Below are 115,343 nucleotides of genomic sequence, written 5' to 3' on the forward strand. Positions count from 1 at the left end.
GTAAAGGTTGTGAGATCAAAGTCGAGTAATACTAATCATCCGAAGCTTTCAAGAGCAATAAACTGTTGTTTGTTCTTCATAATAACTTCTTTCAATAATATGTCATTTGTTTAGTAACAAATCGAGCAAGGCGCAAGCTGAGCAACAAAAGCGAAACGATATATACTAGATATTTAAAAATATTTAGGTGCCTATATCGGTGGTGTCCACCTCTTCCCATTCCGAACAGAGAAGTTAAGCCCACCAGAGCCGATGGTACTGCGGTAACACGTGGGAGAGTAGGTCGGTGCCAAATCTTATAGAAAGCCGGTAGTCCAAAAGACTATCGGCTTTTCTTGTTTATAACATTTCTATTTTCCTTTAGGGGCTTAAGGGCATTTGGACTATAGGCTCTTATCTTCCGCCTATTTCTGTTTACAGCGCCTATGGATTCAATAGGATTCTGCTGGCTGAATACACCCTGCCATTTGCTGGTATTGGTGATCTACTTTCTTTAAAAGGCGTTGGTCATTAAAGAAAATTTAATCATTTGAGTGTTTGGTTATTATAAGTGTTTACGTTTATTTTTGTGGTGTTTTAATGCGTTTTTCTAAATTCATTATTCGAACTTTTCGGAAGTCAACGGGTTGCCCTTCACTTTGTAGGGCAATAAAGCCTTCTTTCAAAAGTTTGCCATCCAGTTTAATGGCAGGATCGAAATTGTTGACAACCCCGCCACCAATTTGTGGTTTTGAATATTGTAGCACGGTATCGCCATTAATAAGGTGAGTGATCAGCGAGTCGCCCAATACAATTAACTCGGCTTGTACCCACTCTTCTTTTTTATAAGTCTTAGATTTAGAGTCAATGCAATGCCTACTGTCTATTTTTCCTTCGTAGATGACATCTGTGCCAGGTGAGCACATATTACCTGTAGGTCGGGGTTTTCCATCATCTAGACCAGCTAACAGTTGAAATTCAATGGATATAGGCCAATCTTGATCTTTAAGCATTGTTTTGGGATCTTGCGAATGGAACATGATACCACTATTACTAATGGTATACGACGGGGCATCGGTTTTCCATTCGCCTGTGATTCTATATTCTACCAACAGACGGTAATGGGAAAAAGGTTGTTTATAGTACAAATGGCCATACTGATTGTTGTAAGCGCCATATTGGTCATATCTAACTTTGATCATACCATCCTCAACTCTGAATGTATTGCCATAATTATCGCCAATTTCGTGATGATTGATCTTTACATTCCAATCTTTAATGTCTTTTCCATTAAAGAGGTCCTTCCATTCAGGATTGTTTTGGGATTTAAGAGTAGAACAGCCGGAAATGATAGCCATGGCTAGTAATAAAACACTTTGAAAAATTAGTTTAAAAGGCGTGGTTGGAAGCATGGTAGGTTTATATTGGTTTCTCGTATTGGTAATTAAGAAACAAGATATTAATATGTTCTTAATTCTGTTTAGATAAAAATTCCTATTTGTTTTTTTTAGGGAATTGTGAACAGTGTTTTGTGTTAAAAAATGCTAAATCTCAGCCCTAAATATTATAAAACCGTATTATTGTATTTTACGTTACTTTATAAATATTCAGAAATGAAACTTAAGCATATATTATATTTTACAATTTTATTTTTTGCCAGTTCAACTGCTTTTTCACAGAGTAAAGATGTTAAGCTACCTCCGAATTGGTATAATTTAGATTTAGTGAAGGATGGATATTTTGGTATTAGTACTGAAAAGGCTTATGATGAATTGTTAAAGGATAAAAAGCCTAAAGAAAGTATTATTGTTGCTGTAATAGATGGCGGTGTCGAAACTAAGCATGAAGATTTGAAGAATGTTTTGTGGACCAATAAGAAGGAGATTCCTGGAAACGGGATCGATGATGATGGGAACGGATACGTAGACGATATACATGGTTGGAATTTTATAGGGTCGAAAAAGGGCGATCTGGCTTATGACAATTTAGAGTTGATTCGAATTTATAGGGAATTGCAGCCTAAGTATAGATCGACCATTAAATCTACTGTATTGGATAGTACAGAAAAGGAAGAGTTTGCACTTTATACAAAGGTTACTGCAGAATTTGGAAAGAAATATGATGATGCTGATCAGACTTTTGCTGTGATTTCTATTATAAACAAGATGCTTGATTCTGTTGGACAGATTAATCATAAGGCTATTCCTTCCTTAGAGGATATGGAACGTTATAAAGCGGATAGTGAAGAGGAGGAGCAGTGTAAAAAGATCATTAGAAGAGGAGCAAAGGATAGTGGATCCATGGAAAAGTTTCATAAGGAAATGAAGGATGCCTATAAGCAATATGATGTGATGTTGCGTTATAATCTGAATCCTAAGTATGATCAGCGTGCTGAATTGGTTGAAGATGATTATTCAAATGCAAGGGAGCGTTACTATGGTAATAATGATGTGATGGGACCAAATGCAGATCATGGTTCACACGTGTCGGGAATAATTGCTGGAGAGCGAAATAATGGAATAGGTATAAATGGGATCGCTAACCATGTTCGTATCATGGGTATAAGGGTGGTGCCTGAGGGGGATGAGCGTGATAAGGATGTGGCAAATGGCATTAGGTATGCAGTAGATAATGGTGCACGGGTGATTAATATGAGTTTTGGAAAGGGCTTTAAGTGGGCTAAAGATGTTGTAGACGAGGCAGTAAAGTATGCCGAAGAAAAGGGAGTTTTGTTGGTGCATGCTGCAGGTAATGACAATAATAATAATGATGTGGAAGAGAATTATCCAACTAAGTATTATGATAGTCCAGAGGCTGTTGCTTATAAAAAAGCACATAAGAAGGCAGAGGTTAATCCTATGACATTTAGACCTGGTCAAAACCAAATGCAAGGGAATGGTATGGGGAGGAATTATCCAGCTCCTGCTGTAAAAGTTGTTTTGGATACCACTAAGTTTAATTTACCACATGCTACCAACTGGATTGAAGTTGGTGCTAGCGCATATAAAAATGATGCAAGTTTAAAGGCTTCTTTTTCTAATTATGGTAAGCATACTGTAGATGTGTTTGCTCCTGGATTTATGATAAAGTCAACTGTTCCTGAGTCAAAATATGAAGAGTTTGATGGAACAAGTATGGCGGCACCTGTAGTTTCGGGCTTAGCAGCTTTAATTTTAAGTTATTATCCCGAGCTGAAGGCTCAAGATGTAAGAACTATTATTCTGCAATCTGTGGTTAAGCCTGAGCAAAAAGTGAGACGGGAGAATGAGAAGGGGGAGACGGAGCGTGTTACTTTTAAGGAATTATGCGTAAGTGGTGGTATTGTTAATGCTTATCAGGCATTGAAATTGGCCGAAACCTATAAGACTAAGTAGTTTACATATTCAGATTTTTATGAAAAGAATTTCCTGTATTCTTTTAATGTTGACTGGCTTGTTGTCATTAAAGCTTTCAGCGCAAACTAGTAGCCTTCAAGAAAAATTAGCGCAAATCATTAAGGGTAAAAAAGCAGATGTGGGTGTATCTGTATTCTTCTTAGGTGACCGTAGATCTATCTCTGTTAACGGAGATCAGCACTACCCAATGCAAAGTGTATATAAGTTTCATCTTGCTCTTGCTGTGCTGGATCAGGTTGATAAAGGCAAAATGGCGCTCCATCAAAAGATTTTTGTAAAAAAGAGTGACTTATTGCCCAATACCTGGAGCCCATTAAGAGAGAAGTATCCTAATGGGAATGTAGCTTTGCCATTGTCTGAAATTATTAGAATTACGATATCAGAAAGCGATAACAATGGTTGTGACATCTTATTTCGACTTGTTGGAGGTCCTAATAAAGTACACAAGTATATTGTTAAACTAGGTATTAAAGACTGTGCAATTGCGGCAACTGAAGAGGAGATGCACAAGGATGATAAAGTTCAGTTCACGAACTGGACAACGCCAAAGGCAGCGAACTTGTTGTTAGAGAAGTTTTGGAATGGGCAGGTACTTAAAAAGAATACCAGTGCTTTTTTAATGAAGGCGATGGAAGAAACAGTGTCGGGTCCTAATAAAATCAAAGGATTGTTGCCTTCTGGGACTATTGTTGCACATAAAACCGGATATTCGGGTGTAAATAGGGATGGGCTTACTGCAGCTACTAATGACATTGGGATTGTAAGGCTCCCGAATGGAAAAAGAATCCTTATTTCGGTTTTTGTATCCATGTCTAAAGAGACTGAGAAAGTAAATGATCTGATTATTGCTGAACTCGCTCGCGCGGCTTGGGATGAAGCGATTAAGTAGAAATTAAAGTATTGGACCATTGTTTAATACCTTCTTTATAACTACTCGGTTTAAAATTAAACGCTTTTTCAAATTTTGAGGAGTCTAAATGATAATCGTGGTCATATTGATAATACATTTCCACCGTTCCTGCAACGACTTTTTTAAATAGGCCAACCATTTGCAGCATCAATTTATTCACCGTAGTAAAGTTGGGCCTTGCAGCAAAAATATCCGCTGCCAATGCAATCATCTCCTGACCTGTTATTGGTGCAGCAGTTGGCAGGTGCCAGATCTGATTTCCTGAGGCTTCATCCTGACCCAACAAATACATTGCTTTTCCGGTGTCGGGGATATAAGTGAAATTGTGGAGTTTCTTAGGGTCGCCAATCCATTGTGCAGTTTGATGTTTAGCAAATTTATCTAGCACCATGCTGTCCAGGAAGCTATTCATAGAATCCGTACCATAAAAATCAGCAGCTCTGGCAATTGTAGCCTGGATATTGCCTGCCTTCACTTCTTCCATCAGCTGAGTGGCAATTTTCGCCCTGACTTCACCCTTTACGCTCACAGGATGATAAGGGGTACTCTCCAACATTGGGCCGTTGACCAAACCATACATATATACGTTATCAAAAAATAGCAGTCTGGCTTGTGTTTCTTTTGCCACATTGATTAAGTTCTGCATAATGACCGGCCATTGTTGCTTCCAGATCTCCTTATCATAAACCAGTCCAGCACACATATAGATGACCGTTGATCCTTTCACAGCGTCCAATACTTCTGAATAATTCAACAAATCTGCCTTTTTCCAGGTCATCTGGGTACCGGTAGTCTTTACCGGCCTCCTGCTAACCAGTCGTATTTCTTCATTATGTTTTAACAATTCACGTGTCAGCGCATTTGCTGATGGCCCGCCGGCTCCTAATATGGTGTGCATAGTTTTTGGTTTTGATCTATATCAAAGGTATGTGCCAATAGTTGTTCAAAACGTTAACAAAAGATAAGCATTTTAGGTATTTACAACTCCTCTTAAAGTTCTTTTACGAATTCTTGAAAGAGAAACCGGGGTAATGCCAAGGAAATTGGCTACATAATGTTGAGGAATACGCAATAGTATGCCGGCCTGATTTTCAATCATGCTTAAGTAACGCTCTTCGGGGCTTTGCACAATGAAAGCCGCCATACGATCTTCATAACAACAGATATAATATTCGGCTATTAACCGGCCAAACTGTTCCATTTTAAAGGCGAGCTTAGGGTGAGCCAATAGTTGCTGCATATCTTCGTAAGCAATCAAAATCAATTCCGTATCCTCCATGGCTTGGATACCGGTGAGGCTTAGCTCTTGTTTGAGGTAACTTTTATAAGAACTTACAAATTCATTCTCAAAACAAAAATATCCTGTGATCTCGGTTCCATCCTTTACGTGGTAAAATCTTAAAGAGCCCTTAATCACAAAACCTATATGCTTGCAAACTTTACCATGAACTACAAAGTGATCTTTCTTTTTAATGCTTGAAGCCCTTAAATAAGGGGTAAGTTCGACCCATTCCGCATCGGAAAAAGTAACGAATTTTGTGAGTCCTTCTCTAAATACCTGCAATGTTGTTTTAGAAATCATTTGATTTTTCATGATTAAGTCGAATTCTAGGTTTATAAAAGTAGAGAAAAATAAACATTGGTATATATTCTTATAACCGCTTCATTTAACATTTTGTTAATATGTCCGTCATTTGGCAGGTCTAATTTTGCTTCATATTTTATGGGCGAAAATAACACTGCCGGCTTTAACGAAGATGATGTACGTACACTCGATGACAAAGCATTCGAGGATCTTTACCGTCGCATGTATCCTACGCTTAAAAAGTACGCGATATACCTGGTGAAGGATATAGAAGACGCACAGCTGATTTTAAACGATGTGTTTATCGCTATATGGAAAAATAAGATCCTGCTCATCAATGAAAAAGCTTATCTGTTTCGCGCTGTAAAAAATGGAGCCAACAACTACTTTAAAACTTCCAGATTAAATTTTCAGCATCTGGAGGAAGAGGAAGTTCAGGAAATCATAGATGTCAGGGCAGATCCTTTTCAAACCTATATGTATAAGGACAGAACACGTATGCTTTATGATTTGATAGATCAAATGCCAGAACGAAGGCGTCTGATTTTCTATATGTATAGAATTGAAGGTTTCAGTTATAAAGAAATTGCTGCCTTATTGGATATTTCTGTTCGCACAGTAGAAGATCACTTGGTAAAAGGATTTCAGTTTTTGCAGGAAAAGGTCTTGAAAAATGAAACCGAGTTCAGATAAATTACACTTAACGATTTCTTAATAGAACCTTAACGTTTTTGGACCCGTAATCGCAGCCTGAATCTTGTCTTGTAGTTATAAAAGCATAACGATGGACAAAGAAACCTGGAAACTAGTACTCGATTATTTATCTGCAAAAGAGCAGGGCAAGATGCAGGAGCTGGCAGATTTGGAGGAGCGTTTGCAGAACTGGCTTCGCAAAGACCCTCAGCACCAACAGGAGTTGGATCAGGCGATATGGCTTTGGGAAAGTACAGCTATGGCGCCGAAAAATGAATCCTGGAAGGTAAGTTTTGCTGACATCCAGACTTCAGTGCAATCAGAAAGACCTACAAAAAATAAAACATTTATAATTTGGTCGGCAGCGGCGGCCGTTGTGGCTGCAATGGCCATGTTTATCTTATTTAATAAAAGCGAGCAAAGGCTTTTACCAAATCATCAAGCCGCTTGGATCACGAAAGTGTCAGCCCCTGGAAAGATTACCAATATCATGCTTCCAGATAGTACTGAGATTTGGCTAAATGCCGGAAGTAGCATCAGCTTCCCTGATAACATCAAACAGGCTTCTTTTAGAACGGTTAAACTAAACGGAGAGGCTTTCTTTAAGGTGAAGCGTGATCCAAAACATCCTTTTATTGTACACAGCTTAAACATCCAGACTCGGGTATTGGGGACAAGCTTTAATATCCGTGCATGGGAAAAATCCAGTCCTGAAGTAACAGTGCTTACTGGTAAGGTTGCTGTATCTCGGGATTCCGCAGGAGTACAGTCGAAAGCCATTCATCTTATACCCAATCAAAAAGGTGTTTGTGATTTAAAATCAGGATCGCTACATCTTGAAAATATAGAAGATGCTCATTTTGCCGTTGGTTGGACTGAAGGGAAGATGGTATTTGATCAAACTCCGATGGAAGAGGTCTTTGAAGTAATAGAACGCAGATATGCAGCTCAGATTAAGACAGACCGCTCTTTCAAGGCTTGTAAACTCACCGCAAAATTTGATAACGTCAGCATAAATGAAGTATTAAAAACCATTCAAATGACTTTAGATATCCAGTACACGATTAACAAACAGACAATTTATATAAAAGGAGGTAAATGTAATTAGACACCTATACAAAAAAAGCCGAAGCATGTTGGCGCACGCTTACGGCTAAAAAATTCAATTTTATTTTAACCCATCAATGATTAAAACATTCAAAGTTATGAAAAAGTCCGCAGTGACTAATCAATTAATTTTTAAAGTAATGCGTTTTTTTACCCTGATCTATTTTTTTCTTTCTGTAATGCTCTTTGCTGGGCAGGCTTCGCCTGTAAAAGCGCAGGATCTAAACAGTAGGATCAGTTTCAGCTTTAAACACGGTACCTTAACCGAATTACTTAAAAACATCGAAAAGAAAACCAGTCTTTCTTTTGTTTACACAAATAATGACGCCGTATTAAGTAGGCGCGTTGAAACCATTAACGCTGATAACGAATTGGTCAGCAGTTTGCTAAACCGCATATTAACGCCCATGCAACTCACTTACCAGGTTCAGAATAACCAGGTTATTATTAAAAAAGCCATTCGTGTTAAAGGAAAGGTAACTGATGAGAAGGGGCTGCCTATACCAGGGGTTAGCATCATCGAAAAAAGTGGGGGCAATACAGCCGTTACGAGCTTAAATGGAGAGTATAGCCTAAATGTAAAGGACGGATCCGCTGTGCTTCTTTTTAGAATGATGGGATATCAAACCCAGGAACTTGTAGTAGGAGGTCGGGCGGTAATTAACGTGAGTCTTGTACCCGATCAAACTGCACTTTCGGAGGTGGTAGTTACCGCATTGGGTATTAAACGTTCTGAAAAGGCCTTGGGGTATTCCATTGCAACGGTTAAAGGAAGTGATGTAAACACGGTTAAAGAAGTCAATGTTATCAATTCCTTGGCTGGAAAAGTAGCCGGTGTGAATGTCGTTAGTGCTGGTTCTGATCCGGGCTCTTCGGCCTTCATCACAATTCGTGGACAATCTTCTATTGCGACAGACAATCAGCCACTATTTGTAGTAGATGGTGTTCCAGTAGCGCATTCCTTACGTGCAACATCAGAGGTAGGACGTTCTTCAGTAGATTATGGTAGTCCGATTGCTGACATTAGTCCGGATGATATTGAGAGTATTACCATATTGAAAGGCGCCAGTGCTGCAGCTTTATACGGTAGTAGGGCAGGAAGCGGTGTTGTGCTGATCACCACAAAAAGTGGCGCGGCAAGTAAAAAAGGTTTAGGGGTGAGTTTCAGCTCCAATGCCATGTATGATAAGGCCTGGATGTTTCCTCATTTCCAGAATCAGTTCGGTGCGGGAGAATATACCGACGATCCGGCAGTTTCTACAACCGCAGCCTGGGGGCCGCGCTTGGATATAGGTACCAAACACCTACAATGGAATAGCCCACTTGATGCCAATGGGAAACCAGTACCTACGGATTGGGTATCACATCCCAACAATGCCAAAGATTTTTATGAGACTGGTTCAACTTACACCAATAACATTGCCATTACAGGTAAAAATGCAGATGGCAATTACAGACTTTCTTATACCAATCTGGCGAATAAGGGGATTGTGCCCAATACTGATTTGAGTAGAAATACTTTAAACCTGGCAGCCACTTATGTATTGCATCCTAAAGTTAAAATCAGCACTAACCTGGGGTATGTAAACAATAAGAGCGATAACCGCCCATCGGCTTATCGGGAAAGCGTAACGCAAATGCTTTATTCGATGCCTTCTAATATGAGCATTAAAGATTTGATGAATTATTGGAAACCAGGCCGGGAAAATATAGAACAATTCTCTCCGGATGATTCGGATAACCCATATTTTGTGGCCTACGAGCATACCAATGGTTACGATAGAAACCGCATAACCGGGAATATACAGGCCGTAATTGACTTGACCAATGACCTGAGTTTCATGGCGCGTACAGGCCTTGATATGTACAACGAACAACATGAAACCAAACGTCCTTTTAGCTCTAAACGTTTTAAATTTGGTGGCTATGGCGTAGATAATAGTTTCTTTAAGGAGCAGAATACGGATTTTCTGTTGAGTTACAAGAAAACCTTAAATGAAGACTGGTCATTTAGCTTATCGGTTGGCGGTAACCAGATGAATCAAACTGCCAGAAGTACTGCTCAACGTACCGAAAGTTTGAGTATTCCAGGTATTTATAACATTAACAATGCACAGGCGGGAACCATTATCAATTCTCAATACAACTCGCGCAAACGGATCAATAGTTTGTATGGAATGGGACATGCTTCCTTTAAAGATATGGTATTCCTGGATGTGACTGGTCGAAATGATTGGTCTAGCACACTTCCTGCGGCAAATAATTCTTATTTCTATCCTTCAGTTTCCCTAAGTACGGTATTAACCGATGTGTTTAAAGTTAAGTCCGATATCTTGTCTTTTGCTAAAATCAGGGCCAATTGGGCACAAGTTGGTAGTGATACCGATCCTTACCAATTGTACAATACCATTCCATTTAACCAGGATTGGGGTGATGTGAAAAGGGCAACTATTGAGTTTAACCTTAAAAATAATTTCTTAAAACCAGAGATTGCTACCTCGTATGAGTTTGGTGGAGATCTGCGCTTTCTTGACAGTCGTTTAGGGTTGGATGTAACCTGGTATAAAACAAACAAAAGGAATCAGATCATCAATATTCCAACAACCATTGCTTCGGGTGCTTCAAACCGCTTGATCAATGCTGGTAACATTCAGAATAGTGGATGGGAAATCGGATTCTTTGCTGTTCCTGTAAAAGCAGCCTTGAAATGGGAAATGAATGTGAACTTCACAAAGAATGAAAATAAAGTAATTTCTTTGATGGAAGGTTTGCCTGAGTATTCTATGGGGAGTGCCGATGGAGATAACATTCGTTACCTCATTAAGGAGGGAACCAAAATTGGAGATTTTTATACACCAAGTTATACGAAGGTGCCAACTGGGCCAAATGCAGGTGCTGCTTTATTGGATAAAACGGGGCATTACATTCGTAACAATACCGAATACATCAAAGTAGGTAACTACAATCCTGATTTTACGGTGGGTTTTAACAATACCTTCAGCTATAAAAGCTTTACCCTTAATTTTCTCTTAGACTGGCGTAAGGGGGGTAATTTTTACTCTTATGTAGTTAAAAGTTTGATCAATGCTGGTTTAACCGACAATACTATTGCGGGTAGAGATGCAGCGACTGGCGGTTTACCATGGGTGGATTCGCAAGGTAGAAGTCGGAATGACGGGATGATTATTCCGGGTTACATTGCCAATGGTGATGGTTCTTTCAGCGAAAATAAAGTCATCATTGCTGCTTCAGATTTTTACAACAATACATATAACAAGTATTATGAGCGCCTAACCTATTCCGCATCTTTCCTGAAGTTGAGAGAAGCCTCTTTAACTTATGTGTTTGATAAACAACTATTGCGCAAGCTTCCAATTAGTAACCTTTCTCTTTCACTGATCGGTAGAAACCTGTATACCTGGACGTCCAATGGATTGGGTTATGATCCAGAAACTACGATGAGTGTTACTGAAGGCTTTAAAATGGGAGTTGGACACTGGACGCTACCAGGAACACGCTCTTTTGGCTTTAAATTAAGTTGCAATTTTTAATCAATAGCAGAAATGAAATTCGAATATAAAACCATTCTGGTGCTGTTCATGACCCTATTGGGCGCCTGCACTAAAGATTTTGAAAAAATCAATACCAATCCAAATGCTCCGGAAACGACAAATACGGAGTTTTTAATGTCTGAAGTGGTGCTTTCTACTGCTTATGCCTACCAGGAAAATGCTGTGGGCAGAAGACCTGCATCTGCAGCGCGTTACCTGACTTTGGTTCGTAATACCGGTTACGATCTTTTTGATTGGGGCCCTGTGGATTGGGATGATATCTATGGACGCTTGTCGGTAAACAAGACTTTCATGGAAACTGCACAGAAACGTTCCGAGAATCAGTATGTTGCGATCAGTAAAATTATAAAGGCTTTTAATTTTAGTTATTTAACTGATTTGTATGGAGATGTTCCATATTCTCAGGCACTAAAATCTAAAGAGAGCAATGTGATTTATCCGGAGTACGATCAGCAACAGGTGATCTATCCAGATTTGTTAAGAGAACTTCGCGAAGCTAATGACCTTTTGAAAGGGTCATCCGCGGAAATCAATCCCAAAGCTGATGTGATGTTCAAGGGTAAAGCCTTACAATGGCGTAAGTTTGCCAATACTTTGCGTTTAAGGATGTTGTTGCGTATTTCTAAAAATTACGCCCCTGCATTTACCGAAATGCAGGAAATTATCAGTGATAAAACGGCTTTTCCAATTTTTGAAAGCAGCGCTGATAATGCTGAGATCCCTTATCTTGGGAACATCGCTGCATATAGCTGGCCTGGAGGCCCTTTGGCTATGATCGACTTTGATTACCAGAAAACAAAAGTAAGTAAAGAGTTGGTTGACAGACTTGTGCAAAGAAATGACCCGAGATTAGGTGTTTGGGTAGAGCCGGTTAAAAGTACTACAGGCTCAACGGTTGATCCTAACAGATATGTTGGTGTGCCTAATGCTATTGATGCACCTGCCGCATACAATGGAGGTGAGGATCATGTATCTGTTTTTTCTTCTACTTTTTTCAGAAAGAATGGTGCTACTTCAAACCCATTGTTGAAAGCCAGTTTGGTTACGTATACTGAGCAATGTTTTATTTTGGCCGAAGCGATGCAGAAAGGCAAGCTGAATGTCTCTGGGGAAACTGCAGAGTCGATGTACTACAAAGCGATCAAAGAGTCGATGAGCAGTTATGCTGTGACAGCGCCCACAACTTACTACGATCAGTCGATTGTGAAGTATGATGGTACACTTGAACAACTGATTACCCAAAAATGGATGGCTATGTTGTTCAAAGGTGCCGAAGGTTGGTTTGATCAGCGTCGTACGGGTTATCCTGCTTTCGTAACCGGGCCGCTTGCTGCTGGTCGTGGAATCCCGAAACGTTATGTTTTTCCAGATTCTGAAAGCGCCAAAAACAAACTCAACTACCAAAAAGCAGTGTCTGCTTTCGGAGCGGACAAGGAGACTACATTAATGTGGTCGCTGAAATAAACTAAACACACATGAAATTTAATATGAATAGCTTAAAAAGATCGATAGCGCTGATGGCCTTGCTTGTTGTGGCTGGCCTCAGCAAAATAAATGCGCAGGATTTTAATCCGAAACCTTTCCCAGATCGTGTGATCTTAACCTGGACTGGGAATCCTGAAGTGAGCCAGACCGTTACCTGGCGTACAGATACAACAATTGTCGCTTCTAAGGCACAAATCAAAGCTGAGGATTCTAGTCCAGCTCTGGAAGAATCCATCACTACCTATGATGCCGGGTCTCGTGTTTTGTCTGGCGGAAATAATTACGCTATTGCAAAATATCACCAGGTTACTTTTGCTAACCTGAAGCCAGGAACTGTATATGCTTACCGCGTAGGAGCGGGAAACTATTGGAGCGAATGGTTTCAATTTACAACGGCATCCGTTACCAATAAACCTTTTTCTTTTATTTATCTGGGCGACGCTCAGAATGATATCCGTTCAAAATGGTCTCGCGTAATCCGTAAAGCATTTGCACATCAGCCTGATGCCCGATTTATCATTCATACCGGTGATTTGATTAACCGTTCAAACAATGATCAGGAATGGGGAGAGTGGCATTATGGAGGTGGTTTTATTAATGGCATGATCCCTAGCCTACCTTCGCCGGGTAACCATGAATATGTAAGGGATGATAACAGAAAGCTGATTCTGGATCCACACTGGGGGGTACAATACACCTTGCCTGGTAACGGTCCGAAAGGCTTAGAAGAGTCGGTTTACTACATCGATTATCAGAATATGAAGGTAATTTCCCTGGATTCTCAAATGATTATCCTGGATGAGGCTTCTGCAAAGATTCAATATGAATGGTTGGAAAAGGTTTTAAAGGAAAACAAGAAATTATGGACAGTCATCACTTTTCACCATCCTATCTTTTCTACAGCCAAGAGTAGGGACAATAAAGAATTCAGAGAGCGGTTTAAACCGCTATTTGATAAGTATCACATAGACCTTGTTTTGCAGGGACATGATCATACTTATAGTCGCGGACAAAACCTGCCGCGCGGGTTGTCGGGCAGAGAAGCTAGCGGACCAGTTTATTTGGTTTCTGTTGCCGGCCCTAAAATGTATAAAGTGGACGGTGCCAAATGGATGAATGTTTCCCTTGAAAATACACAACTGTTCCAGGTTATTCATGTTGAGGGCGGAAAGCTAAAGTTTGAAGCTTACAAAACCTCAGGAGAACTATTTGATGCATTCTCTCTAAAAAAATCAAGCAAAGACAAAGCTGCAGAATTTACCGATATGAACCCAGCTTCAAAGTAATAATGATTTAAATGATGAATTGTAAAACAAGCTTACTTACATTTTTATTTAGCTGTTTTGTTTTTATCACATTTGGGCAGCGGACAATTGTGCCGCTGCCCAAATGTAAAAATGGCTTTATAGTGATTGCCCATCGTGGAAGCCATCTGATAAAACCTGAAAATAGCATAGCCGCAATTGAAGAAGCCATTAACCTTGGTGCTGATTATGTGGAGATAGACCTTCGTACAACTCGTGATGGCCATTTGGTTTTAATTCACAATGAAACTGTAGATCATACGACCAATGGCAAGGGCAGAATAGGGGATTTGAACCTGGATCAAGTTGAGAAACTTGTTTTAAATGCTAAGGATGGGCAGCTATATAGGTTGCCAAGTTTTAAAGAAGCTTTAAAAGCCTGTAAGAACCGGATTAATATTTATCTGGATTTTAAGGACGCTGATGTAGCTCAGGCATACAAAGAGATTAAGTCTGCAGGCATGGAAAAGCAAGTGCTTGTTTATATTAATAAAGCTGAGCAGTATAAGTCATGGAGAACCTTGGCCCCAAACATGCCGTTAATGTCTGGTTTGCCAAAAAGCATAAAGACGAAAGAAGAATTGACTTTCTTTCTCTATAAAATGCCTTTGGAGGCGACTGACAATATTCCCAATGAAGCGCTTTTTGACGCTATGAGGGAAAATGGATTGTCCGTCTTTTTAGATGTGCAAATGCCGGATGAAGATGCTGTGAAATGGAAAGCTGCTATGGATAAAGGAGTTCAGGGTGTTCAAACCGATCATCCAGAAGCACTAATCAAATACTTACAAACAAATAATCTACGTAATGGAACAAAGGTTTGTTTTTGATAATACTAAGTAAACCTTAATTTAATTTTACTAGATTAGTTTTGCCAAATAAACCATGTCCAGCAAAATTAACTGTGTTGTAGAAGACGAGCGTCTCTTTCATTTACTATGCGAAGGAGATAGGGCAGCTTTTGATCAGATTTACAATCTCTATTGGAATCAATTATTTCTTTATGTTGTAAAAGCCATTCGAGATAAAGATGCTGCACAGGATATTGTACAAGAAATATTTGTGTCGCTTTGGTTACGTAGAAAAGAAATAAATACTAAAGGCACACTTTCTGGTTATTTGTTTACAGCGGCACGCTTTAAAGGAATTAACTTTATACAAGATCACCTAAATAAAAGTAAACATGCCGAGAACTTGGCCAGTTACCTGGTAGAAAGGCAAGATGTAGTTAACGAAGAATTTGCTGCAAGAGAACTAAATGCCATTATTGATGTAGAAATTGAAAAGCTGCCTGCAAAAATGAAAGAGGTTTTTGTATTGAGTAGGAAGGAAAATCTTAGCTATAAAGAGATCTCCGAAAAGTTGAATATTTCTGATAAAACGGTTAAAAAGCAAATCAGTAATGCATTGAAGCACTTTAAGCTGGTGTTATATAATGATTCTACTTTCCAAATCACTTTCTTTATTCTTTTTCATCTATTAAATTCATAGTTGTCATTTTTATATGGTAAGTGAGCTGGTGGATTTATTTTATTGTTTTGATTTATAGGTAGTTGTAAAAATATTTTGAAATATCTACTACCAAAGCCTATTTTTCTAGATATTATCATGCCATGGAGATAAAAGGTGTCAACGAACTTTTAGAACGTTATCGTAATAACAAGTGTACCGCTGAAGAAAGAAAAATTCTTGAGCAGTGGTTTGATGCCCAATCTGAAGCTGGAAACTGGGAATGGACAAAAGATGAAGAGCAGGCCAGTGGAATGATAATGAAACAGCGAATTGACCGACAACTAGCGGTTAAACAAAAAAGCTGGAGCATTATTTTAAAAGTAGCGGCTATGCTTGCGGTTTTACTTTTCTCTTTTTTTTATTACAGAACAGAAATTTACAATATCGTTGATCCTGTAGTATATTTAGAAAAGCAAGTGCCAGATGGGCAACAACTAAAATTAACCTTGGCCGATGGTTCTAAAGTATGGTTAAACGCTAACAGCAGATTTAAATATCCTAAGGAATTTAATAGAAGCCAGCGTGAGGTGTTCTTAATAGAAGGAGAGGCTTATTTCGATGTAAGCCATGACGAAAAAAAGCCCTTTATTGTGACTTCTAAAAAGCTAAGCACCCAAGTCTTGGGTACAGCCTTTAATGTGAGAGCCTATAGTTACTTAAGTAATATCCAGGTTGCAGTAACTAGAGGTAAGGTAAGCGTAAGTGATAACGATCCTCAAAATAATGGTAAAACAAACAGTGTTATACTTTTACCCAATGAACAAGTAAGTGTACAGGCTAGCACTGGCGTTATGCAAAAGCAAGCTATTGATGCCGATAATGTAATTGCCTGGCAAAAAGGTAACCTAAGTTTCAATAACGATCTTTTTTTAGATGTGTGTACTGTATTGGCACGTAAATTTAAAGTGAAGATACATTTTGAACAAGATAGCCTAAAAGAATACCGCCTTACTGCTAGCTTTGCCCGTACGGATCGATTAGAAGATATATTATTAGTGCTAAGCAGTGCTAATCATCTGACTTATCAATTTAAAGGAAACGCCATCCTTTTCAATCAAAAATAAAGAAATTTCATTTTCTGATACAGAATATTTGACTGATAATTAGGTGGTTATGTTTTGTTTGTTTTTTTGTCTACTACCATTCAACTTATTGTAGGATATACTTCTAATTAAACAAATGTATATATCAATACAATTTGATAAGTACTTAACGAACCAAACCCAATATGAAACATTTATTATTGCTATTGATGGCATGTAGTTCCTTTCTACTGGTAGGACATGTAAAGGCTCAAACACCATCAGATGTAAAAATTACACTTAATCTGCAGAACCAAAATTTAAGAACAGCATTGTCAGCTATTCAAAAAAAATCGGGTATACCAGTCGTTTTTAATGAAAAGCTGGTAGAGGGGTATGACAAGTTAAATATTAACGTAACCACAACCTCAGTAGCAGAAGTCTTGGATCAGCTATTGAAAAAAACTTCGCTTAGATATATTTTCCAGGCAAAGAAAATTGTCATTGTAACTAAAGAAGAAAGTAATGTCAATCAAAAAGGAGCTCAATTTATTATTGGAAAAATAATAGATGAGCAGGGAAAACCACTTCCTGGTGCAAATGTTACTGTGGTAGAGTTAAAAAGGAGTGTGGTAACCAATTCGCAAGGTGTTTTTAAAGTACCGGTTTTAGCAGATAGTTATACCCTGGAAGTAAGCTTTATCTCTTATCAAACTAAAAGAATACAAAATGTAAAAGCGGGGAGTTCGTCAATTTCAATTGTATTAGAACAGGAAACAACGGAGCTGAACAATGTCGTAATTACCGCCTTAGGTATTAAACGGGAAGAGAAAAGCTTAGGCTATGCTGTTACTAAAGTGGATGGTGAAGAGATTTCTAAAACTGCACCAAACAATTGGGTAAATGCTTTGTCTGGAAAAGTTCCAGGATTAAATATTTCGAAAGCAGGTGCCGGTCCAGGTGGAACGGTAAGGATAACTTTACGCGGGCAGAACTCTTTAGACTTAGATAAAGGGGAACCTCTTGTGGTGATTGATGGTGTCCCTGTTATTAGTGGCATGGTAGGTAACAACGGACTAAGTTATGGCGCTACGGGAAATACCGAAACACCAGTTGATTATGGTAATGCCTTAAGTGAGATTAATCCAGAAGATATCAAAGACGTGACGATATTAAGAGGGCCATCTGCAGCCGCTTTATACGGTTCCAGAGCAGCTTCGGGTGCAATCTTGATTACTACTAAAAGCAACACCGACCAAAAGGAAAAACTTTCCGTCGCCTTTAACAGTGGCGTAACCCTCGACGATGTGCTACATTATCCCGATTTTCAATATGAATACGGAGCTGGTAATGCCATTAATACTTATTTTTCTTATGGAGCAAGTCCTGATGGACCCAGCACCAACTCTACACGTTCCTTCGGTCCAGCTTTTGCAGGTCAATCTTACTATCAATACGATCCGGTAACCAAAACCACAGGTACCACAAGAACACCCTGGGTTGCTGATAAAAACTATGTAAAGGATGCATTTGTTAGAGGCGTAACCTATAATAACAACCTTTCATTAAGTGGGGGAGATAGCAAAAATTCTATTCGACTTTCATATAATGATACGCGCAATAAATATATTTTGCCAAACACAGGATATTCATTCAATAGGCTTTCTTTTTCGAGTAATAGTAAACTGAACAATCTTCAATTAACAACAAGGGTAAATTATTACCATAAAGAAAGTGACAACCTACCCTTATCTGGTTATAATACCAACTCGTTTATGTACGGATTGATGTATGGTTCGGCCAATATTCCTTTTAGTTGGCATAAGGACTATTGGGATGTCAAAGACATAGATCAAAACAACAAGTTAAACTCAGTAGTCGATAACCCTTATTTCATTTTATATGAAAATCTGAACACTTTAGACCAGGATCGTATTTTTGGTAACCTTACCGCCACCTATACTTTTAGCAAAAAAATGAGTTTAATGTTAAGAGGTGGAATAGATCAAGGTACATCACTTAGAACTAACCGCAGACCGTATAGTAGTATCCGTTATGCTACAGGACGTTACCAGGAACAAGACGTAAATACGCAGGAGCAGAATTATGATTTGTTATATAAGTACGATGAAAAATTGTCTAAAAATATTGGACTTGCTTTCGCTGCAGGTGCAAGTATCACCAAAAATAAATTAAAGAACAATACCGTAACTGCCGAACGTTTGAGTGCTCCGGGAATTTATAGTTTAGGAAATGCCCAAGATAGAACATTACTAGTGCCGAGACCGCTTAATAAGGAGGTGCAAAGTATTTATGGCTTGACACAGTTTAATTATAAGACGTATTTGTTCCTTGATTTAACAGGAAGAAATGACTGGTCAAGTACTTTACCTGCGGGTAATAACTCTTACTTCTATTATTCGGCTTCTGGAAGTACAATATTAACAGAGATGCTTAACCTTTCGGCAGTTAAACCTTTATCCTATTTCAAGATTAGGGGTTCGATTGCACAAGTAGGAAATGATACAGATCCTTATCGAACGGGTTATTATTTAAATCCTTCGGAATTTGGCGGAAGTTATACTAACCCAGCTACTTTGCCTGGTGGTGATAATCTGAAGCCGGAAATTATTACCAATAGAGAAATAGGAGCAGATATCAGATTTTTTGGCAGCAGACTTGGTTTTGACTTAACCTATTACAATTCGAATAGTTCAAAACAGATTTTAATTGTTCCCAATGATCCAGCTACAGGATTTACAGGTAGAACCTTTAATGCGGGTTTAATCAACAATAGCGGTTATGAACTTGCAGTTACCGGAAACCTGCTAGGTAAAAAAAGTAAGTTGCAATGGAAAACAACTTTAACCTATTCTAGTAATAGAAGTCTGGTAAAAGAATTGGCGCCTAATGTTGAAGAAATCATTATGGCTACTGGTCCAAGGGGGTATATCAAAGCAATTGTTGGGGGATCAATAGGGGATATTTACGGTTCTGGATATGTGCGTTCTCCGGATGGTCAGATTGTTCACGATGACAATGGACTTCCGCTTATTGATACTGAAAATTTCAAGATTTTAGGCTCTGCAGTACCAGATTACAAGGCCGGAATTCAAAATCAGTTTACTTATAATAGATTTAGCTTCTCGTTCTTGTTTGATGGCCAGAAAGGTGGGGATATCTATTCGTTTTCAAACTCTGTTTTGGCAGGTGCAGGAAAGTTAAGATCTACACTCGAAGGCAGATATGCTGGGATAGTAGGTGAAGGCGTAGTGCAGAATACAGATGGTACTTATCGTAAAAACGATATTGTAGCCACTGCTGCTGATTACTATAACCAGAAATATTTAAGAGACAATGCGGAAGCGAACATTTTTGATGCTTCATATATTAAACTGCGTGAGGTGTCCTTAGAATATAGATTTACCGCTAAACTGCTAAAAAATATCGGGGCACAATCAGCGTCATTAAGTGTGTACGGGCGTGATCTGTTGCTATTTACCAGCTTCCCCTTGTACGACCCAGAGATTGCAACCTTAAATAGAAATCGTATAGAACCAGGTTTTGAAACCGGACAATTTCCATCGACCAGAAGTTTTGGAGCCACTATTAAAGCATCATTTTAAAAATATTTGATATGAAAAGTTTATTACAACACTTTCAATTGTTCTCTTTTTTCATTGTTATTGGGCTTGTCACTTCCTGCACCAAAGATTTTGAAAAACTCAATACAGATCCGGTTAAAGTAACTTCTGTTGCACCTGGTAGCTTATTGGCTCCAGCTCAATTTGATGGCATGTGGCTCATCACGAAACGTGCGCATCGCTTAAGCAATGAGTTAATGCAATATACTGTAGAAACTGGCGCTTTGAATGATTTTGCCCGTTACGAATTCAAGGAAAATGAGTTCGATGCGATTTGGTCTACGCTTTATGTTAAAGCAAATGACATGAATGAAATGTACAAAATTGCCGAGAAACTGAATGATGTAAACAACATGGGCGCTGCCTTGGTGATGAAAGCTTGGTTTGTATCAAATCTTACCGATATGTTTGGTGATATTCCATATACTGATGCCTTTAAAGGTCGGGAGGAGGTGTATTATCCTAAGTATGATACTCAACAATCCATCTATACCAGTTTATTGGCCGACTTGAAAAGAGCAAATACTTTATTTACAGAAAATAAACCCTTTGATAGTTCAGATCTAATCTATGGGAGTGACCCTGTGAAATGGAAAAAATTTGCCAATTCTATGCGTCTCCGTTTATTGATGCGTGTGTCTAAAAGAACCGAGATGAATGTACCAACAGAAATAGCCGAGATGGTCGCCGATCCTGTAAAGTTCCCATTATTTACCAGTAACGCAGACGAGGCAATGATGAGATACGATGGCATAAAGCCATTTATCAACCTATTTTTTGAAATGTCTGCTTCAGAATTTAGCGGAAGCAGAAGGATGGGTAAGTCGTTGATGGATTTAATGAATACCACTGTTGATGGCAGAAGATTTAGGTATGCAACTAAAAATACTCCAGGAGCATACGTTGGTATTCCAAGCGGTTATACCGAGCAAGAAACGCAGGCTTTTGCCGATAATACAGGACTCAAAACTTCTACTTTAGCAACCACGCTTAAGGCAGATGATTATCCATTTCCAATTTTGACATGGGCTGAAGTTAACTTTTTGTTGGCCGAGGCTGCATTAAATGGATGGATTTCGGCTAATGCTCAAACGTATTTTAATAAAGGTGTTGAGGCTTCCTGGAGACAATGGAACTGTACCTGGGATCCTAGTGGATCTACTACTCCAGGGGCTACATATTTGGCTAGACCAACTGTTAGATTTACTGGAACTACCGCAACCTTAGAACGCATCATGAGCCAAAAATATATTGCTATGTTCTTTTGTGGTTTCGAATCGTGGTACGATTACAGAAGAACCGGATATCCGGTATTACCTGTCGGACCAGCGGCAAAAAACAATGGTATTTTACCAACCCGGTTCGAATACCCATTAATTACTAAAGCTACCAATAAAGCAAACTATGAAGCTGCCGCTGCTCGCATTGGTGGAGATAATTTAAGAACAAAAGTATGGTGGCAACAATAAGGCTTAAATTTATTGGTTTTGCCTTGCTTTTATGTTGTACTTTGGTTGCCTGTAAAAAGAAAAATCGGGAAACTGCAATTGAACAGGGAACATTTAAAGTGCTATCGTATAATGTATACGAGGGATTTAGTGGCGATGCGGTAAAGAAACAAGGTTTCAAGAAATGGATTGACACCATGAAACCGGATGTAATTGCTTTGCAAGAAATGAAGGGATTTACCAAAGCAGGATTACAAAATTTTGCCGTAGAAATGGGCTATAATTATACCCTAATGTGGCATGAAGCTGGGCTTCCTGTTGCCTTGGTTTCTAAATATCCAATTACGGAAATCAAAACTGTGCCTTCTAATCTTCATTTGATCCAGGCAAAGGTGCTGGATTATAATTTCTTTGTGATCCATTTAAGCCCCTTAACCTACGATATTAGGAAGGCAGAAATGGAAATCATCTTAGCTCGCACTCAGGTAATCCCAAAAACGGAAAAGATCTTAATGATGGGTGATTTTAATAACATGTCGCCACAAGATGCTTCCTTTTACAATACTACTGCTAAAATGGATTTGATAAGGGCTTCTGAATTGAGTAATCCGGGGACTAAAATCTTAAATAACGGACAGATCGATTATACCACCATCCAAAATATCATGGATGAGGGGTTTTATGACACCTGGAAAATATTTCGTTCAAATTATGAGAAAAGTGCGCCTACAAAGTTGAGAACGCACAATAACTTCACCCGGATAGATTACATTTTTATGAATAAGGCCATATTAAATCATTATAAAGATTCTTATCTCGTAAAGGACGTGTATACCGATTACATGTCTGATCATTATCCGATGGTACTCATCTTAAAAAAATAAAACATGAATTTAAAGATTAAATGTATTTTCCATTTTGGGTTCTTGCTTATTCCTTTTGCTGTTTTAGCACAAAAAAGCGCCACAAATTTAGATAGCTACAAGAAAACAAAATTGCTTTTTTCCGCTCAAAAAGACGCTAATCTTTTTAAAGTACTTTCTTATAATGTATACGAAGGGTTTAGAAAAGACAGCATCTACATTAAAGCATTCCAGAAATGGGTAGCCGAGAAAAGTCCAGATGTAGTGGCTTTTCAAGAACTGAATAGCATGTCGAAAGAGAAATTAGTTGATTTGGCAAAAGGAGCGGGATATAAATACACCGTTTTACAAAAAAGAGCTGGTTTTCCTATTGCATTGATGTCAAAATATCCCATCACTAATGTAGTTAAAGTAACAGAAGGCATGCAGCATGGCTTTTTGTATGGTAAAATAGCGGGTTATCATTTTTTTGTAACTCACCTTCATCCTAAAGATTATCAAAAAAGAATTGTTGAAGTTGATACGTTGTTAAAATATATCAACCGCATTCCAAAAAGCGAAAAAATTCTTTTAATGGGCGATTTTAACAATATGTCTCCATTGGATAAAAGCGATTATGATAATGTAGACAAAATGAACCTCGTGCTAAATTCCGAAAGAAATCATCCTGATATTAAAACAACTAATAACGGTGCGATAGATTATACTGCAATTCAAAAATTATTAGATGCTGGCTTAGTTGACTCATGGCGGTTATTTAATACCGTATACGACAAAAGTGCGCCAACCCAATTGAGGCAGCATAAGAACTACACGCGTATCGATTATATTTATCTTAATGAGGCTTTAAAGGCTGATGCTGTTGATGCTACGATAGTGAAAGACGATTTAACGGATACATTATCTGATCATTATCCAATGCTCCTTATTCTAAAAAAAGCGAAATAAAATGAAGCGAATTGTTAAAAGCATATTATTGATTGCGTTTTTAAGTGCGACTACATTGATCGTCCGGGCGCAAAAAACTGATCAATTGAATTTTACGAGTGCCAAAATGCTTACGTTGATCGGTAAAAGTGAAGAAACACCCACTATTTACGATCGTATAGATAGTAACAAATACAAAGGTTTACCACCACGAGTAGCGCAATTGTTAACCAACTCGGCAGGGTTAGCTATTTCATTTAAAACTAATAGCACAGTTATAGGGGCCAAATGGTGTGTTTCAAAGAGCAGAGCCTTGGCAAATATGTCGCCAACAGCACATAAAGGAGTTGACCTTTACATAAAAAAAGACGGAAAATGGCAGTTTGCAGGTATAGGTAGAGTAAGTGGTGTTTGTAATGACGAAATTGTTATCAGTAGGATGGATAACTCAGAAAAAGAGTGTCTATTGTATTTGCCATTATATGACAAGGTAGAAGATGTACAGATTGGTATAGAGAAAAAGGCAAAGATTACCGCTGCTGCGGATCCATTTGCCAAAAGGATATTGATTTATGGGTCTAGTATTGTACAGGGTACTGGAGCGAGTAGGCCAGGTATGGCTTATCCGGCCAGGTTATCTAGATTAACGGGGCTTAACTTTATTAATTTGGGCTTAAGTGGTAGCGCCAAGATGGAGCCAGAGGTGGCAGACATGGTAGCTGCTATCGATGCCGATGCTTATATCTTAGATTGTGTACCCAACACCAATCCCACGCTGATTAAAGAGCGTACCGCTTATTTAGTAAATACCATTAGACGCAAACATCCAAAGGCACCAATTATTGTAATGCAAAGTATAGTTAGAGAATCTGGTTATTGGGATAAAGTAGTGGGCGAGACCGTGAAGAACCAAAATATCAATATCCAGCAAGAAGTACTGGCGCTACTAGACAAGGGGCTAAAGGACTTGTATTTTATTACTTCCGAAAAAATGATGGGGAATGATCATGAGGGTACGGTAGATGGCGTACACCCAAACGATTTAGGCTATGAAAGGATGATTACGCATATTCAACCCTTAATTATGGATATTCTTAGTAAGTACGATATAAAAGATACAAGGTAATAATTGTGTCCATTTTTGATAAATTTTAAATTATACTTAGTAGTCTGCCTGACCTATTTCGAGTTGGTAGATCTTGCCAGCTTGATTAAGATGAAACTTGAAAAAGGTTTTAAAGTCGCCCCAGGTATCACTATGGAATTTTCCATAAATTGATAGTCCATTGTCTTCCACTTTATCAATACTGGTAAACCGTTCCGTACCGATAGCTTCGGTCGAGAATTTTTTAAAGTTGCGAGGACTTCCGTCATCAAGTAATTGGGCATCGTTGGTAAAAAAAGAAAGCCATTTTTCTGAATTTCCTTCCTGCCAGGCAAGGAAGGCCTGTTTTACCAAAAGGTTACTGATCTTATTTTTATCCATTTCCGTTAATGTTTTATGTTCGTGGCGCTTGTTGATCTGCCCACATGCAGACAAGCCGCAAACCGATAGGAGGATATATATTATCCGTATTTTTAGCATATGTGTTTTATTGTGTAGCTCCGCCGTTTACCAATAAGTGTTGTCCATTCACGAAAGAAGACATATCGCTTGCAAAAAACTCTGCAACATTCGCTACATCTTCTACCTCTGCCAATCTTCCCATCGGGCAGCTATCCAGCAATGATTTTCTCAACTCCGGATAACTTCCTTCTTCGGCAAAAATGCCCGAATGGTCTACTGCGAAAGGAATGATCGTATTAACAGTTACCCCGCGATGGCCGATCTCTTTGGAAAGTACATCGACCAGGTAGCGTGGTGTGGTTTTACTACCGCCATAAACTGCCATCCCCGCAACGGGAAAAGCTGTAGTACTAGAAGCAATGTAGATGATGCGTCCGTTATCTTCCACATTTTTGGCTGCCTGTTGCATTGTAAAATAGGCTCCTTTGGTATTGATGGAAAACAAACGGTCGAATTGTTCTTCTGTAAATTCACTAACCGGTGTTTCCACCATTTCGATACCTGCATTGGCAACTACAATATCTATTTTTCCAAATGCTTTTTTGGTTTCATCAAACAATCGCTCTATCTCCGAAACCTTGCTTACATCTGCTTGTACGGCAATAACCTTTACGCCCATTGCCATAATATTAGATACTACCTCATCAGCAGAAGCTTTATCTTTTGAATAGTTGATCACTATATTGGCTCCCAGAGCAGCGTATCTTTCTGCGATGGCTTTTCCTAAGCCCCTTGCTGAGCCTGTAATTAAGGCTGTTTTATTTTGTAATGTGTTCATTTTAAATATTGTTTTTTACTGTTTTAAATTTGTGGATACTTCTGATGCCATTTGATTAGAGGTTAGGCCATTCCGCCGTTAACGCCAATGTTCTGTGCATTAATCCATTTTGCCGCATCACTGGCAAGGAATACAATCACCTCCGCAATATCATTAGGTTCACCAATTCTTCCGAACGGATTCATCGACGCTAGTCTGTCTATTATTTCTTGTGGTTTGCCTTTAACGAATAGCTCCGTGTTGGTTGGACCAGGAGATACAGAGTTTACATTAATACCTCTACCGATTTCTTTGGAAAAGACACGGGTCAATTGCTCAACGGCTGCTTTGGTGGCCACATAAGTACCATAAGTAGGCAGCATCAATCTGTTAACGGTGGTAGAAAAATTGATAATGCTTCCATTATCGGCAAGTTTCGATGAAGCTTCGCGTAAGGTATTGAAAACACCTCTTACGTTGATGTCGAACTGGCGGGTGAAATCTTCATCGGTGGTGTCTTTGATGAATTTGGTAATCATGATACCAGCATTGTTTACCAGTACGTCTATTTTGCCGTATTGAGCAATAGCCTGATCGAATAGGGCTTCTACCTGATCCGGTTTACTAACGTCTGCCTGAACAGAAATGGCATCGCCGCCTTTTTCTCTGATGTTTGCAACAACGCTTTCTGCTTCTGTTTTACCACCTGCGTAGTTAACGATTACTTTAGCGCCTTCTTCTGCCAATTTTAATGCAATAGCAGCACCTATTCCTTTGGATGATCCTGTTATTAGGATTACTTTTTCTGATAAATCTTTCATGTTTTCTATCTTTTAAATTTGATACTACAAAGATAAAAGCAGGAAACGGGGTAACTTTTGCGAGCATTACAGTATTAGTTGCAAATTTTACAGAATGGTTTAAAAGGAATTATTTATGATTGAAGATGTTCTTTTCTATACAGGGCTGGAGAGGTTCCTGTATTTTTCTTAAAGTAATTACTGAAATGCGCAACTTCTGAAAACCCAAGCTTATAGGTGATCTCTTTAATGGAAGCTCCCGCGGTCTGCAACAATGATTTCGCTTCGGCAATAGTTTTATCCGCTATCCAGGTGGCGATAGGTTTACCTGTTTTACTTTTGATAACATTGCTCAGATAATTAGGATTGAGGTGCTGGGCGTCGGCATAATCCTGTACCCTGAAAATGGTCTCTACCTTTCCCGCACTTAGATCACGATAATGTTTTTCAAGCATCTGCTTAAATAACTTTACGATCTGCGAACTTCTGTTCCCTTCATAAATAGGGTTATAATCTTTCCAGAAGTACTCCTTTATACGGTAAAGCAAAACTGCTAGCAAATGGCCTGTTATTTTATGCTGATCAGTAGACTGTTTTAAAAACTCATGATGGATGTCCTGAAACAGTTTATCTACCACTTCAAAGAAATCAATGTTTAGCACCTTTGGGCTAATCGTTTCCGTGAGGAGGAACGGAAACTCTTCAAAGACTTCAGTACTGACAAATTTCTTTAAGAAAGTTTCATCGAAAGTGATCAGGTAAATATCCTCAACCTTTGTCCAGCTAAAAGTTCTGTAATTGCTAGGATTGGTAAAATAAATGGAATGAGGCTCAACATTAAAGCCGACACCGTCAATGGTATATCTGCCACTACCATCTTTTACAAATAGGAAAGAGAAATAATCCGGGCGGAATGAGGGCGAGTTGTAGGGCAGTTCAAAACGGGTGTCTTTCAGGTTGTGAATAGTGAAGCCCTCCAAGGTATGGATCAGGTCTACCGGAAACCCTAAATGCTGGTAGAGTTCGGATAGTGACTTGGCTTCATGCTTGTTTTCCTGCACAATAAATTGACTCTGATTTACTATTGTAAAAGTATGAAATTATTCAGTTTAAACTTATAGGTGCATTATATTTTCATATTTTCAGCCTCAGGTTCAATTCAAAATTTCCATTGGTATAGTTACTTAATGCCGATGTCTGTGTGGTATAATTTCCGCTGACCAGGTATTTCTTTTTGAAGTTCATACCCAAACCGAAGGTGGCATTTTCAGTACTGTGATACATACCGAGTAAAAACACCTGCTTATTGGCAATATCAAGCTGCGCCCCCGCATCCCAGATGTTATCAAAAACTTTTACTCCACGGTAAGCTACCAAAGGCTCCATACTCATACCATCGGCTCCTTCACTGATTTTTATCATATAACTTGCAGCGGCGTAAAAAGTTGCTACGTCCGCCAGTTTGATTGCATCCTTTTTTAAGACACTTTTTAGGTTAGGGACTGCTGCCTGAAGGCTCAGTTTTCCTGAAGTATATGCAATTCCTAAATCACCATCAAGGTAAGTCTTACGGTCGTTATACTGCCTGACCATTGGATCACTAGCATTCCCATAGATATCGGCATTCTCCAGGCGCTGGCTCATCAAGCCTATTGACACTCCAAAATGCAACTGATCATTCGACTCGTTTAGTTTCAGGTGATAGGCGTAAGTCCCCACAATTCTGGTTTGCCTTTGCAGACCGGCACTTTCATTATTCAACGTTAAACCGATACCCACTTTGTTAAAGCCATAATCGGTAGTTAGGTTTTGTGTTAATGGTGATCCCGGTACATTGTTCCAAAGCTTGCGGTAAACACCATTTAGTTTTAAGCCTTGCTCTGCGCCAGCAAAAGCAGGATTGGCCAGATATTGATTGGTATAATACTGTGCAGAAAGTGGATTTAGCTGTGCGTAACCTAAATTTACAAACAAAGCACAAACTGCAATAACTCCTAATAGTTGTTTATATAATTTCATCTTATTGTTGTCTGATTAATGTGATGTATCCTTTTTGTTTAGGTTTGGCGGTCCCGAAATCAATGACGTAGTAGTAGGTATTCTCGATTAGCGGTCCTCCATTTACCGTCCCGTCCCAGGTATTATCATAGCCTTTTTTACTATATAAAAGTCGTCCCGTCTTATCAAATATTTTTACTTCATTATTTGCATACATATCTATGTTGTCGACCATCCATACATCATTGTAGCCATCATTATTTGGCGTAAGAATATTATTAGCCTTCACCATTTCAAAATCATCCCTTACCTCGATGGTTATACTTGTGCTTTGGCCACAACCGTTGGCATTACTTGCCGTTACGCTATAGGTGGCTGTTTGCTCAGGGCGAATAGTCAGTATCGCATTATTCGGACCTGATGTCGCTCCTTTTGTTGACGACCAAATGTAACTGGCACCGCCAGTGGCAATAAGCTGTAGGCTTTCACCTTTGCTGATGCTATTACCTCTGCTACTTGTTATAACCACAACCGGTAATGCATTGATGCTCAATGTACCATTGACATAGTTAAAACTGTAGTTACCTGATGCAGTTTCAGCTGGAACAAGTAAATAATTCCCTACTGGTGAACTACTGATCGCTGTAGTGTTTACTTTAGCTTGAGTATTTAAGCTACTTTCATTATCATTATACTTGAAACCACTGTAGCTAGTTGTAAACACAGGAAGCCCAGTACCCTGGCACATTTGTGCATTGTTTGCTGTTACTGTTAATATGGCTTTGGTTATAGTTAAACTTGCGCCGGTATAGTTGATCTGATAATTACCACCTGCAGTTAATGTTCCTTGCGTAATGTTATAACTGCCTACATTCTCACCTGCTGCTCTTACAATGGTTCCACTAAAATTATTACCTGTTATTAAAGCCTCGCTAGAAGTATAAGCTAATACAGGATCTGAATTGCCATAAACTTTACTAACTGCTGTTGCTATAATCGTAACTATTTTTTTAGTTACCGCTATGTTTGTTTTTAGTGTCAGGTCATTATAATTGCTCCCTGTAATACTGGCAGTAACTTCTTGTGTACCAACATTCGTTAAAGTATTATTGGCATAACTTAAGCTTGTGCCAGCAGGAAGATTGCCATTAATGCTCAGCGATTTGGCTGTGCCATCATAAACATAGCTCTGCGGATTTAGAGAAACACCAGTTATACCGGCTTTGTTGATGGTTAGATTTGCTTTTAGTATCAGATCATTATAATTAGTCCCCGTTATATAGGCCGTTACTTCCTGTGTGCCTGCATTGGTTAAAGTGTTGTTGGCATAATTTAAGCTTGTGCCAGCAGGAAGATTGCCACTAATGCTTAGCGATTTGGCTGTGCCATCATAAACATAGCTTTGCGGACTTAGAGAAACACCAGTTATATTGGCTTTATTAATGGTAAAAGTGCCGTTGGTTATAGTTCCCAAATTATAGTTGGGACTGTTTATTGTAAATGCAGCTGCCGGCGTAATGGCATAGGTCCCTACATTCTCTCCAGCAGCTCTTAACATGCTTCCTGATACGATGCTCGTAGCCGACTCACCACTACGCAGACCGGAAACATTATAGTTGAATTGGGGATCGGCAGAACCGTAAGTCTTGTTTTTATTCTGAGCTGTGATATTAAGCGTTGATGCTGTAATGGTAAAAGTAACAGTGACTGTACCTAAAACTGCATTGTTGCTATTCTGTATGGCCGAAAAAGTAATTGTTGTGGTGCCAAGGCCAGTAAATATAAGTGGATAATGTTTTGCCCGGGTAGCTCCAAGGGCATTGTAATTTTGCCCTCCAAGAGCCACTACCCCAGGATTGGAAGAATTAGTAATTTGAATGGAAAATTCTTCGTCACTCCAACCATAAGCTCGTATCCAAAATGAATTAGCATAACTATATGTTCTGGAACCACCTCCACTAATATCGTCCGATGGAAAGGTTGAAGTTGGGTTATTGAGGATGTAGAATTCCCCGGCTGCACTGTTGTAAACGAACATAAGCACTATGATTAATATACCAACCAATTTTGTATGGTATATTTTTTCAGGTCTTGTTTTTTTCATTGTAAGGGATGACTATGATGATCACTGTGTTATTATGGCCTAAAAGCAATGGACAGAGCGGACATTGATATTTTATTAAAAATGATTAGTAGAGATGATTAGAGGAATTAATGAGTCATTTGGATATTCTGGGAAATCCATTGGGATAATACCGTATACCCCATTCATCTTATCAAGAAGATGATTAAATAGTAATTGATTTGTCCCTTTAAAAGTAGAGAATGATTCATCTCCTTTTGCCAAAGTTTTAGGAAATACAAATCCTCCTGTAGTACCCATTCCACTTGTAAAATTGATAAATAAAGTATTGGCGGTTTCTTTTAAAAAGGGCCTTACATGATTTAAAAATTTATGGTCAAGTTTATTTAAAATATAATCTTTGTACTCGTCCTGGATCGAGAATAACTGGTTATCAGAATTCACCAGGTTCTCCTTTTGAGTATTCTGAGGCCATATGTCTGAAATATTAATACCAATCTTTGTTTCATCAGCCGGCTGTGCATATCGTCTTAATAAAACTAATTTCCCTCTGGCGTCCTCTTTCTTTGTGCCATTACCTAGTCGGGGAATTGACGAATCAACATACCACTTTTCCTTGTTTGCATCAATTTCTGATTTTACAAGTACACCAATTGGTTTGTTCCCATCACCTTCATTTTGGATACTCATAATTATAGTTTCGCTACTGTTCAGCTTTAAAAATTCATAACAAGTCTGTGTGATTTGAGCGAAAGTCATGGGAATCTTTATTCCTCCATGATATGCTTGCAAATGATTATCCTCTTTTTTGAGTCGAATGTCCAAAAACCTTAAGCCCCTATCCAGCTGCTTTCTTAAATTCATTTCTTGACACTGGCTGAATGCTACAATCCGATTAACTGCGAGACTTCCTCCTAAGGAAATGGCACCTTTCAATAACAGAGAGAAGGGATCAACAGTAGGTATAATATTTATTAAATTAAGGAGATAACCATAATTAACAAGAGACATATCATAAGTACATGTATCATGAGAGCCTGGAATAGTTATTTCATTTAATTTTTTATTATCATTTAGATTAATCATCCACTTATTAGCATTCTGTCTGCTTCCCAATGAAGTAAATTGTCCATTACTGCCAGCGATCATGAACACCAGTGAGTTATTATGGCTCCAACCTAAACGAATAGTTTCTCCATTTCCAATTTGGTTGGTATGAAAATTCTTGAATAAAATGTTGATCTCAAATCCATTCTTAGCCCTTGCTTGAATTTGAAATGAAGCATTTATTCCCTCCATTACATAGTCAATTTCGCCTGCATCATCTTTTTTGTTTTTTGTGCCTTCTGTCCATTCAATATAAACATGTGCGAATGAGCCAGGTTCGATAATACTGGGAAAACTATTGTCCCAGGATTTCATCTGATAAGAATGCTTATGTGTTAATTTCCATCTATATGGAGTTTTGTTTTTTAACAATAAATGTCCGCCTTGTCCCATAAAATATTAGTTTTAGTTATTTTTCATTTTAAAGGTATAACTACCCGAACCGGGCGCCAATACCCAATATTGGGTACGTCTTTATATTTGTTTTATATTAGATATTTGCAGTGTAACATAAAACTGGACAAGGTGATCATAAAAATATCAAAATGGCTATGCCTAATCCTCCCCCTGCTTTTAGCACTGGGTGCATCAGCACAACTACGATCGGATACCTTGAATATCAGAGACAATGCAACCTTCCAGTTTAACGAACACCTATACTACTATCAAACCCCAGATAAGCTATCGGTAAAAGAGGTTTCAAAACTTCTAAACACCAATTCCTTTAAAAAACTATATCCCGATCATGCCATCAACGCGGGGGTTACCAACAGTTATTACTGGTTAAGCTTCACCTTAAAAAACGAACAAAAAGCGGATGACACTTTTTACTTTCAGTTGCATCAGCCCTGGTTACATTTAGCACAACTTTATCTACAAACCGATACAGGTTATGTGCTTGTGGGGCAGTCGGGCATGAAGCTTAATTTTAATGTTCGACCATACACGCATTACGACATTGTGTTTCCCATCAAATTACGTAGTCAAAGTCATGGCACTTTTCTGGCTTTAATTGACAATAAAGGTTCTAGCTTAAACATCCTTCCTACTTTAATGGATAGTGACAGTTTTAGGGCGGAAGAGAAAAAAGAATATTTATTTTTAGGCGTGCTAACAGGGATCATGATCTTTAGTATCCTGATCAATATTTTCTTATACCTGTCCTTAAAAGAAAAAATACACCTGATATATGCTCAATATGTATTGGCCATGCTCTACTGGATGTATTGCAATGTGGCACTAGATTTCCAATACCTGTACCCCAATCAGCCATTTCTGGCGACCATATCAGAATACATTGCCGCTAGTCTCGGTTTCATTACCATGACCAATCTAATTACCGCGTTTTTAGACGTTACTGTCGAAAATTCTCGTTTCAAAAGAAGCATGGATGTGTTGAAGTATCTTTTTTTTATATTCCCGGTTGCCGGTTTCATGATCCACTACTGGTTTGACAATTCTGCAGCGCTCAAGGTGGCCTATGAGTATGCACTTATAAGTGTCGCATTTATACTGTCTATTTTATTTTACTTAGTTGCCATCGAAAAGATTTTTCAAAAGGTAAAACTGGCCTGGTTTTATTTAATTGGTGGCGGTTTTATCGGTTTTGGCATTTTAAAGTATTGCATTTACCTATTGGGTGGAAGTTTAAATAGTGGAGCTCAATCTTTACCAAATGATATCCAAATTGGCTTAGTAATAGAAGCCATTATCATTTTCATCGGCATCGTTTACCGGTACAACTTGTATAAAAATGATAAAGAGCAGATTCTGCTAAAATTCAACCTGCAACAGAAAGAAACGATGCAACAAATTGTGACTGCCCAGGAAGATGAACGCAAAAGAATTGCGCAAGACCTACATGATGATTTAGGCTCTACATTGATCACCCTCTTACTCCACATTAGTAATCTACCTGATAGTCAGGATCAAAAAAACAAAGAAAGCCAGGCCCATTATCAAAAAAGCATCGATATTGGTCATAAGGCAATCAGTGATTTAAGATCAATATCACACAATCTATTACCCAAAGACTTTACTGAATTGGGTATTTTTCACATCTTGAGAAACAAAATCGACGAACTTAACGTGATCAGTAACATCCGCTTCACCTTGATTACCGAAGGAAACGATCAGGATATTGGAAACATCTTTTCTATTACGATTTACCGTATTATAAATGAGCTCATCAACAACACACTTAAGCACTCGCAAGCCAGTTTAGCTACCATACAGCTACTGCTTACTAATGATGAAATTATTGTGATGCTGGAAGATAACGGCATAGGTGGCAGTACAATGGCTTTTACCGAAGGCATTGGTATGAAAAACGTCCATTCGAGAACTGATTTTTTACATGGAAAGATTAATATCGACGACAGTGCAGAGGGAACATCGATCATTATAGAAATCCCGCTTGAGAACACCGCTAAAGCAACAGCACATGAAGACTAAAATCATTATTGCCGACGATCATTTGTTGTTAGCCGACGGCCTGGAGCAAATATTAAATAGTGTGCCTGATTTTGAAGTCATCGCGAAAGTCGCTAATGGCAGACTTTTGATGCAGGCATTAAATACCATTGTACCGGACTTGATTCTGCTTGATATCAATATGCCTTATATGAACGGACTGGAAGCCGCTAAAAAAATACGGCAGCGTATGCCTGATATTAAAATCGTCTTTTTGAGTATGTACTTTGATGCTAAACTTATTGCCGCAGCTAAAGAAGATGGTGTAAAGGGATTTATATTAAAGGACATTATTGCGCCTCTGCTAAAAGAAAAAATGATCCATATTGCCAATGGTGATACCTGTTTTGATTTACCCTTCCAGAAAACCTCTACTACACCAGCCTGGCAACAAGATGACTTTGCTAATAAGTTAAAGCTATCTCCAAGGGAAATAGAAATCATTAAATTGATTAAACTTGGCCAGGGCAACAAACAAATATCAGCGCAATTGAGCTTGAGCATCTATACCATAGAAACCCATCGGAAAAACATCTACCGAAAATTAAACTTGAAAGGCGTTGGTGAACTAATTCAGTTTGCCAGTGAACATAATATCTAAAACTGAAATAAAATTAAAAGCTTCTAAAGCCCCTTAAAACAACAAAAGCCCAACTTTCGTTGAACTTTCCTTTAGTAGAGTCGGACGGCAAAGTGTCGAACCTTTATGAGGATTGTGAGGCTATTATGGATGTCAAGAAATTTTTTGAAATGAAAAAATAAGAAAAGTTCGGATCCGTTGTTAGGTCTGTTATGAAGAGCAAGTTGGTGAATTTAAGATGCTGGATTGCCTCTTTTTATTGTTATTTTTAACCTAATTAATGTTTTACTTATTTTAGATAAATATGTCCTATTTTAAAACATATGAAACATTTTGATGCAATTATCATTGGCTCCGGCCAGGCAGGTACTCCACTGGCAAAGAAATTAGCTTTAGCAGGAAAAAAAACGGGAATTATTGAAAAGCGATTTGTTGGCGGCACTTGCATCAATGATGGCTGCACCCCAACAAAAACCATGATCGCCTCCGCGCGTGTGGCTCACAAAGCCAGAACAGCTGCTTTGCTAGGTGTGGAAACAGGGGAAGTTAAAGTGGATCTTAGAAAAATTAAAAACCGAAAGGATCAGATTGTCGAATCGTTCAGATCTTCGTCTCAAAAAGGACTGGAAGCAGCCGAAGGAGTTGAACTGATCTTTGGAGAGGCAAGGTTTTCTGGAAATAAAGAATTGACAGTGGCGACTTCAAACGGACAGGAAGAAGTTTTGACAGCAGACTGGATCTTTATCAATACAGGTGCGAGCACCACTATTCCTGAGTTGAAAGGATTGAAGGATATTGATTACCTGACTTCGACGACCATTCTTGATCTGGAACAAATTCCTGAGCATCTTATTGTTATCGGTGGAAATTACATCGGTTTGGAATTGGGCCAGATGTTTCACCGTTTCGGCAGTAAAGTCACTATCCTGGAAAAATCTTCCAGGATTACCGGACGTGAAGATGAGGATGTCTCTGCTGAAATGACAAAAATATTGCGTGATGAAGGGCTTAAGATCCTGACAGACATCAGCATTGATGAAATGGAAAAGGTAAACGGAAAGATTAGCGTGAGTTTGGAATCGGGGGATAAAAAAGAGAAAATACTCGCCAGTCACCTGCTTATCGCTGTGGGCAGAACTGCGCAAACAGCATCGCTCAATCTGGCTGCTGCTGGCGTGGACACAGATGAAAAAGGATACATTGTTGTCAATGAAAAATTGGAGACCAATGTTAAAGGCATTTATGCTCTGGGCGATGTAAAAGGCGGACCAGCTTTTACACATATTGCCTATAATGATTATATCATTGTCTATGGAAATTTGATCGAAAATGCGGATTATAGCACTACCGGCAGGCCGGTGCCTTATTGTATGTTTACCGATCCTCAAATGGCCCGTATTGGAATTTCTGAATCAGAAGCCAAGGAAAAAGGATTTGATTTCATTGTTGCCAAAATTCCGATGTCCAGTGTAGCGCGGGGAATAGAGACCGGAGAAACTCTGGGATTTATGAAAGCTGTCGTTGACAGAAAGAGCAAAAAAATATTAGGAGCCTGCATTCTGTCGTCGGAAGGAGGTGAAATTATGTCAGTACTTCAAATGGCCATGGAGGGAGGAATTACCTACGACAGGATCCAGGAATATGTGTTTGCACACCCTACCTATTCTGAATCCCTTAATAATCTGTTTATGAAAATCAAAGATTAAAAAGGCATGATTACACTAGCAGATATCAGCAAGAATTTTGGAAGCACGCGAGCGGTCAATGAAATCTCATTTACTGTGCGAGAAGGAGAAACCCTTATACTGCTAGGTACCAGCGGATGCGGCAAGACTACTACGCTAAAGATGATTAATCGGTTAATTGAACCCGATTCAGGAACCATCAGCATCAACGGCCAAGCGATTAGTAGAGAAAAGCCCGAATTCCTAAGGCGTAGAATCGGTTACGTAATGCAAGATATCGGACTTTTCCCTCATTATACTGTTGCCGAAAACATTGCTGTTGTTCCGAAATTATTGAAATGGAATAAAGAAAAAACTCGCGAGCGTATATTGGAACTGATTGAAAAACTTCGCCTGCCGAATGATTGTATGAACCTGTTTCCCCACCAGCTAAGCGGAGGCCAGCAACAGCGTGTCGGATTGGCCAGGGCACTGGTCGCAGATCCGGCAATTTTGTTAATGGACGAACCGTTTGGGGCGTTGGATAATGTAACCAGGTCAGGTATCCAGTCTGAATTTAAAGCGCTGGAAGAACTGAAAAGAAAAACGATTGTGATGGTCACTCATGATGTTCAGGAGGCTTTCGAACTGGCCGACCGCATTTGCCTGATGGATTGTGGTAAAATTGTTCAAATTGGCGCACCCAAAGACCTGCTTTATAAACCCGCTAGCGAGTTCGCCAGGAAGTTTCTGGACAGCCAGCGGCTAGCGCTTGAATTTAAGGTAGTTACCATAAAGGACATCTGGGAATTCCTGCCTGTCAATATTTTGAGGGGCAAAGTAAATGCGCTTTCTGCCACCACTGATGTTTGGTCGGCAATGGAAAGACTAAGTTCAACTTTAAACGATAAGGTTCAGTTATTTTCGGACCCGGAAACACAACAGACAAAGGTGATCAACTTCCAGGAACTGAGCGGCGCATTTCATTCCTATAAACAAACCAGAAGCCATGATTGAGCAGCAGCAGAGCTTATGGAGCTTCATCACAGAGCAAGCTGATAAGTTACTTGCCCAGACTTTGCAGCATCTTGGGCTGACGTTTATCTCACTGTTGCTGGCAATAGCAATTGGCCTTCCTCTGGGCATTTTGATTGCCCGGCGAGGGAAACTGGCAGGCAGTGTTCTGGGGGTAGCAGGTGTGCTGCAGACTATTCCGAGTATCGCGCTTCTGGGTTTCATGATCCCGCTGCTTGGTATTGGCGCAAAGCCAGCTATTGTGGCACTGCTGATCTATGCCTTGTTACCGATCATCCGCAATACTTATACAGGAATTGTAGGCATAGATCGCCATATTATAGAAGCAGCAAACGCTTTGGGGATGAGCAAAACGCAAATCCTTTTCCGGGTAGAGCTGCCTTTGGCAATGTCGGTGATCCTGGCCGGGATTCGTACCGCTACTGTGATCAATGTAGGGGTCGCCACGCTTGCCTCCTTTATTGCCGCAGGTGGGCTGGGAGAATTTATTTTTGGCGGGATTTCACTGAATAACAGTAATATGATTCTTGCGGGGGCTATTCCCGCGGCATTGTTAGCGGTCATTTTAGATTTCCTGTTGTCAAGGGTACAAAAGCTCGACTTCAGAAAACTAAGAAAGGTATTGTATCTAATTCCCTTGCTCATCTTGCTGTTAGGGGGCTTTTATTTACTTCCTGCTACGTACGGATCTAAGCTAAAAGCAGGCTTTACGCCTGAGTTTATGGGCAGAAAGGATGGGGATTTAGGCTTGAAATCTGTCTACGGACTGGAGATTCCCACCACAGTGATTAGTGATGCCGTGATGTACAAAGCTGCTTATGAGGGAGAATTGGATGTGATTAGTGGTTATTCAACAGACGGTAGATTAAAGGCCTTCGGGCTGACCATATTGAAAGATGACAAAGGGATATTCCCTCCTTACTATGCCGCGCCGATTGTTCGGCAGGCATCCCTCGATAAATTTTCGGGCCTGGAAGAAGTATTAAACCTGCTGGCCGGAAAGATCAACGATTCTTTGATGACGGATCTCAATTACAGGACTGACTACCTGAAACAAACGCCTGAACGTGTAGCAAAAGATTTTTTGATCCGTGAAGGCTTGTATAAAAGTCCCCGAAACGGACACGCTGGTATAGTTCGCATCGGTTCAAAGATATTTGGCGAGCAATACATTTTAGCGGAGATGTATCGCATGTTGATTAAAGGCAATACCGAATATGATGTTTCAACAAAAACGGGACTGGGCGGCACCAAGATCTGTTTTGATGCCCTGATGAATGATCAGATCGATTTTTATCCCGAATATACCGGAACAGGCCTGCTTGTTTTACTGCAGCCTGATCCCAGGGTTGCTAAAGAAATTGCTCATGATAGAAACAGGACATACAGCTATGTGAAAACAACCTTTCAAAAAAAATATCAGATCCGATGGCTTAAACCGATCGGATTTAACAATACTTATGCGTTAATGATGCGAAAAAAACAATCCGAAGCCCTTAACATTTCTACCATCACAGCACTCAAAAAATATATAGATAGAAACTAATGACTTTTTTCGAACAATATTTCTCATGAGCCGGCGACCTTTACAGTACTCAATTTTCCTGTTGAAAGTGTTGATGCGACAGTGAATGACCTTATGGGAAAAAGAGTTGAAAGCGGAAAAGCGTCGACCCTCTATGAGGACTGTGAAGCCATTATGGATACCAAGAAATTTTTTGAAATGAAAGAACAAGAGAGGCTCAAATCCTTCGAAAAACGTGTGTAATAATGTATGTTTATCAAACGCGCGTTTCATCTCGATCCAAAATATCGGAACGGAACGCTATTGTATTTTAAAGCAAGACGGTTTTAACGAACTACAGCAAAAAACAGGGTATTTTTCAAAAAAGGTGTCAAACATAGCGTTAAGGTTATTGTTGTCAAGCGTAAAACAACGATACGGATTAATAATAACCAAGTTTATGGTATCGTCGTCCTATACAAATGTTCTCAATAGTTCTTAGAATATCAAGCGAGCACTAGGTAAAAAAATGTAGAAGGCAAAAATGTAAGGAAACAAAAGGACTGAAGTGTTGTTAACCAAATAAAACCAAATCTTATGTCAGACGATAAAAATAAACAAGATGCACGTGACCGCAACCAGGTGGCCGGCAACGAAGATTATGAAGTTCAGTATATGGCCGACAAGCTCAATATGAGCAAAGAACGCATCAAAGAAGCTATTAACGCTGTTGGCAATGACCGTCAAAAGATTGAGGAATATCTTTCACAGAAGTGATTGCCGATGAGCTTCGCCTCGGCATGATGGAGATTATCTTTCTCATATAAAAATCAGCTTGTAAAGCTGAGGAAAATGGCCATTGAGATTGCAAATGCCTTTTTGGAAGAAGGGGCAGAAGAGGGTGTTCCTATTGCGACAGGCTTAAAGCTGGCAAGCGAATATTTCAAAATAAAAGGAAAAAGATTGTTAATGGCAAGGTAAGAATAACCGTTAGTCTACGATCCGGCGGAAGATACGATCTCCGCCTTGAGCGGTGGCGAAAAAAACAGAACGATTAAAAATCAAGATTCAATTCAGCACATGGCCACAAGCAACACCAGTAAATTCGTACTTAAAATATCGATTCTTCTAATCCCATATATCATGCTCAGCCTTATCTTACATGATGGTGGCCCAGGTGGCGGGGTCGGCGGCGGAGGCTACGACCTGTCCGGCCTGGTGTATGGCCTGCTCCTTTTTGCGGTCACGATCATCTGGCTGATCTGGATGGGCATCAGTTATGCGGTCAGCAAGACCGCTGCTGGGAAAAAGCTGCACCTTAGATTACTCATCATAGGTTTGATTGCGCTGATTGCAGCCTGGTTCATTACCCCAAGAATGTTTTAGTGCCTTCATTGCAGAAACATAAGGGATGAAAACAAGAACTAAGGTTGCATATCTAGATCAAGCACATACACAGACTACACAGGCGGGGATATTTAAATAAATATAATACCTTGGTTAAAAACGAACATACGATGGAATACCACTCAATACCTTATCCTAATTTCAGCACCAGCAAATGCATTACCCGAAAAGTGAAGGACTTTTGGAACCCACGTATACACACTGCAGGAAACATCGGTGTGAAACTCAGCGGGCTATTATTTTTTATAGCGCTGTTCCTATTCACTGGTGCTCATGCACAAAAAAGTAAAGTACCTTCCAGGAATGTACTACCGGACTGGAGAAAGGACACTTTTGCTTATACAAAGCAGGTGATACCTTCAAAAATAAAAAATGATAATACTGGGGAGCTGTTTCTGATCACCTTAAAAAGAGCCTCTATTATAAAAGTCGATAATGAGCAGGTGATATTGGCAATCTGCGCTTTGGAGAGCGGTGATAAAGAAACAGCTTCGTTAACCTATTTTTTTATCAGTCCAAAAACAAACCAGACGATCTCAAAATTTAAGTCTGTATCCACGGTAAAGGGTTGTAATCTGACTATTCCCGCGTTTGTGGTTAAGGACATCAATGGAGATAAAAAAGACGATTTTATCTTTTTAGAATTATATAATGATAAGTGCAAAGGCGATTATTGGATAGCATCAAATTTTCATCAGATCAAACCTGAAACGACAAGAGGTGAATTGGATTATTACCTGAAACTTAGAAATGACATGAGAATCAACAGAAAAGTTAAAATCACTGAAATAAGTATGTTACAGAAAAAGTTGGAAGCGGTGGTTATTGAATTATTTAATCCCTAACTGAAATACATTTTTTTGCTTAAATGTCTTAAACGTGACTAATTGGAAAATTCCTTAAAATCCCTGGATATCGGAAAAATCTCACCCTGCAGTACTTTCGGGGCTTTTTTCTTCTTAGAGCTTCCTAAGTGCATATTTCACTAAAAGTGGTTCTTCCCCACTTTTAGTGGTAAATCACGAACCTATCCTTTCTCACTTTCAAAAAACATCAAGGGGGGGCGATTGTCAATTTGCCTAGGTAATCGGTGGTTAATTTTGAGATATCCTCCACTTATCCATTGACGACGGTGATCGAATTAACATGTAAACGGGTTTCAGTTTGTCAGATTTTCCGATAGTATATAACATTTACCAATATTTTCCAGAATCTACTTGATGGGCTAATTGACCACCAAAAGATGGTAAGGACCACTTTCAATGAAATACCCAAGGATGCCAATGCATTATAACTGTTCGTTTTAAATAATTGCTATCTTTAGCAAACCAACCTAAATTATTATGGAAAATCTAAAGGCCAAAGAAATGATATCTGCGGGAATAATGGGGGTAAGCGGTTTTGTTGCTCCATTTTCTTTCATATGTATAATTTACTATTTCACTAACCTTACTACTAAACCCCTTTTCCCGATGAAATATCTTGTGATAACTTTTATTATATCATTAGCAGTTTGGTTTTATTGCTTTTATTTGCATAGGTCAATAAGAAAATATAGGAAACAAAATAGTCTTGACAGCATTTAATTATAGATTGTCCCAAGTCATATTTTTATTTGCTGCTGAAGGTCTGTATCACTACCCAAAGCCCAGATCACACCAGGCAGCATGACTGTATATTTCGGTGAGTGGTTCTTTCCCACTTTTGGTGGTAATTAATGGGCCAGGCAATTGAACCTGAAAAGGAAATAAAAGGATGGTCGTATTGGGACGGTTCGCAGGGACATAAGCGCGCAAGTATGGTTCATGAAAGGAATGTGGCGAGGGCAATGTGCAATGTTTGTACATTGCAATATTAAACCCGGTCTTGTTAAAACATAACAATAACGCTTTATATGAATGTAAATACTTTTGCTATACTTCTTATTATCCTCTTAGCGGGCTGTGATTTTAAAAACGAAAATACTCCGCTAAATCAAAAGACAGTTCCTAAAGAAAAATCTGATACAATTGTCGGAATAGAGGTTGTGCCTGCTGTAATATCGGGCATGGACTATATAGAAAAGGAATATTTTGTTGTTATAAAAAATGACACATCAAGTTTTTCAGGTACTGTTATTGAAAACAAGGCGACCGGAAAAGTATCAATCGGGTACAGGCGAGATCCTTATGAAAGAACACCACGTTCGTTTTCTTCTGATGATACAGCGGCAGTGGCCTATGATGAGCCCCTTAAGAAACCAGCTAAGAAATTAAATTGCAAAGATCAGATGCGTCAGATTGAGCTCATTCTGAGTTATGCATCAATGGACTTTAATCTGAGTAAATCACATAGCCTACGCTTTGCGATGTCCGCAATTGATGGCTTTTCTCAAAACATAGCCAAACAATACTTAAGCAAATACGGTGAAAAATTTCCATACGGTGGCAATAAAAATGCTGCAGAGCTGGTTAAAAGTTCAAGATTAACAGCAGCCTTAAACAAGGCTCTGGCTCCTTATTCTTTAATTATCGATAAAGTATCTATTGACGGCTTAGGCTACACCAGAGCTCAACATGCACAGGATAATGCACGTTTAGATGGAATGGTATACTGGTCCGTTAAGAAAAGATAAACTGTTTGGAAAAAGATTAGTGCTCAAGCCGACATAACCACCAAAAGTGGGGAAGAACCAGTTTACGGCGGAATAAGTAGTCAGTTAGTTTTGCAAGAAACTGGCCAATATCCGTTTATTCCCCAGCTAAGATACATAAAAAAAAGGTTTTAAGAGATGCCGAGATCCTTAAGGAAAAGTCGAACTAGAAAAATATTATCTTAAAGTATCGCTGAAGCTTGTTTTCAGACCAAAAGTAGTTTTAGTTCATATTAACTGATCAGAAAAAGTTGAACTGGTAATGGGAGGGATATAACGGATCAAGCGGAATTCTTGGGGGGAATAAAATAAATTCTTTCTTTTGCAGTTGTAAAACAAACGACATTTTTATTTTGAGTCAAGCCGAGCAAACCCTGATCAGTTTATTATTACCGGAAGGTATCCTGGATTATTTTGAACTAACCAAAGTAGACAAAGAAGGCAAGATGTTGAACATCTACCTAGAAGAGAAGAATATAGCCCCTGATGGCTATGACAAAAGAGATCTTGAATCCAAAGGATTCTTACCTGAAGTTAGTATTCAGGATTTCCCTATTCGTGGGCAAAAAGTGGCTTTATGCATCAAGAGAAGACGCTGGACCGTTAAAAGCAGTGGAGATATCATTAGCAGGGATTGGGATTTAGTAAGAAAAGGGGCGCGAATGACAACGGAATTCGGTCTTTTTTTAAAAGGAATATTTGGATAACCATCCGATCAGCTGCTATCATTTAGGTCATTATTTTCAGGTGGATGGCAAACAGCTGCAAGAACAATACAAAGAGCATATTAGTGATTACAATGGTTGGGATCAAAAAGATCATGCAGATGAATGGATGCTTTTCTCAAAGAATGTCAGCCCATATTTAAGTATCGACGAAACAGCTTTATCCAACGGAGAGCTTTATACCATCGTGACCAATAAGGGGGCAAAAGGGCGTAAAGGCGCTATCGTAGCGATGATTAAAGGTACGGTGGCTGAAGACATCATTAGGGTGCTAAAAAAAATACCTGAAAGACTTCGTAAAAAGGTAAAGGAAGTAACCATGGATATGGCTGCTAATATGCAACTAGCCATTAAAAGATGTTTTATAAATGCACATCGGGTGATTGACCGTTTTCATGTGCAGAAATTAGCCTATGATGCAGTCCAGGAATGCAGGATCAAATACCGTTGGGAGGCCCTGGATGCAGAAAACAAAGCCATTGCCCTGGCAAAGAAAAATAAAGAACGGTATCAACCCGAAATACTGTCTAATGGTGATACTTTAAAGCAATTACTGGCACGTAGTAGGTATCTGTTATTCAAGCATCATAGTAAGTGGACCCTGACACAGGAAAATAGGGCCTTGCTTTTGTTTGAACGCTACCCTTTATTGAAGGAAGCTTACGGTCTGTCACTAAATCTTGGTCAAATATTTAAGGTTTGCAAGAGTAAACAGCAAGCTTTTAAGAAATTAGCAATATGGTACAATGAGGTTGAAAAGTCAGGCATTGAAGCTTTTAGTACAGTATCCAGATCAGTACAAGCACATTACCTTTCAATATTAAACTTCTTCATCAACAGAAGTACCAACGCCTCTGCGGAATCTTTCAACGCAAAGGTTAAAGCTTTCCGAGCAACTTCCAGAGGAGTAAGAGATATCAAATTCTTTCTATTCAGACTTTCTAAAATATATGCCTAAAATTATCCCCCCAAGAATTCCGCTTGATCCGATATAACTAATTGTGACCTAGGATTTTAAGGGTATAAAAAAAGGAAACAACAAATATATGCTGTTTCCTTAAGTAGCGGGGAGCAGAATCGAACTGCCGACCTCAGGGTTATGAATCCTGCGCTCTAACCATCTGAGCTACCCCGCCGGGTTTTTATTAATATAATGATATTAAATATTAATATGGTTGTTTTTTTAAGAGCTGCAAATATAGGAGAATGATTTCAAATAATAAAAAAAAATCTCCAATAATACCTACTATTGTGCTTTAACGGTGATACTAAGCTAGTTATTTTGGGGCTTGCTGGTGAAAGATATGGTTAATTATAATATGTGTAGCATAAGTTATGCATAATATTTATAATCAATTTTTATATAAATCCTGCGCTCTAGCCATCTGAGCACCACTTTCTGGCTTTTTATCATTAAAAAATCAATGTGATTTTCTAAAGAGTTGCAACTATAGAAAAATTTACTTTCCTTTAGAAATATAAAAAAAAATTGTCTAAGAAATTCAGAAAGTAAGCGTTTAACGATGTCAGAAAAGAAAAAATTTACCCTAGAATATGAATTGAGATCGTCTCCACGTATTTTATTTAGCTTTATTAGCGAGCCAAATGGTTTATCCCAATGGTTTGCGGATGATGTTGTCTTCCGTGATCAGACTTATACCTTCACATGGGATGATGAAATACAAAAAGCGAAATTACTTAGTATAAAGGAAAATAAACTCGTTAAATTTAAATGGCTTGATGACGACCCGCATTGCTATTTTGAAATGGAAATCGTTCAAGACGAATTAACCAATGATGTAGCGCTTTCGATAACAGATTTTGCTACTGAAGATACCATGGCCGAGCGTACATTGATTTGGGATAATCAGATAAACTACCTGCATAGTGTATTAGGTGCTTAATTTTTCGTTGGCTTTGCCTACATTTGTATATTGAAAAAGATTCATTTACTACTTGTCAAAGCATTTATAAAGCCATTCTTCGTCACTTTTTTTATAGTGATGTTCATACTATTGATGCTTTTTTTGTTTAAGTATGTTGACGAACTGATCGGAAAAGGATTCGAATGGTACGTGATACTTGAGCTGATGTATTATGCATCTGCAGCTAATGTTTCCATGGCACTCCCGCTTTCGATACTGTTGTCGTCTATTATGACATTCGGTACGTTAGGGGAGAATTATGAATTGGTAGCCATCAAATCTGCAGGTATTTCTTTGCAAAAAGCAATGATGCCTTTATTGGTTGTGATTATTTTTTTGGCTATTAGCTCCTTTATTTTTTCTGATTACATGTTGCCTAAAGCAAACTTAAAGTTTGGCTCACTGCTTTGGGATATCCGGAATAAAAAACTCTCTTTTCTAATTAAAGAGGGCGTATTTAACAATAGTATTCCTGGTTATTCCATTAGGGTCGACAAAAAGAATGACGATGGGGAGTTGAAAAATGTAATGATTTATGATCATACCGGTAACAATGGGATAGCAAAGATCATTATTGCCAAAGAGGGTAAAATGTCCAAAGATGAGACTCATTTGGTGTTAAATCTTCATGATGGCGTTAGGTATGAGGAATCAAGCGGAAAAAGCTCTTCCTATAATCCAAGGCAGGAATTAACTCGAATGCGCTTTAAAGAAACGGACCAAAAGTTTGACATCTCTAGTTTTAAAATGAATAGAACAGATGAAGAAGGCTTTAGGGGCAATACGCAAATGCTCAACTTAAAAGGTCTGTCCAAAAAGAAAGATTCTTTATCCAGCGAGTTAGATAGTATAAATAAATTTGCCGCTTTGAATGTAAGTAGTTATTACAAACAAAATAATTATACAAAAGGGTATACAAAGTTAATGGCCAAGGTGAAGGGGATAGACAAGCCTGTACTTAATATAGTTCCAAAAAACCAAAAGTTATCGATTATACAAAGTGCATTAGATCAGGCTAACACTGTGATGCAAACCACATCTGGGCGAATTGCTGATCATGGCGATAGGACCAGAAGTATCATTAAGGTGGAGATTGAGTATCAAAAGAAGTTTACACTCGCTTTCTCCTGTCTATTACTATTTTTTATTGGGGCGCCTTTAGGGGCAATTATACGAAAAGGTGGCCTTGGTTTACCGGTTGTAGTCGCTATCGTATTTTTCCTGCTTTATCATATCATCGCTACCGTTGCCGAGAAGTCTGCAACCCAGGGATCCTTAACTCCATTTTTTGGTATGTGGTTGGCTATTATTATTTTATCCCCTTTAGGTGCTTTTCTCACGTATAAAGCAACTGTTGATTCAGCTTTGTTTGATGTTAATAATTTCAAGCTGGTATTCACTAAGATTTTTAAAATATTTAAAAGGAAATCACCTTCACAGGCAGTTTAACGGGGATGGCAATCCCACAACCCGCTATTCATTACTTATTTATGATATTTTAAGGCGTGAAATTGTGTTGGAAGGTTGTAACTTTGCAAGGCAAATTTAATAGATTTTCAAATTGATTTAGGATTTGGGGATTGATATACTTATAAAATGGAAATTAAACTCGATGCAATAGAAGATGCTATTGCGGATATAAAAGCAGGAAAAGTTATTATCGTTGTGGACGATGAGGACAGAGAAAACGAAGGTGATTTCTTAACTGCAGCTGAGAACGCTACCCCAGAAGTTATCAATTTTATGGCTACTTATGGCAGAGGTTTAATCTGTGCTCCATTAACGGAACAGAGATGTGATGAACTTGGCCTGGAGCCTATGGTGGGTAAAAACACTGCAGCCTATGAAACGAATTTTACAGTTTCTGTAGATTTACTTGGATACGGCTGTACAACAGGAATTTCGGCATCAGATAGATCTAAAACTATTCTTGCGCTAATTAACCCTGGTATCGATCCTGCTGAACTTGGGAGACCAGGACACATATTTCCTTTAAGATCTAAAGATGGTGGAGTACTGAGACGCTCAGGCCATACAGAAGCTGCTGTAGACTTAGCTATTCTAGCTGGGATGAAACCAGCAGGTGTACTTGTAGAGATTTTAAAGGATGATGGAGAAATGGCAAGGCTTCCTGATTTGCTTAAAATTGCAGAAAGACATCAGTTAAGAATCATCTCTATCAAAGATCTTATTGCTTACAGATTAAGTAAAGAAAGCCTGATTAAGGAAGAAGTTACGATTAACTTACCTACGCAATGGGGCGATTTTAATATGACTGCTTATACGCAGTTAGATAACAACGCTACTCACTTAGCTATTAGCAAAGGAAAATGGACTCCAGATGAGCCAGTATTGGCAAGGGTTCATAGCTCTTGTGTAACTGGTGATATATTCGGATCATGCCGTTGCGATTGTGGACCACAGCTTCACAAAGCTTTAGAAATGATAGATAAAGAAGGTAAAGGAGTTGTTGTTTACATGAACCAGGAGGGACGTGGGATAGGACTAATCAATAAATTACGTTCATATAACCTGCAAGATGCTGGTTTTGATACTGTAGAGGCTAATATAAAATTAGGCTTTAAAGGTGATGAACGCGATTATGGGGTAGGTGCACAGATATTAAGAGCTCAGGGCGTAAGCAAGATGCGATTGATGTCTAACAACCCAACAAAAAGAGCTGGTTTGATCGGATATGGTCTGGAGATTGTGGAGAACATCCCAATTGAAATTGAAAGTAATGTTCACAATGAACTTTATTTGAAAACAAAACGTGATAAGATGGGACATCAAATCATGAAAGGCTAAGGATTTATTTCCTTTTTGGCTTTTTTTGATCATTTAATATTGCCTCTTTATTTGCAGGCTGCTGGACAGCGGAAGGTTTTTTATCATCTTCCGCTGTCTTTTTTTTGTCGGCTAATTTCTTCTTTTCATCCCTTCTGAGTTTTCCTGTAATCTTTTGAAAAAACTCTTTGAAACTATCAAACTGTTGCGTGTAAATTAGGCCAAATGAGGTCACATTTGTGTTTTGACTCTGGGCAATATTAAAAACACTCTGCTGAGTAGGCGGCTTATTTGCCAATTTACCCACTAAAGTTCCATCTTTTTTTATCAGTGCAAGCACTTCGACTTCGCCCCCTACATTTTCGCTGTCAAAGCCAATAGGCGAAAGGTCGCTATTGGTAGTTCTTTTGTCTACAATACCGGCATTTAAAATTATCCTGTTTTCGAAAAAGCGGAAGGATGCATTAGCTTCACTTAAGGAGCGAATGTTAATGTCAACAAAATCAAGGTTTAACGAGGAAAGCACATTGTTAAACTGGTTAAACAACAGCTCTGTTGCGGTACTTGCTACCCCTGAAGTTAATTGTTTTCCAAGCCCCTCTCTTCCTGTTCCTGGCGCAAAGCTTCGTCTGATGATTAAGCTTAAGGCTTGTAAATTCCTGTTGTTGTCGTCATTAAAGTAAGTTTGCATTTCCTCTTTAATCGCAGGATTTGAAGGGAAAAATACATCAAGCTTAATGTCCGGTCTTAATAATAAACCGCTTAATCCCATCTCAACTTCAACAGGAACTCTGTCGTTTGGATTAGGATTGTCCCTATTCGCAGCAGAATACAAGTCTGTGGTGCTTGCTCTAAGCGCGTATATGGCCTTTAAGTTGATTTGGGCAAGGGTAGGGTTACCAGTCCATCGGATCGTGCCACCTTGCCTGATACTAAACTTTTTGTTAATGACCTCCTGAGCCGTAAAATCAAAGCTACCAGATTCTATAATATAGTCGCCAGACATTTCAAAGTCGCCCAAACTGTTAATTTTAAGTGCAAGGTTTTTAGAATTTCCTTTACCACTCAGGTTACCTAGTGAAGTAAAGATATTCGCAGTACTATTTGCATCAACATCAAGTTTTAAGCTCATCGTTAATCCTTCAAAGCTGGTTTGCTTTTTTACATAGGTAGCAGTGTCTTTACTTACAAAAGTGATGAAATCTTTGCTCGAAACAGTTTCAGAGCTGTTTAATGGCAAATTGAATACTGTTCCCTTTTCAGTTTTTGCATCAATATCAATATACATCCGGTTTGTAGGCCCCTTAAATTTAAAAGTTCCCGTTGCATAAGCCTGGCCAAAGTATAGAGAGTTGTCTTTTTCAGTAGTATTTAAGGCCATGAAATTGGTGGCCTCTACGTTTACATCGAGTCGGGGATTGTTGATGTTATTCAAATCTACCGTACCGTTTGCTATGGCTTCATGCCCATTTACATCTAATAGTTTAAGGTCTTCAAGCTCAATCACACTATTGTTTACTGCGACAGCATCCGATATGGTATATCTTGTTTTGAGGTAATTGATCGTCATTGTAGCCTCATCTAAAGAAAGTGACCCTTTAATTTCAGGTTTTTCAAAAGGACCTTTTACCGTAAGGTCGGCTGACACATTACCTTTTAGATCGGAGACCAGATGTTTAACAAATGGCGCTAAAATTACCAGTTCAGTTTTGTCGAGCTTTATCCCAAGATCAATTTCTTTCTTCTCAAGATCCAGTTTACCAGTCGCTCTTAAAGTCTCTCTATCGGCGGTAACAATATTGGTAAATATATTCGCCATATTTTTGGCTTTGTCGTAAGAAGAGGTATCTGTTAGACTGCCTATATAGGTGTCATTAAAGACCAGGGAGTCAATTTTTAGATTGTCGTGTATTTCAGGAGACTTAAGGATGTTGGCCAATGTCGTTTCTCCATTTACATTCCCGCTAATTTTAAGGCCAAGGGCCTTTACAAAAGGATTTAAGGTTGTTAAACTAAAATCTTTAAAGCCAACCAGCACTAAATCTTTGGGATCACTTGACAATGTGCCGTCCACGGTAATGAATTGGTTTTCGTGGTTGAGATCGAAATTCCTGATCTCGGTTTTTCCATCTTGAAAGCTTATGCTTACTTTTTCCTGAATCTTCCACTCTTCATTGTTGACTTTTAAGATCGAAGGTAGGATGCTGACGCGAGCAGTTGTATCGTTAGAGAATTCAATCAAGCCGTTTAAATCCAGCTGATTTACATCGTCTTCATTAGAAAGTTTAACGTTTAGGGATAGACTGTCGTTTCTTAGAATGTTGGAAATATTTACATTTTTGATGTATAAACTGTCATTCAGATCAACCCTGTCCGAAGTAATAATAGCTTGTAGCTGATTCGTGCTGGTGTTTTCATCAATAATGATGTTGTTTACAACTACCCCATTGTATTTTAATTTCTTGATAAACCCATTGAGTGTAGCCGTATTGTTTGGTGAATCAAAATTCCCCACAAAAATTGCTTGATCTTCTATTTCCAGTCCAGGGACTAGCAACTGGGCTACGGGCTCAAACCTTTTTATGTTTAAATTGAACTGAAAGATCTGATCTTTGAATTTTACAATATCAGTCTTTAAGGACGGGATGTATCTTTTTGCTAAAGTCTTATAATAGGATGGGAGCGTATTTAAGTCGTATTGACCTTTAATGCTGGCGTCAAGTATATCCGATTTTACAGCTAAACTGCGTTCTTTTCCTACACCGCTCGCTCGTAGTTCAACAGAATCAATGTTGTAAATTCCTTTAACATTATCCAACTTTATTTCCTGCAGGCGGAGGTATCCTTGAATGTTGTCCAGATTACTTCCAGAAAAATTGGTGCTAAATACGGCGTCAATTTTAAGCGAATCCTTATATATTTTAAGGGCCCTCAACTTGGCATTTTTTATAGTCGCTTTAAAATTGAATACCGGTAGCTTTGGATTCAGGTTCACACCACCATCAAAAACAAGTTGAACATTTTTATCATTGATTTTTAAACTCCCATCGAAATACTTCTTGTCGAAGGTTCCATCAATTTTAACGTTTCTATATCTATAATTGTTAAAGTCAATATAGTCTATATCTCCATTGAGTTTTTCTGATAAGCTATTGATCTCTGTCCCTCTACCTTTAACATTTAATGAAGCCGTAATTCGACCCAATGTTTTTTCGTTAATTAAGTTTCCTAAATTGAAATCATATGTTTTAACACTACCGGTGTAGGATGGAATTCCCTTTTTGTCGATTTTCATGTTGACATCCGATACCGCTCTACCTAATTTGGTTTTAAATTCACCGTAGGCAATAAAGTCATTTTTAAAACCAGTAAAAGATCCATTGAAATTAATGTTCCCAAATTTATCTATGATTGTAGGGATCACTTTTGCTTTCTTACCCGTTATATCTGTTACAATTTCATCAAGGTCAGCTTTATTTGTTCCCGCCATATCAACCTTCATATCCATAAAGGTCTCGTTTAGATTGGGTAGTCCTTTTAGTACAAAATCGCCCTTTATATAGGTTGCTTTGCCGGCTTTAACGGTAAGTTTTTTTGCTTTTAAATGATTTACCAGGCCGGTAACCTGACCGTCAATGTCAATATCTAAGTTCATCTGATCAAGTTCAGACGTAAAGTAAGAAATGTCGTGTGAGGATATATGACTATCAACAAAGTTGGCCTTCATCCTTATCTTGTTGAAATAATCATTAAAATCTTCAAAGGTTTTAAAACGCATTTGAAAATAATCCGTCAGTCTGGTTCTGTTTGTAACCAGCATCATATTTTTCAACTCAATATTATTGGTGTCGACTGTTGTAAGCGCTGTTAAGTTTTTAAGGTAAAAACCACTTTTCTCTCTAAAGGTTAGATCCTTTATATGGGTTTGGAGGATATGTTCCTTGGTGTTGAAGCCTTCAAAAATCCCATTTAGATTACTTAAGGCCACATCATCAAAGTTTATCCCCTTCATGATGGTGTCCCGTCTAAAGTTTTTATACTTGAAACTGAAATTATTAAGTATGATTCGGTCGAAGGATATTTGGTAAGGTTTTTTCTTCTTTTTAACTGTTTTTGGACCGGAATCAAAGTAGTCTATGATGAAATCCAGATTAGTCGACCGGTCTTTAAACGATTTTAAGAAAAATGACCCTTTATTGATCTGAACCGTATTGATCGCTATTATCCGCTGTTTTAAGGAAAACTGATTAATACTGACGATGAATTTTGGCGTGTTTAGTATGGTATCCTTTTGTTGATCAAGTACCAGTAAATCCTCGATAACTACAGACGTGAAGGGTTTTATATAGATACTACTTAATGATACTGTGGTATTTAATTCGTTTGAAAGGTAGGCTGCGGCTTTTTTGGCCACATAGGTTTGCACCGGCTTAAACTGGAGGGCAAAAATAACGATCGCAACTAGTAAAATTACTGATGCAACAAGCCAAAGAAGTATTTGTAATAGTTTTTTAATAGTTTTGTAGCTTAATTATAAATACCCGTGTCTGTAATACTTGCTATAGAATCTTCTTGCGATGAAACTTCGGTTGCCATATGTAACAACGGCAAAATTACTGCCAATGTTATTGCAAACCAAACAATTCATGAAAATTATGGTGGTGTAATACCTGAGCTTGCCTCAAGGGTACATCAACAAAATATTGTTCCGGTTATTCAACAAGCGTTAACAGATGCTAAAGTTAATAAAAAGGAGCTGAATGCGATTGCTTTTACTAGAGGACCAGGGTTATTAGGTTCTTTATTGGTTGGCGTATCGTTTGCTAAGTCTTTCGCATTGGCGCTTGATTTGCCGCTTATCTCGGTAAATCATATGCACGCGCATATTTTGGCCCATTTTATTGACGATCCGAAGCCTAAATTTCCCTTCCTTTGTCTGACTGTATCGGGTGGGCATACACAAATTGTTCTGGTTAAAGACTACTTTAACATGGAGATAGTGGGGGAGACTTTAGATGATGCTGCGGGTGAAGCGTTTGATAAGACAGCGAAAATATTGGGTTTGCCTTATCCAGGTGGTCCACTGATAGATAAACACGCGAAAGATGGAGATCCAAAAGCTTTTAAATTTGCGGAACCTCAAATCAAAGACCTGAATTATAGTTTTAGTGGTTTGAAAACCTCAATATTATACTTTATCAGAGCTCAGGAGAAAGAGAATCCTAATTTTATTGCTGATCATTTGAATGATATTTGCGCATCAGTCCAGCATAGTATTGTATATATTTTGCTGAATAAATTGAAGAAAGCGGCGTTGCAATACGGAATAAAAGAGATTGCCATTGCTGGTGGGGTTTCTGCGAATAGTGGTTTAAGACTTGGATTGCAAAGTATGGCTGATCAATTGAACTGGAATGTTTATATCCCAGCGTTTGAGTACTGTACTGATAATGCAGCGATGATTGCAATAGCAGGGTATCATAAGTATCTAAATGGGGATTTTGTTGGGCAAGATGTTGCTCCGCTTTCAAGAATGGAATTTTAAAATAAATAAAGAATTATGAATTCAGCTAGTTATATATTTTTCGGATTACTGTTAATCCCATTGGTTGTTTTCTTGGGTTGGCTTCTTAAGAAGGATAAAGAGAGGAGCTATTTGGGGATAATAGTACTGGTTGCTATGGCCTTGATCGCACTGTTTGCCATTATTAAATATGATAGTAAGTTTATGGAAACTGGGCCAGGATCGAGACTTAAATCCCAAACGCCAAGTTACCGGTAACAAAAAAAAAGGCCGTATTATTAGTTCGGTCGTCATCCTGAATTTATTTCAGGATCTCGCACTAGCTATTCAAAACATGCACAAGAGTGATCCTGAAATAAATTCAGGATGACGACTGCACATAAAAAAAGGTGGATCATGATCATGATCCACCTTTTTTTATAATTGCTCGAATTAACTATTTGGCTAATTCTTCTAATTTTTCTCCTGTAACCTCTGCACGTATTTTTGCTTCGATTTCTTCAGATAGTTCTGGGTTATCCATTAACAATTGTTTAACCGCATCTCTACCTTGTCCAAGTTTAGTATCTCCATAAGAGAACCAAGAACCTGCTTTCTTGATGATGTTGAAATCAACACCAAGATCAATGATCTCACCTGTTTTAGAAATACCTTCACCAAACATAATGTCAAATTCTGCGATACGGAAAGGAGGGGCAACCTTGTTTTTAACAATTTTTACTTTTACTCTATTTCCTGCTACTTCGTCCGAATCTTTAATTTGTGATGTTCTGCGGATATCTAAACGAACAGATGCATAAAACTTAAGGGCATTACCACCAGTCGTTGTTTCAGGGTTACCAAACATTACACCGATTTTTTCGCGCAATTGATTGATAAAAATACAGCAACATCCTGTTTTTGCGATTGTTCCGGTAAGTTTACGTAATGCTTGTGACATTAAACGAGCATGTAAGCCCATTTTAGAATCACCCATCTCGCCTTCAATCTCCGCTTTAGGTACCAAGGCAGCTACCGAGTCAATTACGATTACATCAATAGCACCAGAACGGATCAGGTTATCAGCAATTTCTAAAGCCTGCTCACCATTGTCCGGTTGTGATATCAATAGGTTATCTACATCAACACCTAGTTTCTTTGCATAACCTTTATCAAAAGCATGTTCAGCATCAATAAACGCAGCCATTCCACCTCTTTTTTGTGCTTCAGCAATAATGTGCGTAGCCAAAGTAGTTTTACCGGATGATTCAGGACCGTATATTTCAATAACCCTACCTTTTGGAACTCCACCAATGCCTAATGCAATATCTAAACTGATAGATCCGGTAGATATAGATTCAATAGGTTCTACTGGATTATCACCTAATTTCATCACTGTACCCTTACCATATGATTTTTCTAACTTATCTAAAGTAAGTTGAAGCGCTTTTAGTTTGTCTGCGTTTATGCTCATGTTTTTATAATTCTTTATTAAGATAGACATTTAATGTGTAGACCTAAATGCTAAATCTGTATGCTAATTACGTTAGCAAATATAGTGTGTTTTAATTTTAATTATGCAAATAAAGTTTAAATTATTTTATCGACTCCTCATAATCGCTAAATATTTTAGTTATTTTATTGTTTTTTTGGAAATACTTACAGAAATGTGTGATTTCGCAAATACTGCATTTAGGCGATCTGGCTACACAAATGTATCTTCCATGTAAGATCAGCCAATGGTGTGCCACATGAATAGTATGTTCTGGTAAATTTCTAACCAGGTCTTTTTCTACAGCTAGCGGTGTTTTGCCAGCCGTTAACCCAATTCTATTGGCAACTCTAAAAACGTGGGTATCCACCGCCATTGCCGGGGCGTTATAAATTACAGAGGCAATTACATTAGCTGTTTTTCTGCCTACACCTGGCATTTTTTGTAATTGGTCAATATCCGAAGGCACCTCATTGTTAAATTCATTTAACAGGATATTCGCCATTCCAACTAAATGCTTGGCCTTGTTATTCGGATAGCTCACACTTCTGATGTAATCAAATACAATATCAGGGGTAGTTTCTGCCAGGGCTTTTGCATTAGGGAAACGCTGAAATAAAGCCGGCGTAACCTGATTAATCCTTTTATCAGTGCATTGTGCCGATAAAATAACGGCGACAAGTAATTGGAAAGGATTATTATAATGTAATTCTGTCTCGGCATTTGGTTGCCGGGCAGAAAAATGGGACACAAAAAGTTGATATCTTTCTTTTTTGAGCATAGGCAAACTTAGATAAAAAACGGGCATAAAAAAAGCTGCCGGTTTCGCGGCAGCTTAAGATCTTTTTAAATTACTTGATTCTCGAATAAGCTAAGATCTTAGAAATCGACTCCTCTGAAGGATCTCTTTTAAGCATATCCAATTGAGATTTAATGCTTTCGTAAAACATTGCATCTTTCACCTCGAATTTATCAGGATTTTCCTGATTGTGTTGCGAGTGATCTAAGTTGTTAATTGAAGTAAAGGTTTTCATCATAAGCAGCGGCGCGTATTTAGTTTTATAGAAAAACGCTTAACTGCTCAATTTATTTTCAGATATATCTCTTTGAATTGTAATATATTCTTTACAATTGAGAATGTTCCTTCAAATCCCTGTTTTTAAGCTAAAAATCAGGAAACTTCCTTCACCTTCATCATCTTACGAAGATTATTTAATGCATAACGCATACGTCCCAAAGCCGTATTAATGCTTACATCGGTCAAATCTGCAATTTCTTTAAAGCTTAGATCTGCATAATGACGCATAATTAGAACTTCTTTTTGATCATCAGGCAATAAATGAATCATCCCTCTTAAATCAGTATGAGTTTGTTCTCTCAACATTTTGTCCTCGGCACTTTCTTCATGAAATTGAAGTAAATTAAAGACATCCGTTCCATCGGCACTTGTAATTACAGGAGCCCTTTTGTCGCGTCTGAAATAATCAATAACCAAGTTATGCGCAATACGCATCACCCAAGGCAAAAATTTGCCTTCTTCATTATATCGGCCAGATCGTAATGTGTTAATTACTTTAATGAATGCATCCTGAAATATATCCTCGGCCAGGTACTGATCTTTAACCAATAAATATATGGATGTATAAATTTTAGACTTATGTCTTTTTAAAAGTTCTTCCAAAACGGTTTCATCCCCGTTAAGGTATAACTTAACCAAATCTTGGTCACTCGTTTGTTGTAGTTTCATAGGAGTATCCTTACTAAATTCCTTGCTGCTTAACTTCAATATAATCCCTTGCTTCTTGCTAATAAAATACTTAGTAGATGTTTTTTTCTATATGAATTCTCCTATTGGTTTGTTAGTTAGTGGTTTGATTTATGGCTTGATATTTCAAAAGAACCATTTTTTTATTAGAAAACCATATAAAAAGTGTTAAAAAAAAATAAAAGTGGATTGAGAGCCTTATTTTTGCTTTGCCGTGAAAAACCAAAATTGTGTTATTTGGGTTATATTAGCAGCATTCTAGCAACAAATCAATGAATAAGGAAATCAATAAAGATCCACATAAACATATAATCATAAAGGGTGCCAGAGTTCATAATCTTAAAAATATAGATGTAGCCATACCTAAAAATAAACTTGTTGTGATTACCGGAATGTCGGGCTCAGGCAAGTCATCTCTTGCCTTTGACACTTTATATGCTGAAGGACAGCGTCGTTACGTAGAGAGTTTGTCATCTTATGCCCGTCAGTTTATGGGAAGGATGAATAAGCCCGATGTAGACTATATTAAAGGGATTGCCCCGGCAATAGCGATCGAACAAAAGGTAATTACTTCAAATCCACGCTCCACAGTGGGTACCTCTACTGAGATCTATGACTATTTAAAACTGCTTTTTTCCAGAATAGGGAAGACATATTCGCCTGAGTCGGGAGAAATAGTTAAAAAAGATACGGTAACCACTGTTGTTGATTTTATTTCGGCACTGGGAGAGGATAGTGTCGTGACCATCTTTTGCCCGTTATTTCCTCACAATAACAGATCCTTGAAAGAAGAACTCGCAGTTCTTTTGCAGAAAGGTTTCCTAAGGGTATATTATAAAGAGAAGATTCATAAAATTGAGGACATTCTAGAAGATAAAGATTTTGAAGATTTCGAGCTTGTAGATGAGCTTACCGTTAATATATTGATTGATAGAATCGTTGTTCATGACGATGAAGAAACTTTAAGCCGTATTGCAGATTCGGTACAGACTGCTTTTTTTGAAGGGAAGGGCGACTGCTATGTGGATCATGAAGGTAAACTAACCCATTTTTGCGATAGATTTGAACTCGATGGTATTCGTTTTGAGGAGCCTACACCTAACTTTTTCAGCTTTAACAATCCTTATGGAGCTTGTAAAAAGTGTGAAGGTTACGGAAATGTGATCGGCATTGATGAAGATCTTGTTATTCCAGATAAAAGCAAAAGTGTTTACGATAATGCAATTGCACCCTGGAGAGGGGAAAAGATGCGCGAATGGCTAAATAAGCTGATTAAAAGCGCTGATAAGTTTGATTTTCCTATTCATAGGTCGTACAGTGAATTAACAGAAAAGGAACAAAGGTTAATCTGGACTGGTAACAAGTATTTTGGCGGACTGGATGATTTCTTTAAAGAACTAGAAGAGCAAACCTTTAAAATTCAATATCGGGTGATGTTGTCCCGCTATAGGGGCAAAACCAATTGCCCAGATTGTAAAGGCTCCAGGCTGCGCAAAGATGCATCGTACGTTAAAATAGCGGATAGATCCATAATTGATGTGGTATTGATGCCATTGGCAACTATACTGGACTTTTTTACCAACCTAAAGCTATCAGAAACAGATCAAAAAATTTCTAAGCGATTACTAGCCGAAATTGAAAACAGGGTACTTTACTTAAACAATGTAGGTTTAGGGTACCTAACTTTAAATAGACTTTCAAATACCCTTTCCGGTGGAGAATCACAGCGGATCAACCTGGCTACATCCTTAGGGAGTAGTCTGGTAGGCTCTATATATGTATTGGATGAGCCAAGTATTGGTTTACACCCAAGAGATACAAATAAGCTGATTAGTGTCCTGGAATCACTACGAAATGTAGGTAACACTGTTATCGTTGTAGAGCACGAGGAAGAAATGATGAAAGCGGCTGATCATATTATCGATATTGGTCCAGAAGCTGGAACGCATGGTGGTAACCTGGTATTTAGTGGAACCTATGAGGAGATCGTTAAAGATAAAAATAGCTTAACTGGCCGTTACCTTTCCGGTGAAGAGAAAATAGCAATTCCTACAAGACGGAGAGGTTGGAAAGATCATGTTTTAATTAAAGGAGCAAGAGAAAACAACCTTAAAAATATAGATGTAAAAATCCCTTTGGGTGTATTTACCGTAGTTAGTGGAGTTTCTGGATCGGGTAAAACCAGTTTAATCAAAAAGATCTTTTACCCTGCGCTACAAAAAGCGATAGGTAATTATTCTGGAGAGCAGACTGGCGCATACGATGGTATATATGGTAACTACGAATTGGTAAGTCAGGTAGAGATGGTAGATCAGAACCCAATAGGGCGCTCGTCGAGATCTAACCCCGTTACCTATGTAAAAGCCTGGGACGATGTTCGTGCGTTATTCTCTGCCTTACCCGCTTCAAAAGCAGGCGGATTAAAACCGGCAGCTTTCTCTTTTAACGTAGAGGGTGGTCGTTGCGATGTTTGTCAGGGTGAGGGCGAGGTGAAAATCGAGATGCAGTTTATGGCTGACATTTACCTGCCTTGCGAAACCTGTGGAGGTCGCAGATTTAAACAACAAGTTTTAGACATCACCTATCAGGATAAAAATGTAGCCGATATATTGGATCTTACCATTGAAGAAGCTGTTGCGTTCTTTAGTAATGAGCCTAAAATACTACAGAAACTACAACCGTTAGTTGATGTTGGTTTGGGTTATGTGCATTTGGGTCAGTCGTCGAATACTTTGTCTGGCGGAGAGGCTCAGCGGATTAAGCTGGCATCGTTTCTGATTAAAGGAAATAATGCCAATAAAACCATGTTTATTTTTGATGAACCTACAACGGGGCTGCATTTCCATGACATCAAAAAGTTATTGATTGCACTAAATACCCTGATTGAGCAAGGGAATTCGATTCTGGTAATTGAGCACAATATGGACATGATAAAGTCTGCCGATTGGGTGATAGATATCGGACCAGAAGGTGGAGATAAAGGTGGAAATGTTGTTTTTGAAGGAACTCCAGAGGATCTTGTTGGTGTAAAAGAGTCTTACACAGCACAGTACTTAAAGGAACATATGTAGTCAAATCGTTGTATCTTCGCGCATGATTTTTTTAACACTCTTTTTGGGGATAATTTTAAATATGCTAGGCTATATTCCTCCTGGCAATATTAACCTAACTGTAGTTCAGCTCACGATTACGAGAGGTATTAGGCAGGCTTTATATTTTATTGCTGCGTTTTCTGCTGTAGAGATCCTTTTCACCTTTGGTGTGATGCGTTTTGTACAATGGCTTTCCAGTGAAATTAATTTGGAGAGTACCATTGACATCGTCATGGTGTTTATGTTTGGTATTTTAGGTGTAATAACCTGGAGATCGAGAAAAGAGATGCCTAAGGAAGATTATTCTAAAAAGGACAGTATTAAGTACGGTATGCTTTTAGGGGTTGTTAATCCTATGCAAGTCCCTTATTGGCTATTTGTAGGTACTTATCTCATCTCTCACGAATGGATTGATACTGGTTACCTTTCTCTGTCTGTTTTCAGTGTAGGGTCTGGGATAGGAGCCGCATTGGCACTATATGGCTTCGCACGGTTTGCGCAATATATACAGGAGAAGTTTACTTTAAGCAGCTATATCGTTAATAAAAGTATCGCATTGCTATTTTTCGCTTTATCAGCTTATCATATCTGCAAAATCACTTATATCCATTTGATTAAATAAAACGGTCTGTTAAACACGCTCTGTAAAGCGACACGGTTAAAATGGTCGTCATGCCTGTTTCACGCCGGTCTTAAAACGGTCTGCTAAAGCAATACGTCTAAAACGGTCGTCATGCCGGCGAAGGCCGGTACCTCGCAATAGAAAAGCAAGTGAGAGATACCGGCCTTCGCCGGCATGACGAGTCGTATACAGCATGATTGTTATTACTGTTCCAGTTAATTTAAAACGAGGCTGGTTCCAGTTAATTTAAAACTACTTCAGCAATTCCGGAACCTTTTTGTTGTTCCCTACAATCCAAACAATATCTTCGTTTTCAAATACCATATTCGAGTCAGGGTTCAGTATGCGTTCCCCCTTACGCTCTATACCCACCACTAAGCCTTGCGTGGTTTCTCTAATGCCCGAACTCCGTATACTTTGTCCGTAAATTGGCGAATTGGCATTGACAACTACCTTTTGTAAGGTCATATCTTTTTTAGGGAAGCTAGCTTCTTCAGCAGTTTCATCCACACTACCTTGAAACAGTTCCTGAATCATGGCTAGTTGATTATCTGTTCCAATCACCAAAACCTTATCATTAGGATATAGCCTTTCATCCCTTCCCGGGGTAGGGATCATAATTTTACCACGCTCAATCAGGGCGATATTAACCCCATATTTCTCTCTGATCGACAACTCCATCAACGTTTGGCCAACTAATTTAGATTCTGGAGCTACTACCAATTCAGCAAGGTGGGTATCCCAAGGCAAAATTTCTGGTTGTGCATTTTGGGCTCCACGAGCATTTAAGTTTAATAGAAAGCGACTTTCCAGACGGTTGTAAAAACTCTGTAGTTTCCTCGAAAAGATAAACATTCCAAATATAATCAGTGCGACTGCAATAGCAATGGCGAACCAGTTATTATAAAATTGGAAGATTAAAAAACATACAAAGAAAATAGCTAGAGAAATCCGCAAGGTCTCTAATGCAACTAAAGGGCCTCTAGTGTATTTCTTATTGAGCCATAAATGAGAATAAGCCTTTTTTTCGATCCTTCTAATGGCTAGTGCCCATAAAAAAGGCGTCATAATAATTAAGGTAAGCACCAGACTAAGCACAATACCATTGTTACCCGGGATAAGACCGGTAATAAAGGGTTGTAAATATTTTGAACCTAAAACGGCAATCGAGGTCAGGATAACAGAGTGAATGATGGTGTTAAAAGTGTAGGACTTGAGCAGTACCTTCCAATCACTCAAGGTCGTAATACCAGCAGTACTTGAGCTATATCTGTTTAACCCTTCTACCCATTTTTTAGGTAGATTCCGCTCTAAAAAGAAGTAAAACGGTTCTGATGCCTTGATCAAGTAAGGTGTGGTAAAAGTTGTAATTGCCGATACCGCTACTGCAATTGGGTACAGGAAGTCGCTGGTTACCTTTAGTGTTAGCCCCAGGGTAGCTATAATGAAAGAAAACTCCCCGATCTGGGCCAAACTTAAGCCTGTTTGTACCGATGTTTTAAGCGGCTGACCAGAAACCAAAGCACCCAGGCCAGAACTTAAAAACTTGCCCAGAATGGTTGCAAGCGTAATTACCAAAATAGGCATGGCATAGTCGACCAAAATACTTGGGTTGATCATCATACCTACCGACACGAAAAATATTGCGGCAAACAGATCTTTAACGGATTTAGTTAAGTGTTCAATGCGTTCTGCCTGTGTTGTTTCTGCTAGTATGGAGCCCATGATGAAAGCCCCAAGTGCTGGCGAAAATCCTACTTTAACAGCTAACAATACCATAATCAGACATAAAGCAATAGATACAATCAGCATAGTCTCATCGTTCATTAGTTTCTTTGTCGCCTTTAAAAAAGTAGGGACTAAGAATATACCGCCTATAAACCATAATACAAGGAAGAAAGACAGTTTCAAAATAGAAATAAGCATCTCTGCACCTGCAAATTGTTGACTTACTGCAAGGGTAGATAGTAATACCAATAATAAAATGGCTACCAAATCTTCTACAATCAATACCCCAAATACTAACCCCGCAAACTTCTTATGTTTTACACCAAGCTCTTCAAATGCGCGGATAATGATGGTTGTCGAGGAGACGGAGAGAATACCTCCTAAGAATATACTGTCCATTGTAGACCAGCCCATGGCCTTACCGGCTATGAAACCAATCAGCAGCATAAAGACGACCTCCACAATGGCGGTAATAGAGGCCGATCCGCCAACCTTTACCAGTTTCTTGAAACTAAATTCAAGTCCTAAGCTAAACAGTAAGAAGATAACGCCAATCTCTGCCCAGATGGTGATGCTTTCATTGTCAGTAACGGTGGGTATAAAATCGATATGCGGACCAACCAGTAGTCCGGCTAGAATATAGCCCAAAACCAATGGTTGTTTAATTTTTTTAAATAGAAGTGTAGTTATTCCTGCAGCGGCAAGTATTAAACCTAAATCAGTAATTAATACTGGTAAATGTATCATATAAACGTATATTTTTTATTGTGGTATAGTATTATGTTAAAATGTATTTAGCATAAGGTTTTTACCAAAAAACATGTTTGGGGTACAAATGGTCAAATATAAATGAGTAGCAACAGTGTGGAAATGAATTATAAATCTTAACAGTTAAAATCTGATATTGTTTAAAGCAACCTTGAATCTCGAAAGACAAAGGATAGTCGAAACCCGATTTTTTTATAGTAGAATGAATGAATGGGGCATCGTCAAAAAGAAACTTTTTAAAGGATGACGAGTGTTTTTTACTGGGTTGATAATGAAGTACTCTAGTTACAGTTTTTTCCTGCGTGCGCTTATTTTTTGTTGTGCCACATTCTTTTCCCGAAGCAAATTGCAGGGATGTTAGCTGTATAAAAAAAAGTATTATTACGCTAAAAAGACACCTCATTGCCGTAAATATAGCAAAAAAAGTGCCCTTTTGCTAATAAAAATGGCATGAAATTTAGGTTAAGGTAGTGTGTTGAAATACGCTAAAGTGTCTTCCTTATCTTTTTGTAATTGCACTTTAAGGGCTTCTAATCCGGTAAATTTAACATCGTCTCTTAAAAACTGAAGGAAGGTCATGGTGATATCCTGTCCATAAATTTCTTGATTGAAATCGAATATATTCACCTCAATATTCCGTGTCATACCATTGATTGTAGGCCTTTGACCAATGTATGCCATCCCTTTAAAGGGTTGTCCATCCATATCAACTGTTACCGCATAAATACCGTCAGAAGGGATTAATTTGTAGGTTTCTTCGATGAAAATGTTAGCAGTAGGGAAACCTATGGTCCTGCCAATTTTATCACCTTTAATTACTCTTCCAAACAAAGAAAAGTTGTAGCCCAAATACTTTGCTGCAAGTGCTACCTTACCGCTTAAAAGGGCACTACGTATTTTAGTAGAGCTTACCGCAACATCATTAATATCCTGCTCTGGGATCACCTCAATTTTGTAATCATAGGTTTTAGCTTCCGCTTCCAACTCAGGCATTCCGCCAGCTCTATCCTTACCAAAACGGTGGTCGTAACCCACAATCAGGTGTTTGATGCCGATGGTATCTACTAAGATATTTTTAATGTATTCTGAAGGACTCAGATTGGAAAAATCACGTGTAAATGGTGTAATGATCAAATGGTCTACACCTAAACCAGCCAAAATCTTGGCTTTCTCATTAATGGTGTTGATCATCTTTAGATCCTGGTTTTCTGGATCTATAATTAACCTTGGGTGCGGAAAAAAGGTAAGAATCACACTTTCACCACCCGTAGCTTTAGCAAGTTCACACAGTCTTTTAATAATTTTCTGATGCCCATAATGCACACCATCAAAAGTGCCAATGGTAACTACCGCATTATTTAATCTTTTAAACTCAGAAAAGTGATTGTATATTTTCATAAAATTAATGTAAGGCCGGGCGTTTTACCACACCTCCCTTTATATCAGCGATTTGCTGTTGTATGACGAATGCATCCGGGTCTATTTGCCTTATGGCAGTTTGTAGTTTGCCCATTTCCAGCTTAGTTACAACAGTATATAAAATGTCTATATCCTTTTTTTCACCGTAGCCACCTTCGCCTTTGTAAATGGTTACGCCCCGTTTCATCTGGTTAATGATGAATTTCTTAATCTGTACATTTTTCTCCGAAATTACAGTAACTCCAGTATATTGTTCGATTCCGTTTACAATATAATCTACCGTATTCGAGGCTGATAGATAAGTTAGAATTGCATAGAGTGCGGTATCAATACTTAGTAATATGGCAGCGAAGGAGAAGATGACAATGTTTAGGATCAGAATGATGTTTCCTACAGTAAGCGTGCTTTTTTTACTGATGTACAAGGCCAAAACCTCAGTTCCATCAATCACACAACCGCCTCGCATAGCTAAACCAATCCCGCCACCTAAAAATAACCCTCCAAAAAAGGCAATCAATAAAGGGTCATGGGTAATGGGTTTAAAAGGAGCTATAACTAATAAAATTGCTAATATTATTATGGCGACAGATGTTTTGATAGCAAAAACTTTACCGATTTGCCTGTAACCTAAAATAACAAAGGGGATGTTAATGATCACAATCAGGTAGGAAAGCTTAAGGCCTGTTACATTGCTGATCAATAGCGATATACCCGTTACCCCACCATCAATAAAACCACTTGGGAGCAAGAAACTTTTTAATCCAAAGCAAGCCGAAACAATGCCACATGTAATTAAAAACACGTTTTTCGCAAGGTTTAATTTCTTTGGTTTTATGTGCCCCCGCATAATTATGCTTTTTGTTCTCTAAGATAATCAACAAGATCCGTTACTTCGTAAGCATTTTCCAATAAAAAGTTACCACTTCTGGTACGTACCAGCTTAGATAAGTATGCACCATTGTTTAATTGCTTGCCAAAATCAGAAACCAGGGACCTGATGTAGGTACCTTTACTGCATACAATTCTAAAATCTACTTCCGGTAATTCAATTCTGGTGATTTCAAAAACCGGAACGCTTACCTCACGCAAACGCAATTCAGGTTCTTCGCCTCTACGAGCCTTTACATACAGGCGCTCGCCATTAACCTTTACCGCAGAGTGTGCTGGTGGATATTGTTGTATATCGCCAGTAAAAGGAGCTGTAGCAGCATATATAGCTTCTTCAGTAAGTCCATCCAATGAAAATTCCTGGTCAACTACCGTTTCCATATCAAAAGATGGGGTAGTAGCGCCAAGTACCATTGTTCCGGTATACTCTTTTTCTTCTGCCTGAAAGGTGTCTATCTGCTTGGTTAGTTTCCCTGTGCAAAGGATTAGCAATCCGGTAGCCAGAGGATCTAAAGTTCCTGCATGGCCAACTTTTAATTTCAATGGCTTCAAGGAATTTCTAATCTTTCCTACCACATCAAAGCTAGTCCATTTATAGGGCTTGTTAATGAGTAGTAATTCTCCTTCCGCAAAATTAAATTCAGGAAATACTTTGTTTTTTAAAGGTTCTTCTTGTTGGTCTGTCATTACAATACATTCATTTCAACCCCTGAGTAGTAAAGTGCAATTAAAACTACACCTATTACTATCCTATACCAGCCAAAAATTCGAAATCCGTGTTTAGATAAAAAGCCAATAAACGATTTAATCGCTATAATGGCTACAATAAAAGCAATAAGGTTACCAAACAATAATAGTTTAACGTTTTCTGCATTTAGCAGATGGTAGCCTTTCAATAATTTGTATCCCGTTGCTGCGCACATGGTAGGTACAGCGAGGAAAAAAGAAAATTCGGCTGCTACATGTCTGGTTAGCTTTTGTTGCATACCACCAATAATGGTAGCCGCGCTTCTGCTTAAACCTGGAAAAATAACCGCCAAAACCTGAAAACATCCAATTTTGAATGCAGTTATGTTGGTGATGTCCTTTTCGTTGTCAACCGTGTGATTTTTAAATATCTTGTCTATAAATAGCAGCACAAAGCCACCGAGCAACAGTACTACAGCAATAAAAAGAGGATCGCCTAAAGTCTTGTCTATAAAATCGTTTAATAAAAAGCCGAAAAATAAAGCTGGAATAACCGCGATAATCAGTTTCACATAAAACTGCCACTTACTAAAATCAAAGAATTTCTTCCAGTAAAGGACAACCACCGCTAAAATGGCACCTAGCTGGATGGCAACTTCAAACAATTTTACAAAATCATCCTTACCAATTCCCATAAAGGAACTGGCAATTACCATATGGCCGGTTGATGAAACAGGTAGAAATTCGGTTAATCCTTCAATTACGGCCAGAATAAAAGCCTGCAAATAATTCATCAGATATGCTTACTTTTTTAAAATGGCATAAACGCCAAAGCCAAAGCCAAACAAAACCACCATAGGGGCAAGTAAGGTTTTTCTGAAGTCATAAATGTCTGTCGTTCCGATCATCAGGATAAAGCCAAGTGCTACGATCGCAATGCTGATCAATAACAACTGATAGTTTTTTTTAGTGAAAACAAGTTCACTTTTGCTGCCCTGAGTTGCAGGGGAAGATTTTTTCTCGATCATTATCTGTAAAGGTCGTAAATTTTTAAGTTTAAATATTTGCTCACTGCAAATGAAGTGCTGATGGCTGTTATAAAAACGCCTACGCCAATCAGACTAGCCAGTACAATTCCAAACTCCGTGTAGTTCCTTAAAATAATCATTTCAGGAATTTCCTTTTGCGCATAGAACAAGATACCGAGTAAAATTAAAATAGCTATGAAAGCAGCAATTAAACCGTGTAAGGCTGCAATCAAAATAAAAGGCTTGCGTATAAAGTTTCTGGTTGCACCAACCAATTGCATACTTTTAATCAAAAAGCGCTGTGAATAAATCGCCAGTCTAATGGTGTTGTTAATTAAAGCCACAGAAATGATAAGTAATATCACTGCAAAGCCCAAAATGATTAAACCAATAGTATTGATGTTCTTGTTTACCATATCAATTAATGAGCTCTGATAAATGACTTCTTTTACGATTGGATTTTTAGCAATGCTTGCTTTTAATGCATCAATGCTTTTATTGTTCGCATAATCTGCTTTTAAATACACATCAATGGTAGACAGGAGTGGGTTATAGCCCAGGAAGTTTACAAAATCTTCACCCAAATCGTTGGTTAAGTTTCTGGCTGCCATTTCTTTATTTACGTATACCGTACTTTTAATGGATTGATTTGCATTCAGTTCTTTCTGAAATTGCAAAACTTCAGTCTCCTTTGCACCTTCATCTACAATAATGTTGAGTACAATATTCTCTTTTACGTAATTAGAAAGGTTCTTGGCATGTACTAGTATTAATCCAAGCATACCCAACATCAATAAAACAAGGGCAATACTGAATATTGTAGATATATATATGGTTTTTGTCTTCTTAGAAGCATCACTCACTTCAAATTCTTCCATGTAATTGTATTTATGTTCTGCGAAAATAAAAAATATAAGTAACTAATGTACAAAGCTAGAACGTATTTTAATTAGAATATATTTTCTTTTCCATGGATCGCTGCTCGTTTATTAGCAATAAAACCCTCCTTGTGTAACATTCTTGTACCAAAGCAAACTTTTCTGCGTTATTATCATTATAAAATTCCTATTAAAAACCTTTAAAATCATTTACCAAATGAAAAAACAAATTACTTTCGCCGTCGCTCTATTATTGATTATTGCAAGCATAACCAGTTGCAAGAAAGATGAAGGAACCAAACTTAGAGATAATGTAGTAGGCCGTTGGCAGGTTGCCAAAGTGGAAACTACTGTTGCGGGCTCCACAACGGTCACTTATACGGGTGGGCCGACAGATTATTTTGAATTTCGTAACAATGAAGCTAATGAAGTGGTGATCAGTTTTAATGGGATTAACACCACAGGTATTTATTATGTTCTGGTTGGTGAGCATATCAACATCACCTATAACGGTAAATTGCGGGTTGCACAGATTACTACCGGTACTGCCAATAAACTCGAATTCACTGCAAATGTAGAAGGGGCTACACCGCAGACCACGGAAAAATATTACCTAACCAGGTAGAAGATTTTACATAATGAAACCTTCGGGGCTGTTTGGAGTATTTCAGGCAGCCCTTTTTTGTAAACTTTAAAATCCTTTATATTTGCCTTAGGCCTGAATCCTAAAATGATCAGCAGGCATAACATGATTAAGCAAACAAGGCCTGTATTCGTTTTCCGTAGTATTTTAAAATGGGTGTGTTTAATCCTTATCATTGGCCTGGCTGCAGGAACCTTATCTGCATTTTTTTTAACGACTCTAAATCTTGTCACTTCTTTCAGAGATCAGCATACCTGGTTACTATACTTTTTACCTTTTGCGGGTTTTGTGATTGGGCTCTTGTACCATCTTAGCGGAAAAGAGGTAGAGCGGGGCAATAACCTTGTATTTGATACGGTACATAATCCTAAGGATGTTATCCCATTTAAAATGGTGCCTTTAGTACTTACCGGAACTCTCGTTACGCATTTGTTCGGTGGATCAGCAGGTAGGGAAGGTACCGCTTTGCAAATGGCTGCGGCTACTGCAGATCAATTGCATCAGCCATTTAAACTCAATGCCCAAGATCGGGGGATATTGCTGATTGCGGGCTTAAGTGCAGGCTTTGCCTCAGTTTTTGGTACTCCTTTGGCGGGGATTATCTTTGGAATGGAAGTTCTTTTGCTGGCCAAAATCCCGTTGAAAGCTATATTTCCAGCTGTCGCGACCGCCTTTATCGGGGCCTATGTAACCGAGTTATGGGAAGTGGGGCATACACATTATCATATCAGTTATATTGAGCCACTCTCTTTAAAAACTTTGATGTATAGCGGATTGGCCGGAGTAGCATTTGGAGTAGCTGCAATTTTGTTTGTAAGGCTAACTGATGGTTTATCGTATTTGTTTAAGAAAATTAGTTATGCTCCTTTACGACCATTGATAGGTGGCGTTATTGTAACCTTACTGTTTTTAATACCCGGAACCTATAAGTATGCCGGACTGGGAATCCCGACCATTTTGGAGTCCTTTAATTCAGCTTCGCAAACTCAGGATTTTGCGCTTAAAATATTATTTACAGCAATTACCCTTGGCGCAGGTTTTAAAGGAGGTGAAGTTACTCCGCTTTTTTTTATCGGGGCAACCTTAGGAAGTATGTTGTCGCTTTTTCTCCCGCTTCCCGTTGGCTTATTGGCCGGAATGGGCTTTGTTGCCGTCTTTGCTGGTGCGGCCAAAACTCCGTTGGCTTGCTGCGTAATGGCTATGGAACTGTTTGGTATTTCATGTGGAATATATGTAACTATAGCTTGCCTCGTTGCTTACTTTATTTCGGGCCGACATAGCATTTACAATGCAACCGAAAATAAGGATCCACGACACTTCTTATTTGGTAAAATCAAGTATTCCTATTTTAGCAAAACCTAACTAAAAGGCTATTTTGTAAAAGCGTTTCGCTAACTACCTTTATTTCTTTATTTTCGCGCTATAAAAGGAATAGCATTAATGGATTACCAATTTAAAGAAATAGAGCAAAAGTGGCAAAAATTCTGGGCTCAGAATCAAACGTTTAAGGCAGAAACTGATTCTGCTAAACCTAAATATTATGTGCTCGATATGTTTCCATATCCCTCAGGAGCTGGGTTACATGTTGGTCATCCACTAGGCTATATTGCTTCTGATATATTCTCGAGGTATAAAAGACTAAAGGGCTTTAATGTGTTGCATCCAATGGGATATGATTCTTTCGGTTTACCGGCAGAGCAGTATGCCATCCAAACTGGACAACACCCAGCTATAACTACTGAGGCTAATATCAATACTTATCGTAAGCAATTGGACGCAATCGGCTTCTCTTTTGATTGGAGTAGAGAGATTCGTACAAGTGACCCGACCTACTATAAATGGACACAGTGGATCTTTATGCAATTGTTTAATTCATGGTATAACCTTGAAACTGACCGTGCAGAAGATATTACTACACTGATCGAAAAATTCAATGGATCGGGTAGTGCTGATGTTAAAGCCGTTTGCGATGAAGATGTAAAAAACTTTATGCCGAGTGACTGGGCAACTATGACTCCTCGTGAAAAACAACAGGAGCTTCTAAAATACCGGTTAACTTATTTAAAAGAAAGCACTGTAAACTGGTGTGCGGCTTTAGGTACTGTTCTAGCTAATGATGAAATAAAAGACGGTTTCTCGGAACGTGGTGGTCACCCAGTTGAGCAGAAAAAAATGATGCAATGGAGTATGCGTATTTCTGCCTATGCTGAGCGCTTGCTGCAGGGATTGAATACGATCGACTGGCCAGAACCCGTTAAAGAAATGCAACGCAACTGGATTGGTAAAAGTGTTGGGGCAAGTGTAAGGTTTACTATTGAGAAATCGGCAGAGCTTGAATCTCAAATCTCAGCGCTCAAAGACGATTATATTGAAGTTTTTACCACACGTGTGGATACCATATTTGGCGTTTCTTACCTGGTGCTTGCGCCAGAGCATGAGTTAGTTGCTCAATTAACGACAGCTGCACAACAAAACGACATCAATAATTATATTGCTCAAACCAAGAAAAAATCAGAGCTTGATCGTATGGCGGATACTAAAACGGTATCAGGTGCTTTTACAGGAAGCTATGTGGTTAACCCGGTGAGTGGCGAGCGTATCCAACTTTGGATAGCGGATTACGTATTGGCCGGTTATGGTACAGGAGCCGTAATGGGTGTGCCAAGTGGCGATCAACGCGATTGGTTGTTTGCTACCCATTTTAACTTGCCAATTGTACAAATTCTGGATGCTCAGCAAGACCTCGAACATCAGGCTGACGCAACCAAAGAAGGAAAATATATCAATTCCGGTTTTATTAATGGAATGAACTATACTGAGGCTACTGCAACTTTAAATGCATGGCTGGAAGAAAAAGAAGTTGGTAAGGCTAAGATCAATTACCGAATGCGTGATGCTATTTTTGGTCGCCAGCGCTATTGGGGAGAGCCAATCCCTGTGTATTTTGATTTTGGTGTACCTTATTTGATTAAAGAGTCTGAACTGCCTTTAAGATTGCCAGAAATTGACAAGTATTTACCGACTGAAACGGGTGAACCACCACTGGGTAGGGCCGAAGGCTGGAGCTATAATCATGATCATGCATACGAATTGAGCACCATGCCAGGATGGGCAGGCTCTAGCTGGTACTGGTACCGCTATATGGATTCCGATAACTTCTCGGACTTTGCAAGTGAAGAAGCTATAGAATACTGGAAAGATGTGGATTTGTACATTGGTGGGTCAGAACATGCTACAGGTCACCTTTTGTATAGTCGTTTCTGGAACAAGTTCCTGAAAGATATGGGACATGTGAAGGAAGAAGAGCCTTTCAAAAAGCTGATCAATCAAGGGATGATCCAAGGCCGAAGTAATTTTGTGTACCGCGTGGTTGATGAAGAGGGAAGAGGTACAAATACTCTGGTTTCTTATGGTTTAAGAAAAGACTATAAAACTTCGGCATTGCATGTTGATGTAAATATTGTTGACAATGAGGTTTTAGATATCGAGAAATTTAAGTTGTTCAGACCTGAGTTTGCCAATGCTGAGTTTATTCTGGAAAACGGTAAATACATCTGTGGTATAGAAGTTGAAAAGATGTCTAAATCTAAATTCAACGTAGTTAATCCTGATGTTTTGATCGAAAGCTACGGTGCCGATACTTTACGTATGTACGAAATGTTTTTAGGCCCGTTAGAGCAGAGCAAACCTTGGAATACCAATGGTATTGAAGGTGTGTTTAAATTCTTGCGTAAGTTCTGGCGTTTGTTCCACAATGAAAACTGGACATTCCATGTAACGGATTCTGTACCTACTAAAGCCGAATTAAAGGCTTTGCATAAGATCATCAAAAAAGTACAGGATGATGTGGAACGTTTCTCGTTCAATACTTCTGTTTCGAGCTTTATGATTGCTGTAAATGAGCTAACTGATCTGAAATGTAAAAACCGTCAGGTATTGGAGGATCTTGTTATTGTACTTTCTCCTTATGCTCCGCATATTTGTGAGGAGCTTTGGGTACAATTAGGTCATGAAGAAGGTAGCTTATCATATACTGCTTATCCAACTTTTAATCCAGCGCATCTGGTAGAGGATGAGTTTAGTTACCCAGTTTCAATAAACGGTAAAACGCGTTTGAATTTGAATCTAAGCCTTACTTTAGAGGTTAAGGAGATTGAAGAAACGGTACTAGCTAACGAAGATGTACAGAAGTACCTGGAAGGCAAGACACCGAAAAAGGTGATTGTTGTGAAGGGTAGAATTGTGAATATTGTAATATAAAATAATACTTCTTGTGAAAAGCTTCTAGTGAAAACTAGGAGCTTTTTTCGTAAAATTCCACACAATTATTTGGTTATAAAGTGGCTATTTCTTCTATAGTGAATCCAGTGGTTTTTGATATGATACTTAATGAAATATTTTCATTTTTTAATTTGATGGCCACTTCTTTACGCCCCTTTTCAAGTCCTTCTTCAAGTCCTATTTCAATCCCTTCTTCACGTCCTTCTTCAAGTCCCATTTTAAGCCCGATTTTTTGTGCTTCTTCTTTCGCATACTCCATCACGCTAAAGTAATCACGTTCTATTTTTAATCTTTGATTGTATTCGCACATTTCTTCTCGCGTTAAATTGCCAAGTTCAGCAAGCTCAAATACTTTTTCGTATTCTGTGTTGCCTACCAAAGATAGCGGTATTTCAGATAATTTTTCCAGGTTATTTAAGATGTAAAGCCACTCATCCAGTTTACTTTCCAACTCTGTTTCCAGTTTTTTAAATTTAGGCATTTCTATAAAAGTGTACGACAACTTTGAATAAAATTCCTGGTGCGTATTGTTGTCCATTAGCCTAATATCATGTATAAAATGATCTGGATGACTATCATCGAAATTAAAATTCATGATCCCTATAAAGAATATTTCAGGCATCTCATAACCCCAATTTGCAGCTACACCGATGCCCTGCTCCTGAATCAGATTTGCTGTATAAAAAATACTTCGGTCTTTAAAGTTTTTAGGTTTTGCTTTCTGCATTTCGACCATAAATTTCTCCCCCTTATCGCCAGTACAGTGTAAATCCAATACAGTCTTCCTATAATCGATGCCGGAACCTTTAAACTCGATATTATTATACTGAATATCAACAATTACTTTCCTTCCTTTTAGCACCTGATTGATGAAGCTGATTAGCAGATTCTTATTGGGTGCTTTACCAAAAATGTGTTTAAATCCAAAGTCAGAATAAGGATCAATAAAGCGTGTAATTTCTTTTTTGTTTACTGGATCGGTCTTGCTGTCTGTTTCTTCGCTCATTTCCTCTGATTATTTAAGCAAACCTCCCGAGATAATTCATGATAAATCTTATCGAGCTGGAATTTGATTGAAAACGCAGTCTGATCGTGATTTGTCAAAATAAAATCGCGTAAAGTGGTAGAGAAATGAGCCCAGGCCAAATTTAATAATCCCGTTGTGTTTCGTTCTGGTTCTATTCTAAGGCAACTTAATTTACGGTGTATTAACGGATATTAACCGGACACTACTCGGCTCCACCCGGGTAGTGTCCGAGTAATGTCCGAGTAACGTCCGGGTAATGTCCGGGTTTATACGGGCATCAGTACGGTTAACTATAAAGCAACTTTCCTTAAACGGTTCTGGTTTTTTAAGTTTTAAAAGATTAGTTTTTCTTTTTAGTATAGCTTTGGCAAATATTATATCCAGGTTCATCGATTTAAATCAACGAACCTAGGCGAAACAACTAAACCAATTAGGTTGGCTTTTTTAATTCATCATTAACGATGTTAGCTGCCAGAATCAGCGTATGAAGGTATTCGTAATAAGCGATCAGATTAGCACGTTCTGCATTAGGTAATATGCGGCGGCTCTTGGTATAAAAACTTTGTTGGATCATTCTCCAGAGATATTCAAGACTATCATCAAGTGGATAGATATCAAAAAAATCTTTTAATGTAGTTTTCACGAACGCGTTAAGCTCAGCTTTGGTTCCTGATGGTCTTTTGTGTAAAAATTGGTCGGGTGTATACATATGCTCATTTTAAGTTTCAAAAAAATGAGTCTCTTGGGGATTTATAGAAAGCTCTGGTGGGTTTTATCGGATAAAACGAAAAGTGTACTATAGCGAGCTCTATATACCGCACTTAAAGGTTTCTCACGACCTAGCCAAACGGATTTACAATAGAGCCCATAACGCTATAGTGCACTTTCAAAAGTACAACAATATTTGTCATGGGCATTAATCTATTGTCTCGTCGGCAATATTGTGAGATTTTTTAAGTCGAGACTCTTAATTAATACCTCATTTAAGAAGTATGATCTGTTATTGTTGTTTCTTTATTTCATTGGCTATCTATTTTAGGTGGTACTGGTTAGTTTAAAATCTACTGTAATTTAATCAATGTAAGTTTAGAGAACTACATTCTTCTGTAAGATTATTGTAATGTTTTTGTAGAAAATTATTGAAATAAAATACAACATTTTGGTTGATAAATCAATGCGCTTTAGGGGGCGCTTTGTATAAGCTTCGATAACGCTTCGGATAGGGTTGCACCATAGAAGGAGCTTTAAAGGTATCTCATAGGGCTCTTAAAGGACTATTAGTCCTACCAGACTCCTATGAGGTGCCTAAGATACACCTTGATCGGTCCTAACCCTAAGCAAGGCTTCCCGAAGGATATAGAGATATTCTAAAGAGGCAGGACGTATTAAAATAAAAAATCATTGGGTAATACAGAAAGAAACCGAAATTTCTGCATAGATTTAGAGTAGCACCAATATTATTAACTATGTACGGCTCCTTACTGCTTCGGCAGGTATCAATAACCTTGTTGGTTATGTTAGCTGTCAACCCAATTTACGCACAAAAAAGTACCGCTAGTGGCTATGCTAGTCAGGCCGTATTCAAAGAGTCTTCGGTTAATTATCTTCCAGATAGGATTATTGGTAAATGGATCACCGAAAAGAAAAATCTCATCGTCGAAATTTATAAGTCCGGAGTTGAATTTAAAGCAAAAGTGTTATGGTTTAGTGATGAAGATAATTTGACTGAACCTATTGATAGTAGGACGGATTTTAGAAATCCTAACCCTACATTGAGAAGCCGGAAGCTTCTGGGAATGGAAGTATTAAAGCAACTTAAGTTTATAGAGGAATCAAATAGTTGGGAGCAGGGGGTCATCTATGATTCGCTGAGTGGTAAGGAATGGAGCTCCTGTGCTTTTTTTACAGATAAAGGGCACTTGCGTGTAAAGGGCTACTGGCGATTTAAAATGCTATGTAAAAGCCTGGATTTTTTACCTTATAAGGGCTGTGTTAAATAATTATAACATAGGCCAAAACATTGTGGATATATTTTATAGGATTATGTAACAATTTCAATCCTATTGCTACTAATTGAGGTATGAAATCTTATCTAAAATATCTCGCCTTTTTGTTTGTCGTAGCTGTACCAATTTTTAGCGCAAATGCCCAGTTTTCTTTTGGTGGGGCAACTAAGCCAACGGTAACAGGTCGGGTTACTGCGGTAATCCTTGATTCCCTTACTAAAAAGCCTATCGATTATGCGAGTATTTCCCTGTTTAATGCAAAGGACAATAAATCGGTTAATGGAGGTTTAACGGATGATAAGGGGAAGGTAGTACTGCAAAATGTAGTCCCAGATGATTATAAGCTAACTATTGGTTTTATGGGGTATAAGACTAAAACCATATTGGTTAAAACTACCGCTGGGAAACCGGATCAAAATGTGGGTGTAATTTACATTAGCCCTACAGCAGGTAATTTAAAGGAGGTAGAAATTACGGGGCAAGCAGCGCTGATCGAGAATAAGATTGATAAACTGGTTTACAATGCAGAACAGGACATTACAAATGCTGGTGGTGATGCTACTGATGTGATGCGTAAGGTGCCGATGCTTTCGGTAGATATCAATGGGAATGTTCAGTTACGCGGTAGCTCGGTTAGGGTTTTGATTAATGGAAAGCCATCTGGAACAATGGCAAATAGTGTTGCCGATGCTTTGAAAATGATTCCGGCAGAGCAGATTAAAAGTGTTGAAGTAATCACTAGTCCTTCTGCCAAATATGATGCTGAGGGATCTGGTGGGATTATAAACATCATTACCAAGAAGAAAACGGCTGAGGGGACGAGTGGGAATGTAAGTGCAACAGCCGGTACGCGCTCAAATAATGGTTCTTTTAACTTAAATGTTAAAACGGGTCGCTTAGCGGTAAACGGAAGTTTAGGCCTAAATCAAGCTTATCCACAAAATTCCAAAGTCGTTATTTTTAACAGCGCAACAGTTGAGGGCGTCACAAATACGACATTGCAAGATGGTTATTCTAAGTGGTCTAGGGTAGGGTATAACGGAAGTTTGGGGCTGGATTACGATTTCAATGGGTACAATAACATCAGTACAACTGCCAAAATGAATCGCTTTTCTAATGGTGGGCCAGGCAGTTCAGTAATCACCAGGAACAATATGGTCTCTACCAATATCAGGGATATGGACATGAGTTTTAATAACCTGGATTGGAATGTGGATTATAGAAAAACCACTAAACGGGATGGTGAGGAATTTAGTGTTTCTGCGCAATTATCTGCCGGACGTAATGGTAGCGATTTTAGTAATAGATTTATTAGTGCGGGTATCCCTGATCTGATCGTTTTAGGACATAATACAGGTAAAAATAATGAGTACACGGTACAAAGTGATTATGTATATCCATTTAGTAAAACAACAGTTTTTGAAACTGGTGTAAAGGGAATCTTCAGGAATATTATAAGTGATTATGATCAGGCGCAACAGGATTTTGATTATGACCAAAATGTAGCGGCAGCCTATGGTGTGATCGGTTTTAAATTGACTAAAAAGATAACAGTTAAGGCTGGCTTAAGGGCCGAGTATACTAAAATAGATGGCTTGGCTGGTCATACTTTAGATTTTGATAACGATTATTTTAACCTGTTTCCGAGCATGGTGATTTCGAAGACTTTAAAAGGAATGACTACTCTTAAGCTGAGTTATAACCGCAGGGTACAACGCCCAAGCTTATTCTATTTAAATCCTTTCAGAAATGAAAGTGATGTGTTTAACCCAATGGAGGGTAACCCAAAGTTAGCTCCGGAGTTGACGGATAATATAGAACTAGGCTATTCTACCTTTATTAAGGGATCGGTAATTACAGCCTCGGTGTTTTACAAAAATACTCAGGATGTGATTGAGAGTTTTATACGGCCAATAGTTGATAATGGTGTGGGGAAAAACCTGACTACTTATATCAATGTGGGAACTAGCCAGTCCTACGGTTTTAATGTTTTCGGTTCCTATAACCCAAAACCTAAATGGACTTTAATGGCCAATCTGGGCTTAAATACTTATGAGGTTAATAGTCGTGACAAAGATGTAAGTACAGGGACATTTTTGAATTATACTGCTTTTGCGCGTTCGGCCTATGCTTTGCCTAAGGGTTGGACTACTGAGCTTTGGGGTGTGATTAATGCACCAAAACGTACCTTTCAGGGGAAGACTGATATGATGTATTTTTATGGTGCTGCGGTGAAAAAGGAGATTTTAAAGAAAAAAGCAACCATTGGTGTAAATGTTTTGAATCCTTTTAACCGGGATTTGAACATTAAAACTACAAACACTACGGCCAATTCGTTTCAGCGTAGCGATATTCATTACCCTTTGCGTTCTTTTGGGATAAACTTTAGCTATAAGTTTGGTAAGATGAACTTTGATGCTAAAAAGAAGAAGGTTAATAATGATGATGTAAAGAAAGAAGAACAACAACAGGGCGGCGGTAACGGTGGTGGTGGCGGAGTTGGTGGATTACAGGGGAATTAGCCAATTAGTTTATTTTTTTAAAATATTGTTATATTGCATCCTTATCTTATTTACGGATAAGAGCAAATATGGCAGCTCAGGGGGGTATATATGATTTGGCAGGTGAAAAGCTATTGCTCCAGCAGATTGCGATGGGGGATGAGGCTGCTTTTAAATCGATTTTTGATAACTATAAAGCCCGAACCTTTACTTTCGTTGTAAATTTTATCCATTCTAAAGCTGATGCCGAGGAAATTGTACAAGATACTTTTTTGGGTTTATGGCAAAACAGGAATAGCCTGACGACTGTTGAACATCCTCGTAATTATATTTATACTGTAGTTCGGAATAGAACTTTGCGTTATCTGAGTAATGTTGCCAGAGATGAAAAGATGATGAAAGTTGTTTGGGCGAATATGCAGGAAGAAGTTAATCCTACAGAAGAGGCCTTACAATTAAAAGAAAGTCAGGCCTTAATCAATCAGGCACTTTCTATGTTATCTGAGCAAAAACAAAAGGTTTTTAAAATGTGCCGTGAACAGGGTATGAGCCATGAAAATATTGCTCTTGAAATAGGCCTCTCCAAAAGTAGAGTGAAAAATATTATGGTGGAGACTTTACAATTTATAAAAGTATTTCTATCTCGCAATTCGTTGATTATTATCTTTCTAGGGGTGTTTTATCTTTTTTTTTTAAAATAATTCAATTTAAACGGTCCTTCTTTCGATTCCATGTATCTATAAGTATATATCCACACCAACAGTGGTCGTACATTTTTGATGGAAAGAACAAACGAGCAGTTTGAAAACCTGCTAAATAGATACTTAGATAAATCTTGCAGCCTTGAAGAGCTTAAGGAGTTGTTCTCCTATATAGACTTGCCTGAATACCGGGAGCGTCTGGAGATGGTAATGGATGAAAATTACAAGACACTAGTCCCTGGGGTAGAAGCTCGTGAGATAAACTGGGACGAGATGTTTAGTTCTATTGTAGAGGATAAGGAAAAAAGAAAGGTAAGATCATTATGGTCGGTATGGATGCCTATTGCTGCGGCAATAGTTGTGATGCTGTCTGTTGGGGTTTTAATCTGGGCTAACCAACAGCAAAAAAAGCAGAAAACATCAACCGCTAGTGTTAAAAAAGATATTGCACCTGGGGGTAATAAAGCTGTGTTGAAACTAGCTGATGGAACTGAAATTGTGCTTGATGGTCATAGTACTGGCATATTGGCCAATGAGGATGGAACAAAGATCAGCAAAACCGCAGATGGAATGTTGTTGTATGATGCAGCTAAATCTGATGGTGATGAAACGCTCGCTAAAAATCATATCAACACCTTAACCACGCCAAGTGGGGGTCAGTATATGCTCATTTTGCCTGATCGTAGTAAAGTGTGGCTCAATGCAGAATCGTCTATATCCTATCCTTCCGCTTTTTCGGGAGAGGAAAGAAATGTAACATTGGTGGGGGAAGCCTACTTTGAGGTGGCTAAGGATAAACAACATCCATTTAAAGTTAAAGCTGGTGCTGCGGAAGTAGAGGTTTTAGGTACGCATTTCAATATCATGTCGTATGCTGAAGAGGGACAAACCCAAGTTGCTCTGGCTGAAGGATCAGTTCGCGTAGATTTAGGCAACAATTCGCGGACACTAATACCTGGGCAACAGGCTTCAGTTAAGGTTGGCTCAACACAAATCTCTTTGAGAAATGTTGACATTGATGAAGTGACGAATTGGAAAAATGGTTTGTTTCAATTTGACAATACTCCTTTGGAGCAAGTCATGCGACAAATTAAAAGATGGTATAGTGTGGATGTTGTTTATCAGGGTGTGAAACCTGATTTATACATCACAGGGATGATTTCAAGAAGTAATAATGTCTCGAAAATATTAGCGCTGATAGAAGAAACCGGGGGGATAGATTTTGAGATCGGCGATAAGCAAATTATTGTTAAAAAAGCAAAAGGAGGTACTCATGACTAGATAACTACTTACTTTAAACGTAAAAGGTTAACCTAAAATAACCTTTCCGGATTGCGCCCCGGAAAGGTCAGAAATCCTGCTTGGCGGCAGGTTTATAGGGTTACCCTTATTTAATCGTATCAATCAACCAAACTGCTAACCCTATATTTCAAATATATGAATGATTATTCACATTCAATAACGAGCGTTATTGCTCATTTCTTTTCCGTATTAAAACGAAAAAGGACAGTCATTGGTATAAAAAAGCTCATCCTTATGATGAAGTTAACCGCAATTATTATTCTGGCCCTTACCTTTCAGGCAACAGCATCAAGCTTTGCCCAGAAAGTTACTATTTCTAAGAACGATGCCAGTTTAAAAGAACTATTTAAAGAAATACGCCGGCAAACCGGTTATTATTTCATTTATAATAATGAAGTAATTGAACGCGCAGGGACAGTTAATGTCCAGGTAAAAAATAAAGATGTTTCAGATGTATTGAAAGATGTGTTTAGCCTGAAAAGGCTTTCCTTTTCAATAGAAGAGACGAACATCATTGTTAAAGTGAAAGATGCAGCCCCCGATAGGCTGATTAACGGTAAAATTGTGGCCGATGAAGATGGGCAGCCACTACCCGGAGTATCCATTAAAGTTAAAGGCTCAACCAAATCTACCTCAACAAATACTAATGGAGAGTTCTCTATAAGAGTGAGCGACGGAGAAGTGCTTGTTGTGACTATGATTGGCTACCTCACGCAGGAAGTCCCTACGAATGGAAAAACAACACTTAATATAAAGCTTAAACAGGATAATAAAGCTTTGTCGGAAGTGGTGGTTACAGGTTTCCAAAATATCAATAAAAAGCTATTTACAGGATCGGCCGTAACCATTAGTGGGGCTGATGTGAAACAGGATGGTGCGGTAGACATTAGTCGGATGCTGGAAGGTAAGGTAGCCGGAGTGTCGGTGCAAAATGTATCAGGTACATTTGGTACTGCTCCAAAAATCCGTGTTCGTGGGGCTACTTCCATATCCGGAGAAAATAAGCCATTGTGGGTTATTGATGGGGTGGTTTTGGAAGATGTAGTTAATATTTCAAATGACCAGCTATCCAGTGGAGATGCAACTACGTTATTGGGTTCATCTGTAGCGGGTATCAACGCCGATGATATTGAAAGTTTCAATATTTTGAAGGATGCATCGGCAACAGCATTATATGGTGCAAGAGCCATGAATGGGGTTGTGGTTATTACCACCAAAAAAGGTAAGGCAGGAAATACTGCTGTTAACTACAGTGGTAATTTTTCCTCCTTTCTGAAACCAAACTACAGTACTTTCAATATTATGAATTCTGCAGATGAAATGTCTGTATACGCTGAGATCTATAGAAAAGGAGGATTAGGCCCTAATATCGTTAACGGTGAAAAAGGTGGAGTGTTTGCCAAAATGTACCAGCAGATTAATGCATTTGATGCTAGCACAGGTAAATTCGGAGTTGTGAATACAGCAGAAGGCCGGGCCTCATTTTTAAAAAAGTACGCTACGGCCAATACAGATTGGTTTGATTTACTCTTTAAAAATTCTTTTGTACAGGAACATTCCCTAAGCATTTCATCAGGCTCTGAAAAATCGCAACATTATTTTTCAGTAGGCTATTACGATGATAATGGATGGACACTGGCAGATGAGGCCAAAAGATATACCATGAATTTAAGAGGTAATTATAACCTATCTCCAAAATTATCTGTTGGAATATTAGGAACAGGTGCTTTAAGAATACAAAAAGCGCCTGGAACGCTCGGTCGTACCAGTAATGTAGTAGAGGGAAAGTATACACGTGAATTCGATATCAATCCTTTTAGCTACGCCTTAAATACAAGCAGAACGATGAGAGCGTATGATGAAAATGGGAATCTGGAATATTTTATCAATAATTATGCACCGTTTAACATCATCGAAGAGTTGGATAACAATTATATCGACCTGGATATGATGGACCTTAAATTACAGGGTGAACTGAATTATAAGTTCATTAAAAACTTCGAGTTTAAATCGGTTGGCGCGATGCGTTATGTGAAAAGTACCCGAGAGCATAAAATTACAGAGTACTCAAATATGGCCAATGCTTATCGGTATATGCCTAACTCTTCTATTGCCAATGCAAATAGGTTCTTGTATGATGACCCAGATCACCCTGAAGTAATAGACAAGGTAAGTGTTTTACCACAGGGAGGTTTTTACAATAGAAATGATGACAACCTGATGAGTTATGACATCAGAAATCAGTTAGATTGGAAACAGAAGTTTGGGAAGCATGACGTTGGCGCATTTATAGGCCAACAAACTAAATTTGCTGACCGACAAAACAGCTATAACAATGGATATGGTTATCAGTATGACAAAGGAGGTACACCATTTACAGATTATAGAATCATTAAAATGCTGCTTGAAAGTAACTATAACTATTACGGCAGGAATAAATTTTATGATCGTTATGCTGCATTTTTCTTAAATGCAAATTATGCCTATGATTCTAAATACATTTTTAATGGTACCGTAAGGTATGACGGTGGTAACCGTATGGGCGCTTCGGCGACGGCAAGATGGTTACCAACCTGGACACTTAGTGGGGCATGGAATATTGATCAAGAGGATTTTATTAAAAAGGTTGATCCGATTAGTTATTTAAAACTTCGTGGCGGATATGGGTTGACGGCAAGTTTAGGTGATGCCACCAATTCTTCTGTCGTGTTGTTAAATAGCACCACCAGACGCCCGCGTTTGTCGGAAGTTGAGACCCGAATCGTAATTGATGGTTTGGAAAATTCTGAGCTAACTTGGGAAAAACAATATGAAACCAACGTAGGGGTTGATTTTGGTTTGCTTCAAAGTCGCTTAAACTTCTCCTTCGATTACTATAAACGTAATGGATTCGACTTAATTGGTGATGTAGTCACTTCCGGTATTGGAGGAGAGTCGACAAAAACAGCCAATTATGCCGATATGAAATCACATGGTATAGAAATTACCTTAGGGGGCAGCCCGATTAAAACTTCCACATTTAGCTGGACTACTAATTTTACGTTTGGTTACAACAAAAATAAAATCACCAATTTAAAAAGTAAACCAAGAATTTACGATTTAATTGTCTCGGAAGGTGGACCTGCCGAGGGTGGTGCTGTAAGGGGGCTTTACTCTATTGATTTCCAGAAACTAGACGGATCTGGGGTGCCGACTTTTATTGATGAGGAAGGTAATTTGAGTAATAATGTTTATGTACAAAGTACGAATACTAAATATTTAAAGTATGAGGGTCCTGTTGATCCGCCATATACCGGTGGCTTTAACAATACTTTCAGATATAAAGATTTTACATTTAACTTCTTCGTGTCGTACCAGGCAGGTAATAAAATAAGACTCAATAGAGTCTTCGAGAGCCGCTATGGTGATAATGATGCATTGCCAAGAGAGTTTTTGGACCGTTGGACTTTACCATTGGATGAGAATTATACCAATACCCCTTCTATTGCAGATTATCTGTTGAAAAAAGAGCTTACAACTTTAGGTGCTTACCCATATTCAGCGTATAATTATTCGAGTGATCGTGTGGCTGACGGGTCCTTTGTTAGGCTTAAACAGGTTTCTGTGGCGTATAACCTTTCTAAAAAGTATAGTAATGCTTTAGGCGTAAAAAATGCGTCGCTCAAGCTTCAGGGAAATAATGTATGGTTGGTGTATGCCGATAAAAAACTAAAGGGTCAGGATCCTGAGTTCTTTGGTTCGGGCGGTGTTGCGCTTCCTATACCAAGACAAATTACCCTGTCATTAAAAGTTGGATTTTAAATAAAAGAACATGAAAAAATATAGTATATATCTTTTTGTATTGTTTGCATTCGTTAGTGCTGGATGTAATAAATATCTCGATCAGGCTCCTGATGAGCGAACTACACTAAATAATCCTTCAAAGGTATCAGAGCTGTTGGTTACAGCTTATCCACGTGCTAATCATGTGTTATTGGCGGAATCAATGTCCGATATTCCTGCTTTTGTAAGTGCTACAGGAATCGATTTCCCAGTAAATCAAGATGGATTTTTCTGGAAAGACGTGGAGGCCACAGATCAGGACAGTCCAACTTATTATTGGAATGCTTGCTATACGGCTATCGGGGCTGCGAATCAGGCACTTGTTGCTATAGCTAAAGCTTCTGACCCTCAGGCTTATTCATCACAAAAGGGCGAAGCACTCGTTGCCCGTGCTTATTCGCATTTTATGTTGGTTACGCTATTCTCTAAATGTTATGACCCAATAACTGCTGAAACAGATTTAGGAGTGCCGTATGTGACTGAGCCTGAAACTATAGTGTTCAAAAAGTATGATCGGAAAACAGTAGCCTATGTTTATCAACAGATAGAAAAGGATATTTTGGAAGGTATACCATTAATAGTTGATAACTATAAAGTGCCTGCTTATCACTTTACACGTAAAGCTGCATATGCTTTTGCTTGTCGTTATTATTTATTTAAGAAAGATGCAGCAAAGGTTATTGAATATGCGAATCTTACATTTCCTTCAAACAATTTTGCCGAGAATGTGAGGCCATGGAAATCTTATTCAAGCTTCAACTCTACTCAAATAGAAGCTGCATATACCAATGCCTCCAGTCCTGGTAATTTGTTATTAGCTGAAACTGTTTCGAGATTAGCTAGGAATTATAAAAGGCCGGTGTATTCTGTTAGCCAAAATAGGTTAAATGGAATAATTGCACCGGTAGGTACTCCTTTAAATAGCTATAAGATATTTTCTAACAGCTCTACATTTTATTATGTGCTAAAATTTGTTGAACATTTTGTGCGCACAAACATAAATGCTACAACTGGTACGGGCTATGTAATGGTTCCGTTATTAACTACCGAAGAGGTTTTGTTAAATCGTGCTGAAGCTTATATCACTCAGGAGAAATATCCTGAAGCCCTGGCTGATATGAATACACTGATCAGTACAAGGGTGACAACTTATACTCCTGCTACGCAAAATTTAACCGAGACTAAAATTAAAACGTTTTACGCTGGCTCTACAACGGACACGAAACAAGCCTTTTTTAATGCATTGCTTGATTTGAAAAAGGCTGAATTTGTGCATGAAGGAATGCGTTGGTTGGATATTTTAAGACACAAATTGCCTGTCGTACATGCTAATGCTGATGGTGCGGAGGTTACATTAAAGGCTGAGGACAATAGGAAATTATGGCAGGTGCCGGCGGAGGTTACTTTGTCCGGTGTTGAACAAAATCCACGTTAAATCATTTAATCTAATAAAGATGAAAAATATATATACGCTTTTGCTTGCATCGCTTTTTGGCCTTATGCTAAGCTGTAAAAAAAGCGAAAATCTCAATAAAGAAATAGTCGGTTTAGGTGGAGATAGCTGGGAGCAGGGTACCCTCGACAAATGGTTGTTTACAAACTTTACCGAGCCATATAACATTAATGTGAAATATAGGTGGGATGGTACAGAGTATGACAACTCAAAGACATTGACCCCTCCAATGGTAGATAAGGTTCAGCCCCTGATGGAGGTGGTAAAGTCAGTTTGGATAGATCCTTACGCAGCTGAAGCGGGACAAAATTTCATTAAAAAGTATGCGCCTAAAAATTACATACTGGTAGGTAGTTTACAGTATAACGCCGGAGGAACTGTTACGCTGGGTGAAGCTGGAGGTGGTGTGAAAGTAACGTTGTTTAATGTGAATAATTTTTCTAAAACGGATAGGGATGTTGCAAAAAGGATATTAAAAACTATTCATCATGAGTTCACACATATTTTAAACCAGACCATTAACTTTCAGAAGGAATTTCCACAGGTAACCCCTGCTGGGTATACCGCTGATTGGAACAATAGAACTTTGGTTGATGGAAATGGCGGTTTTATTACGCAATATTCACAGGCATCGCCTGATGAAGATTTTGCTGAAATGACTTCTATCATGCTTACTGAAGGTAAGGCTGGTTATGAGGCGATGCTCAAGCCATTAACAGCACCCGTTGTTGCTGCAATTCGTACCAAACAGGATATGGTGGTTAATTATTTTAAACAAAGTTATGGTATTGATTTTTATACCCTTCAAAATAGAGTACAAGCTGCCCTTAATCAAAATTCACCGTCGTTGCCTAGTACTTATCTTGCTTTTGGAGGGCTTTATACTACAGTAACTGGTATTTCACCTGATTTAGCGGGACAGTCGGCTGATTTTACTACAGTCTTTAATACTGCAAAAACAGGCCTTTCAGGGTTGTCTGGCAGGGTGTTGAGTAGTATTTCTTTGATTTATGGCGCTGCGGGACAAGTTACACTCCGCGTAAACTATTTGAGTTCTGCGGGCGCTGCATTGGTAGCCAATTTCACTTACAACGTTGCTACTGATACTAATGGGAACATCAATCTGACGCTGGCAAGTACTGATGCTAATGGATTGGTAATTGCATCAGGAATAATTGCCTTAACAAATTATCTAACGCAGAATAAGTTTACTTATAAATGGTTTTACAGTGCAAATTTTAAAAGTGAATACATAGGTCTTCAAAAGACGGCTGACGCGAATTCATTCTTTTTTGGTGTTTACGGAAATTAATAACAAAATGAAGAAATTTATATATATAGCATTGGTTATAACTGGGGTTATTGCCGGGTGTAAAAAAGATAGTGATCCTATTCTCGAAGATCCAGATGTGCGTTTGTCTGCAGCGTTAGCCGAAGATCAGGCTAGACTTCTGTCTGCTGCAGATGGCTGGAAAGCTACGATTTATCCTTTGGGAGGTAAGGGTTTTACTTATTATTTTAAGTTTACTGCTAATGGTAAAGTAAGTATGTTGTCTGATTTTAACCTTACCTCTGCTGGAACACTAGCCGAAAGTACCTATAGGCTGAAGGCTTTACAGCGACCTACTTTGATTTTTGACACATACAACTACATCCACCTGGCATCAGATCCTGATGCTGCAATCAGTGGCGGTGGAGCCAGTACTGCCACAGGTCTTAAATCTGATTTTGAGTTTGCCTTTACTGAAGCTGTTGGTGATACCGTTAAGTTCGATGGTATTTTCAACAAGAATGCCATGAGTATGGTTAAATTATCAGCTACAGAGGCACAAGCTATTTTGGCTGGGGGGTTAAAAACCATGATGGAGGCCAATACACTTTATTTAATTGCAAATAGGTATCCTTATATTCAATTTGCTGATGGTACAAAGGGCGCTGTTGATCTCAATCCTGTAGCGAAATCATTTAAGTTCACTTATGTCGATGCTCAAAATACGATCGTAACACAATCGGCGGTTTTTAATTTTGGAATCAATAAAGTTGTACTTAGTAATCCAATAAAGTATGGCAATGTTACTTTTAATGAGCTGTTGTGGGATGCAGCAAACAAAGCTTATTATATTATGGCTGGCACAACGAGAATTACGTTGCAAAATGCTACAGCGCCATTAGTTCCGCTATCATTAATGTTTGGTTATGCAAATACCTTTGCTTATCGTAAAATTACCATCCCTGCAACAGGATTGCCTGTAGGGGTTAATTCTGCCTTCACAGCTGTTTATAATTCTACCGTTGGTTTATTCGCTAATAGTACCCCAGTTCCAGGAAGAACGATTACGCTGATGACTTTAACATTGACGAGCAACAATACATTGAATGTGGATGTAAATTATAGGAATCCCACAACTTCATTTGTGGCGAGTGCATCTTTTACTTATACAAGGGTAGGCGATGTCTTTACTTTAAGTGCTCCGGTATATAGTTCAAACTGGACGGCAAGAACCGTAGAGATTTTACCATTAACTAATTATTTGCTTTCAGGGCCATTTAAAGTTGCCTGGGTAACATCATCTAATCCAACAAACACAAGTACAATGGGTGGATTCTACAGGACCGCAGATTTAAGTTCTTTCTTCTATGGTACTTTATAAGCAATACTGAATCTAGTGTCTTCAAGAGGTTGTATCATTAATCCGATCGTCATCCTGAATTTATTTCAGGATCTCGAACTATACTATTCAAAACATGCTTAAACGAGATCCTGAAATAAATTCAGGATGACGAAATGCATAAAAAATAGCATAATACAGATTAATGATACAATCTCTTTTTGTCTGCTTATCATAAGCATTAATCTTTTTTTACTGTTTTTAATATCATCAGGTTTATTGCATTAAGCGAATATCCGCTGATGTTATTCTGTGTCATGACTAATGACTGATCATAAAGAATAGGGACTATGTTTGCATATTCGACAATCATCCTATCCATTTTCTGGTATAACAAGTATCGCTTTTCGTTATTACTTTCATAATAGCTTTCTTCAAACAGTCGGTCAAAATCATCGTTAAAATACCCCGTGTAGTTGGGGCCATTGGGTACTTTGTTTTTGGAATAAAACATAGCCAGATAATTCTCTCCGTCCGGGTAATCGGCTATCCATGATCCTCTGAAAAAGTTGACTTCATTTTTAGAGATGAGATCTCTTAAGCTGGCGCTAGGACTCACGTCTACTTTTACACGAATGCCAATGGCGCCCAATTCGCCTTGAATAAACTCAATTAGGTCTTTGTAAGTTGTAGAAGTGCTTAAGGTAATTTGGGGCATACCTTTTCCATCAGGGAAGCCTGCTTCTACAAGTAATTCTGCTGCTCGCTGCGGATTATAATGATAGCCTTTAACGGCTGTGCTGTCGAAACCGGGCATTCCATGTGGGATAAAACCAGATGTAGCGGGCATACCAATGCTATTTCTTAAATATTTAATCAGCTTAGGTTTGTCAATTGCATAATTGATCGCCTGCCTTACTTTTTTAAATTTTAGAGGGGAGTTTTTTGCAATTGCTTTTGAGGTATCTACCAAAATACCTACATATTCTGTACATAAGTAAGGTCCTTTTCTTAATTGAAATTTGCCTTTATATTTGCTCGTCATTTTGCCGCTTTTAGTCAGGATATCATCGCGGTAGCTGCCATCTACCTTGTCAAAAAAATCGAGGTCTTTTTTTATGAAATTCATGAAAGCACTTTGCTTATCGCTAATAAAGGTGACTTTTACAGCATCGAGATAGGGAAGTTGTTGGTTGCCTTCTTTTTCCCAATAGCGTTCATTTTTTAACATGACTAGTATTTCGTCTTCTTTCCAGTATTTAAATTTAAAAGGACCTGTGCCTATTGGGTGGCTTCTGAAATCTTTGCCGTAATGTTCTACAATTTCCCAGGGTACCACAGCGCAATACTGTGTGGTTAACAGATTGATGAAAGCAGGAAAGGGCTTGACGAGCTTTACCTGAAAAGTGCTGTCATTTAGTGCGATGAAGCTATTTTGGTCTTTTACTTTATCGCTAAAAATCCATCCTCCAGATGAGGCTACCTTCGGATCTATAAGTCGGTAAAAACTGTATATAAAATCTGTGGCTATTACCTTCCGGCCTTTTCCATTAAGGAAAATAGGGTCGTCGTGGAAGTAAACATCATTGCGTAGGTTGAAGGTGTAGGTTAAGTGATCTTCGGAAATTTTCCAGGTTTTTGCAATGCAAGGTAGTGGAGTTAATGTGCTGTCTACCTGTACCAATCCATTAAAGATTTGATTGATCATCCAGGTGGCGTTTTGATTGCGGGCAAACGCGGGGTCGAGCGACGTGACATTTTGGTCAAGGTTCATATTAAACACCTTTTTATCCGTATCGGCTGATTTTTGCTTACAGGACAGCAGTGTTAAAATCAGCAAGGCATAAAAAATATTGTTTATCATACGGCACATCGGTTCAGGAATAGTAATTTTGCACAAAGTAATAAATATATCGATATGTCTTTTTTAAATGCGGTTATAAATAAGGTTAAAGATGAAGCCTTGCGCGAGCAGCTTCAGGAACGCGTAGATTTAATCCAGCATAAAATAAAGTTTATGGATAAGGTTCCGGTTGCTTGTCTGGATACAAATAACCAGTTAAATTATGGTTTAGAGGAAGTGATTTTAGCTGCGGGTGGTATGTATCAGGATTTCATCAACACAGCTAAAGTGGTTATTTATATGGAAAAAGGGACCACTATGCTGGAGCTGATGGGCCTTGTTCCGCCATTATTGGATAATAGCTGGCCTGCTGTTGAATACAATCGAGTCTATTTAATGAATGGACAGGATTTAGAGATGGATGATGCTGAAGATCTGGTTACTGCTCTTGAGGATATCGCCGAAATGCTTTATCCTGGATTCTTTGTTTTTGGAAATGAAGGGATTGATTGGTTGAGCTTTAAAACGCAATAAATTTATCCATTTGCTGACCTGTAAATTTTAAGGTATCTTCTTTAAACAGATCGCCATTTTCGTCTAGTTCGATCTTAATCGCAGAAATGTGGATCCTTAATGGGAGCACATGAAGGTGTAGGTAGCTACAAACTCCTCCAAAGTGATCTATTCCTCTAATGTTTCCGTATTTTCCTGAAGATACGCCTACCAGAGCGGCTTTTTTATCGTAAAAGCTTTCAGGGAAATTGCAGGCATCAATAAATGTTTTTAGTACACCAGGGAAGCTGCCATTGTATTCGGGGATGATAAAAAGAAACTTACTGGTTGCAGCAATCATTTGTTGAATGGGCTCAAATTCTGGACTCCTTTTTCCGTAAAGGTCAGAGGCTATGAGTGTTTCGGGAAGATCCTCCAGGTTAAACAGGTTAGTTTGTAATCCTTTTTCTGCTAATGTTTTCTGGTAATATTTTGCGATTTTTAGTGTATTACTTGCAGGTCTGTTTGTTCCTGATATGATGGTTATCATGCGAAAATTGTTAATAAGATGTGTAAAACACTTGCTGCATTAATGCTAGTTTTGCCATTTAGTTTGTATCTTAGCTAATCGTTAAAATATGCCTAAAACAATACAAAAATAGCATTTTTTATAGATTTACTTCAATGTAAATTAAGCCTTAAGTAAATAATTGGTAATTATTAAAAAGATAAATGAGTAAAATTATTGCATTGGCAAATCAAAAAGGTGGTGTAGGTAAAACGACTTCATCTATAAACTTAGCAGCAAGTTTAGCCGTACTGGAATACAGGACTTTATTGGTCGACGCAGACCCTCAGGCCAACTCTACCTCCGGTATTGGTTTTGATCCAAGAAATATCAAAAATAGCATCTACGAATGTATCATCAATGATATAGAACCGATGGATGCGATACAGAAAACAGAAACACCAAATTTGGATCTGTTGCCAGCGCATATCGACCTGGTTGGTGCCGAGATCGAGATGATCAACCTCAATAACAGGGAGTATAAAATGAAAGCTGTTATGGAGAAGATCAGAGATCAGTACGATTTTATTATCGTTGATTGTTCTCCCTCGCTAGGTTTAATTACCATCAATGCACTTACAGCAGCGGATTCTGTAATTATCCCTGTTCAATGTGAATATTTTGCATTGGAAGGTTTAGGTAAATTGCTAAACACAATTAAAATTGTACAAAATCGTTTAAATCCTGAATTGGAAATTGAAGGTATTTTGTTGACAATGTATGATGTGCGTTTGCGTTTATCGAACCAGGTGGTTGAAGAAGTAAAAACGCACTTTCAAGAGCTTGTTTTTGAAACGATCATTCAAAGAAATACCCGCTTAAGTGAGGCCCCAAGTTATGGTGTATCTGTAATTATGCACGATGCAAACTGTAAAGGAGCTATCAATTATCTGAACCTGGCACGTGAGATCGTCCGTAAAAACGGATTGGTTAAGGAAGTGCAGGATGTAAATACGGCAACTATATAATTATTTTTTAATGACATCTTTTCAGCGAAAAACAGGTTTAGGCAGAGGATTAAGTGCGCTTTTGGATGATAGCGATTCCGTTAATCCGCCTAAAAGCGAGGTTAACCCGGTTAGTGAAACCAGGCAGGAAAGCCACCAAAACAACAATAGTATCGGACTGATCAATATCAGTGCTATAGAGACCAATCCGTACCAGCCGCGTACCGAATTTGATCAGGTGGCTTTAAACGAGTTGGCCGAATCTATTCGGGTGCAGGGGCTTATTCAGCCGATTACGGTTAGAAAACAAGGCGAAAATCAATATCAACTTATATCTGGAGAACGTAGGTTAAGAGCTTGTAAGCTTGCTGGACTTACCCAGATTCCTGCTTACGTGCGTAGTGCCAATGATCAGCAGATGCTGGAAATGGCGCTTATTGAAAACATACAACGTGAAAACCTGAATGCTATTGAGGTAGCACTTAGTTTTCAGCGTATGCTGGATGAATGTAACTTAAAACAGGAGCAGCTTGGTGAGCGTGTAGGTAAAAACCGGACTACGGTAACCAATTATCTGCGTTTGCTGAAATTACCTCCGGTTATTCAGATTTCTATTCGTGATCAGAAAATATCTATGGGTCATGCGCGTGCGCTGATCAATGTAGATTCTGAAGAAAAACAACTTTTTATCCATCAGGAAATTATTGATAAAGGCCTTTCTGTTAGGAAAGTGGAAGAATTGGTTAGAAGCATCAACAGTGTTGAGGTGAAACCTAAGTTTCAGCTGAAATCCAAAGCAGTGCCTTTTGAATATCAAAAATTACAGAAAGACCTGGCCTCTAAATTCGCAACCAAAGTGAAGCTTAAAGTAGGGGATAATGGTAAAGGAGCTATTGAGATTCCATTCATGTCTGATGACGATTTAAACAGGATCCTAGAGTTATTAGATTGGTAATGCACAAAATTTTGCTGTTATCGGTCTTCTTGTTTTTTGCTGCTTTTGCTGCAAGAGCCCAACAAAAACTGACCAGTAAGAAGGATAGCGCCACGTTGGAAGCTACAACAACTGATACCGTAAAACCTTATGTAAATGTGGGTAAAATTGCCGGACGAAGAGCCGCTATCCGATCGGCTATGTTGCCAGGTTTGGGGCAAATCCGAAACGGACTTAACATTTACAGAGGTCTAAAAGTTGCAGGTATTTATACCGGTGCAACTTTGCTTACGATTTCCTATATGGATAATACTAAGCAATACAACATATTTGCTGATGAATTGGAGTATCGGGCTACACATGGAGATAAATCTCCAGAAGGAAGTCCTTATGCAAATTCTCCAACCGATCGCTTAATTTTAGCAAAGGACACTTATCGAAGAAACAAGCAAGTGATCATTTTCTCTTATGTAGGCTTATACTTATTGAATATTGTAGAAGCTTACATTGATGCACGTTTGGCTAATTTTGACGTAGGCGATGTAGCGCGTATAAAAATTAGGCCCGATTTGATGAACTCAAATCAGATGTATGGCTTCAATAGCTTTGCGCCGGGAATGAAAATCGCAATTACCTTTTAAGTAGAATAAAAAAGAAATATAAACTAAATGAAAATAGCTTTACTTGGTTACGGAAAAATGGGGCAAATCATTGAAAGGTTTGCTTTAGAAAGAGGCCATGAGATTGTCCTGAAGATCAGTATTGACAACACGGAAGATTTAACTACTGCTAACTTGTCAAAGGCTGATGTAGCTATAGACTTTAGTGCTCCTGCTGCTGCGCTCAGCAACATTCATGCTTGTTTTGATGCCAATTTACCAGTAGTGGTTGGTACTACAGGATGGTATGGTGAATTACAGGAAGTGAAAAATGAATGTTTGAGTCGTAACAATACCTTACTTTACGGGTCAAACTTTAGTATAGGGGTGAATTTGTTTTTCCATATCAGTAAAGTGATGGCAAAGCTGATGAATGATTATCCTGCTTACGAAGTTCAGGTAGAGGAAATTCATCATACACAGAAATTAGATTCTCCAAGTGGTACAGCAATGACACTTGCTGAAGATATCATTGAGCAGATGGACCGGAAATCTGAATGGGTAAATGAAGAGGTAGGTACTCCATTTGATGATGTGGTTAAGAAAAATCAGCTGTTGATTGAATCCCACAGAATTGAAAATGTGCCGGGTACCCATACTGTGCTGTACAGCTCGGAAGTAGATGAAATTGAATTAAAACATACTGCTCATAACCGTTCCGGCTTTGCGCTTGGAGCAGTAGTGGCGGCAGAGTGGTTACAAAATAAACAGGGCTTTTATAATATAGCCGATATATTTAATTTTAAATAACAATATATGAGTTGGAAATTCTGGCAAAAAAGTAAAGACGATAAGCCAAAGAAGAAAAAAACAAAAACCCGTGAATGGGTAGATGCTATCGTTTTTGCGGTGGTTGCTGCGACTATCATCAGGGTGTTCTTTATCGAGGCTTATACGATACCGACTGCCTCTATGGAAAGGTCTTTGCTGGTTGGCGACTTTTTATTTGTTAGTAAAGTTAATTATGGAGCAAGGGTACCTATGACTCCAATTGCATTCCCTTTTGCCCACCATACAATGCCAATAACTGGTACTAAAGCTTATTGGGATGGTGTACAATGGAAGTTTCACAGATTACCAGGTTTATCAGATATTAAAAGAAATGATGTTGTGGTTTTTAACTATCCACAAGGTGATACTGTAGCGCTGGAGCAGCAGGATGTTGATTATTACCAGATGGTAAGATCTGAAGGATGGGCAGCAATTAATAGTCGCTATACCATTGTAAGCAGACCTGTTGATAAAAGAGAAAATTATATCAAACGTTGTATTGCTATAGCAGGTGATACCATAAGCATGGCCAATGGGTTGGTAAGTGTTAATGGAAAAGCTGAACCGTTAAAAAATACTGGTGAGATTAGCTATGAGGTGGTATTTAAAACTCCAGATGTGAATCCTTCAGTTTTTGAAGATTTAGGATTTAACATTTCGGATGATATCAGAAGCACCATGACGCCTAATGTATATACATTTAATGGAACTGCGGAGATGATGGCCGATGTGAAAAAATTGGACTTCGTGCAATCTGTAAAAGTATTTACTGCCCCTCCTCATGAGCGTGAAGGTGATATTTTCCCGTTTGACCGTAATAGAGATTGGAATGTAGATAACTTTGGGCCTATCATTATTCCTAAAAAAGGATGGACGGTTAAATTAGACAGTGTTACTATGCCACTTTATGAAAGAAGCATTCGTATTTATGAAGGCAATAAGTTGGAAAAATCAGGGACTGGTTGGCTGATAAATGGTAAAGCTGCAGATAGCTATACCTTTAAAATGAATTACTACTGGATGATGGGTGATAACAGACACAGATCTGCAGATTCTCGTTATTGGGGCTTTGTTCCTGAGGATCATATCGTAGGAAAAGCATTGTTTATATGGATGAGTTACGATACCAATGGTTCGTTCTTCAGCAAAATCAGATGGAGTAGATTGTTAAGAGGCATTCATTAAGATAAACCAGCTATTCCTAATTTAAGGGCTAGCTCATTCAAATCATTCACAACGGCATCTATTAAAGGGATGCCGTTTTTTTTGCGCTCATTTTCAAAGGCATACTCGGGTTCTCCGGGAATGATTACTTTCTTTTCAGGATCGATGGTTTTAGCACTTTTAAAACGTGTGATCCAGTTGTCAAGATGGTCTTTAAAGTCTTGTGCCGGACGGAAACCGTCAACGCGCATTGCACCAAAGAAGTGACCGATACCTTCGCCTACCGGATCTGTTGGCGGCTCCAGGAAAGCAACAAAAGGAGGGACCCATGGTCCGTAATTAGCACCAGAGAGCACTGCCGATAGAATATCAACTGTAGCACCTAATCCATAACCTTTGTGGCTTCCGTGGTCTTTATCGCTTCCCAAAGGCAATAATGAACCGCCTTCTTTTAGCTGATGTGGGTTTATAGATGTTTGTCCTTCCTTATCTTGTACCCATCCTTCGGGGATAGGCTGATTGGCTCTTTGTGCAATTTCCAACTTACCGTTTGCTGCGGCAGCGGTTGCCATATCTACCACTACCGGTGGATATTTGCCAGCAGGGAAAGCATAACACATCGGATTGGTGCCTAATAACCTTTCATTGGCATATGTAGGTGCTACCAATGGACTTGCATTGGTCATGCTGATTCCTATCATATCTTGCTCAACGGCCATTAGTGCATGGTAACCTGCTATTCCGAAATGATTGGAGTTTTTTACTGCAACCCAGCCACTACCAAAGGTTTTTGCCTTCTCTATGGCGATTTTCATGGCAAAAGGAGCGACCACTAAACCTAGTCCTCCGTCACCGTCTACAGTAGCTGTCGTCGCGGTTTCGTGGACTACCTTTACCAGAGGAGTAGCATTGATTCGTTTCTTCTCCCAGAGTCTCACATAGCCGCTTAAACGAGCTACTCCATGAGAGTCAATACCTCTTAAATCTGAGCGTAATAGAACATCTGCGGCAAGCTTTGCATCTACTTCCGGACATCCCATAGTTAAAAAGACATTTTCGGTAAAACGACGCAGGTTATTTTCGGTAAAAGTGTAAAATTTCATGGTAATCAGGCAAATAATACGGTAAACTGGTGGTCTAACGGTTTAAAATAGGCAACTAAAGAATCAATAAACTCGTCGCCATATATTACATACATTGGTGCAATATTTAACACCCTTTCTTGTAGTACTCCTGTTGGGAAAAGTTTGTCTTTTAAGCTCTCGATTTGAGCAAGGGAGGTTTTATGCTTACGCTTTTCAGCTCTTAGCATTTTTTTCTCTAAACTTGAAATGAGTTTAAGTGCTCTTGTTTTGGCTGCATCAGCCGATTGAGAAAGCGTTTTGTCAATCTTATAAGCATTTAGCTTAATCTGATCAAAAACAGCGCTGATTGCACGTTCTTCATCATTTAAAGAGAGCTGCAGGTTGACATGCGAGCGTACCCATTCATTTTTTATGGTTTCAGTTTTGGCAAACAGGTTTTTATAACTGATGCCAAGGATCTGCATTCTTTCTTCGCTTCTACTATCAATTACCATTGCAGAGTTACGTAATAACACGACCGGGAAGTCAACTTTATAATGGTCAAAGTTCGACTTTAATTGTAGCCAGTAAGTTAGCTCAGCACCTCCGCCTATATAAGCTAGATTGGGTAAAATTACTTCCTGGTATACGGGACGCATAACCACATTCGGACTAAATCTTTCAGGAAAATTACTGATTTCAGTTTCAAGCTCTTCTTTATTAAAGCTGATGTCAGTATGCATTACATTGTAGCGGCCATCTTCTTCCACAATACGTTCCCGTAATTGATCTGTCATGTAGAAGAAGTTGATCTCTCTGGGGTTTACCTGTGGTTTATGACCAAGTTCTTCCAGTTTTGAATTGCTGTCGGAAATAAACTTGAAGCTATTTTGTTCAGTAATGTCCTGGTATATAATTTCGTCGAATTGTTTTTTTAGTTGAGGATCATCTGCATCTACGCAAACCAATCCATACTCACCAAATAGGGCATCTACCAATTCGCGCGTGGCATCACTTAGTTTGGTATTATTGGTGTAAGCAGCTTCGACCAATCGGGATAACATGAGTCCTTTTGTACCGATGCCTAAATAACCTTTATAGGCAGTAAGGGTTTCAATAATATCTTTAGTATTCAACCTACCTGTTGCTCCGGCAGCCTGCTTATTCCAGGTCAACATTTTGTCCTCAATTTTCACATGATTGATTTCCTCAAAATCATGATCTTCTGTAGCCATCCAATAGACAGGGACAAAATTATAGTCTGGGAATTCTTGCTTTAATTCTCTGGCGAGATTTATCGCGGTCACTATTTTATAAATAAAATAAAGTGGACCGGTAAAAATATTCAGCTGATGGCCAGTAGTGATGGTAAAGGTGCGGCTATCTCCCAATCGTTTGATATGCTCAGTGACCATTGGCGTTGTTTTAACAGCCGCATATTGCTTTTTCAGCGTATCCACCAATATGGTTCTATCCGCATTATAATTACGATTTTTAATGGCTTCAGCGAAGCCATTAAAATCCGGAGTATATTTATAGAAAGACTTTAATTGATCTTTTCCGCTGATGTAATCCAGTACAATTGCAGAGAAAGCATTCGTTTCCTGGTATGGTATGTATTTAGCCTGCATTGCTACGAATTTAAGTTAATAAACCATAATTCTTAATTTGCGGCTTTTATTTTACAATCTGTCCATATAGATCAAAGTCTTCAGCGCGGTCTATTTTTACCTGTACAAAGCTGCCATTTGCGGCATAACCTGTATTAGCATCAATTAGGACCTCATTGTCAACTTCTGGTGAGTCAAATTCGGTACGACCGATGAAGAAGTCTCCTTCTTTTCTGTCTACCAAAACTTTATAGGTTTTGCCAATTTTCTCTTGGTTAATGTCAAAAGATATTCCCTGTTGCAACTCCATAATAGCATCTACACGTTCTTGTTTTACTTCAGCAGGTACATTATCTACAAGATCGTGTGCATGTGTTTTCTCTTCGTGCGAGTAAGTAAAGCAGCCTAGTCTGTCGAAACGCGTTTCTTCAACCCAGTTCATCATCTCTTCGAAATCTTGTTCTGTTTCACCTGGATAACCACAGATTAAAGTATTACGCATAGCGATACCCGGTACTTTATCTCTGATCTGGTTTACAATATCAATGGTTTTTTGTTTGGTGATACCACGACGCATTGATTTTAGCATATTGTCTGTGATGTGCTGTAAAGGCATATCCAGGTATTTGCAAATGTTCTCGCGTTCGTTCATGGCATCTAAAATTTCCATTGGGAAACCAGAAGGGTAGGCGTATTGAAGTCTGATCCATTCAATACCGTTTACATCTGATAGTCTACGCAGTAATTCATCTAGATTACGTTTGCCATAAATATCTAAACCATAATAGGTCAGATCCTGTGCAATCAGTATTAATTCTTTAGTTCCGCCTGCTGCTAATATTTTAGCCTCATTTACCAGTTCCTGCATATCGCGGGAAACATGTTTTCCGCGCATTAATGGAATGGCACAAAAAGAGCAGGGACGGTTACAGCCTTCTGCGATTTTAAAGTAGGCGAAATGAGAAGGGGTAGTCAATAAACGCTCTCCAATCAGTTCGTGTTTATAGTTTGCCCCTAGAGAGTGCAATAAATTATTTAGATCATTGGTTCCAAAGAAGGCGTCTACATTGGTAATCTCGGATTCTAATTCTGGTTTGTAACGTTCCGACAAGCATCCAGTTACAAAGACCTTTCCTACTTTACCTTCCTCTTTTAGCTGACTGTATTGCAAGATGGTATCGATGGATTCTTGTTTTGCATTGTCGATAAAGCCACAAGTATTGATGACAACAATATCGTCTTTACCCATTTTATTAGCTTCATGAACCACATCCATGCTATTGCCGCGCAGTTGTCCCATTAAAACTTCAGAGTCGTAGGTGTTTTTAGAACAGCCTAAAGTGATGACATTGATTTTTGGTTTTTTAACGGGGATTATTTTGGAAGTGTTTTTTGTATTCATGTTGTAATATTGGGTATTCTTGTAATTTTAATGTTGTCGCTTTTTATTTAAATAAGCTGTCAACAAATGCTTTTTTATCAAATAATTGAAGGTCGTTCATGCTTTCGCCTACGCCTATATATTTTACGGGGATTTTAAACTGGTCTGAAATGCCAATTACTACACCGCCTTTTGCCGTACCATCAAGTTTAGTGATGGCCAATGCATTTACGTCTGTAGCTTCAGTAAACTGTTTGCATTGCTCAAAGGCATTTTGCCCTGTAGAGCCGTCTAGTACCAGCAATATTTCGTGTGGGGCAGAAGGAATTACTTTTTCCATCACATTTTTGATTTTGCCCAACTCGTTCATCAATCCGATTTTGTTGTGTAGTCGGCCGGCAGTATCAATAATAACCACATCTTCTCCGTTAGCTACGGCTGATTGTAGTGTATCATAAGCAACAGACGCAGGATCTGAACCCATTGCCTGTGCAACTACGCGTACACCAACACGCTCACCCCAAAGTTTAATTTGCTCCACAGCAGCTGCTCTAAAAGTATCTGCCGCACCTAAAACAACCTTAAGGTTTTCGGCCTTTAATTTATGTGCCAGTTTTCCAATAGTAGTAGTTTTTCCTACACCATTTACGCCTACAACCATAATTACGTAAGGCTTGTGCTGGCCATATTCAAACTGTCTAAAGTCGTTGCTGTTGTTTTCTGCCAATAGTAACTGAATCTCGTCACGCAATAGGTGATTCAGTTCAGTAGTAGATAAGTATTTGTCTTTAGTTACACGTTGCTGTATACGGTCGATGATTTTTAATGTTGTATTTACCCCAACATCAGAAGTAACCAATACTTCCTCCAGGTTGTCGAGCACATCATCATCTATGGTAGATTTACCAGCAACAGCTTTAGTGATTTTACTAAAAAAGCCTTCTTTAGTTTTTTCTAATCCCTTATCCAGAGCCACTTGGGCTTCAGGTTCAGTTTCCTTTTTCTTGAAAAAATCAAATAACCCCATACGAATGTATAATAAAACAAAAAAAGCCCTCCCGGTAAAAAGGGACGGCTCTAATATTATAAAATATTAAAATTATTTTTTAGATGCAATAGCATCTTGAACGTGATCGTTGTGAACAATAACTTCTTTGAAAGAATAAGATCCTTTGTCAGATTTAGTCATTGTAATAACTTTCGAATATTCTTTTCCTTTACCCGTTTTAAGGGTAGCAACTACCTTTTTTGCCATGATTTAATGGATTGTATCTAGTTAATAAACTAAATTGATATTACTTAATTTCTTTGTGAACCGTTACTTTTCTCAATACCGGGTTGAATTTTTTCAATTCTAAACGCTCAGTAGTGTTTTTACGGTTTTTAGTAGAGATATATCTAGACATACCAGGCATGCCGCTAGTCTTATGCTCTGTACACTCTAGAATAACTTGTACTCTGTTACCTTTTTTTGCCATTTTATATACTATTAAGGTTGATTCACATCAACCAATGTTATTTACAAATACCCTTTTTTCACGAAACGACTGATCGCTTCAGTAATACCAATTTTGTTGATGGTTTTGATTGCTGAAGTAGATACTTTCAGTGTTATCCAACGATCTTCTTCAGGAATATAAAATTTCTGAAGTTGTAAGTTGGGATAAAACTTACGCTTAGTTTTAACGTTTGAGTGAGAAACATTAAAACCTGTCATTGCCATTTTTCCGGTTAAATCACAAACTCTAGACATGCCTTTATTTATAGTGTTAAATATATTTTCTTAATTTTTTTAAGAGTGTGCAAATATCAATAAAATATTTGTATTCGTCAAGAGGAGTCCGAAATATTTTTAATTTATTTCCAAGGGGTTGGGAGATAAAATCATCATTTTCTTCTAAAGCAGCATTCTTTTAGCTTCTAAGATGGTTGAAAGGGGGGGCTGGTTTTTCATAGTGCCAAATTTATCTTAGAGGGAGCCCTGAAATGGCTCTATTTTTTTATTTATTTTTCTTCCTTTTTATGGTCTTCTTGAAGTTGTTCTTTTAAAACCTTGATAATCAAATTGAATTGTAATAATATTATAGCTAGTAATTTATGATTAAATCGTAAAATTCGGTACTTTTGGAGTTAGGTGGGAGGAAGGATTTTAATTTAACGTATTCTAAACTTGGATCAGATCAAATTATATACCAGGCAATTGGTTGCCGAAGCATTATCCATCATGCAAAATGGGAAGGTTGATAACCTTCCAGTGTATGATAATGGCAATTTTATAGGGAGGATTACATACAAGGAACTACGCGCTTTTTTAAGGTATAACGGGAAAATGGGGAATATTGATGCCCATAAGATGAGTTTTGAGCTTGGGACTGCGCTGGTTACCATAAAGAGATTACGTAGTGAAAATGAGCAAAGACCCCTACGCAGTACAGGAATTAAACAATTTATGATAGGATTGAGTTCGGTAGCTGCGGTTGTATTCGTTTTACTAGGCCTAAACAGATTGTTTTTTACACCGGTTAATTCGATTCCTCCTGTTGAAAATAATGCGGCAATCCCTGGTACAAAAAAAATACTGTTGACTTTGTTAAATGGGGATAACATTACCTTAAATGACACTGAAACTGGAGTTGCTGTAATAGGTAATGAGTTACAGTATATTGATGGAGGTAAAGTTGCCGGATCAGCAGGTTTGGTTAGTAAAAGCCAACAGATGATACTGAATATCCCACGGGGTGGTAATTATCAGATGATATTGCCTGATGGGAGTAAAGTATGGCTTAATGCCGCCAGTAGTTTAAAGTTTCCTTCAACTTTTGCAGGCGCGACTCAGCGCAAAGTGGAGTTAAATGGAGAGGCTTATTTTGAAATTTCTAAGGTTACACGTCCATCGGGTAATAAGCAATCCGCTATCCGGATCCCATTTATAGTGGTAAGCAATGGTCAGGAAATAGAAGTTTTGGGAACGCACTTTAATGTAAATGCTTATAGTAACGAAAAAACTGTGCAGACCACTTTACTTGAAGGAAGTGTACGCATTAGGAAATCATCGACAGATAATATGTTGGCAACAAGTTTGGATCCTTCAACACTCGACTTTATGGGTGGTGTAAAAGGTGAATTAGATTTGGGAGAATCTGTGTTACTTAGACCTAATGAGCAGGCAACTTTGACAAACGATAAAATAAGTGTTAGACAGGTAGATGCTGAAGAGGCGATCGCATGGAAAAATGGAGAATTTATATTTAGGAATACATCGCTGGAAAGTATTATGCGAATGGTTACCCGTTGGTACGATGTAGAAGTCGTTTTCCAGAACAAAGAGGTCGGTGCAGAACTTATTGGGGGTACCATAGTAAGGTCTTATAAAATACCTCAGGTATTACAAATGCTTGAAATGACCGGAAATGTGAAATTTAAATTAGAAGGTCGAAGAGTTACTGTATTAAAATAATGCTTTTAAAAAAGTGGGCGGTTGTTTTCATATTGATGCTGCTAGGGATAGCTGTACGTGCGCAAAAGTTAAATTATGTGCAGAAAAACGTATCCCTATCGCGTTTTTTTAAAGAAATAAGAAAACAAACGGGGGCGAGTGTAGTCTGGAATGAAAAAGGGTTCAATGTAAATCAACAGATAGATGCTGATTTTAGGAATGTGGAGCTTAAAACGGCAATGGATCAGGTCGCTGCCAAGTTGCATTTTACCTATTCCATGGTTGATAAAATGATTGTCGTAAAAGATCAATTGGTTGTTGCCAGCTCCATTGAAACGGTAAAACCGAAGGTAGACGATAAACCAATAGTTCCTGAGGAGAAAAAGGAGTTTAACCTTCCTGGGGTTGAGATTGTAAGCACCGGTTATCAGCGGATACCGAAAGAACGTGTTACCGGGAGTTTTGCAATGGTAGATAGCGCCCAGCTAAACCGCAGAGTGAGTCCCGATATTTTTAGCAGGTTGGAAGGGATTACCAGTGGACTGTTGTTCAATAAAAATACTTTAAATAGTACTTCTGGGAATTTGGACATCTCGATTCGGGGCAGAAGTACAATTTATGCGAATGATCAACCATTAATTATTTTAGATAACTTCCCTTTTAACGGCGATTTTAATTCCATAAATCCAAATGATGTAGCTAACATTACTGTATTAAAAGATGCCGCGTCGGCTTCGATATGGGGAGTGCGGGCTGGTAATGGAGTGATTGTGATTACCACAAAAAGCGGAAAGTACAAAGAATCCTTGAAACTCTCTTTTAATTCTAATTTGACGGTTTCTGGTAAGCCTGATATTTTGTACAATCCAAATTATTTGTCTTCTAAAGATTTTATTGATGTAGAAACCTTCTTGTTTAATAATGGGAAATATGATGCCGCATTGCTAGATCAGGTTAACTTTCCAGTTGTTTCTCCTGTTGTGAAGATTTTAGATAGACAAAAGAAAGGTCAATCTGCAACGGTAACGGAGCAACAGCTTAATGCCTTGCGAGGAAATGACATCCGAAATGAGGAGCTTAAATATTTCTACCGAAACCCTGTTTCACAGCAATATTATCTGAATATGAGTAAAGGCACGGACCGATCTAGTCATTATCTTTCTGCGGGTTACGATAGGTCACTTGCTAGTCTTGTGAATAATGAAAACAATAGGGTTACAGTAAATACCCAACATTCTGTAAAGTTGTTGAAAAACTTGGAGTTAACGGCAGGATTATACTATATAAGAACTATTGGTAAAATGGATAGTACAATTCTTACTACTTCAGGTCCAAACTTGACACCTTATTATCAATTCAAGGACGCCAATGGTAAAGCTACAGTATTCGAAAGTTCATATAGTACGGGTTTCAATGAACAATCTATGGCTAAAGGTTTTATGGATTGGTCCTATGTTCCTCTGGATGAACTAGAGTTGCCTCCAACGACCGTGTTAGGTAATGATTTACGCTTAAATGGAGGATTGAAGTATACAGTTTTTTCTGGGTTAACAGCAGAGGTCAAGTATCTATATCAGCACATTAAAAATAGTTCAGACCTTATAAAAGGAGTAGAAAGCAATTTGACAAGAAACTCAATCAATCGATATTCCGTTTTGCAAGCCGGGCAGGTTAGTGGCTATAACATTCCTCTGGGGGCAATTCAGTATCAAACAATGCGCAAAGCTGTGTCGAAAAATTTCAGAGCTCAATTAAATTATGAAAAAGATTGGCAAAAACATGCCGTTTATGCAATTGCTGGGTATGAACTTTCTGAATTTGATACACAAGCAAACTCATCTATAAACTATGGTTATGATAAGCGCACTGGTAGTTCTGTTCCAATTGATGCAATGACTGTTTTTACTCTAAACCCTTCAGGAACTGGTAAAATAAATACTGGTGGTGATCTTTTCGGGAGATTGGATCGAATTCGATCGTTATTTGCGAATGCCGTCTATACTTATGACCAAAAGTATGTGGTATCAGCGAGTATGAGAATGGACGGGTCAAATTATTTTGGAGTCAAAACCAATCAGAAGAACGTACCATTGTGGTCTGCAGGTGCTTTATGGCATTTGGATAGGGAAGCTTTTTATAAGGTGAATTGGTTACCGGTATTAAAATTAAGGGCCTCTTATGGTATTAACGGGAATCTGGATAGGAGTAATACGGGGATAACTACTGTTAGAAATAGTATTGAAAATGCAGTATATACGAATTTGCCATTTTCGACCATATTATCCATAGGCAACCCTGAGCTTCGTTGGGAAAAAATAGGTATTGCCAATATTGGACTTGATTTCGGGTTTAAGGATAATGTTGTTTCAGGTAAGGTAGATTATTTTTTTAAGAGGGGGACCGATATGCTTGGTGATAAGGCTTTTTCCGCTAGTTCAGGGATAAAGGTATTACGTGGGAATTATTCTGAAATGAAGGCTAGAGGTATAGATATTTCATTGACTTCTCAGAATCTAAATGGGATTGTTAAATGGCAAACGAATGTGTTGTTTTCGACAGTGCATGATTGGGTAACTTTGTACGATGTGATTAAAACAAATGGCGCTTCTTATTTTGATAATTACGTAGCAAAACCATTACTTGGGAAACCTGTTTATGGTATTTACAGTTACAGATCTGCCGGATTGGACCCTTTGAATGGTGATCCTCGAGGTTATTTAGAAGGCCAGGTCAGTAAAGATTATAATAGGATAGTAGCTGAAACATCCGTGGATGAGCTTGAATATAATGGGGCTGCACGCCCGACTGTATTTGGAGGATTGAGTAATACAATCTCCTTTCGTAAATTTACGTTTGCTTTTAGTATCAGTTATAAGTTAGGTTATTATTTCAGAAAGCCCTCTGTAAATTATTACAGTATATATCATTTAGGATTAGACAGGGGCTTGAACAAGGATTTTGAAAGGCGCTGGCAAAAGTCAGGTGATGAACTGTTTACGAATGTACCATCCCAAGCGAATTACACGGAAGGCAGCTTTAGGGACATATTTTATCTGAATTCTTCTTCAACTATTGCTAGGGGTGACCATGTCCGTTTGCAAGATATCAGCCTAAGTTTTGATCTGGATGACTCTAATTGGAAAAGTATTCCGGTAAAACAAATGCAACTTTATTTGTATGCCAATAATATGGGGGTCATTTGGAAGGCAAATGATTTTGGCTTGGATCCAGATCTTGTTCCGAGGACAAATGACCGTTTAGCGCATCCTGTGCCTATGAGTTTTTCACTAGGGATTAAAGTCAGTTTTTAAAGGGAGATTATGATGAGAAAAGAGAATTTGAATTATATATTTTCAATACTGTTGGTATTGCTCTTTCAATCCTGTGGTAAGACCTGGCTAGAGGCCAAACCAGACAAATCATTAGTTGTTCCAAAGAGCATAAAGGATTTTCAGGCTTTGCTGGATAATACGAGTCAAGTTTTCAATATCAACCAAGCGAGTGGTTTGGGCGAAATAGGAGCGGGTGATTTTTACATTACTTTTTCTGGATGGCAGCTTCTTTTTAATGTGCAGGAAAAATCAGCTTATATCTGGGCTCCAACAGCAGGATTTTATAATGGAGAACAAAGCTTAGACTGGTCATCTGCTTATCAACGGATTTTAAATACGAATGTAATTCTAGAAGGAATTGAAAAAGTAAAGCCAGGAATGACTGAGCAGCAGGATTGGAACAATGTAAAGGGAGGTGCACTGTTTTTTCGTGCTTTTGATTTCTTTAATCTGGCTCAGGAATACTGCGTAGTATATAATTCTAGTACTGCAAATGCGGATCTAGGATTGCCATTAAGGCTAGAGTATGATGTAAATATAAAACTGAAGCGCAGCAATCTTCAGCAAACTTATGATCGGATCATTGCTGATTTAAAAGAAGCGGCTAATCTACTAGGAACTAAGTCTCAGTACAAAACTCGCCCCTCTAAAGAAGCTGCTTACGCTTTACTGGCAAGAACTTACCTGGTGATGGAAAACTATGAACAAGCTGGAGTATACGCTGATCTGACTTTACAGATTCAGTCTGATTTGATGGATTACACAAAATTGAATAGTGCTGTGCCATTTCCAATTGCAAGATTTAACGCCGAAGTGATTTTTCATAGCACATTCACATATGGAATATTTAAAGCTTCACTACTAACTGTAGTGCCAGAATTATACAATGACTATGCTATTGGAGATTGTCGTAGGTCTGTCTTTTTCACTACGAATGCGAATGGGATGACTTTTAAAGGAAGTTATAATGGGGATAAAACGCTTTTCGGAGGTTTGGCTACTGATGAAATGTATCTCATCCGTTCGGAGTGTAATGCAAGAAATGGAAAACCCGGATTAGCATTAGAGGACCTGAATCATTTACGGAGAAGCAGATGGAATGGTATTTATCTGGATTTGATCAGTACAAACCCTAATACAGTATTAGATTATATCCTAAAAGAACGTAGAAAAGAGCTGGTGTTCCGAGGAATTCGTTGGTCCGATTTACGAAGGCTAAACCGAGATTCCAGATTTGCGGTTACTTTAACCAGAGTCCTGAATGGGATTTCTTATAGTTTACTGCCAAATGATAAAAAATATGTTTTCCCTATTGATGAAGAAGAGATTAGGTTGAGCGATATACAGCAGAATGAGCGTTAAAAAAATAAAAGGAGATTGATTGTTCAATCTCCTTTTATTTTTTTTACTCAAAATGACCACTGATGACTGAACTACTTTGAAAAGTTACTCCTGAAAGAGGCAGAGGTACCCCATCAGTAGCAGGAGGTGTATTGCTACCGATATCCCATTGTGATGAGCAAACAGTACCTCCTGGCTCACACCTGTCTCCTGAGAAATAAGCATAGCCTACAGGACTGCTAGGTGTTGCGTAAGGATTGTCTACCTGATAGTAATGATAAACGGAACGTTTTTTTATTGTGGTGAATGCGCTGAATCCAAATGCGAGTCCAGCTATAAGAACACCAAATGCTGCTTTTTTAATCTTGTTCATCTTTTTTTTGTTTTAATAAGTCCCCAAAGTATTTATTTTAACAGGCTACCTTATTTACCTGAATCACGCGCGTAAATTCTTTATTTCTTTTTTCTGCTTATGGTTAAACCAATAATTGCCAGTGCAACAAACCCTAGATTGAACCAAATATGTTGCTGCCAGGTCATGGTGCTGATTACTCCTCCGCAATGACAAGGCAATTTGCTCCCTGACAAAACCATATAAGCCAGGTAAGCTGTAAATGCCGTCATCAATAAAAGGGAAGCATATAATCCTACTTTTCTTACCAAGGGAAAGATCAGGACGACGCTGATGATAATTTCTATGATCGGAACCGCATAGGCTACAATCATATTATAGCTACCAATTAAAGGTGATTTTGCCAGTGTTGAAGCAAAGGCTTTTACCGTTAGTATTTTACTTGCTGCGGTATACATGAAAAGTATAATGAACAAATAAACCGTAATGTCTACGATGATTTCTCTGGTTTTAGCAGATATGTGCAAGCCAGGTTGTTTGTTTAATGTAATTTGCATATCGATTATTGTTATTGGTTGATAATCCAAAGGTGCAGCACATTTTTTTTATAAAAAATGGAGATTTTTGCCAAAAAAAAATCGAGAATTGATGGCAAAAATCTACCCCTGCATTTCCAGCATGGCCATATTTTTGTATGGCCTTTTAATGAATTTTGGAGAGCTATCTACGTGTTTTTTAAAAGCCTTACTAAAATAATGTGGTTCTTTGTAACCACTTAATCTGGCTATTTCACCTATAGGTTTATTGGTTGTTGAAAGCAATTCTAACGCCAAATCAATTCGCAATTTGATAACCTGCTCACGCAGCGGGATTCCGAAAGCTATTTTTGCCAGTCGCGCAAGGCTTCTTTCCGATACCATAAATCGGTCTGCAAGTTCAGGAGCACTGCTTGCTTTTTCAGATGTAAAGTTCTCCTGTATAAAGTTGGCAATGGCAGTAGCCTTATGCTGGTGGTATTGACTGGTGGTATTTCGACCGATAAGTTTGTTGTAATATTTGGTCACACAATTATCGATGAAAACATAAGTGTTGGTGTCCATGTTTACTTGGTTAGCTTTCATGTCTGTAGTTTTTAGTAAATTAAATAGACTTTTAGCGATACCAAAGGAAGGAAGGGTGATGTTTTGCCTTTGCGAATTACTGAAGAATGTTATCAAAGATTTTAATTCTGGTAGCTTTTCACTTTTATAGACTAACCATTCCGGACTAAAGGTGATCAATAACATTTGATGAACTCCCGCAGGGAGTGTTTCTTTGTATTTTCCTTCAGATCGATAACATAAATAACAGGAGTTTTGTCTCAGATTAACATACATGAAAAATGCAGGTTTATTAACCGAAAAATCAATCTTGAACTCTTGTGTAAGCGTATACTCGAACAATTCGACATAGGCCAGGTAATGACTAAGAGATTGAATAATAATATCTCCCTCGTTAATTTTGATTTTTTCAGCTTTTGCCATTCGTAAAGGCATAGCACTAAGTTGAGTAAGTGCATCAGGCGTTAGCGCTACCGATCTACCACCTGCTAAATGAAGTTTGATGTGTGATTGCATTGTCTACCCTTTTAGAAACTAGGTAAAGATGTCCTATAAAGTAAAGGAAAGTCCGACAAAGCAACGATAATTACTGTTTTTTACACTATTTACACTATGTAAAAGATTCTATAAAAGTTTTGTTAGCTTTTTAATAAAGTTATATTTGAACTTTAGTACCGAAACCAATTAAACCATGCAAATTAAATCATTTGAAGAGTATCAAAAAACATATCAGTATAGTGTAGATTACCCGGAACAGTTTTGGGAAGGGATTGCCAATAATTTTCAGTGGAAAAAAAAATGGAATAAAGTCTTGTCCTGGAATTTTTCTGAACCTAATATTAAATGGTTTGAAGGTGCGAAGTTAAATATCACTGAGAATTGTTTGGACCGACATTTAGCAGAAAATGGAGATAAACCGGCCATTATCTGGGAGCCAAACGATCCACAAAAAGAGAGCGTCACCTTAAGTTATAAGATCTTACATGAACAAGTTTGTCGTTTTGGCAATGTTTTAAAAAAGAACGGCGTAAAAAAGGGCGATAGAGTATGTATCTATATGCCAATGGTTCCTGAACTCGCAGTTGCAGTATTGGCTTGTGCACGTATCGGTGCTGTCCACTCTGTAGTATTTGGCGGTTTTTCTGCCAAATCTATTGCTGATCGTATTAACGATGCCGAATGTAAAGTGGTGATTACCGCTGATGGCGCGTTTAGAGGAAGCAAACAAATTCAATTAAAAGAGGTGATTGATGATGCCCTGATTGGCTGTCCAACAGTAGAAAGGGTAATCGTTTTAACCCACACCCGTATGGCTGTATCGATGCTGAAAGGCAGAGATGTTTGGTGGGAAGATGAAATTAAATTGGTTGATACCAATTGCCCGGCTGAAGAAATGGATGCAGAAGATCTGTTGTTTATTCTATATACATCGGGCTCAACAGGAAAACCTAAAGGTGTAGTACATACCATTGGTGGTTATATGGTTTATGCCGGATATACCTTCTCTAATGTATTCAATTACCAGCCAGATGAAGTATTCTTCTGTACGGCTGATATCGGTTGGATCACGGGACACTCTTATATCGTTTACGGTCCACTTTCGCAAGGTGCTACGACCTTGATGTTCGAAGGAATTCCAACTTATCCTGACGCGTCAAGAATGTGGCAGGTTGTAGAGAAACACAAAGTAAATATTCTTTATACTGCACCTACGGCCATTCGCTCACTAATGAGCTTTGGAGAGGAACCGCTTAAGGGTGTTGACTTAAGCTCATTACGAGTTCTAGGATCAGTAGGTGAGCCTATTAACGAAGAAGCATGGCACTGGTTTGATGAGAACATTGGAAAAAGTAAATGCCCAATCGTAGATACCTGGTGGCAAACGGAAACTGGCGGGATTATGATCTCTCCAATTGCTTTCGTTACCCCTACAAAACCAAGTTTTGCTACTTTGCCACTGCCAGGAATACAACCAATTTTGGTTGATGAACAAGGTAATGAGATCGAAGGTAATGGTGTAAACGGTAACCTGTGTATTAAATTCCCATGGCCTGGAATGTTACGTACCACTTATGGTGATCATGAGCGTTGTAAACTCACCTATTTCTCTACTTATAAAGATCTTTACTTTACTGGTGATGGCTGCTTAAGGGATGAGGACGGATATTACAGAATTACAGGTCGGGTAGATGATGTGATCAATGTCTCAGGACACAGAATTGGTACTGCAGAAGTTGAAAATGCAATTAATATGCATGCTGGTGTGGTTGAAAGTGCTGTAGTTGGTTATCCACATGATGTTAAAGGACAAGGGATTTATGCTTTTGTGATCAATCCTAATGTGCACAACGATGAGGATCTGACTAAAAAAGATATCTTACAAACCGTAACCCGAGTTATTGGTGCTATTGCCAAACCGGATAAAATATTATTTGTATCAGGCTTACCAAAAACTCGTTCTGGTAAAATTATGCGTCGCATTTTAAGGAAGATTGCCGAAGGTGATACCGGTAATCTAGGTGATGTAAGTACGCTGCTAGATCCGACGGTAGTAACTGAAATTGTTGAAAAAGCAGGACAGTTAAAATAAAATGAAGCAAAAGGGAAATGGCTAATCACTATTTCCCTTTTACTTCAAAAGTATAATCTCCATACAGTACGTTTTTGCTGCTCAATCCCTGTACGATTACCTTGAACTTACCGGTAATATCGCTGGTGTAAAACGTAATTTCCCGCTCTTCCTTGTTTATTAATAATCCATTACTCCAGTATATGGTCGATGCAAATGCCGGTTCTAAAGGTTCGGCATAATCGTTTACGTAAAATTCTTTTTTTGAATAAACACCGTCCATAAGTACCATTCCAGGATTAACCGTGACGGTTTCACAGGCTTGATATATTATTGATCCACCCCCGCTCATATGGTAACTTTTTCCAGCTACAGGAGGTCTATTGTTTGGATCACCTACATGGTTGAAACAGTTTAATATATTATAGCTGCACACATAATCGCCACAATTATTTGGACCTTTGGGGGAGTTAGTGTTATTGCTGTTTCCAGAAGTGATTTGTACTTCTTTCAACCTTATTGCAGTTTCATTGCCCTTAAGGGATAAAACATTGTTATTTTGAACTGATGATGGAACAGCTCTATACTTCGGCCCAAATAAATTTAAATAGCTTTTGTTCAGCTTTGCATAAGGATCATTTATGGATAACAAGTATCGGTTCTTATTTTGTTCTCCCAGGAATATATAAACCGGCTTTTCTTTTTCTGCCGCAAGGTTAGATGCATTAAATTCAAAATAACCTCGGTTATCAGTATGGTAAAGTTTCATTCCCGAAGAACTTAAAATACCAATCTGAAGGGGCTCATTTACTGGTTGTTTTTTGCCCGTGATTTGAAGAGACAGCGTCGTATTGTCGTAGCTTTTTATAGTATCTGATGGTTTTGTTTTCATGGCATCCTGCCAGGTATATCTGCGCCAACCTTTTACTAATAAAATATTGTCCATATACTTCGGGTCTTCGTAACCTCTCGTGGTATTATAAGGAGGTAAAGCAGTCAGTGAACTTGCTAAATAGGTATAGCTTTCTATGTCGACGTTAAGCTTTGACGATATGCGCCTTTCTTGTACACAGGCAACAGATACGATTGCCAGACTATCCGAATCACCTAGCCGTAGTTTCAGTGTTACTTTTTTCCGTTGCTCATAAACCTTTTGGTCTGATGAAATTGTGAGTTTTGGTGTAGGATTGTAATGTGCAAAGAACATACGCTCGGCAAGAGGTCTGCCCAAGCTATCAGAAATGGTCAATGTGTTGAGACCCAGGGGGACTGTTTCCAGTGGGATGATTAAGGTCATTTGAGGGTTTTGTGCATCTACATGGTTGTAAATAAACGTCTCTTTAAAATTATGAACCCTAATAAACAGGTTTTCCTTTTGGGATGTTCTGAGCTTTGCAATGAGCGTGTCTCTTACTGCTGCTTCGGAAATGTAAATACCAATCCCCTTATCTAAAATAGGCGGCAGCAAGTAACTAGTATCCGTAAAACCTGAGTGTAAAAGCTTTATTCTGTAACTACTTCCCTTTTCTGGCTTTAATAAAAAGCTCCCAATCCCGTAACTATCCGTTTCAATAGTATCAATTACTGTATCATCCTTGTAAAGTTGGGCCTTTAGAGAAACAACTGCAAGTTGTTGGTCTTTGACCTCGACACCAACACGGCCCAGAATCCCATTAATTAAGTTCCCCCCTTCAGCATAAAAGCCAACTTTGGCCCTGCGTTTTGTAACAGGCAGACTAAGGTTTAAAAAGCTACTGTCACTACCGTATTTCAGTTTTACATAAACATTAGGATCGGGAATGTCTTCTTGTTCATCTAATTTTAAAATTACCTCGCCTGAAGAATTGGTTTTAGTTTTTTTAGAGAGATGACCATAGTGGTAACTGACCTCAACTGGCTGTGACAAAAATCGAGCATCCCTGGTGGTTGCGGATAGTAAAACCTGATTTGGTTTTACGCCCATAATCCCTTGCTCCAGTATTTTTAAGCCGGCATTAAAACTGGGATTGATATTCGTCTTTATCATTATGGGTTGTATAAAGATAGCCTCTGGAACGCCATTTGAAACTCTGTTAGTACTCGCTAAAAGATGATAATCACCGGCTAACATGGAGTCGGGGAGTACCATGCTTCCAAAAGATAGGCTCGTAGCCATTAGAAACTTTTGGTGTTTAACAACTAAACTGTCCGAATTTCTTATCAACGCAACAGACATGATGTTGTGTTTACTAATATTAGCTTCTCGTTCTGTTAAAAGGTAACCAGTAAACCATACTGTTTCATTGTTGGTATATATGTTCTTGTCAAAGTGAACAAAGAGGCGGGGGGAGGGATTGGCTAATTTATACAGGTAAAGCTGTTTGGCCAGCGGGTCGACCAATAACGGCTGTTCTTGCTGCGCAAAAGCAACATGACCGGAAAATATTAAGAGCCCTAAAATGAGGTTTAACCAGTAGCGCATTGACTAAAGTTAGGATAAGGAATCCGATTGTACAAAAGAAGCCGTATTAAATTGCTTTAATACGGCCTCTTTTGTTTTTATTTAGGATTAGTAACCAAAAATCTGTGTAAGTGATAATTTGGTAAGAGGTCCAAACTTCTGCATGTCCTCAGGTTTTGCATTTTTCTCTGAAGCAACAATACAATAAGTATAAGGCTTGTTGGCTACATTCTTTTCATGAAATGATTTAATATCACCAAACGTCAATGGCTTTAAGCCAGCATAAGCATCGATTCTAGAATCGTGGTCGAAGCCTATTTTTTTATCGGTAAAATAAGCACCAATAATATCATCCTTGGTAATTCTACTCGTTTCAATCGCATTTAATGCATTGTATTTCGAAGCCTCAAAAGCTTTATCAGTCTGAGGTAGAACGTTCAGCAATTCGTTCATCCCTTTAACAGCGTCATTCATCTTATCAGCCTGACAGCCCACATAAGCTACCATCGCATATTGCTTTTCCTTTTTGTCTGGAGCAGAGAATACCGCGAAAGTGGAATAAGCCAGTGCTTTCGACTCCCTTATGGTTTGGAACACTACAGAGCCCATACCGCCGCCAAAATAACTGTTAAATAA

93 protein-coding genes, 1 tRNA gene and 1 rRNA gene (1 of these 95 running past the window's edge) are annotated in these 115,343 nt (G+C 38.5%); 55 read left to right on the top strand and 40 right to left on the bottom strand.

From position 1 onward, the window contains the following. The first annotated feature begins 183 nt into the window (after window positions 1-183). Window positions 184-295: ribosomal RNA gene (gene rrf, locus FBD94_RS00010) — 5S ribosomal RNA — on the top strand. A 265-nt stretch (window positions 296-560) separates the two neighbouring features. Here the strand turns inward: rrf and FBD94_RS00015 are convergent. Further along, window positions 561-1,337 (bottom strand): 3-keto-disaccharide hydrolase, encoded by a 777-nt coding sequence (locus FBD94_RS00015; RefSeq protein ID WP_225874839.1) that lies wholly within the window; start codon window positions 1,335-1,337, stop codon window positions 561-563. Window positions 1,338-1,592: 255 nt separating this feature from the next. On the opposite strand from FBD94_RS00015, the gene FBD94_RS00020 reads away from it, so the two are divergent. Continuing rightward, on the top strand, window positions 1,593-3,353 hold the full coding sequence (locus FBD94_RS00020) for a S8 family peptidase (RefSeq protein ID WP_136878644.1): 1,761 nt from the start codon (window positions 1,593-1,595) through the stop codon (window positions 3,351-3,353). Window positions 3,354-3,372: 19 nt separating this feature from the next. After that, window positions 3,373-4,263: a class A beta-lactamase, subclass A2 gene (gene bla, locus FBD94_RS00025; RefSeq protein ID WP_136878645.1), complete on the top strand. Its 891-nt coding sequence runs from the start codon at window positions 3,373-3,375 to the stop codon at window positions 4,261-4,263. Here bla and FBD94_RS00030 read toward each other — a convergent pair. Beyond that, a complete protein-coding gene (locus tag FBD94_RS00030) occupies window positions 4,256-5,182 on the bottom strand; it encodes an NAD-dependent epimerase/dehydratase family protein (RefSeq protein WP_136878646.1) in 927 nt (308 codons plus the stop codon). The two genes, bla and FBD94_RS00030, sit on opposite strands and share 8 nt — an antisense overlap. A gap of 72 nt (window positions 5,183-5,254) precedes the next feature. Then, a complete protein-coding gene (locus tag FBD94_RS00035; protein WP_136878647.1) occupies window positions 5,255-5,878 on the bottom strand; it encodes a Crp/Fnr family transcriptional regulator in 624 nt (207 codons plus the stop codon). A 129-nt stretch (window positions 5,879-6,007) separates the two neighbouring features. Between FBD94_RS00035 and FBD94_RS00040 the strand changes: the two genes are divergently transcribed. From FBD94_RS00040 to FBD94_RS00100, 13 genes are all read left to right on the top strand, one after another. Then, entirely contained in the window at window positions 6,008-6,562 is a 555-nt protein-coding gene (locus FBD94_RS00040; RefSeq protein ID WP_131612432.1) for an RNA polymerase sigma-70 factor, read from the top strand. 91 nt (window positions 6,563-6,653) lie between these two features. After that, a complete protein-coding gene (locus FBD94_RS00045) occupies window positions 6,654-7,670 on the top strand; it encodes a FecR family protein (protein ID WP_131612430.1) in 1,017 nt (338 codons plus the stop codon). A 97-nt stretch (window positions 7,671-7,767) separates the two neighbouring features. Next, entirely contained in the window at window positions 7,768-11,220 is a 3,453-nt protein-coding gene (locus FBD94_RS00050; protein WP_205945814.1) for a SusC/RagA family TonB-linked outer membrane protein, read from the top strand. A gap of 12 nt (window positions 11,221-11,232) precedes the next feature. Further along, window positions 11,233-12,705 (top strand): SusD/RagB family nutrient-binding outer membrane lipoprotein, encoded by a 1,473-nt coding sequence (locus FBD94_RS00055; protein ID WP_136878648.1) that lies wholly within the window; start codon window positions 11,233-11,235, stop codon window positions 12,703-12,705. Between the two features lie 11 nt (window positions 12,706-12,716). Next, window positions 12,717-14,012 (top strand): purple acid phosphatase family protein, encoded by a 1,296-nt coding sequence (locus FBD94_RS00060; RefSeq protein ID WP_136878649.1) that lies wholly within the window; start codon window positions 12,717-12,719, stop codon window positions 14,010-14,012. Between the two features lie 11 nt (window positions 14,013-14,023). Next, complete coding sequence (locus tag FBD94_RS00065; RefSeq protein ID WP_136878650.1) at window positions 14,024-14,860, top strand: glycerophosphodiester phosphodiesterase family protein; 837 nt, start codon at window positions 14,024-14,026, stop codon at window positions 14,858-14,860. A 55-nt stretch (window positions 14,861-14,915) separates the two neighbouring features. Next, entirely contained in the window at window positions 14,916-15,521 is a 606-nt protein-coding gene (locus FBD94_RS00070; RefSeq protein WP_131612421.1) for an RNA polymerase sigma-70 factor, read from the top strand. A gap of 122 nt (window positions 15,522-15,643) precedes the next feature. After that, window positions 15,644-16,606: a FecR family protein gene (locus tag FBD94_RS00075; protein ID WP_136878651.1), complete on the top strand. Its 963-nt coding sequence runs from the start codon at window positions 15,644-15,646 to the stop codon at window positions 16,604-16,606. Window positions 16,607-16,770: 164 nt separating this feature from the next. Continuing rightward, a complete protein-coding gene (locus FBD94_RS00080) occupies window positions 16,771-20,190 on the top strand; it encodes a SusC/RagA family TonB-linked outer membrane protein (protein WP_136878652.1) in 3,420 nt (1,139 codons plus the stop codon). An 11-nt stretch (window positions 20,191-20,201) separates the two neighbouring features. Continuing rightward, a complete protein-coding gene (locus FBD94_RS00085) occupies window positions 20,202-21,677 on the top strand; it encodes a SusD/RagB family nutrient-binding outer membrane lipoprotein (protein ID WP_136878653.1) in 1,476 nt (491 codons plus the stop codon). After that, window positions 21,662-22,540 (top strand): endonuclease/exonuclease/phosphatase family protein, encoded by an 879-nt coding sequence (locus FBD94_RS00090; RefSeq protein WP_136878654.1) that lies wholly within the window; start codon window positions 21,662-21,664, stop codon window positions 22,538-22,540. Before FBD94_RS00085 ends, FBD94_RS00090 begins: the two co-directional genes overlap by 16 nt. Before the next feature lie 3 nt (window positions 22,541-22,543). Then, complete coding sequence (locus tag FBD94_RS00095; RefSeq protein WP_136878655.1) at window positions 22,544-23,467, top strand: endonuclease/exonuclease/phosphatase family protein; 924 nt, start codon at window positions 22,544-22,546, stop codon at window positions 23,465-23,467. A 1-nt stretch (window position 23,468) separates the two neighbouring features. Further along, window positions 23,469-24,572: an SGNH/GDSL hydrolase family protein gene (locus FBD94_RS00100; protein WP_136878656.1), complete on the top strand. Its 1,104-nt coding sequence runs from the start codon at window positions 23,469-23,471 to the stop codon at window positions 24,570-24,572. A 36-nt stretch (window positions 24,573-24,608) separates the two neighbouring features. Here the strand turns inward: FBD94_RS00100 and FBD94_RS00105 are convergent, their stop codons facing one another. The 7 genes from FBD94_RS00105 to FBD94_RS00135 form a co-directional block, all read right to left on the bottom strand. After that, window positions 24,609-24,932 carry a hypothetical protein gene (locus FBD94_RS00105; protein WP_136878657.1) on the bottom strand — a complete coding sequence of 108 codons (324 nt, stop codon included), beginning with the start codon at window positions 24,930-24,932 and terminating at the stop codon, window positions 24,609-24,611. A gap of 106 nt (window positions 24,933-25,038) precedes the next feature. Beyond that, window positions 25,039-25,791, bottom strand: coding sequence for an SDR family oxidoreductase (locus FBD94_RS00110; RefSeq protein ID WP_136878658.1), 753 nt, complete (start codon window positions 25,789-25,791; stop codon window positions 25,039-25,041). A 62-nt stretch (window positions 25,792-25,853) separates the two neighbouring features. Next, window positions 25,854-26,591, bottom strand: coding sequence for an SDR family oxidoreductase (locus tag FBD94_RS00115; RefSeq protein WP_131612405.1), 738 nt, complete (start codon window positions 26,589-26,591; stop codon window positions 25,854-25,856). 113 nt (window positions 26,592-26,704) lie between these two features. Continuing rightward, the gene (locus FBD94_RS00120; RefSeq protein WP_136878659.1) at window positions 26,705-27,631 is read right to left on the bottom strand and encodes a helix-turn-helix domain-containing protein; all 927 of its coding nucleotides are present in this window, start codon (window positions 27,629-27,631) and stop codon (window positions 26,705-26,707) included. A 73-nt stretch (window positions 27,632-27,704) separates the two neighbouring features. After that, a complete protein-coding gene (locus tag FBD94_RS00125) occupies window positions 27,705-28,589 on the bottom strand; it encodes a PorP/SprF family type IX secretion system membrane protein (protein ID WP_136878660.1) in 885 nt (294 codons plus the stop codon). Between the two features lies 1 nt (window position 28,590). Next, window positions 28,591-30,672 carry an MBG domain-containing protein gene (locus tag FBD94_RS00130; RefSeq protein ID WP_136878661.1) on the bottom strand — a complete coding sequence of 694 codons (2,082 nt, stop codon included), beginning with the start codon at window positions 30,670-30,672 and terminating at the stop codon, window positions 28,591-28,593. A 75-nt stretch (window positions 30,673-30,747) separates the two neighbouring features. Then, on the bottom strand, window positions 30,748-32,151 hold the full coding sequence (locus tag FBD94_RS00135; RefSeq protein WP_136878662.1) for a phosphatidylinositol-specific phospholipase C domain-containing protein: 1,404 nt from the start codon (window positions 32,149-32,151) through the stop codon (window positions 30,748-30,750). 132 nt (window positions 32,152-32,283) lie between these two features. Here FBD94_RS00135 and FBD94_RS00140 point away from each other — a divergent pair, with 132 nt between their 5' ends. From FBD94_RS00140 to FBD94_RS00180, 9 genes are all read left to right on the top strand, one after another. Next, on the top strand, window positions 32,284-34,212 hold the full coding sequence (locus FBD94_RS00140; RefSeq protein ID WP_169472175.1) for a sensor histidine kinase: 1,929 nt from the start codon (window positions 32,284-32,286) through the stop codon (window positions 34,210-34,212). Then, entirely contained in the window at window positions 34,202-34,831 is a 630-nt protein-coding gene (locus FBD94_RS00145) for a response regulator (RefSeq protein ID WP_136878664.1), read from the top strand. The genes FBD94_RS00140 and FBD94_RS00145 overlap by 11 nt, the downstream gene beginning before the upstream one ends. 302 nt (window positions 34,832-35,133) lie before the next feature. After that, entirely contained in the window at window positions 35,134-36,516 is a 1,383-nt protein-coding gene (locus tag FBD94_RS00150; protein WP_136878665.1) for a mercuric reductase, read from the top strand. Between the two features lie 6 nt (window positions 36,517-36,522). Continuing rightward, window positions 36,523-37,491: an ABC transporter ATP-binding protein gene (locus FBD94_RS00155; protein ID WP_136878666.1), complete on the top strand. Its 969-nt coding sequence runs from the start codon at window positions 36,523-36,525 to the stop codon at window positions 37,489-37,491. Continuing rightward, complete coding sequence (locus FBD94_RS00160; RefSeq protein WP_136878667.1) at window positions 37,484-39,055, top strand: ABC transporter permease/substrate-binding protein; 1,572 nt, start codon at window positions 37,484-37,486, stop codon at window positions 39,053-39,055. Before FBD94_RS00155 ends, FBD94_RS00160 begins: the two co-directional genes overlap by 8 nt. A gap of 555 nt (window positions 39,056-39,610) precedes the next feature. Beyond that, the gene (locus FBD94_RS00170) at window positions 39,611-39,790 is read left to right on the top strand and encodes a DUF3606 domain-containing protein (protein WP_136878668.1); all 180 of its coding nucleotides are present in this window, start codon (window positions 39,611-39,613) and stop codon (window positions 39,788-39,790) included. A gap of 75 nt (window positions 39,791-39,865) precedes the next feature. Then, complete coding sequence (locus tag FBD94_RS26410; RefSeq protein WP_262710961.1) at window positions 39,866-39,994, top strand: hypothetical protein; 129 nt, start codon at window positions 39,866-39,868, stop codon at window positions 39,992-39,994. A gap of 99 nt (window positions 39,995-40,093) precedes the next feature. Continuing rightward, window positions 40,094-40,399: a hypothetical protein gene (locus FBD94_RS00175; protein WP_205945815.1), complete on the top strand. Its 306-nt coding sequence runs from the start codon at window positions 40,094-40,096 to the stop codon at window positions 40,397-40,399. A 131-nt stretch (window positions 40,400-40,530) separates the two neighbouring features. Beyond that, complete coding sequence (locus tag FBD94_RS00180) at window positions 40,531-41,265, top strand: hypothetical protein (protein WP_136878670.1); 735 nt, start codon at window positions 40,531-40,533, stop codon at window positions 41,263-41,265. A gap of 792 nt (window positions 41,266-42,057) precedes the next feature. Here FBD94_RS00180 and FBD94_RS00185 read toward each other — a convergent pair. Then, window positions 42,058-42,267 carry a hypothetical protein gene (locus FBD94_RS00185; protein ID WP_136878671.1) on the bottom strand — a complete coding sequence of 70 codons (210 nt, stop codon included), beginning with the start codon at window positions 42,265-42,267 and terminating at the stop codon, window positions 42,058-42,060. A gap of 47 nt (window positions 42,268-42,314) precedes the next feature. Here FBD94_RS00185 and FBD94_RS00190 point away from each other — a divergent pair, with 47 nt between their 5' ends. The 3 genes from FBD94_RS00190 (at window position 42,315) to FBD94_RS00200 (ending at window position 44,735) form a co-directional block, all read left to right on the top strand. After that, window positions 42,315-43,034: a hypothetical protein gene (locus FBD94_RS00190; protein WP_136878672.1), complete on the top strand. Its 720-nt coding sequence runs from the start codon at window positions 42,315-42,317 to the stop codon at window positions 43,032-43,034. A 371-nt stretch (window positions 43,035-43,405) separates the two neighbouring features. Then, window positions 43,406-43,759, top strand: a complete 354-nt coding sequence (locus FBD94_RS00195) for an ISAon1 family transposase N-terminal region protein (protein WP_136878673.1) — start codon at window positions 43,406-43,408, stop codon at window positions 43,757-43,759. Next, a complete protein-coding gene (locus FBD94_RS00200; RefSeq protein ID WP_235884320.1) occupies window positions 43,752-44,735 on the top strand; it encodes an ISAon1 family transposase in 984 nt (327 codons plus the stop codon). Before FBD94_RS00195 ends, FBD94_RS00200 begins: the two co-directional genes overlap by 8 nt. Window positions 44,736-44,839: 104 nt before the next feature. Here FBD94_RS00200 and FBD94_RS00205 read toward each other — a convergent pair. After that, window positions 44,840-44,913 (bottom strand) — tRNA-Met (locus FBD94_RS00205). 387 nt (window positions 44,914-45,300) lie between these two features. On the opposite strand from FBD94_RS00205, the gene FBD94_RS00210 reads away from it, so the two are divergent. The 3 genes from FBD94_RS00210 (at window position 45,301) to FBD94_RS00220 (ending at window position 48,510) form a co-directional block, all read left to right on the top strand. After that, window positions 45,301-45,681 (top strand): START-like domain-containing protein, encoded by a 381-nt coding sequence (locus FBD94_RS00210; protein ID WP_131612372.1) that lies wholly within the window; start codon window positions 45,301-45,303, stop codon window positions 45,679-45,681. A 30-nt stretch (window positions 45,682-45,711) separates the two neighbouring features. Beyond that, a complete protein-coding gene (locus FBD94_RS00215) occupies window positions 45,712-47,151 on the top strand; it encodes an LptF/LptG family permease (protein WP_136878674.1) in 1,440 nt (479 codons plus the stop codon). Between the two features lie 147 nt (window positions 47,152-47,298). Continuing rightward, window positions 47,299-48,510: a bifunctional 3,4-dihydroxy-2-butanone-4-phosphate synthase/GTP cyclohydrolase II gene (locus tag FBD94_RS00220; RefSeq protein ID WP_136878675.1), complete on the top strand. Its 1,212-nt coding sequence runs from the start codon at window positions 47,299-47,301 to the stop codon at window positions 48,508-48,510. A 4-nt stretch (window positions 48,511-48,514) separates the two neighbouring features. Here the strand turns inward: FBD94_RS00220 and FBD94_RS00225 are convergent, their stop codons facing one another. Next, window positions 48,515-52,903 (bottom strand): translocation/assembly module TamB domain-containing protein, encoded by a 4,389-nt coding sequence (locus FBD94_RS00225; RefSeq protein ID WP_235884321.1) that lies wholly within the window; start codon window positions 52,901-52,903, stop codon window positions 48,515-48,517. A 129-nt stretch (window positions 52,904-53,032) separates the two neighbouring features. On the opposite strand from FBD94_RS00225, the gene tsaD reads away from it, so the two are divergent. Next, window positions 53,033-54,034, top strand: a complete 1,002-nt coding sequence (gene tsaD, locus FBD94_RS00230; protein WP_131612365.1) for a tRNA (adenosine(37)-N6)-threonylcarbamoyltransferase complex transferase subunit TsaD — start codon at window positions 53,033-53,035, stop codon at window positions 54,032-54,034. A 415-nt stretch (window positions 54,035-54,449) separates the two neighbouring features. Here tsaD and recA read toward each other — a convergent pair whose 3' ends face one another. The 4 genes from recA to FBD94_RS00255 form a co-directional block, all read right to left on the bottom strand. Further along, window positions 54,450-55,466 carry a recombinase RecA gene (recA, locus tag FBD94_RS00240; RefSeq protein WP_131612988.1) on the bottom strand — a complete coding sequence of 339 codons (1,017 nt, stop codon included), beginning with the start codon at window positions 55,464-55,466 and terminating at the stop codon, window positions 54,450-54,452. A 121-nt stretch (window positions 55,467-55,587) separates the two neighbouring features. Next, a complete protein-coding gene (gene nth, locus FBD94_RS00245; protein ID WP_136878678.1) occupies window positions 55,588-56,265 on the bottom strand; it encodes an endonuclease III in 678 nt (225 codons plus the stop codon). A 70-nt stretch (window positions 56,266-56,335) separates the two neighbouring features. Then, window positions 56,336-56,521 carry a hypothetical protein gene (locus FBD94_RS00250; RefSeq protein WP_131612990.1) on the bottom strand — a complete coding sequence of 62 codons (186 nt, stop codon included), beginning with the start codon at window positions 56,519-56,521 and terminating at the stop codon, window positions 56,336-56,338. 134 nt (window positions 56,522-56,655) lie between these two features. Continuing rightward, window positions 56,656-57,231, bottom strand: a complete 576-nt coding sequence (locus FBD94_RS00255) for an RNA polymerase sigma factor (protein ID WP_131612991.1) — start codon at window positions 57,229-57,231, stop codon at window positions 56,656-56,658. 290 nt (window positions 57,232-57,521) lie between these two features. On the opposite strand from FBD94_RS00255, the gene uvrA reads away from it, so the two are divergent. Beyond that, entirely contained in the window at window positions 57,522-60,320 is a 2,799-nt protein-coding gene (gene uvrA / locus FBD94_RS00260) for an excinuclease ABC subunit UvrA (RefSeq protein ID WP_136878679.1), read from the top strand. A 61-nt stretch (window positions 60,321-60,381) separates the two neighbouring features. Further along, window positions 60,382-60,963, top strand: a complete 582-nt coding sequence (locus FBD94_RS00265) for a lysine transporter LysE (protein WP_235884322.1) — start codon at window positions 60,382-60,384, stop codon at window positions 60,961-60,963. A gap of 252 nt (window positions 60,964-61,215) precedes the next feature. Here FBD94_RS00265 and FBD94_RS00270 read toward each other — a convergent pair whose 3' ends face one another. The 7 genes from FBD94_RS00270 to FBD94_RS00300 all read right to left on the bottom strand — a co-directional run bounded on the left by FBD94_RS00270 (window position 61,216) and on the right by FBD94_RS00300 (window position 68,359). Further along, window positions 61,216-63,438 carry a cation:proton antiporter domain-containing protein gene (locus FBD94_RS00270; RefSeq protein WP_136878681.1) on the bottom strand — a complete coding sequence of 741 codons (2,223 nt, stop codon included), beginning with the start codon at window positions 63,436-63,438 and terminating at the stop codon, window positions 61,216-61,218. Between the two features lie 483 nt (window positions 63,439-63,921). Then, the gene (locus FBD94_RS00275; RefSeq protein ID WP_131612979.1) at window positions 63,922-64,857 is read right to left on the bottom strand and encodes a bifunctional riboflavin kinase/FAD synthetase; all 936 of its coding nucleotides are present in this window, start codon (window positions 64,855-64,857) and stop codon (window positions 63,922-63,924) included. Window positions 64,858-64,861: 4 nt separating this feature from the next. Beyond that, window positions 64,862-65,680 carry a YitT family protein gene (locus FBD94_RS00280; RefSeq protein ID WP_235884323.1) on the bottom strand — a complete coding sequence of 273 codons (819 nt, stop codon included), beginning with the start codon at window positions 65,678-65,680 and terminating at the stop codon, window positions 64,862-64,864. A 47-nt stretch (window positions 65,681-65,727) separates the two neighbouring features. After that, window positions 65,728-66,453, bottom strand: a complete 726-nt coding sequence (gene truB, locus FBD94_RS00285) for a tRNA pseudouridine(55) synthase TruB (protein ID WP_136878682.1) — start codon at window positions 66,451-66,453, stop codon at window positions 65,728-65,730. Next, the gene (locus FBD94_RS00290; RefSeq protein WP_136878683.1) at window positions 66,453-67,247 is read right to left on the bottom strand and encodes an undecaprenyl-diphosphate phosphatase; all 795 of its coding nucleotides are present in this window, start codon (window positions 67,245-67,247) and stop codon (window positions 66,453-66,455) included. The genes truB and FBD94_RS00290 overlap by 1 nt, the downstream gene beginning before the upstream one ends. A gap of 9 nt (window positions 67,248-67,256) precedes the next feature. Next, window positions 67,257-67,481, bottom strand: coding sequence for a DUF3098 domain-containing protein (locus FBD94_RS00295; protein ID WP_131612975.1), 225 nt, complete (start codon window positions 67,479-67,481; stop codon window positions 67,257-67,259). Further along, entirely contained in the window at window positions 67,481-68,359 is an 879-nt protein-coding gene (locus FBD94_RS00300; protein WP_131612974.1) for a cell division protein FtsX, read from the bottom strand. The genes FBD94_RS00295 and FBD94_RS00300 overlap by 1 nt, the downstream gene beginning before the upstream one ends. Before the next feature lie 217 nt (window positions 68,360-68,576). Here FBD94_RS00300 and FBD94_RS00305 point away from each other — a divergent pair, with 217 nt between their 5' ends. From FBD94_RS00305 to leuS, 3 genes are all read left to right on the top strand, one after another. After that, window positions 68,577-68,984, top strand: a complete 408-nt coding sequence (locus FBD94_RS00305) for a hypothetical protein (RefSeq protein ID WP_131612973.1) — start codon at window positions 68,577-68,579, stop codon at window positions 68,982-68,984. Window positions 68,985-69,107: 123 nt separating this feature from the next. Then, entirely contained in the window at window positions 69,108-70,364 is a 1,257-nt protein-coding gene (locus tag FBD94_RS00310) for a voltage-gated chloride channel family protein (RefSeq protein ID WP_136878684.1), read from the top strand. 78 nt (window positions 70,365-70,442) lie between these two features. Next, complete coding sequence (leuS, locus tag FBD94_RS00315; protein ID WP_136878685.1) at window positions 70,443-73,262, top strand: leucine--tRNA ligase; 2,820 nt, start codon at window positions 70,443-70,445, stop codon at window positions 73,260-73,262. A 73-nt stretch (window positions 73,263-73,335) separates the two neighbouring features. Here the strand turns inward: leuS and FBD94_RS00320 are convergent, their stop codons facing one another. Together FBD94_RS00320 and FBD94_RS00325 are read right to left on the bottom strand one after the other, a co-directional pair. Next, complete coding sequence (locus FBD94_RS00320; RefSeq protein WP_131612970.1) at window positions 73,336-74,289, bottom strand: Rpn family recombination-promoting nuclease/putative transposase; 954 nt, start codon at window positions 74,287-74,289, stop codon at window positions 73,336-73,338. A 451-nt stretch (window positions 74,290-74,740) separates the two neighbouring features. Beyond that, on the bottom strand, window positions 74,741-75,019 hold the full coding sequence (locus FBD94_RS00325; RefSeq protein ID WP_131612969.1) for a hypothetical protein: 279 nt from the start codon (window positions 75,017-75,019) through the stop codon (window positions 74,741-74,743). 805 nt (window positions 75,020-75,824) lie between these two features. On the opposite strand from FBD94_RS00325, the gene FBD94_RS00330 reads away from it, so the two are divergent. From FBD94_RS00330 to FBD94_RS00365, 8 genes are all read left to right on the top strand, one after another. Beyond that, the gene (locus FBD94_RS00330) at window positions 75,825-76,310 is read left to right on the top strand and encodes a DUF2147 domain-containing protein (protein ID WP_169472176.1); all 486 of its coding nucleotides are present in this window, start codon (window positions 75,825-75,827) and stop codon (window positions 76,308-76,310) included. A gap of 80 nt (window positions 76,311-76,390) precedes the next feature. Next, window positions 76,391-78,838, top strand: coding sequence for an outer membrane beta-barrel family protein (locus FBD94_RS00335; protein WP_136878687.1), 2,448 nt, complete (start codon window positions 76,391-76,393; stop codon window positions 78,836-78,838). 95 nt (window positions 78,839-78,933) lie between these two features. After that, entirely contained in the window at window positions 78,934-79,518 is a 585-nt protein-coding gene (locus FBD94_RS00340) for an RNA polymerase sigma factor (RefSeq protein ID WP_235884324.1), read from the top strand. A 78-nt stretch (window positions 79,519-79,596) separates the two neighbouring features. Then, complete coding sequence (locus FBD94_RS00345) at window positions 79,597-80,799, top strand: FecR family protein (protein WP_136878689.1); 1,203 nt, start codon at window positions 79,597-79,599, stop codon at window positions 80,797-80,799. A gap of 255 nt (window positions 80,800-81,054) precedes the next feature. Beyond that, the gene (locus FBD94_RS00350) at window positions 81,055-84,621 is read left to right on the top strand and encodes a SusC/RagA family TonB-linked outer membrane protein (protein ID WP_235884325.1); all 3,567 of its coding nucleotides are present in this window, start codon (window positions 81,055-81,057) and stop codon (window positions 84,619-84,621) included. A 10-nt stretch (window positions 84,622-84,631) separates the two neighbouring features. After that, window positions 84,632-86,077 (top strand): RagB/SusD family nutrient uptake outer membrane protein, encoded by a 1,446-nt coding sequence (locus tag FBD94_RS00355; RefSeq protein WP_136878691.1) that lies wholly within the window; start codon window positions 84,632-84,634, stop codon window positions 86,075-86,077. A 19-nt stretch (window positions 86,078-86,096) separates the two neighbouring features. Further along, window positions 86,097-87,407 carry a zinc-binding metallopeptidase gene (locus FBD94_RS00360; RefSeq protein WP_136878692.1) on the top strand — a complete coding sequence of 437 codons (1,311 nt, stop codon included), beginning with the start codon at window positions 86,097-86,099 and terminating at the stop codon, window positions 87,405-87,407. Between the two features lie 7 nt (window positions 87,408-87,414). Next, a complete protein-coding gene (locus FBD94_RS00365) occupies window positions 87,415-88,746 on the top strand; it encodes a DUF4302 domain-containing protein (RefSeq protein ID WP_136878693.1) in 1,332 nt (443 codons plus the stop codon). Window positions 88,747-88,945: 199 nt separating this feature from the next. Here FBD94_RS00365 and FBD94_RS00370 read toward each other — a convergent pair whose 3' ends face one another. Then, window positions 88,946-90,568 (bottom strand): ABC transporter substrate-binding protein, encoded by a 1,623-nt coding sequence (locus FBD94_RS00370; RefSeq protein ID WP_317131559.1) that lies wholly within the window; start codon window positions 90,566-90,568, stop codon window positions 88,946-88,948. A 54-nt stretch (window positions 90,569-90,622) separates the two neighbouring features. Between FBD94_RS00370 and FBD94_RS00375 the strand changes: the two genes are divergently transcribed. Next, the gene (locus FBD94_RS00375) at window positions 90,623-91,081 is read left to right on the top strand and encodes a hypothetical protein (protein ID WP_131607281.1); all 459 of its coding nucleotides are present in this window, start codon (window positions 90,623-90,625) and stop codon (window positions 91,079-91,081) included. Here FBD94_RS00375 and FBD94_RS00380 read toward each other — a convergent pair. Beyond that, window positions 91,068-91,589, bottom strand: coding sequence for an NADPH-dependent FMN reductase (locus FBD94_RS00380; RefSeq protein WP_136878695.1), 522 nt, complete (start codon window positions 91,587-91,589; stop codon window positions 91,068-91,070). The genes FBD94_RS00375 and FBD94_RS00380 overlap by 14 nt on opposite strands. Window positions 91,590-91,771: 182 nt before the next feature. Between FBD94_RS00380 and FBD94_RS00385 the strand changes: the two genes are divergently transcribed. The 5 genes from FBD94_RS00385 to lepB are packed head-to-tail and all read left to right on the top strand — an operon-like array spanning window position 91,772 to window position 96,103. Next, window positions 91,772-92,575: a ParA family protein gene (locus FBD94_RS00385; protein ID WP_131607285.1), complete on the top strand. Its 804-nt coding sequence runs from the start codon at window positions 91,772-91,774 to the stop codon at window positions 92,573-92,575. 10 nt (window positions 92,576-92,585) lie between these two features. Next, window positions 92,586-93,509, top strand: coding sequence for a ParB/RepB/Spo0J family partition protein (locus FBD94_RS00390; RefSeq protein ID WP_131607287.1), 924 nt, complete (start codon window positions 92,586-92,588; stop codon window positions 93,507-93,509). Further along, on the top strand, window positions 93,509-94,129 hold the full coding sequence (locus FBD94_RS00395; RefSeq protein WP_136878696.1) for a DUF5683 domain-containing protein: 621 nt from the start codon (window positions 93,509-93,511) through the stop codon (window positions 94,127-94,129). The genes FBD94_RS00390 and FBD94_RS00395 overlap by 1 nt, the downstream gene beginning before the upstream one ends. Window positions 94,130-94,156: 27 nt before the next feature. Further along, the gene (gene dapB, locus FBD94_RS00400; RefSeq protein WP_131607291.1) at window positions 94,157-94,897 is read left to right on the top strand and encodes a 4-hydroxy-tetrahydrodipicolinate reductase; all 741 of its coding nucleotides are present in this window, start codon (window positions 94,157-94,159) and stop codon (window positions 94,895-94,897) included. Between the two features lie 6 nt (window positions 94,898-94,903). Then, window positions 94,904-96,103, top strand: coding sequence for a signal peptidase I (gene lepB / locus FBD94_RS00405; RefSeq protein WP_136878697.1), 1,200 nt, complete (start codon window positions 94,904-94,906; stop codon window positions 96,101-96,103). Here the strand turns inward: lepB and FBD94_RS00410 are convergent. The 7 genes from FBD94_RS00410 to rpmB form a co-directional block, all read right to left on the bottom strand. Then, the gene (locus FBD94_RS00410) at window positions 96,100-97,185 is read right to left on the bottom strand and encodes an Ldh family oxidoreductase (protein ID WP_136878698.1); all 1,086 of its coding nucleotides are present in this window, start codon (window positions 97,183-97,185) and stop codon (window positions 96,100-96,102) included. The two genes, lepB and FBD94_RS00410, sit on opposite strands and share 4 nt — an antisense overlap. 5 nt (window positions 97,186-97,190) lie before the next feature. Beyond that, complete coding sequence (gene bshC, locus FBD94_RS00415) at window positions 97,191-98,777, bottom strand: bacillithiol biosynthesis cysteine-adding enzyme BshC (RefSeq protein WP_136878699.1); 1,587 nt, start codon at window positions 98,775-98,777, stop codon at window positions 97,191-97,193. A 46-nt stretch (window positions 98,778-98,823) separates the two neighbouring features. Next, window positions 98,824-100,158 carry a 30S ribosomal protein S12 methylthiotransferase RimO gene (rimO, locus tag FBD94_RS00420; RefSeq protein ID WP_136878700.1) on the bottom strand — a complete coding sequence of 445 codons (1,335 nt, stop codon included), beginning with the start codon at window positions 100,156-100,158 and terminating at the stop codon, window positions 98,824-98,826. Between the two features lie 43 nt (window positions 100,159-100,201). Then, on the bottom strand, window positions 100,202-101,164 hold the full coding sequence (ftsY, locus tag FBD94_RS00425; protein ID WP_136878701.1) for a signal recognition particle-docking protein FtsY: 963 nt from the start codon (window positions 101,162-101,164) through the stop codon (window positions 100,202-100,204). 72 nt (window positions 101,165-101,236) lie between these two features. After that, complete coding sequence (locus FBD94_RS00430; protein ID WP_131607304.1) at window positions 101,237-101,392, bottom strand: DUF4295 domain-containing protein; 156 nt, start codon at window positions 101,390-101,392, stop codon at window positions 101,237-101,239. Window positions 101,393-101,432: 40 nt separating this feature from the next. Continuing rightward, window positions 101,433-101,615 carry a 50S ribosomal protein L33 gene (gene rpmG, locus FBD94_RS00435; protein ID WP_015809322.1) on the bottom strand — a complete coding sequence of 61 codons (183 nt, stop codon included), beginning with the start codon at window positions 101,613-101,615 and terminating at the stop codon, window positions 101,433-101,435. Between the two features lie 41 nt (window positions 101,616-101,656). Continuing rightward, window positions 101,657-101,890, bottom strand: a complete 234-nt coding sequence (rpmB, locus tag FBD94_RS00440; RefSeq protein WP_084289430.1) for a 50S ribosomal protein L28 — start codon at window positions 101,888-101,890, stop codon at window positions 101,657-101,659. A 417-nt stretch (window positions 101,891-102,307) separates the two neighbouring features. Here rpmB and FBD94_RS00445 point away from each other — a divergent pair, with 417 nt between their 5' ends. From FBD94_RS00445 to FBD94_RS00455, 3 genes are read left to right on the top strand one after another with little or no spacing between them, the layout of a single operon-like run. Further along, the gene (locus FBD94_RS00445; protein ID WP_136878702.1) at window positions 102,308-103,594 is read left to right on the top strand and encodes a FecR domain-containing protein; all 1,287 of its coding nucleotides are present in this window, start codon (window positions 102,308-102,310) and stop codon (window positions 103,592-103,594) included. Then, complete coding sequence (locus FBD94_RS00450; protein WP_136878703.1) at window positions 103,594-106,884, top strand: SusC/RagA family TonB-linked outer membrane protein; 3,291 nt, start codon at window positions 103,594-103,596, stop codon at window positions 106,882-106,884. The genes FBD94_RS00445 and FBD94_RS00450 overlap by 1 nt, the downstream gene beginning before the upstream one ends. A 9-nt stretch (window positions 106,885-106,893) precedes the next feature. Beyond that, complete coding sequence (locus FBD94_RS00455) at window positions 106,894-108,267, top strand: RagB/SusD family nutrient uptake outer membrane protein (protein ID WP_136878704.1); 1,374 nt, start codon at window positions 106,894-106,896, stop codon at window positions 108,265-108,267. Between the two features lie 43 nt (window positions 108,268-108,310). On the opposite strand, the gene FBD94_RS00460 is transcribed toward FBD94_RS00455, so the two are convergent. From FBD94_RS00460 to FBD94_RS00470, 3 genes are all read right to left on the bottom strand, one after another. Then, entirely contained in the window at window positions 108,311-108,619 is a 309-nt protein-coding gene (locus tag FBD94_RS00460) for a hypothetical protein (RefSeq protein ID WP_136878705.1), read from the bottom strand. A gap of 80 nt (window positions 108,620-108,699) precedes the next feature. Continuing rightward, complete coding sequence (locus FBD94_RS00465; protein ID WP_136878706.1) at window positions 108,700-109,155, bottom strand: MauE/DoxX family redox-associated membrane protein; 456 nt, start codon at window positions 109,153-109,155, stop codon at window positions 108,700-108,702. Window positions 109,156-109,257: 102 nt separating this feature from the next. Next, complete coding sequence (locus FBD94_RS00470; protein WP_235884326.1) at window positions 109,258-110,214, bottom strand: helix-turn-helix transcriptional regulator; 957 nt, start codon at window positions 110,212-110,214, stop codon at window positions 109,258-109,260. Between the two features lie 175 nt (window positions 110,215-110,389). Between FBD94_RS00470 and acs the strand changes: the two genes are divergently transcribed. Further along, on the top strand, window positions 110,390-112,288 hold the full coding sequence (acs, locus tag FBD94_RS00475; protein WP_136878707.1) for an acetate--CoA ligase: 1,899 nt from the start codon (window positions 110,390-110,392) through the stop codon (window positions 112,286-112,288). Between the two features lie 28 nt (window positions 112,289-112,316). Here acs and FBD94_RS00480 read toward each other — a convergent pair whose 3' ends face one another. Both FBD94_RS00480 and FBD94_RS00485 read right to left on the bottom strand, forming a co-directional pair. Further along, complete coding sequence (locus FBD94_RS00480; RefSeq protein WP_136878708.1) at window positions 112,317-114,728, bottom strand: hypothetical protein; 2,412 nt, start codon at window positions 114,726-114,728, stop codon at window positions 112,317-112,319. Between the two features lie 87 nt (window positions 114,729-114,815). Beyond that, window positions 114,816-115,343: the end of a M16 family metallopeptidase gene (locus FBD94_RS00485; RefSeq protein WP_136878709.1), read on the bottom strand. It continues 2,406 nt past the right edge of the window; 528 of the gene's 2,934 nt are visible here — the last part of the coding sequence; its start codon lies off the right edge, out of view; its stop codon occupies window positions 114,816-114,818.

This window comes from Pedobacter hiemivivus (assembly GCF_005144565.1).
GTDB lineage: Bacteria > Bacteroidota > Bacteroidia > Sphingobacteriales > Sphingobacteriaceae > Pedobacter > Pedobacter hiemivivus.

Excerpts from the sequence above, each read along its gene's own strand:
- FBD94_RS00015 (WP_225874839.1), bottom strand. The coding sequence starts at position 1,337 with ATGGCTATCATTTCCGGCTGTTCTACTCTTAAATCCCAAAACAATCCT.
- FBD94_RS00020 (WP_136878644.1), top strand. The coding sequence starts at position 1,593 with ATGAAACTTAAGCATATATTATATTTTACAATTTTATTTTTTGCCAGT.
- bla (WP_136878645.1), top strand. The coding sequence starts at position 3,373 with ATGAAAAGAATTTCCTGTATTCTTTTAATGTTGACTGGCTTGTTGTCA.
- FBD94_RS00030 (WP_136878646.1), bottom strand. The coding sequence starts at position 5,182 with ATGCACACCATATTAGGAGCCGGCGGGCCATCAGCAAATGCGCTGACA.
- FBD94_RS00035 (WP_136878647.1), bottom strand. The coding sequence starts at position 5,878 with ATGAAAAATCAAATGATTTCTAAAACAACATTGCAGGTATTTAGAGAA.
- FBD94_RS00040 (WP_131612432.1), top strand. The coding sequence starts at position 6,008 with ATGGGCGAAAATAACACTGCCGGCTTTAACGAAGATGATGTACGTACA.
- FBD94_RS00045 (WP_131612430.1), top strand. The coding sequence starts at position 6,654 with ATGGACAAAGAAACCTGGAAACTAGTACTCGATTATTTATCTGCAAAA.
- FBD94_RS00050 (WP_205945814.1), top strand. The coding sequence starts at position 7,768 with ATGAAAAAGTCCGCAGTGACTAATCAATTAATTTTTAAAGTAATGCGT.
- FBD94_RS00055 (WP_136878648.1), top strand. The coding sequence starts at position 11,233 with ATGAAATTCGAATATAAAACCATTCTGGTGCTGTTCATGACCCTATTG.
- FBD94_RS00060 (WP_136878649.1), top strand. The coding sequence starts at position 12,717 with ATGAAATTTAATATGAATAGCTTAAAAAGATCGATAGCGCTGATGGCC.
- FBD94_RS00065 (WP_136878650.1), top strand. The coding sequence starts at position 14,024 with ATGATGAATTGTAAAACAAGCTTACTTACATTTTTATTTAGCTGTTTT.
- FBD94_RS00070 (WP_131612421.1), top strand. The coding sequence starts at position 14,916 with ATGTCCAGCAAAATTAACTGTGTTGTAGAAGACGAGCGTCTCTTTCAT.
- FBD94_RS00075 (WP_136878651.1), top strand. The coding sequence starts at position 15,644 with ATGGAGATAAAAGGTGTCAACGAACTTTTAGAACGTTATCGTAATAAC.
- FBD94_RS00080 (WP_136878652.1), top strand. The coding sequence starts at position 16,771 with ATGAAACATTTATTATTGCTATTGATGGCATGTAGTTCCTTTCTACTG.
- FBD94_RS00085 (WP_136878653.1), top strand. The coding sequence starts at position 20,202 with ATGAAAAGTTTATTACAACACTTTCAATTGTTCTCTTTTTTCATTGTT.
- FBD94_RS00090 (WP_136878654.1), top strand. The coding sequence starts at position 21,662 with ATGGTGGCAACAATAAGGCTTAAATTTATTGGTTTTGCCTTGCTTTTA.
- FBD94_RS00095 (WP_136878655.1), top strand. The coding sequence starts at position 22,544 with ATGAATTTAAAGATTAAATGTATTTTCCATTTTGGGTTCTTGCTTATT.
- FBD94_RS00100 (WP_136878656.1), top strand. The coding sequence starts at position 23,469 with ATGAAGCGAATTGTTAAAAGCATATTATTGATTGCGTTTTTAAGTGCG.
- FBD94_RS00105 (WP_136878657.1), bottom strand. The coding sequence starts at position 24,932 with ATGGATAAAAATAAGATCAGTAACCTTTTGGTAAAACAGGCCTTCCTT.
- FBD94_RS00110 (WP_136878658.1), bottom strand. The coding sequence starts at position 25,791 with ATGAACACATTACAAAATAAAACAGCCTTAATTACAGGCTCAGCAAGG.
- FBD94_RS00115 (WP_131612405.1), bottom strand. The coding sequence starts at position 26,591 with ATGAAAGATTTATCAGAAAAAGTAATCCTAATAACAGGATCATCCAAA.
- FBD94_RS00125 (WP_136878660.1), bottom strand. The coding sequence starts at position 28,589 with ATGAAATTATATAAACAACTATTAGGAGTTATTGCAGTTTGTGCTTTG.
- FBD94_RS00130 (WP_136878661.1), bottom strand. The coding sequence starts at position 30,672 with ATGAAAAAAACAAGACCTGAAAAAATATACCATACAAAATTGGTTGGT.
- FBD94_RS00135 (WP_136878662.1), bottom strand. The coding sequence starts at position 32,151 with ATGGGACAAGGCGGACATTTATTGTTAAAAAACAAAACTCCATATAGA.
- FBD94_RS00145 (WP_136878664.1), top strand. The coding sequence starts at position 34,202 with ATGAAGACTAAAATCATTATTGCCGACGATCATTTGTTGTTAGCCGAC.
- FBD94_RS00150 (WP_136878665.1), top strand. The coding sequence starts at position 35,134 with ATGAAACATTTTGATGCAATTATCATTGGCTCCGGCCAGGCAGGTACT.
- FBD94_RS00155 (WP_136878666.1), top strand. The coding sequence starts at position 36,523 with ATGATTACACTAGCAGATATCAGCAAGAATTTTGGAAGCACGCGAGCG.
- FBD94_RS00160 (WP_136878667.1), top strand. The coding sequence starts at position 37,484 with ATGATTGAGCAGCAGCAGAGCTTATGGAGCTTCATCACAGAGCAAGCT.
- FBD94_RS00170 (WP_136878668.1), top strand. The coding sequence starts at position 39,611 with ATGTCAGACGATAAAAATAAACAAGATGCACGTGACCGCAACCAGGTG.
- FBD94_RS26410 (WP_262710961.1), top strand. The coding sequence starts at position 39,866 with ATGGCCATTGAGATTGCAAATGCCTTTTTGGAAGAAGGGGCAGAAGAG.
- FBD94_RS00175 (WP_205945815.1), top strand. The coding sequence starts at position 40,094 with ATGGCCACAAGCAACACCAGTAAATTCGTACTTAAAATATCGATTCTT.
- FBD94_RS00180 (WP_136878670.1), top strand. The coding sequence starts at position 40,531 with ATGGAATACCACTCAATACCTTATCCTAATTTCAGCACCAGCAAATGC.
- FBD94_RS00185 (WP_136878671.1), bottom strand. The coding sequence starts at position 42,267 with ATGTACAAACATTGCACATTGCCCTCGCCACATTCCTTTCATGAACCA.
- FBD94_RS00190 (WP_136878672.1), top strand. The coding sequence starts at position 42,315 with ATGAATGTAAATACTTTTGCTATACTTCTTATTATCCTCTTAGCGGGC.
- FBD94_RS00210 (WP_131612372.1), top strand. The coding sequence starts at position 45,301 with ATGTCAGAAAAGAAAAAATTTACCCTAGAATATGAATTGAGATCGTCT.
- FBD94_RS00220 (WP_136878675.1), top strand. The coding sequence starts at position 47,299 with ATGGAAATTAAACTCGATGCAATAGAAGATGCTATTGCGGATATAAAA.
- recA (WP_131612988.1), bottom strand. The coding sequence starts at position 55,466 with ATGAGCATAAACGCAGACAAACTAAAAGCGCTTCAACTTACTTTAGAT.
- nth (WP_136878678.1), bottom strand. The coding sequence starts at position 56,265 with ATGCTCAAAAAAGAAAGATATCAACTTTTTGTGTCCCATTTTTCTGCC.
- FBD94_RS00250 (WP_131612990.1), bottom strand. The coding sequence starts at position 56,521 with ATGATGAAAACCTTTACTTCAATTAACAACTTAGATCACTCGCAACAC.
- FBD94_RS00255 (WP_131612991.1), bottom strand. The coding sequence starts at position 57,231 with ATGAAACTACAACAAACGAGTGACCAAGATTTGGTTAAGTTATACCTT.
- uvrA (WP_136878679.1), top strand. The coding sequence starts at position 57,522 with ATGAATAAGGAAATCAATAAAGATCCACATAAACATATAATCATAAAG.
- FBD94_RS00265 (WP_235884322.1), top strand. The coding sequence starts at position 60,382 with ATGCTAGGCTATATTCCTCCTGGCAATATTAACCTAACTGTAGTTCAG.
- FBD94_RS00270 (WP_136878681.1), bottom strand. The coding sequence starts at position 63,438 with ATGATACATTTACCAGTATTAATTACTGATTTAGGTTTAATACTTGCC.
- FBD94_RS00275 (WP_131612979.1), bottom strand. The coding sequence starts at position 64,857 with ATGAAAATATACAATCACTTTTCTGAGTTTAAAAGATTAAATAATGCG.
- truB (WP_136878682.1), bottom strand. The coding sequence starts at position 66,453 with ATGACAGACCAACAAGAAGAACCTTTAAAAAACAAAGTATTTCCTGAA.
- FBD94_RS00290 (WP_136878683.1), bottom strand. The coding sequence starts at position 67,247 with ATGAATTATTTGCAGGCTTTTATTCTGGCCGTAATTGAAGGATTAACC.
- FBD94_RS00295 (WP_131612975.1), bottom strand. The coding sequence starts at position 67,481 with ATGATCGAGAAAAAATCTTCCCCTGCAACTCAGGGCAGCAAAAGTGAA.
- FBD94_RS00300 (WP_131612974.1), bottom strand. The coding sequence starts at position 68,359 with ATGGAAGAATTTGAAGTGAGTGATGCTTCTAAGAAGACAAAAACCATA.
- FBD94_RS00305 (WP_131612973.1), top strand. The coding sequence starts at position 68,577 with ATGAAAAAACAAATTACTTTCGCCGTCGCTCTATTATTGATTATTGCA.
- FBD94_RS00310 (WP_136878684.1), top strand. The coding sequence starts at position 69,108 with ATGATTAAGCAAACAAGGCCTGTATTCGTTTTCCGTAGTATTTTAAAA.
- leuS (WP_136878685.1), top strand. The coding sequence starts at position 70,443 with ATGGATTACCAATTTAAAGAAATAGAGCAAAAGTGGCAAAAATTCTGG.
- FBD94_RS00320 (WP_131612970.1), bottom strand. The coding sequence starts at position 74,289 with ATGAGCGAAGAAACAGACAGCAAGACCGATCCAGTAAACAAAAAAGAA.
- FBD94_RS00325 (WP_131612969.1), bottom strand. The coding sequence starts at position 75,019 with ATGTATACACCCGACCAATTTTTACACAAAAGACCATCAGGAACCAAA.
- FBD94_RS00330 (WP_169472176.1), top strand. The coding sequence starts at position 75,825 with ATGTTAGCTGTCAACCCAATTTACGCACAAAAAAGTACCGCTAGTGGC.
- FBD94_RS00335 (WP_136878687.1), top strand. The coding sequence starts at position 76,391 with ATGAAATCTTATCTAAAATATCTCGCCTTTTTGTTTGTCGTAGCTGTA.
- FBD94_RS00345 (WP_136878689.1), top strand. The coding sequence starts at position 79,597 with ATGGAAAGAACAAACGAGCAGTTTGAAAACCTGCTAAATAGATACTTA.
- FBD94_RS00350 (WP_235884325.1), top strand. The coding sequence starts at position 81,055 with ATGATGAAGTTAACCGCAATTATTATTCTGGCCCTTACCTTTCAGGCA.
- FBD94_RS00355 (WP_136878691.1), top strand. The coding sequence starts at position 84,632 with ATGAAAAAATATAGTATATATCTTTTTGTATTGTTTGCATTCGTTAGT.
- FBD94_RS00360 (WP_136878692.1), top strand. The coding sequence starts at position 86,097 with ATGAAAAATATATATACGCTTTTGCTTGCATCGCTTTTTGGCCTTATG.
- FBD94_RS00365 (WP_136878693.1), top strand. The coding sequence starts at position 87,415 with ATGAAGAAATTTATATATATAGCATTGGTTATAACTGGGGTTATTGCC.
- FBD94_RS00370 (WP_317131559.1), bottom strand. The coding sequence starts at position 90,568 with ATGATAAACAATATTTTTTATGCCTTGCTGATTTTAACACTGCTGTCC.
- FBD94_RS00375 (WP_131607281.1), top strand. The coding sequence starts at position 90,623 with ATGTCTTTTTTAAATGCGGTTATAAATAAGGTTAAAGATGAAGCCTTG.
- FBD94_RS00380 (WP_136878695.1), bottom strand. The coding sequence starts at position 91,589 with ATGATAACCATCATATCAGGAACAAACAGACCTGCAAGTAATACACTA.
- FBD94_RS00385 (WP_131607285.1), top strand. The coding sequence starts at position 91,772 with ATGAGTAAAATTATTGCATTGGCAAATCAAAAAGGTGGTGTAGGTAAA.
- FBD94_RS00390 (WP_131607287.1), top strand. The coding sequence starts at position 92,586 with ATGACATCTTTTCAGCGAAAAACAGGTTTAGGCAGAGGATTAAGTGCG.
- FBD94_RS00395 (WP_136878696.1), top strand. The coding sequence starts at position 93,509 with ATGCACAAAATTTTGCTGTTATCGGTCTTCTTGTTTTTTGCTGCTTTT.
- dapB (WP_131607291.1), top strand. The coding sequence starts at position 94,157 with ATGAAAATAGCTTTACTTGGTTACGGAAAAATGGGGCAAATCATTGAA.
- lepB (WP_136878697.1), top strand. The coding sequence starts at position 94,904 with ATGAGTTGGAAATTCTGGCAAAAAAGTAAAGACGATAAGCCAAAGAAG.
- FBD94_RS00410 (WP_136878698.1), bottom strand. The coding sequence starts at position 97,185 with ATGAAATTTTACACTTTTACCGAAAATAACCTGCGTCGTTTTACCGAA.
- bshC (WP_136878699.1), bottom strand. The coding sequence starts at position 98,777 with ATGCAGGCTAAATACATACCATACCAGGAAACGAATGCTTTCTCTGCA.
- rimO (WP_136878700.1), bottom strand. The coding sequence starts at position 100,158 with ATGAATACAAAAAACACTTCCAAAATAATCCCCGTTAAAAAACCAAAA.
- ftsY (WP_136878701.1), bottom strand. The coding sequence starts at position 101,164 with ATGGGGTTATTTGATTTTTTCAAGAAAAAGGAAACTGAACCTGAAGCC.
- FBD94_RS00430 (WP_131607304.1), bottom strand. The coding sequence starts at position 101,392 with ATGGCAAAAAAGGTAGTTGCTACCCTTAAAACGGGTAAAGGAAAAGAA.
- rpmG (WP_015809322.1), bottom strand. The coding sequence starts at position 101,615 with ATGGCAAAAAAAGGTAACAGAGTACAAGTTATTCTAGAGTGTACAGAG.
- rpmB (WP_084289430.1), bottom strand. The coding sequence starts at position 101,890 with ATGTCTAGAGTTTGTGATTTAACCGGAAAAATGGCAATGACAGGTTTT.
- FBD94_RS00450 (WP_136878703.1), top strand. The coding sequence starts at position 103,594 with ATGCTTTTAAAAAAGTGGGCGGTTGTTTTCATATTGATGCTGCTAGGG.
- FBD94_RS00455 (WP_136878704.1), top strand. The coding sequence starts at position 106,894 with ATGATGAGAAAAGAGAATTTGAATTATATATTTTCAATACTGTTGGTA.
- FBD94_RS00460 (WP_136878705.1), bottom strand. The coding sequence starts at position 108,619 with ATGAACAAGATTAAAAAAGCAGCATTTGGTGTTCTTATAGCTGGACTC.
- FBD94_RS00465 (WP_136878706.1), bottom strand. The coding sequence starts at position 109,155 with ATGCAAATTACATTAAACAAACAACCTGGCTTGCACATATCTGCTAAA.
- FBD94_RS00470 (WP_235884326.1), bottom strand. The coding sequence starts at position 110,214 with ATGCAATCACACATCAAACTTCATTTAGCAGGTGGTAGATCGGTAGCG.
- acs (WP_136878707.1), top strand. The coding sequence starts at position 110,390 with ATGCAAATTAAATCATTTGAAGAGTATCAAAAAACATATCAGTATAGT.
- FBD94_RS00480 (WP_136878708.1), bottom strand. The coding sequence starts at position 114,728 with ATGCGCTACTGGTTAAACCTCATTTTAGGGCTCTTAATATTTTCCGGT.